This window comes from Sulfitobacter sp. F26204, from assembly GCF_026410305.1.
Taxonomy (GTDB): Bacteria; Pseudomonadota; Alphaproteobacteria; order Rhodobacterales; family Rhodobacteraceae; genus Sulfitobacter.
The window spans coordinates 57672-170854 of sequence record NZ_JAPMLQ010000007.1 but is presented as its reverse complement, the minus strand read 5'-3'; the positions used below and the strand labels follow the sequence as shown (position 1 = coordinate 170854).

The 113183-nt window shown below is 56.0% G+C and carries 112 protein-coding genes and 1 tRNA gene (2 of these 113 cut by a window edge); 53 read left to right on the top strand and 60 right to left on the bottom strand.

Going from position 1 to position 113183, the window contains the following annotated elements; genetic code table 11:
• On the bottom strand, positions 1-1176 hold the 5' portion of the coding sequence (locus tag OS190_RS16100) for a DUF6538 domain-containing protein (protein ID WP_267159744.1). 96 nt of this gene lie to the left of the window's left edge; only the first 1176 of its 1272 coding nucleotides appear in the window; its start codon is at positions 1174-1176; its stop codon lies beyond the left edge, outside the window.
• Positions 1177-1322: 146 nt separating this feature from the next.
• Positions 1323-1412: transfer RNA gene (locus OS190_RS16095), tRNA-Ser, on the bottom strand.
• A 290-nt stretch (positions 1413-1702) separates the two neighbouring features.
• Here OS190_RS16095 and OS190_RS16090 point away from each other — a divergent pair.
• Positions 1703-2107, top strand: a complete 405-nt coding sequence (locus OS190_RS16090) for a hypothetical protein (protein ID WP_267159743.1) — start codon at positions 1703-1705, stop codon at positions 2105-2107.
• On the opposite strand, the gene ychF is transcribed toward OS190_RS16090, so the two are convergent.
• Positions 2104-3201: a redox-regulated ATPase YchF gene (gene ychF / locus OS190_RS16085; RefSeq protein WP_267159742.1), complete on the bottom strand. Its 1098-nt coding sequence runs from the start codon at positions 3199-3201 to the stop codon at positions 2104-2106. The two genes, OS190_RS16090 and ychF, sit on opposite strands and share 4 nt — an antisense overlap.
• Positions 3202-3418: 217 nt before the next feature.
• Between ychF and trpA the strand changes: the two genes are divergently transcribed.
• Positions 3419-4210 (top strand): tryptophan synthase subunit alpha, encoded by a 792-nt coding sequence (trpA, locus tag OS190_RS16080; protein ID WP_267159741.1) that lies wholly within the window; start codon positions 3419-3421, stop codon positions 4208-4210.
• Positions 4211-4221: 11 nt separating this feature from the next.
• Here the strand turns inward: trpA and OS190_RS16075 are convergent, their stop codons facing one another.
• Positions 4222-4668 (bottom strand): MarR family winged helix-turn-helix transcriptional regulator, encoded by a 447-nt coding sequence (locus OS190_RS16075; protein WP_267159740.1) that lies wholly within the window; start codon positions 4666-4668, stop codon positions 4222-4224.
• Positions 4661-5767 (bottom strand): Acg family FMN-binding oxidoreductase, encoded by a 1107-nt coding sequence (locus OS190_RS16070; RefSeq protein ID WP_267159739.1) that lies wholly within the window; start codon positions 5765-5767, stop codon positions 4661-4663. Before OS190_RS16070 ends, OS190_RS16075 begins: the two co-directional genes overlap by 8 nt.
• Positions 5768-5895: 128 nt before the next feature.
• Here OS190_RS16070 and OS190_RS16065 point away from each other — a divergent pair, with 128 nt between their 5' ends.
• Both OS190_RS16065 and OS190_RS16060 read left to right on the top strand, forming a co-directional pair.
• Positions 5896-7065: an alpha-hydroxy acid oxidase gene (locus OS190_RS16065; protein ID WP_267159738.1), complete on the top strand. Its 1170-nt coding sequence runs from the start codon at positions 5896-5898 to the stop codon at positions 7063-7065.
• Between the two features lie 19 nt (positions 7066-7084).
• Positions 7085-7705, top strand: coding sequence for a hypothetical protein (locus OS190_RS16060; RefSeq protein ID WP_267159737.1), 621 nt, complete (start codon positions 7085-7087; stop codon positions 7703-7705).
• On the opposite strand, the gene OS190_RS16055 is transcribed toward OS190_RS16060, so the two are convergent.
• Positions 7702-8844 carry an MFS transporter gene (locus OS190_RS16055; RefSeq protein WP_267159736.1) on the bottom strand — a complete coding sequence of 381 codons (1143 nt, stop codon included), beginning with the start codon at positions 8842-8844 and terminating at the stop codon, positions 7702-7704. The two genes, OS190_RS16060 and OS190_RS16055, sit on opposite strands and share 4 nt — an antisense overlap.
• A gap of 149 nt (positions 8845-8993) precedes the next feature.
• On the opposite strand from OS190_RS16055, the gene OS190_RS16050 reads away from it, so the two are divergent.
• The 5 genes from OS190_RS16050 to OS190_RS16030 all read left to right on the top strand — a co-directional run bounded on the left by OS190_RS16050 (position 8994) and on the right by OS190_RS16030 (position 13132).
• Complete coding sequence (locus tag OS190_RS16050; protein WP_267159735.1) at positions 8994-9650, top strand: 50S ribosomal protein L25/general stress protein Ctc; 657 nt, start codon at positions 8994-8996, stop codon at positions 9648-9650.
• A 145-nt stretch (positions 9651-9795) separates the two neighbouring features.
• Positions 9796-10491, top strand: a complete 696-nt coding sequence (pth, locus tag OS190_RS16045) for an aminoacyl-tRNA hydrolase (RefSeq protein ID WP_267159734.1) — start codon at positions 9796-9798, stop codon at positions 10489-10491.
• Positions 10488-11528, top strand: coding sequence for a DUF2332 domain-containing protein (locus tag OS190_RS16040; RefSeq protein ID WP_267159733.1), 1041 nt, complete (start codon positions 10488-10490; stop codon positions 11526-11528). The genes pth and OS190_RS16040 overlap by 4 nt, the downstream gene beginning before the upstream one ends.
• Before the next feature lie 50 nt (positions 11529-11578).
• Positions 11579-12742, top strand: a complete 1164-nt coding sequence (locus OS190_RS16035; protein WP_267159732.1) for a serine hydrolase domain-containing protein — start codon at positions 11579-11581, stop codon at positions 12740-12742.
• Positions 12743-12748: 6 nt separating this feature from the next.
• Positions 12749-13132 (top strand): DUF2237 family protein, encoded by a 384-nt coding sequence (locus OS190_RS16030; RefSeq protein WP_267159731.1) that lies wholly within the window; start codon positions 12749-12751, stop codon positions 13130-13132.
• 100 nt (positions 13133-13232) lie between these two features.
• Here the strand turns inward: OS190_RS16030 and trpB are convergent, their stop codons facing one another.
• Positions 13233-14465 (bottom strand): tryptophan synthase subunit beta, encoded by a 1233-nt coding sequence (gene trpB, locus OS190_RS16025; protein ID WP_267159730.1) that lies wholly within the window; start codon positions 14463-14465, stop codon positions 13233-13235.
• 93 nt (positions 14466-14558) lie between these two features.
• Positions 14559-16490, bottom strand: coding sequence for an AsmA family protein (locus OS190_RS16020; RefSeq protein ID WP_267159729.1), 1932 nt, complete (start codon positions 16488-16490; stop codon positions 14559-14561).
• Positions 16491-16548: 58 nt separating this feature from the next.
• Between OS190_RS16020 and rimO the strand changes: the two genes are divergently transcribed.
• From rimO to trhA, 4 genes are all read left to right on the top strand, one after another.
• Positions 16549-17919: a 30S ribosomal protein S12 methylthiotransferase RimO gene (rimO, locus tag OS190_RS16015; RefSeq protein WP_267159728.1), complete on the top strand. Its 1371-nt coding sequence runs from the start codon at positions 16549-16551 to the stop codon at positions 17917-17919.
• 12 nt (positions 17920-17931) lie between these two features.
• On the top strand, positions 17932-18993 hold the full coding sequence (locus tag OS190_RS16010; RefSeq protein WP_267159727.1) for a Shedu immune nuclease family protein: 1062 nt from the start codon (positions 17932-17934) through the stop codon (positions 18991-18993).
• Between the two features lie 352 nt (positions 18994-19345).
• Positions 19346-19714, top strand: coding sequence for a hypothetical protein (locus OS190_RS16005; protein ID WP_267159726.1), 369 nt, complete (start codon positions 19346-19348; stop codon positions 19712-19714).
• A 74-nt stretch (positions 19715-19788) separates the two neighbouring features.
• Positions 19789-20412, top strand: coding sequence for a PAQR family membrane homeostasis protein TrhA (trhA, locus tag OS190_RS16000; protein WP_267159725.1), 624 nt, complete (start codon positions 19789-19791; stop codon positions 20410-20412).
• On the opposite strand, the gene OS190_RS15995 is transcribed toward trhA, so the two are convergent.
• Positions 20374-20766: a YigZ family protein gene (locus OS190_RS15995; protein ID WP_267159724.1), complete on the bottom strand. Its 393-nt coding sequence runs from the start codon at positions 20764-20766 to the stop codon at positions 20374-20376. The genes trhA and OS190_RS15995 overlap by 39 nt on opposite strands.
• Positions 20767-20851: 85 nt before the next feature.
• A complete protein-coding gene (locus tag OS190_RS15990; RefSeq protein ID WP_267159723.1) occupies positions 20852-21571 on the bottom strand; it encodes a M48 family metallopeptidase in 720 nt (239 codons plus the stop codon).
• Between the two features lie 138 nt (positions 21572-21709).
• Between OS190_RS15990 and OS190_RS15985 the strand changes: the two genes are divergently transcribed.
• The 12 genes from OS190_RS15985 to OS190_RS15930 all read left to right on the top strand — a co-directional run bounded on the left by OS190_RS15985 (position 21710) and on the right by OS190_RS15930 (position 31796).
• Entirely contained in the window at positions 21710-21943 is a 234-nt protein-coding gene (locus tag OS190_RS15985; protein ID WP_267159859.1) for a DUF8831 family protein, read from the top strand.
• Between the two features lie 9 nt (positions 21944-21952).
• The gene (locus OS190_RS15980) at positions 21953-22828 is read left to right on the top strand and encodes a branched-chain amino acid aminotransferase (RefSeq protein WP_267159722.1); all 876 of its coding nucleotides are present in this window, start codon (positions 21953-21955) and stop codon (positions 22826-22828) included.
• A 105-nt stretch (positions 22829-22933) separates the two neighbouring features.
• Entirely contained in the window at positions 22934-23392 is a 459-nt protein-coding gene (locus OS190_RS15975) for a universal stress protein (RefSeq protein ID WP_267159721.1), read from the top strand.
• 111 nt (positions 23393-23503) lie between these two features.
• Positions 23504-24064 carry a NifU family protein gene (locus tag OS190_RS15970; protein ID WP_267159720.1) on the top strand — a complete coding sequence of 187 codons (561 nt, stop codon included), beginning with the start codon at positions 23504-23506 and terminating at the stop codon, positions 24062-24064.
• An 11-nt stretch (positions 24065-24075) separates the two neighbouring features.
• On the top strand, positions 24076-24759 hold the full coding sequence (gene tsaB, locus OS190_RS15965; RefSeq protein WP_267159719.1) for a tRNA (adenosine(37)-N6)-threonylcarbamoyltransferase complex dimerization subunit type 1 TsaB: 684 nt from the start codon (positions 24076-24078) through the stop codon (positions 24757-24759).
• Complete coding sequence (locus tag OS190_RS15960) at positions 24756-25166, top strand: GNAT family N-acetyltransferase (RefSeq protein WP_267159718.1); 411 nt, start codon at positions 24756-24758, stop codon at positions 25164-25166. Before tsaB ends, OS190_RS15960 begins: the two co-directional genes overlap by 4 nt.
• 147 nt (positions 25167-25313) lie before the next feature.
• Positions 25314-26312, top strand: a complete 999-nt coding sequence (locus tag OS190_RS15955; RefSeq protein WP_267159717.1) for a BMP family lipoprotein — start codon at positions 25314-25316, stop codon at positions 26310-26312.
• Entirely contained in the window at positions 26313-27947 is a 1635-nt protein-coding gene (locus OS190_RS15950; protein WP_267159716.1) for an ABC transporter ATP-binding protein, read from the top strand.
• A 1-nt stretch (position 27948) separates the two neighbouring features.
• Positions 27949-29055 carry an ABC transporter permease gene (locus OS190_RS15945; protein WP_267159715.1) on the top strand — a complete coding sequence of 369 codons (1107 nt, stop codon included), beginning with the start codon at positions 27949-27951 and terminating at the stop codon, positions 29053-29055.
• A complete protein-coding gene (locus OS190_RS15940) occupies positions 29055-30023 on the top strand; it encodes an ABC transporter permease (protein ID WP_267159714.1) in 969 nt (322 codons plus the stop codon). The genes OS190_RS15945 and OS190_RS15940 overlap by 1 nt, the downstream gene beginning before the upstream one ends.
• A gap of 100 nt (positions 30024-30123) precedes the next feature.
• Positions 30124-31038, top strand: coding sequence for a sulfite exporter TauE/SafE family protein (locus OS190_RS15935; protein WP_267159713.1), 915 nt, complete (start codon positions 30124-30126; stop codon positions 31036-31038).
• Positions 31038-31796, top strand: a complete 759-nt coding sequence (locus OS190_RS15930) for a TIGR02186 family protein (RefSeq protein ID WP_267159712.1) — start codon at positions 31038-31040, stop codon at positions 31794-31796. The genes OS190_RS15935 and OS190_RS15930 overlap by 1 nt, the downstream gene beginning before the upstream one ends.
• A 77-nt stretch (positions 31797-31873) precedes the next feature.
• On the opposite strand, the gene OS190_RS15925 is transcribed toward OS190_RS15930, so the two are convergent.
• From OS190_RS15925 to OS190_RS15895, 7 genes are all read right to left on the bottom strand, one after another.
• Complete coding sequence (locus OS190_RS15925; RefSeq protein ID WP_267159711.1) at positions 31874-32158, bottom strand: hypothetical protein; 285 nt, start codon at positions 32156-32158, stop codon at positions 31874-31876.
• A gap of 143 nt (positions 32159-32301) precedes the next feature.
• Positions 32302-32997, bottom strand: coding sequence for an SDR family oxidoreductase (locus OS190_RS15920; RefSeq protein ID WP_267159710.1), 696 nt, complete (start codon positions 32995-32997; stop codon positions 32302-32304).
• Positions 32994-34529 (bottom strand): ATP-dependent DNA helicase, encoded by a 1536-nt coding sequence (locus tag OS190_RS15915; protein ID WP_267159709.1) that lies wholly within the window; start codon positions 34527-34529, stop codon positions 32994-32996. The genes OS190_RS15920 and OS190_RS15915 overlap by 4 nt, the downstream gene beginning before the upstream one ends.
• 51 nt (positions 34530-34580) lie before the next feature.
• Positions 34581-35216 carry an acyl-homoserine-lactone synthase gene (locus tag OS190_RS15910; protein WP_267159708.1) on the bottom strand — a complete coding sequence of 212 codons (636 nt, stop codon included), beginning with the start codon at positions 35214-35216 and terminating at the stop codon, positions 34581-34583.
• 132 nt (positions 35217-35348) lie between these two features.
• Entirely contained in the window at positions 35349-36068 is a 720-nt protein-coding gene (locus OS190_RS15905; RefSeq protein WP_267159707.1) for a helix-turn-helix transcriptional regulator, read from the bottom strand.
• A 370-nt stretch (positions 36069-36438) separates the two neighbouring features.
• Positions 36439-37719: a crotonyl-CoA carboxylase/reductase gene (gene ccrA / locus OS190_RS15900; protein WP_267159706.1), complete on the bottom strand. Its 1281-nt coding sequence runs from the start codon at positions 37717-37719 to the stop codon at positions 36439-36441.
• Positions 37720-37862: 143 nt separating this feature from the next.
• A complete protein-coding gene (locus tag OS190_RS15895) occupies positions 37863-39230 on the bottom strand; it encodes a 1-acyl-sn-glycerol-3-phosphate acyltransferase (RefSeq protein WP_267159705.1) in 1368 nt (455 codons plus the stop codon).
• Positions 39231-39296: 66 nt separating this feature from the next.
• On the opposite strand from OS190_RS15895, the gene OS190_RS15890 reads away from it, so the two are divergent.
• Entirely contained in the window at positions 39297-39893 is a 597-nt protein-coding gene (locus OS190_RS15890) for a GNAT family N-acetyltransferase (protein ID WP_267159704.1), read from the top strand.
• Here the strand turns inward: OS190_RS15890 and OS190_RS15885 are convergent.
• Positions 39871-40671, bottom strand: coding sequence for a bestrophin-like domain (locus tag OS190_RS15885; RefSeq protein WP_267159703.1), 801 nt, complete (start codon positions 40669-40671; stop codon positions 39871-39873). The two genes, OS190_RS15890 and OS190_RS15885, sit on opposite strands and share 23 nt — an antisense overlap.
• 165 nt (positions 40672-40836) lie before the next feature.
• Here OS190_RS15885 and OS190_RS15880 point away from each other — a divergent pair, with 165 nt between their 5' ends.
• From OS190_RS15880 to deoD, 3 genes are all read left to right on the top strand, one after another.
• Complete coding sequence (locus tag OS190_RS15880) at positions 40837-42804, top strand: methylmalonyl-CoA mutase family protein (protein WP_267159702.1); 1968 nt, start codon at positions 40837-40839, stop codon at positions 42802-42804.
• Between the two features lie 81 nt (positions 42805-42885).
• Positions 42886-43230, top strand: coding sequence for an H-NS histone family protein (locus OS190_RS15875; RefSeq protein ID WP_267159701.1), 345 nt, complete (start codon positions 42886-42888; stop codon positions 43228-43230).
• A 235-nt stretch (positions 43231-43465) separates the two neighbouring features.
• Positions 43466-44170, top strand: coding sequence for a purine-nucleoside phosphorylase (deoD, locus tag OS190_RS15870; RefSeq protein ID WP_267159700.1), 705 nt, complete (start codon positions 43466-43468; stop codon positions 44168-44170).
• A 7-nt stretch (positions 44171-44177) separates the two neighbouring features.
• On the opposite strand, the gene OS190_RS15865 is transcribed toward deoD, so the two are convergent.
• From OS190_RS15865 to mdh, 11 genes are all read right to left on the bottom strand, one after another.
• Complete coding sequence (locus OS190_RS15865) at positions 44178-45023, bottom strand: urea carboxylase-associated family protein (RefSeq protein ID WP_267159699.1); 846 nt, start codon at positions 45021-45023, stop codon at positions 44178-44180.
• A complete protein-coding gene (locus tag OS190_RS15860; protein ID WP_267159698.1) occupies positions 45020-46672 on the bottom strand; it encodes an FAD-binding dehydrogenase in 1653 nt (550 codons plus the stop codon). Before OS190_RS15860 ends, OS190_RS15865 begins: the two co-directional genes overlap by 4 nt.
• A gap of 306 nt (positions 46673-46978) precedes the next feature.
• A complete protein-coding gene (locus OS190_RS15855) occupies positions 46979-47758 on the bottom strand; it encodes a succinate dehydrogenase iron-sulfur subunit (protein ID WP_267159697.1) in 780 nt (259 codons plus the stop codon).
• 69 nt (positions 47759-47827) lie between these two features.
• Entirely contained in the window at positions 47828-48631 is an 804-nt protein-coding gene (locus OS190_RS15850) for an FkbM family methyltransferase (RefSeq protein ID WP_267159696.1), read from the bottom strand.
• Between the two features lie 12 nt (positions 48632-48643).
• Positions 48644-48970: a hypothetical protein gene (locus OS190_RS15845; protein WP_267159695.1), complete on the bottom strand. Its 327-nt coding sequence runs from the start codon at positions 48968-48970 to the stop codon at positions 48644-48646.
• Between the two features lie 18 nt (positions 48971-48988).
• Positions 48989-49300 carry a hypothetical protein gene (locus tag OS190_RS15840; RefSeq protein ID WP_267159694.1) on the bottom strand — a complete coding sequence of 104 codons (312 nt, stop codon included), beginning with the start codon at positions 49298-49300 and terminating at the stop codon, positions 48989-48991.
• A complete protein-coding gene (gene sdhA / locus OS190_RS15835) occupies positions 49300-51105 on the bottom strand; it encodes a succinate dehydrogenase flavoprotein subunit (RefSeq protein ID WP_267159693.1) in 1806 nt (601 codons plus the stop codon). Before sdhA ends, OS190_RS15840 begins: the two co-directional genes overlap by 1 nt.
• 28 nt (positions 51106-51133) lie before the next feature.
• Positions 51134-51505: a succinate dehydrogenase, hydrophobic membrane anchor protein gene (gene sdhD / locus OS190_RS15830; protein WP_267159692.1), complete on the bottom strand. Its 372-nt coding sequence runs from the start codon at positions 51503-51505 to the stop codon at positions 51134-51136.
• 11 nt (positions 51506-51516) lie between these two features.
• Complete coding sequence (sdhC, locus tag OS190_RS15825; RefSeq protein ID WP_267159691.1) at positions 51517-51900, bottom strand: succinate dehydrogenase, cytochrome b556 subunit; 384 nt, start codon at positions 51898-51900, stop codon at positions 51517-51519.
• 190 nt (positions 51901-52090) lie between these two features.
• Entirely contained in the window at positions 52091-52699 is a 609-nt protein-coding gene (locus tag OS190_RS15820; RefSeq protein WP_323370728.1) for a DUF1194 domain-containing protein, read from the bottom strand.
• A gap of 187 nt (positions 52700-52886) precedes the next feature.
• The gene (gene mdh / locus OS190_RS15815; protein ID WP_267159689.1) at positions 52887-53849 is read right to left on the bottom strand and encodes a malate dehydrogenase; all 963 of its coding nucleotides are present in this window, start codon (positions 53847-53849) and stop codon (positions 52887-52889) included.
• A 240-nt stretch (positions 53850-54089) separates the two neighbouring features.
• On the opposite strand from mdh, the gene OS190_RS15810 reads away from it, so the two are divergent.
• The gene (locus OS190_RS15810; protein ID WP_267159688.1) at positions 54090-54845 is read left to right on the top strand and encodes a sulfite exporter TauE/SafE family protein; all 756 of its coding nucleotides are present in this window, start codon (positions 54090-54092) and stop codon (positions 54843-54845) included.
• A gap of 79 nt (positions 54846-54924) precedes the next feature.
• Here the strand turns inward: OS190_RS15810 and OS190_RS15805 are convergent, their stop codons facing one another.
• Complete coding sequence (locus OS190_RS15805; RefSeq protein ID WP_416237416.1) at positions 54925-55257, bottom strand: hypothetical protein; 333 nt, start codon at positions 55255-55257, stop codon at positions 54925-54927.
• Positions 55258-55570: 313 nt separating this feature from the next.
• Between OS190_RS15805 and OS190_RS15800 the strand changes: the two genes are divergently transcribed.
• The 13 genes from OS190_RS15800 (at position 55571) to lpdA (ending at position 68433) form a co-directional block, all read left to right on the top strand.
• Positions 55571-56428: an HpcH/HpaI aldolase/citrate lyase family protein gene (locus tag OS190_RS15800; RefSeq protein ID WP_267159687.1), complete on the top strand. Its 858-nt coding sequence runs from the start codon at positions 55571-55573 to the stop codon at positions 56426-56428.
• Between the two features lie 4 nt (positions 56429-56432).
• On the top strand, positions 56433-56990 hold the full coding sequence (locus OS190_RS15795) for an NnrU family protein (protein WP_267159686.1): 558 nt from the start codon (positions 56433-56435) through the stop codon (positions 56988-56990).
• Positions 56991-57000: 10 nt separating this feature from the next.
• Positions 57001-57204 carry a DUF1737 domain-containing protein gene (locus tag OS190_RS15790; protein ID WP_267159685.1) on the top strand — a complete coding sequence of 68 codons (204 nt, stop codon included), beginning with the start codon at positions 57001-57003 and terminating at the stop codon, positions 57202-57204.
• Complete coding sequence (locus OS190_RS15785; RefSeq protein ID WP_267159684.1) at positions 57204-58235, top strand: MaoC family dehydratase; 1032 nt, start codon at positions 57204-57206, stop codon at positions 58233-58235. Before OS190_RS15790 ends, OS190_RS15785 begins: the two co-directional genes overlap by 1 nt.
• Positions 58236-58512: 277 nt before the next feature.
• Positions 58513-59706: an ADP-forming succinate--CoA ligase subunit beta gene (gene sucC / locus OS190_RS15780; protein WP_267159683.1), complete on the top strand. Its 1194-nt coding sequence runs from the start codon at positions 58513-58515 to the stop codon at positions 59704-59706.
• A gap of 22 nt (positions 59707-59728) precedes the next feature.
• Positions 59729-60241, top strand: coding sequence for a hypothetical protein (locus OS190_RS15775; RefSeq protein WP_267159682.1), 513 nt, complete (start codon positions 59729-59731; stop codon positions 60239-60241).
• A 20-nt stretch (positions 60242-60261) separates the two neighbouring features.
• The gene (locus OS190_RS15770) at positions 60262-60540 is read left to right on the top strand and encodes a hypothetical protein (RefSeq protein ID WP_267159681.1); all 279 of its coding nucleotides are present in this window, start codon (positions 60262-60264) and stop codon (positions 60538-60540) included.
• A 63-nt stretch (positions 60541-60603) separates the two neighbouring features.
• Complete coding sequence (sucD, locus tag OS190_RS15765; protein WP_267159680.1) at positions 60604-61491, top strand: succinate--CoA ligase subunit alpha; 888 nt, start codon at positions 60604-60606, stop codon at positions 61489-61491.
• Positions 61492-61549: 58 nt separating this feature from the next.
• Positions 61550-62014 carry a DUF805 domain-containing protein gene (locus OS190_RS15760; RefSeq protein ID WP_267159679.1) on the top strand — a complete coding sequence of 155 codons (465 nt, stop codon included), beginning with the start codon at positions 61550-61552 and terminating at the stop codon, positions 62012-62014.
• Between the two features lie 47 nt (positions 62015-62061).
• Complete coding sequence (locus OS190_RS15755; RefSeq protein ID WP_267159678.1) at positions 62062-65028, top strand: 2-oxoglutarate dehydrogenase E1 component; 2967 nt, start codon at positions 62062-62064, stop codon at positions 65026-65028.
• A complete protein-coding gene (gene odhB, locus OS190_RS15750; protein WP_267159677.1) occupies positions 65025-66545 on the top strand; it encodes a 2-oxoglutarate dehydrogenase complex dihydrolipoyllysine-residue succinyltransferase in 1521 nt (506 codons plus the stop codon). Before OS190_RS15755 ends, odhB begins: the two co-directional genes overlap by 4 nt.
• A gap of 85 nt (positions 66546-66630) precedes the next feature.
• Positions 66631-67026, top strand: a complete 396-nt coding sequence (locus OS190_RS15745) for an MAPEG family protein (RefSeq protein WP_267159676.1) — start codon at positions 66631-66633, stop codon at positions 67024-67026.
• Between the two features lie 18 nt (positions 67027-67044).
• Positions 67045-68433, top strand: coding sequence for a dihydrolipoyl dehydrogenase (lpdA, locus tag OS190_RS15740; protein WP_267159675.1), 1389 nt, complete (start codon positions 67045-67047; stop codon positions 68431-68433).
• Between the two features lie 36 nt (positions 68434-68469).
• Here lpdA and OS190_RS15735 read toward each other — a convergent pair whose 3' ends face one another.
• The 4 genes from OS190_RS15735 to OS190_RS15720 are packed head-to-tail and all read right to left on the bottom strand — an operon-like array spanning position 68470 to position 71372.
• The gene (locus tag OS190_RS15735; RefSeq protein WP_267159674.1) at positions 68470-69075 is read right to left on the bottom strand and encodes a pyridoxamine 5'-phosphate oxidase family protein; all 606 of its coding nucleotides are present in this window, start codon (positions 69073-69075) and stop codon (positions 68470-68472) included.
• Entirely contained in the window at positions 69068-69793 is a 726-nt protein-coding gene (locus OS190_RS15730) for a lysophospholipid acyltransferase family protein (RefSeq protein ID WP_267159673.1), read from the bottom strand. The genes OS190_RS15735 and OS190_RS15730 overlap by 8 nt, the downstream gene beginning before the upstream one ends.
• On the bottom strand, positions 69793-70698 hold the full coding sequence (locus OS190_RS15725; RefSeq protein ID WP_267159672.1) for a cell division protein FtsX: 906 nt from the start codon (positions 70696-70698) through the stop codon (positions 69793-69795). The genes OS190_RS15730 and OS190_RS15725 overlap by 1 nt, the downstream gene beginning before the upstream one ends.
• A complete protein-coding gene (locus OS190_RS15720; RefSeq protein ID WP_267159671.1) occupies positions 70695-71372 on the bottom strand; it encodes a cell division ATP-binding protein FtsE in 678 nt (225 codons plus the stop codon). The genes OS190_RS15725 and OS190_RS15720 overlap by 4 nt, the downstream gene beginning before the upstream one ends.
• A gap of 164 nt (positions 71373-71536) precedes the next feature.
• Between OS190_RS15720 and OS190_RS15715 the strand changes: the two genes are divergently transcribed.
• Complete coding sequence (locus OS190_RS15715; protein ID WP_267159670.1) at positions 71537-72379, top strand: zinc-ribbon domain-containing protein; 843 nt, start codon at positions 71537-71539, stop codon at positions 72377-72379.
• 37 nt (positions 72380-72416) lie between these two features.
• Here OS190_RS15715 and OS190_RS15710 read toward each other — a convergent pair whose 3' ends face one another.
• The 5 genes from OS190_RS15710 to argH form a co-directional block, all read right to left on the bottom strand.
• A complete protein-coding gene (locus OS190_RS15710; RefSeq protein ID WP_267159669.1) occupies positions 72417-75017 on the bottom strand; it encodes a TIGR02302 family protein in 2601 nt (866 codons plus the stop codon).
• Positions 75018-75053: 36 nt separating this feature from the next.
• Positions 75054-76319, bottom strand: a complete 1266-nt coding sequence (gene lysA, locus OS190_RS15705) for a diaminopimelate decarboxylase (RefSeq protein ID WP_267159668.1) — start codon at positions 76317-76319, stop codon at positions 75054-75056.
• 31 nt (positions 76320-76350) lie between these two features.
• The gene (locus OS190_RS15700; protein WP_267159857.1) at positions 76351-76668 is read right to left on the bottom strand and encodes a DUF2834 domain-containing protein; all 318 of its coding nucleotides are present in this window, start codon (positions 76666-76668) and stop codon (positions 76351-76353) included.
• Between the two features lie 159 nt (positions 76669-76827).
• Positions 76828-77007: a hypothetical protein gene (locus OS190_RS15695; protein ID WP_267159667.1), complete on the bottom strand. Its 180-nt coding sequence runs from the start codon at positions 77005-77007 to the stop codon at positions 76828-76830.
• A complete protein-coding gene (gene argH, locus OS190_RS15690) occupies positions 77004-78395 on the bottom strand; it encodes an argininosuccinate lyase (RefSeq protein WP_267159666.1) in 1392 nt (463 codons plus the stop codon). The genes OS190_RS15695 and argH overlap by 4 nt, the downstream gene beginning before the upstream one ends.
• A gap of 23 nt (positions 78396-78418) precedes the next feature.
• Here argH and OS190_RS15685 point away from each other — a divergent pair, with 23 nt between their 5' ends.
• Positions 78419-78988 carry a TlpA family protein disulfide reductase gene (locus OS190_RS15685; protein ID WP_267159665.1) on the top strand — a complete coding sequence of 190 codons (570 nt, stop codon included), beginning with the start codon at positions 78419-78421 and terminating at the stop codon, positions 78986-78988.
• 40 nt (positions 78989-79028) lie between these two features.
• On the opposite strand, the gene OS190_RS15680 is transcribed toward OS190_RS15685, so the two are convergent.
• Positions 79029-80105 carry a Hint domain-containing protein gene (locus OS190_RS15680; RefSeq protein WP_267159664.1) on the bottom strand — a complete coding sequence of 359 codons (1077 nt, stop codon included), beginning with the start codon at positions 80103-80105 and terminating at the stop codon, positions 79029-79031.
• Between the two features lie 371 nt (positions 80106-80476).
• Here OS190_RS15680 and OS190_RS15675 point away from each other — a divergent pair, with 371 nt between their 5' ends.
• Genes OS190_RS15675 through nagA form a run of 3 tightly spaced genes read left to right on the top strand, consistent with a single transcriptional unit; the run spans position 80477 to position 83073 of the window.
• Positions 80477-81004: a winged helix DNA-binding protein gene (locus tag OS190_RS15675; protein ID WP_267159663.1), complete on the top strand. Its 528-nt coding sequence runs from the start codon at positions 80477-80479 to the stop codon at positions 81002-81004.
• A 54-nt stretch (positions 81005-81058) separates the two neighbouring features.
• Positions 81059-81940, top strand: coding sequence for a glucosamine kinase nucleotide-binding domain-containing protein (locus OS190_RS15670; protein ID WP_267159662.1), 882 nt, complete (start codon positions 81059-81061; stop codon positions 81938-81940).
• Positions 81937-83073, top strand: a complete 1137-nt coding sequence (nagA, locus tag OS190_RS15665; protein WP_267159661.1) for an N-acetylglucosamine-6-phosphate deacetylase — start codon at positions 81937-81939, stop codon at positions 83071-83073. The genes OS190_RS15670 and nagA overlap by 4 nt, the downstream gene beginning before the upstream one ends.
• Here nagA and OS190_RS15660 read toward each other — a convergent pair.
• The 13 genes from OS190_RS15660 to OS190_RS15600 form a co-directional block, all read right to left on the bottom strand.
• Positions 83065-84345, bottom strand: a complete 1281-nt coding sequence (locus OS190_RS15660) for an amidohydrolase family protein (RefSeq protein ID WP_267159660.1) — start codon at positions 84343-84345, stop codon at positions 83065-83067. The genes nagA and OS190_RS15660 overlap by 9 nt on opposite strands.
• Entirely contained in the window at positions 84345-85289 is a 945-nt protein-coding gene (locus OS190_RS15655) for an ABC transporter permease (protein ID WP_267159659.1), read from the bottom strand. The genes OS190_RS15660 and OS190_RS15655 overlap by 1 nt, the downstream gene beginning before the upstream one ends.
• Complete coding sequence (locus OS190_RS15650) at positions 85289-86338, bottom strand: ABC transporter permease (protein ID WP_267159658.1); 1050 nt, start codon at positions 86336-86338, stop codon at positions 85289-85291. The genes OS190_RS15655 and OS190_RS15650 overlap by 1 nt, the downstream gene beginning before the upstream one ends.
• Positions 86328-87872 carry an ABC transporter ATP-binding protein gene (locus tag OS190_RS15645; RefSeq protein ID WP_267159657.1) on the bottom strand — a complete coding sequence of 515 codons (1545 nt, stop codon included), beginning with the start codon at positions 87870-87872 and terminating at the stop codon, positions 86328-86330. The genes OS190_RS15650 and OS190_RS15645 overlap by 11 nt, the downstream gene beginning before the upstream one ends.
• Positions 87873-88880 (bottom strand): BMP family protein, encoded by a 1008-nt coding sequence (locus OS190_RS15640; protein ID WP_267159656.1) that lies wholly within the window; start codon positions 88878-88880, stop codon positions 87873-87875.
• Positions 88881-89142: 262 nt separating this feature from the next.
• Positions 89143-90348, bottom strand: a complete 1206-nt coding sequence (locus tag OS190_RS15635; protein WP_267159655.1) for a pyridoxal-phosphate-dependent aminotransferase family protein — start codon at positions 90346-90348, stop codon at positions 89143-89145.
• A 175-nt stretch (positions 90349-90523) separates the two neighbouring features.
• A complete protein-coding gene (locus OS190_RS15630; protein WP_267159654.1) occupies positions 90524-91903 on the bottom strand; it encodes an aspartate aminotransferase family protein in 1380 nt (459 codons plus the stop codon).
• A 163-nt stretch (positions 91904-92066) separates the two neighbouring features.
• Positions 92067-92408, bottom strand: coding sequence for a cupin domain-containing protein (locus OS190_RS15625; protein ID WP_267159653.1), 342 nt, complete (start codon positions 92406-92408; stop codon positions 92067-92069).
• Positions 92409-92491: 83 nt separating this feature from the next.
• On the bottom strand, positions 92492-93373 hold the full coding sequence (locus OS190_RS15620) for a beta-keto acid cleavage family enzyme (protein ID WP_267159652.1): 882 nt from the start codon (positions 93371-93373) through the stop codon (positions 92492-92494).
• Positions 93373-94119 carry an SDR family NAD(P)-dependent oxidoreductase gene (locus OS190_RS15615; protein ID WP_267159651.1) on the bottom strand — a complete coding sequence of 249 codons (747 nt, stop codon included), beginning with the start codon at positions 94117-94119 and terminating at the stop codon, positions 93373-93375. The genes OS190_RS15620 and OS190_RS15615 overlap by 1 nt, the downstream gene beginning before the upstream one ends.
• A complete protein-coding gene (locus OS190_RS15610; RefSeq protein WP_267159650.1) occupies positions 94112-95068 on the bottom strand; it encodes a dioxygenase family protein in 957 nt (318 codons plus the stop codon). Before OS190_RS15610 ends, OS190_RS15615 begins: the two co-directional genes overlap by 8 nt.
• Before the next feature lie 181 nt (positions 95069-95249).
• Positions 95250-96617, bottom strand: a complete 1368-nt coding sequence (locus tag OS190_RS15605; protein ID WP_267159649.1) for an amidohydrolase family protein — start codon at positions 96615-96617, stop codon at positions 95250-95252.
• Positions 96614-98014 carry an amidohydrolase family protein gene (locus OS190_RS15600; protein WP_267159648.1) on the bottom strand — a complete coding sequence of 467 codons (1401 nt, stop codon included), beginning with the start codon at positions 98012-98014 and terminating at the stop codon, positions 96614-96616. Before OS190_RS15600 ends, OS190_RS15605 begins: the two co-directional genes overlap by 4 nt.
• Before the next feature lie 702 nt (positions 98015-98716).
• Here OS190_RS15600 and OS190_RS15595 point away from each other — a divergent pair.
• The 5 genes from OS190_RS15595 (at position 98717) to OS190_RS15575 (ending at position 105209) form a co-directional block, all read left to right on the top strand.
• Complete coding sequence (locus OS190_RS15595) at positions 98717-99748, top strand: quinone oxidoreductase family protein (RefSeq protein ID WP_267159647.1); 1032 nt, start codon at positions 98717-98719, stop codon at positions 99746-99748.
• Between the two features lie 248 nt (positions 99749-99996).
• Positions 99997-101499 carry an ABC transporter substrate-binding protein gene (locus OS190_RS15590; RefSeq protein WP_267159646.1) on the top strand — a complete coding sequence of 501 codons (1503 nt, stop codon included), beginning with the start codon at positions 99997-99999 and terminating at the stop codon, positions 101497-101499.
• A 130-nt stretch (positions 101500-101629) separates the two neighbouring features.
• A complete protein-coding gene (locus tag OS190_RS15585) occupies positions 101630-102574 on the top strand; it encodes an ABC transporter permease (protein ID WP_267159645.1) in 945 nt (314 codons plus the stop codon).
• Entirely contained in the window at positions 102571-104382 is a 1812-nt protein-coding gene (locus OS190_RS15580) for a dipeptide/oligopeptide/nickel ABC transporter permease/ATP-binding protein (protein WP_267159644.1), read from the top strand. The genes OS190_RS15585 and OS190_RS15580 overlap by 4 nt, the downstream gene beginning before the upstream one ends.
• The gene (locus tag OS190_RS15575; protein ID WP_267159643.1) at positions 104379-105209 is read left to right on the top strand and encodes an ABC transporter ATP-binding protein; all 831 of its coding nucleotides are present in this window, start codon (positions 104379-104381) and stop codon (positions 105207-105209) included. Before OS190_RS15580 ends, OS190_RS15575 begins: the two co-directional genes overlap by 4 nt.
• 25 nt (positions 105210-105234) lie before the next feature.
• Here OS190_RS15575 and OS190_RS15570 read toward each other — a convergent pair whose 3' ends face one another.
• The 7 genes from OS190_RS15570 to OS190_RS15540 all read right to left on the bottom strand — a co-directional run.
• Complete coding sequence (locus OS190_RS15570; protein WP_267159642.1) at positions 105235-106239, bottom strand: LacI family DNA-binding transcriptional regulator; 1005 nt, start codon at positions 106237-106239, stop codon at positions 105235-105237.
• Positions 106240-106393: 154 nt separating this feature from the next.
• Entirely contained in the window at positions 106394-107941 is a 1548-nt protein-coding gene (locus OS190_RS15565; RefSeq protein ID WP_267159641.1) for an acetolactate synthase large subunit, read from the bottom strand.
• A gap of 331 nt (positions 107942-108272) precedes the next feature.
• Entirely contained in the window at positions 108273-109700 is a 1428-nt protein-coding gene (gene hydA / locus OS190_RS15560) for a dihydropyrimidinase (protein ID WP_267159640.1), read from the bottom strand.
• Positions 109697-110953: an aminotransferase class V-fold PLP-dependent enzyme gene (locus OS190_RS15555; protein WP_267159639.1), complete on the bottom strand. Its 1257-nt coding sequence runs from the start codon at positions 110951-110953 to the stop codon at positions 109697-109699. Before OS190_RS15555 ends, hydA begins: the two co-directional genes overlap by 4 nt.
• Positions 110954-110970: 17 nt before the next feature.
• Complete coding sequence (locus tag OS190_RS15550) at positions 110971-111708, bottom strand: amino acid ABC transporter ATP-binding protein (RefSeq protein WP_267159638.1); 738 nt, start codon at positions 111706-111708, stop codon at positions 110971-110973.
• Positions 111708-112379, bottom strand: coding sequence for an amino acid ABC transporter permease (locus OS190_RS15545; RefSeq protein WP_267159637.1), 672 nt, complete (start codon positions 112377-112379; stop codon positions 111708-111710). The genes OS190_RS15550 and OS190_RS15545 overlap by 1 nt, the downstream gene beginning before the upstream one ends.
• A gap of 61 nt (positions 112380-112440) precedes the next feature.
• Positions 112441-113183, bottom strand: partial view of a transporter substrate-binding domain-containing protein gene (locus OS190_RS15540; RefSeq protein ID WP_267159636.1) — the 3' portion only. Its footprint extends 40 nt past the window's final position; the window shows 743 of its 783 coding nt (coding positions 41-783); its start codon lies beyond the right edge, outside the window; it ends in the stop codon at positions 112441-112443.

Sequence of the window (113183 nt, the reverse complement as noted above, 5' to 3'; positions counted from 1 at the left end):
CCTTATCCGTTCATCTATGCCAACCGACAAGAGTCTGTCTTCAAAGCTATGCCGCAGCCCGTACAAAGAATGATTTGGCGTTTCCATGAGGCCATTGGCCCTCAGGAACTTGTTGACCGTGGCCGACAAACTGGCGGAGCTGGTGGCATATTTAGGGAAGCCGTTGGGGCACTCTTTGAAGGCGCCCAGCGACACCCCTACAAGCGGAATGACACGCCGCGCATTGCGGCTCTTCAACTGTCTTTCCACAGGCTCAATCGAGATATGCGGCACGTCCGCGTCCAGTCGAATTTGCGCACTGGTGAGGGACGCCGCTTCACTTGGCCGATAGCCCGTGTTGATCATGCCCAAGAGGATGCACCGCGCATCCTTGTTCAAGCCGTCCAGCGCCCCGGGCCTCAGCAACTTGTCGCGTATCCATGCCTCAGAGAATGGGGGCCGCTGTCGCGCCTCACCTTCTTTGAAACTGAGATCAGACAAGGGCAGCACCAGCCCCAGCCGTTTCATCTTGTTGACCGTCTTCAGAACGTCACCAAGGTGTATCAGGTCTTTGTTGGCGCTATTTGGCGTCAGGCCGCCCGACTCGAGCTTTTCCAACCACCAACCGCGAAAATCCAGCATGTCGTCACCAGTTATGTCTGGCAGGGCCTTGTCCCCTACGACCTCTATGAAGTTGCGAACGGCTTTCTTTCTGGGGTTTTGCCAGCGGCGCAACTGGTCTTCGCTTTTGCCGATGGTCTTATCCGCCGCCAGCCCCCAGTAAAGATCAAGCGCCTTGGTGACTGTCATCTGAGGCTCAGCGACCGCACCAAGTACCGCCGCCGCCTCACGCATATCCGGTTCACCGTCGCGGCCCCGTGCCGCCTCTACACGGGCGAGCAAGTCTTCCCGGGGCAGCTCAGCGACTTTGGCCGTGGGCAGGTATCGAAAGCCCCGCACCGCCGCCAATTCCTTGGCCGCTTCAAACCGCCGATCAGCGTCCGCCGTGTCGCCAGCCATGCGGGCTTCCCAAGCCTCGACAAGATGCTGCCACGCAATGGGGGCTTTGGCCTTGGCGATAGATTCGGAATCGGTGTGAAGGCTGACCCATACGTTCTTGCGCTCTTCTACACTCTGGTATCGGCGCGGGACACGCTTGCGCAGATGGAAGGTGTTGCCTCGCTTCATTATGGTCATGGTCAGAATCCTGTTTCGGGCCTGTGTTGCGAATTGTGTGGCAAAATGTGTAGCAAAACAAGCCCTATTCGCGGCCCTAAAAACGACAGCGCAAGCCTAAGTGATTGTTATCACTCAGAAACTCGCGCATATGTTGGTGGGTTTTCTGGCGGAGACGAAGGGATTCGAACCCTCGAGACCCTTCCGGGCCTACTCCCTTAGCAGGGGAGCGCCTTCGACCACTCGGCCACGTCTCCGTTGACCCGTTTAGCGGGGGGGTCTGGGGAGGGCAAGGGTGTTTTTGACCTGATTTTCAGGGGGGTGCCATGCGTAGACCGCCTGTGCACCCTTCCTACACCGGGAGTATGACATTTGCGGGCATGCAAAAGGGCAGAAATGCGGGTGTCCCTGCGCTGTTGCCTGGGTCAGAACGCGACCGGAGCACTGCCGCTGGTGGCCGGCCAATGCGAGGTGCAGCAGGATGGTCAGGGCGACCACCAGACGGACGGGGGCGCCGCAGAGGGCGAGCGCGCAGAGGGCTGCGAAGGTGGCCTTTGAGGCGTTTGTGGCGATTGATCTGGCCCGCTTCACACAGGCGCAGGCCCAAACCCAACATGAACGCGGAGCACCGTTGAACAACCTTGGCATTGCGCTGCTAACCCTCGGGCAGCGCGAAACAGGCACTACGCGACTCGACGAGGCCGTCACCGCCTTTCGCAACGCTTTGCTGGAATGGACCCGCGAGGCGGTGCCGTTTAATTGGGCTATGGTGCCACATTGTTTGTCAGGGCTGGAACTGGCGTTATTTGAGAAAACGACGGAAGTGCCACATCTGGACAAGGCGATGGAATACGCATTCGCGGCGCGAGAGGTCTATGATGCGGGTCAAGCATCGCATTATGTGGAGTGGATTGATGGCTACATCGCCGAAATCAAATCCCGCCGCCCTTAAGTATTAAACAAAAAGTGCAGCACGTCCCCGTCCTTCACCACATATCCCTTGCCCTCGGCGCGCATTTTGCCTGCCTCTTTCGCTGGCCCCTCGCCGCCCAGTGACACAAAATCATCAAAGGCAATTGTCTCGGCGCGGATGAAGCCCTTCTCGAAATCGCCATGGATCACGCCTGCGGCTTTCGGGGCGGAGGTGCCGGATTTGATGGTCCAGGCGCGGGCCTCTTTGGGGCCGACGGTGAAGTAGGTTTCCAGATGCAGGAGCTCGTAGCCTGCGCGGATCAGGCGGGAGAGGCCGGCTTCGGAAAGGCCCATTTCTTCGAGGAACATCTCGGCTTCTTCGTCTTCAAGCTGGCTGATTTCTTCTTCGATCTGGGCGGAGATGATGACGTGGGAATTGCCCTGTGCTGCGGCCATGTCGGCGACGGCGGCAGAGAAGGCGTTGCCTTCGGCGGCTTCCGCTTCGCCCACGTTGCAGACGTAGAGGACAGGCTTGGTGGTGAGCAGTTGCAACATGCGCCATGCTTTGGCGTCTTCCGCGTCGACCTCGACCACGCGGGCGGGTTTGCCGTCTTCGATGGCGGCCTGGGCCAAGGCCAGCAGGCGGTCCTGTTGCACGGCTTCCTTGTCGTTGCCCTTGATCTTGCGCACAAGGCCTGCGCGGCGTTTTTCGATGGATTCAAGGTCGGCCAGCATCAGTTCGGTGTCGATGGTTTCGGCGTCCGCCACGGGGTCCACGCGGCCTTCGACGTGGGTGACATCGCCGTCTTCAAAGCAGCGCAACACGTGGGCGATGGCGTCGACCTCGCGGATGTTGGCGAGGAACTGGTTGCCCAAGCCTTCGCCCTTGGAGGCGCCTTTGACGAGGCCTGCGATGTCCACAAATGTCATGCGCGTGGGGATGATGGATTTGGACGAGGCGATGGCGGCGAGTTGGTCAAGGCGGGCATCGGGCACCGCGACCTCGCCCACGTTGGGTTCGATGGTGCAGAAGGGAAAGTTCGCGGCCTGCGCGACGGCGGTGCGGGTGAGCGCGTTGAACAGGGTCGATTTGCCGACATTCGGCAGACCCACGATACCCATTTTGAAACCCATGATAGCGATCCTTCCAGCATCCGATTTTGCGTTGTCCTATGACCTGACAGGGGGCGGTGCAAGGGTTTGAGACCGCCCCGGTGGCCCTGTGCGTGGAAAATTCCCATTTTCCGTAGAGGAATTTTGCAAAATTCCGTCCCTGACAGCGCAGGTCGTACATTGATTTCCGGCGCAAGGTTCGCCATTGAACGGGAATACAAAAGCAAAGGCCCGCCTCATGACCCGTATCGATGCCAAATTCACCGACCTCAAAGCCCAAGGCAAAAAGGCTTTTGTATCCTATATCATGGCTGGCGATCCCGATATGGAAACCTCGCTTGAGATCATGCGCGGGCTGCCCGGTGCCGGTGTCGATGTGATCGAACTCGGCCTGCCCTTTACCGATCCGATGGCCGATGGCCCTACGATCCAACTTGCGGGGCAACGTGCGCTTGAAGGCGGCATGACACTGCGCAAAACGCTGGAAATGGCTGCGCGTTTCCGCAAAGAAGACGATACAACGCCGATTGTGTTGATGGGGTATTACAACCCGATCTATTCGATGGGTGTCGAAAAATTCCTCACCGCCGCCCAAGGGGCGGGCATCGACGGGCTGATCATCGTGGACCTGCCGCCAGAGGAAGACAGCGAATTGTGCCTGCCCGCCCAGGCTGCGGGGCTGAACTTTATCCGCCTCGCGACCCCCACGACTGATGATAACCGCCTGCCCCGCGTTGTGCAAAACACATCGGGTTTCGTTTATTATGTGTCGATCACCGGCATCACCGGATCGGCAGAAGCAGATGCAGGTGATGTTGCACCCGAGGTTGCGCGCATCCGCGAGGCCAGCGGATTGCCGGTGATTGTCGGTTTCGGTGTGAATACCCCTGCCAAATCTCAGGCCATCGCTGAAGTGGCTGACGGCGTGGTTGTGGGCTCTGCTATCGTTGCACGCATCGCTGCGGGTGACAGTGTGCAAGACGTTCTGGCCTTTGTAAAATCCTTGTCGGATGGTGCGCACGCAGCCTGACAAACCGGGTGTCAGTCACGGGCCGCATCCATGACCCTGCGCAAAGCGACCAGTGTCGGCAGGATTTCCGCCACCTTTTCCAGATCCATCCCGGCCATCAGGGCGCTGATCTGCGGGCCCAGTCGAGTAATCGTTTCCTCGATCAGGGCGCGGCCTTTTGGCGTCAGCCAGACTGTTTTTGATCTGCCGTCCTTGGGGTTATCGCGCAGTTCTACATAGCCTTTTGCCGCCAATCCCTTGAGCGTATGGGTCATCGAGGTCTTGGGCACTTGAAACGCACGTGCCATATCAATCGGAACGGCCCCGTCTCCGCGATTCACCAAATGGTTCAACACAGCAAAATGCGGTGCGATAAGGCCATCGGGTAGCCGCGCCTCAAGTTGAGCGCGGCTGAGTTGTTCTATGATCCCGATCTCCTTGAATACCTCAAAGAGCAGGCGGGGCGTCGCTTTAGCCATGTGTCAGTTTCGCTTCGATCGGCCAGCGCGGGGTCGGCGCTATTTTCGGACCATACCCCACTCGCCCAAGCATTTGAACCGTATGTCCCCTGGGGGCCAAAAGCGCATGGGTGGCCTGATAATGCGGTGTCATTTCAGGGTATTCCTGCAAAGCCTGGCTCACAGGGTGAAGCGAGAGTCCCAATGCCGTTGTCGTCAGATTCAGACGCAGCCATTCACGACCTGCCTTAATCTGATCCAGACGTGTATTCGTGGCCGTGGTCAGCGCAACATAGGCCGGCGTCGCATTGAGCATTCTGCGGTACATCCTGATCGCTTCTTGAAACCCGGTACTTTTTTGATCCGCCAGAGATTTACGGTTCAGAACACCAACAGCCATCAAGCTTTCCAAAAATGGGCCACCCAATGCGATACCATCCGGTGAGGCGTTGATCTCGGACTTGCCCAATCGCATCAAATCGATGCTTTCCTGCATCCTGTGTGGGGTCATTGTCTCTGTCATCCAGGCGTCGAAGGTCAGTTCTTTGAGGGCCGAGACGGTTTCTGGATCGGTGTAAACCGCCGCAATCCGGGCAAGTTGCGCGACCAGACCTGCGGGAATACTGCGATCCTCAAAAGGTTCCTTGCAAGAACGCCGGTCAAGGATCTGGGCGCTTAACGGGTCGGGGGTGCCACCCTGGCCAAAGACTGCCTGTGCAATGGCTCCTCCCTCCCCTTCGGGATAGAGGGTCAAATCTACAGTGTGGCCTGCGGCACCCGCCGCCAGCACCATCTGTTCCAGAAAACAGCCCAGCCCGATGGTGATCTGGCGATCATACGGATCCGTTTCTGGCAGGTGACGCGACGGGTCGCGATGCAAGCTCAGAGCGTCCGCACCTTCCAGACGTACCTGCCAAGGCTGCAGATTATGCGGGTTCGGCGCCAGCAAAGCAAAGCTGAGCGCATTCAGTCTCGGGTCATCATAACTGCCCGCAAGCCCCCATGGTGCGACAGCGTTATGTGGTCTGCGAGTTGCAGCAAAGCCGCCAAAGGCTGCCACAGCGGTCAGAACAGTGCCGCCGCCAATGAGGGCAAGTGTCTTGCGTCGGGAAAGGGGCATTGAAATCTCCATTTGGTACGATATTGCACTACTAAGTATAGTACGATACCGTACTATACAAGAGAGCATCTTGGAATTCGTCGTGACGCGTGTGAATGTGGCCAAAGTTACGAAAATGGAGACTGCCCATGCCTGTCATCACCAATATCGGCGATCTGAAACGCCTCTATGAACGCCGGGTGCCGCGCATGTTTTATGATTATTGCGAATCTGGCAGTTGGACAGAGCAGACGTTTCGCGAGAACACCTCCGATTTCGACAAACTGCGCCTGCGCCAGCGGGTCGCTGTGGATATGTCAGGACGTTCCACTGCAGCGCAGATGATCGGGCAGGATGTGGCAATGCCCGTCGCTCTGGCCCCCGTGGGACTGACGGGCATGCAGCATGCGGATGGAGAGATCAAAGCGGCGAAAGCGGCCAATGCTTTTGGCGTGCCTTTTACCCTGTCGACCATGTCGATCAATTCGATCGAGGATGTGGCCGAGGCGACAAATGCGCCCTTCTGGTTCCAGCTTTATACGATGCGCGACACAGACTATACGGCTCGCTTGATCCAGCGTGCAAAGGATGCAAATTGCTCTGCGCTTGTGATCACTCTGGATCTGCAAATTTTGGGGCAGAGGCACAAGGACTTGAAGAACGGTTTGTCGGCCCCGCCCAAACTGACCCCCAAAACCATTGCCAATCTCGCCACAAAATGGTCCTGGGGCATTGAAATGTTGCAAGCCAAGCGTCGCGAGTTCGGTAATATCGTCGGACATGTCGAGGGCATTTCCGATGCTTCCAGCCTCGGCGCGTGGACTGCCGAGCAGTTTGATTTGACGCTGGATTGGCAAAAGGTGTCCAAACTCAAGGAGCAATGGGGCGGCAAAGTGATTCTGAAGGGTATTCTCGATGCCGAAGATGCCAAAATGGCGCTGAAAGTCGGTGCAGATGCGATTGTTGTCTCCAACCACGGTGGGCGGCAACTGGACGGCGCGGTGAGTTCGATCACCGCCTTGCCTGCGATCCTTGACGCGGTCGGAGATCACGTTGAAGTGTTTCTGGACAGCGGGATTCGATCTGGTCAGGACGTGCTCAAAGCGCTGGCAATGGGGGCAAAAGGCACCATGATCGGCCGTGCCTTTATTTATGGTCTGGGTGCAATGGGACAGCAAGGCGTGACGAAGGCGCTTGAGGTGATTCACAAGGAACTGGACACGACGATGGCACTTTGTGGTGAAACCAATGTTGCCAACCTGGGTCGTCACAACCTGCTGATCCCCGAAGATTTCGCTGGGCGATGGCAGAAGACATGAAACTGGGATAGCCTCACCGATGCTGGTATTCCTGCGCCATAAGCTGACCTTTCTTGCCACCCCAAAAACCGGCACAACAGCCATTGAAATGGCGTTGAAACCGCGTGCCGAGATTGTGTTCTCGAAAAACCGCAAACACATCACGGCCCTGCGCTATGCAAACAAGGTCGCGCCTTTTCTGGAGGATACCTTTGGTGTCCGCCCCGCCTCTGTTGCGGTGATGCGCGAACCTGTGGATCAGTTGAGAAGTTGGTACAGATACCGCAGCCAGAAACGCCTGGACGGCACCAAATTCAGCACCAAGATGATCAGCTTTGATCAGTTTGTGCAGGAAGTCGTATCGGATAGCCCCCCGGATCGCGCCCAGATTGGCCGGCAATTCAATTTTCTCACTGATGGCAAGACACGGGTAATGGCCGATCACGTCTTTGCTTATGAAACTCCCAAAGCATTTCTGAAGTTCCTGTCAGAGCATTTGCAACATCAGGTTGAGGTTGCGCCCAGGAATGTCTCGCCAAACGTTGCTGCGCCGCTTAGCGAAGCAACCCTGGCAATGCTGAAAGAGGTGCGGGCGGAAGACTTTATCCTATACGACGAGGTCATGGCCAAAGGCGGGCACCTGATCTCGGATCTGATCTAGCTTGCGCGTCTGGCAACTGCCGGGATCAGTATTGTCGCCGTCAGGGCCAGAAGTGCGGCAATTGCTACAAAGGCCATCCGCAAGCCAAAATTCTCAGCGACCAGCCCCATCAACGGTGGACCAAAGAAGAATGCGCCATAGCCGATGACGGACACCCGGCTTATCGCAGCCATACGCTGCGATTGGGGCACTACCCGCCCGATCAGGGCCATCGCCAGAGGTACCACCACTGAAATACCAAGCCCGGCAAGGGCAAAACCCAACAAGGCAACCGCCACAGTCGATGCCATTCCCGCCAATGCAACGCCAGAAGCCGCAAAGAGGGTAGCCATCATCATCAAGGTCGTGTCCCTGATCCTGCGCGCAAGCGCATGACCGCCCAAGCGACCAATCCCCATCATCAGGCCCAGGGCAGCAGGCCCCAATGCGCCATGTCCCGGCTCGCCAAGCAATGTACGCTCGATGTGCAGGGCGGACCAGCCTTCGGTCGAGGCCTCGGTGAGAAAGGCGATCAACACGATGCCCCCAGTCAAGATCACCAAGAGGACGGGGAATGCCGCGATATTTTCGCCCTGCTGCGTATCAACAGGCGGAATCCTGTCCCGAGCGGAAATACCCGCCACAAGCAGTAGAATGAACAGGATTGCAAATATCGGGACCGGAGTTACCCCCGCCTGCCGCAAGGCACCGGTCGCCAGGGCACCTGCCGCATAGGCAAAGGCATAAAGTGCGTGATTGAGATTCATCAGATCGCGACCGCTGGTCTCTTCGATCTCTGAAACGCGGGCGTTTACCAAAACGTCAACAACCCCGGACCCTGCAGACGCCAGCATCATCGCCAATGTCAATGTCACCAGGCTGGTTGCGAAACCCGCGCCCAACATGCCAATGGCAATCACGACAATCCCCAAAGGCATTGCGTAATCACCGGCCAGCCGTCGACAGGCCGGTGCCAGCCACATGGCGGCGAAGGCACCAAATGCCGCCACCAGCAGCGCAACGCCGTAGGCCCCGTCCGACGCCCCGACTTGCGCCTTGATCACTGGCATTTGTGCAAAGTAGACGGACCAGGCAGCGCCAATGGCCAGAAACCCGGCAAGCGGCCTGCGCGAAAGATAAAGGTCGGTTTTCAGGTTCATCGACGAGAGGTGGCACGGGTCAGCGAGAATGCCAATAGCGACTGAGCGAATTTGCTCTTTCCCCGCATGCAAAACCGTTCTATACGCGCGGCTTCACGCGGGGATACAGCCTTGGAGGATTCCCGCCCTAAATATATTGGAGAACAAAAATGGCCGGAGAGATTCCAGATCTTATCGCCCAGGAACGGACGGGGACAGGCAAGGGCGCCGCTCGTCAGGCTCGTCGTGATGGCTTGGTACCAGGAATTGTTTTTGGTGGCGACGCAGACCCGCTGCCGATCACGCTTGAGTTCAACAAACTGCTGACAATGCTGCGCAAAGGTCGGTTCAAGTCCACCTTGTTCAACCTCAAGGTCGATGGTCACGACGATGTGCGCGTGATTTGCCGCGATGTTCAGCGTCATGTTGTCAAGGACCTGCCAACGCATGTCGACTTCATGCGTCTCAAGCGGACCACCAAGATCAACCTGTTCATCAACGTTGAAGTTACCGGCACAGAAGAATGTGTTGGCCTCAAGAAAGGCGGCACACTGAACGTGTTGCGCCCGGAAATCGAACTGGTTGTGACTGCTGCCGACATTCCTGAAAGCATCGTGATTGACATTTCCGCGCTCGAAATTGGCGACAATCTCACAATTTCCGATGTGAAATTGCCTGAAGGTGCCAAACCGACCATCGACCGTGACTTCGTGATCGCGCAGGTCTCTGCACCATCTGGTCTGGCTTCTGCCGACGATGATGATGGCGACGAGGTGGCCGCAGACGAGGTGCCAACAACCGAAGGCGCCGATGGCGACGACAAATAAGCCACGCACTTAAGGTACAATGAAAACGGGGTCGTATCATACGGCCCCGTTTTGCGTTGACGGGCCGTCATCCGCGCCGGATGCATCCGCCATTTTCTTCCGCCCGCCTGCCCGTTAGAATGACAAAAGCGTTTGGAGTATTTTCATGAAACTGATCGTCGGCCTCGGCAACCCTGGTGGCAAATATGCCCGTAACCGACACAACATCGGCTTTATGGCTCTGGATCGCATCGCCAGTGACCATGGCTTTGGTCCATGGAAAGGCAAATATCTGGGTGCCATCAGCGAAGGGCGGTTCGGGTCCGCACGTGCCGTTCTGCTCAAACCCGAAACCTTCATGAACAATTCCGGGCAATCGGTACAAGCCGCAATGCGTTTTTATAAACTGGAACCCGCTGATGTGATCGTTCTGCACGATGAGATCGATCTCGCGCCAGGCAAGGTAAAATGCAAAACGGGTGGTGGCCATGCGGGCCACAACGGGTTGCGTTCTATTCATGCGCATATCGGACCCGACTATGCCCGCGTGCGGTTGGGCGTCGGTCATCCCGGTCACAAAGATGCCGTACCGGGATATGTTCTGCGTGACTTCCCCAAGGCAGATGAGGCGTGGCTTGATGATGTGCTGCGTGGAATCGGCGACGGCGCTGCCGATCTCGCTGCAGGGGATACCGCCAAATTTCTCAACACTGTGGCGATGCGTGTCAATCCGCCCCGCTCGAACAGGGGTGCCAATGGCCCCAAAGCGGTCCCGCCCCCTGAAACAGCACCTCTTCAACAAGACAGTAGCGAGGAAACCAGCCACTCTGCACTGCAGAAACTTCTGAACCGCTTCAAATGACCCTTTCAGATGCTTTCATTTCCCAAGCTGAAAGCTGCAGACGCATGGGGTCTCCTTTTATGGGGCAATTGCTCAGCCTCCTGGCGGTAGCCTGGCCGTCAGATTCCGCGTTGGGGCGCAAAGTTTCGACCTTCCGGGGTGACATTGGCCCGGCGGGACATTCCATCCCCCTGCGTATCGCTGGCGGTTTGCATGCCCTCGTCCTGAGCAACAGGGCAGCTGATCTGGCGGCCGTTTATCCACCAAAGAAAGCCTCGGACAGGATCCTGCGTAAAACCGTTCTGGCAGCAATCGAAGCCCATCAGGACTTCTTGCTGGATTGGATAGACAGCCCGCCCCAAACCAACGAAGTACGTCGTTCTGCAGCCTTGATTGCAGGTGTTCATGTAGCGGTGCAGCATTTCGACATGCCAATTTACCTGTCTGAATTGGGTGCCAGTGGCGGGCTGAACATGCTATGGGACCACTACGCATTGGAGATTGAGGGGCAGCGCTTCGGTGCCAAGACGCCCGCGGTCCTTTTCACCCCCCAATGGCAAGGCCCCTGCCCGCCCCATGCCACACCGGTCATTGCAGAACGTGCCGGTGTCGACCTGAACCCGCTGGATCCGTCTCACCCTGATCATTTATTGCGCATGATGGCCTATCTCTGGGCAGATCAGCCGGAACGAATACAGATGACCCGCGCCGCCGCGGCAGTTCCGGCAACACGTCCGGTGCAGGGTGACGCCATTGACTGGCTCGCCCCGCGACTTGCGCAGGCTCCGCAAGGCCACATGCACCTGATCCAGCATTCGGTGGCATGGCAATACTTCCCTGCTGCCGTGCAGGACCGGGGGCGCGCGCTGATCGAAGCTGCCGGTGCACGGGCCACCCTGCAGCGCCCCTTGGCCTGGCTGTCGATGGAAACCGAGGGCGATGCCACCGCAAAAATCGGTGCCGCGTTAACCTTGCAACTCTGGCCCGGTGATCTCACCATTGAACTTGGACGCGCCGATTTCCACGGACGCTGGGTCAACTGGACCTATACTGGCTAAACCGTTCGGCTTGTGATTGACTGGCGTGAGGCTGCAAATAGGGGGCACCGATGCGTAAATTCGGGAAATGGTTGGGCCGGGCGCTGTTGGTTCTGGCGCTGGTGGCTCTGGCCGTAGGCCTGTGGAAGCGTGAAGAGATCTCCCGTCTGATGGCAGTCAATTCACTGTTTTCCGAAGACAGGATTGTTCATAATTTCAGCAACATGAATGCTGCCTTTCTCAATACCCCGGTGGATCGCGGGCATGGTGCGACAAGCCCCTTGGACTATGGACCCGAATACACCCTCCCCCCCGCTGTCGAAACCTGGATCGCGGAGCGCAAGGTTACCGCCCTGGTCGTGCTCAAGGATGGCCAGATTACCTATGAAAACTATTTTCAGGGCACACAGCCCGAGGATTTGCGGATCAGTTGGTCCGTCGCCAAAAGCTTTCTCTCCGCTCTGGTCGGGATCCTTGTTGAAGACGGCACCATCACCTCCATCGACGATCCAGTCACCAAATACGCCCCCCGCTTGAAAGGCACGGCCTATGACGGTGCCAGCCTGCGCAATGTGTTGAACATGGCCAGTGGCGTAACCTTTGACGAAGACTACCTGGACAGAAACTCCGACATCAACCGGATGGGTCGCATCCTGGCTTTGGGCGGCAAGATGGATGATTTCACGACCCAGCTCAGTGCGACCTTTGCCGCCCCCGGGGAAGTCTGGAAATATGTTTCAATCGACACCCATGTGGTCGGGATGGTGGTACGCGGCGCGACCGGACGTTCCATTGCTGATCTGCTCAGTGAAAAGGTGGTGATGCCATTGGGACTGGAATATACCCCCTATTACCTCACCGACGGTGTCGGCACCGCCTTTGTTCTGGGAGGGCTGAACCTGACAACCCGTGATTATGCGCGGTTTGGGCAGATGTTCCTTCAAAATGGAATGTGGCAAGGTAAACAGATTGTGCCGGCGACATGGGTCCGCGCCTCGACCAGGCCCAGCGCCCCGACGGCACCAGGCGAAATCGGATACGGCTATCAATGGTGGATCCCTGTCGGGGCCACCGAGGGGCAATATATGGCGCGGGGAATCTACGGCCAGTACATCTATATCGACACCGCCCGCAACGTGGTGATTGCCACCAATGCCGCGGATCGCAATTTTCGCGAAACCGGTGTATCATCCCAAAACGTCGCTATTTTCCGTCAGATCGCTGAAACCTTGTGAGGCCTCATGGAACCTGAAGACAGCATAAACGTTCTGGACGGTCCCTTGCTGGTTTGCGGCACCGATCCGCTCACCGGGTTTTTCCGTGATGGCCTGTGCAACACCTGCGACGCCGACCAGGGCAGTCATACCGTCTGCGCAGTGATGACGGCGGAATTCCTCGCCTATTCGAAATACGTGGGCAACGACCTCAGCACCGCGCGTCCTGAATTCGGTTTTGCAGGTCTCACCCCAGGTGATTCCTGGTGTCTCTGCGCAGGTCGTTTCCTGCAGGCCGCAGATGAGGGCTGTGGCCCCAAGGTGCATCTTCAAGCCACCCATAAACGCGCCTTGCAGGTGGTCCCGCTTCGGGTTTTGCAAGACCACGCAATCGCGTCAAAATCCGGTTAAGCCCATCAAATGGCGGCAGAATTGGTGCCGCCCCCCTCCTCTTTTTGGCCTTATATACCGTCCGCACCTTCGGCAGGTGCCGTGGGTGCGTTCATCGCCATCAGGCAAATTCACCCATTTCAAAGCCAAGCGCCCGCGCCACGGTAAAGATGTCTTTGTCGCCGCGTCCACACATGTTCATACAGATGATGTGATCTTTCGGCAGATCCGGCGCGATCTTCATCACATGGGCCAGCGCATGAGAGGGTTCCAGGGCGGGGATAATCCCCTCCAGTTCACAAGACACCTGAAATGCAGCCAGCGCTTCGACATCGGTAATCGAAACATATTTTGCCCGGCCAATTTCATGCAACCAGGCATGCTCCGGCCCGATGCCCGGATAATCCAGCCCGGCAGAGATCGAAAAACCTTCCAATATCTGTCCGTCGTCATCCTGTAGCAGATAGGTTCGGTTGCCATGCAATACGCCGGGGCGCCCGCCTGTCAGAGATGCGCAATGCTCCATCTTGGCATTCACGCCCTTGCCACCGGCCTCGACACCGATGATATTCACGTCCTTGTCATCCAGAAACGGAAAGAAAAGCCCCATCGCGTTCGAACCACCACCGATGGCGGCGATTACCGTGTCGGGCAAACGCCCTTCTGCAGCGGTCATTTGTTCACGCACTTCCTTGCCTATGATGCTTTGAAAGTCGCGGACCATAGCCGGATAGGGGTGCGGTCCTGCTACCGTACCAATACAATAGAATGTGTCGCGCACATTGGTCACCCAGTCGCGCAATGCATCATTCATCGCGTCCTTCAGGGTGCCTCTGCCCGAGGTCACAGGAATGACTTCTGCCCCCAGCAGGCGCATGCGAAAGACATTGGGGGCCTGGCGTTCCACATCATGCGCACCCATGTAAACCACACATTTCAAACCGAACTTTGCACAGACGGTTGCCGTTGCCACACCATGTTGGCCTGCGCCGGTTTCCGCGATAATCCGCTTTTTGCCCATGCGCCGCGCTAGAATGATCTGGCCGAGCACATTGTTGATCTTGTGCGCGCCGGTGTGATTCAACTCGTCACGCTTCATATAAATCTTTGCACCGCCCAGTTTTTGCGTCAGCCGCTCGGCAAAATAAAGTGGACTGGGGCGGCCGACATAATGGGTCCACAAATCGTGCATTTCGGCCCAAAAACTCTCGTCCGTTTTGGCGGTCTCATATTGCTCTTCGAGTTCCAGGATCAGCGGCATCAAGGTCTCAGAGACAAAACGCCCGCCAAAATCGCCAAAGCGGCCGTTTTCATCGGGACCGGTCATAAAGCTGTTAAATAGATCATTGGCCATTGGGCGTCTCCTGCGGCGGGTTCAGCGATTGGTTTAACGCAGCATTCCCCCGTGCGAAACCCCAAGACGCAGCATTGCCCGCAGGGAAACCTGTCAGTCAAATATCCTGAACAGTTCCTTTTTCAGCTTGTCTTCGACCCTGTCCTTCACTGCATCTTCCATCGATTGTCCCTGCTGACGCTGGATACCCAGTTCTTCTTGCAATTTTTGTTCCAGCTTTTGTTTGACCTTTTCTTCTGCACGTTCCTTTTCCTCGCGGAAATTCAGGTCCAGCACCGCCTTGAGATCTGGTTTGATAGCTGGATTCGCCCAAGGGCCGAAGATCCGTACCGGCACCGCCAAACCCCGCTCCCTGTTCACCCGCAGTGCCTTGGGCGTGACGGTGTAGTCCAATGTTTGCGCGCCCAGGTTCACCTGCCCGGTGCCGGTTGCCTCGAAATTTGGCAACAACATCATCAGGTCTTCATTGCGCATCACACCTTTTTCCAGCGCAAAGGTCGCTGAAAGCGCATCAAAAACAGTTGTGCCGCCCTGCACATCAAAGGACCCCAGAAGGTGATCCAGATCGATCCCTTCGATCGAGCCGCGCCCTATATTCACTGCGCCCTTGCCTGACAGTGATTTCATGATTGCATCAATGCTTTGGCCGACTCCAAGAAATGACACCTCGGCATCACCTCGCCCTGTGAACCGCGTCAGATCCGCCAGATCGCTCAACAGGGGTTTCATTTCCACCCCGCCAGCCCGCAATTTGCCGCCGACCGACAGGCCGCTCCGGTTGTTCATCACAAATTCACCGGTAAATTTTCCGCCATAACCGTTCACTTCGCGCAGTTCAAACACCATGCGCGAGCGGTCGTTGCTCAGCAAACTGCGGGTTGCGCCCAACTTGAGTGCGCCCAGATCAATGCTGTCTGCCCGCAGGGAAATTGCCCCGTTGAAGGCTGCCAATCCCGATGCGTCAATCGGTGTCGTGGGCCAGCCGCCACCGGCAGAATTGCCCGAACCACTGTCTTCCCCACCCCCCAACATCGATAAATCCAATGCGCCAGTCACAAGCTGTGCATTGATTTGCGGTGTGCCGTTCAACATGAGGTCGGCCGCACCGTTCAAGCGATTGCCCCCAAGATCCGCCTGCAGATCACGCAAAGCAAGTCGGCGGTCCGGTGTCAGGGTGAGCGTGCTGCTCACATCCAGTCTGCGCCCCAACCCTGTGGGCACATCCAAGGGCCCAACACCCAGTGCAGTCAAGAAGGCGCTGGTATCATTGGTCTTCAGGCGCATTTCCCCGGCCACGGCCCCCTGTAACGAGGCCCGTCCATCCAGGCTCAGGCTTCCACCATCGGTGTTGATTTCCAGGTCAACAGGTTGCACGTCCCCCTTCAGAAATCCGGCAAAACGGTCAATCGTTGCCTTGACCTTGACAGCTTGCCGAGCAGGATGCAGCGTGGCACGAATTGTCGCTGCACCTGCCGGATCCGGCCAATCCAAAGACAGATCAACCCCTTGATAAGACACCCGGTCCGCGCCTTCGGCATCATAGATCAATGATGCATCCCGGATCACCAGGCGTTCAATGGTCAGCGGTCTGGCGGTTGTGTTCGGGTTTGTTTCTGTCTCAATCTGCGCCGCGCCCGCGCCATCGGAAAACTTCCAATTGGCGCGGCCATCCTGACGGCTTTGCAGGCGAACCGTGGGACTGACCGCTTCGACGTTGGTGATCCGGATGTCTCCCCGCAGCAAGGCGCTGGCATCCACCCCGATCGCGGCCTGGGCGGCACTCAGCATCGCGCCCTCACCCGCCCAATCCGCATTGCCGACTTCCAGCTTGCCTGCATTCACTCCCAGTACCGGCCAGAAAGTCATCTTCACATCGCCGCTGATCGTGACACTGCGCCCGGTAACGCGGCTGAGCTGGTCCGAGGCGATCCTCGCAATTCTGTCAGCGGGCAACATCAGAACAGCGACCAGAACCAGAACCGTGACCAATATCACAATTCCGGCAATTCGAATGATCCATTTCATATCACACACCTTACTGCTCAGGCTTTCCCAGCCGCTTTGCTTGGACTATAGCCTCTTCATGAGCACAAACCCACCAGAACTACGCCCCGATCTCGCACCAGTTGCCAAGATCAGTGAACGCAAACGCGACGGCCAGCCCACCATTGGCATGGTCTCTCTCGGCTGTCCCAAGGCGTTGGTTGATTCCGAACGCATTCTGACGCGGCTGAGGGCCGAAGGATATGGCGTATCGCCCGATTATGCCGGTGCGGATGCAGTGATCGTGAACACCTGCGGATTTCTGGATTCCGCCAAGGCTGAATCCCTGGACGCCATCGGCGAAGCACTGAATGAAAACGGACGTGTGATCGTCACCGGCTGCCTGGGTGCCGAGCCCGATTACATCCGCGAGCATCATCCCAAGATCCTTGCCGTCACGGGACCGCACCAGTACGAACAGGTGCTGGACGCCGTGCACGCCGCCGTGCCGCCCTCACCTGATCCCTTCATCGACCTGTTGCCGGCGCAGCAAGTGTCGCTGACTCCGCGCCACTACAGCTATTTGAAAATTTCCGAGGGCTGTAACCACAAATGCAAGTTCTGCATCATTCCGGACATGCGCGGCCGATTGCAATCGCGCCCTGCCCATGCCGTGCTGCGCGAAGCAGAACGGTTGGTGGATAGCGGCGTCAAGGAACTGTTGGTGATTTCGCAGGATACCTCGGCTTATGGTGTCGACATCAAACATGCCGAGGATCGCGGGCATCGCGCACATATCACCGATTTGGCGCGTGATCTCGGCTCGCTCGGGGCGTGGGTGCGGCTGCACTATGTCTATCCCTATCCGCATGTGCGCCAGCTGATCCCGCTGATGGCGGAAGGTTTGGTGCTGCCCTATATGGATATTCCGTTCCAGCACGCGCACGCGGATGTGCTGAAACGCATGGCGCGGCCTGCGGCTGCGGCGAAGACTTTGGACGAGATTGCGGCCTGGCGGTCGATCTGCCCTGATCTGACGCTGCGCTCGACGTTTATCGTCGGTTATCCAGGCGAGACCGAAGCGGAGTTCCAGACGCTGCTGGATTGGCTCGATGAGGCCCAGTTAGATCGCGTGGGCTGTTTTCAATATGAAAACGTCGATGGGGCGCGGTCGAACGCTTTGCCGGATCATGTGGAGGCGGAGGTGAAGCAGGACCGCTGGGACCGGTTCATGGCACGCGCGCAGGCGATTTCCGAGGCCAAGCTGGAGGCGAAGGTTGGGCGACGGCTGGAGGTGATCGTGGACGAGATTGACGCAGAGGCCGCGACCTGCCGAACCAAGGCGGATGCGCCAGAGATCGACGGGAACCTGTTTATTGATGAGGGGTTTGAGGGGGTTTCGGTTGGGGATATTCTGACGGTCGAGGTAGAGGAAGCGGGGGAATATGATTTGTGGGGGCGGGTTGTTTGAGTGAGACACACCATGGAAGATTGGGAATATTCGGCAAACTATGTTTCAGATCGCCTATATGTGAACCCCGCAGCCAATAATGGTGCCTACGCCTCGATAGCCCGTGAAGGTGAGATCGTAGTTGACGAGTTTGACGTCGGAGCACGTTTCAAAATCGCCATTTCGGCATTTTACTCCAATTCGAAAAATGACTTTACAACTCTCAAAATTCACAAGCTTCAATTTCGCAAAGTTGGTGGGTGGTTCTTAGTTGAGTCATTCTCCATTAACGCATTTCAACTTGCCGATATGAAGAGGTTGTTGTCGGTTCTCACCTCACTTAACATGAGCGACGCAAATAAAACTCGAATTGATCTTGGCGATATTTCCATAACTGGTCTGGTTGATCTACTGACAACTACCAAGGCTCCTGAGCTTCTCAAAGAGCTTTCGAACTCTCCTGAACTTCATGCTGATATCTTTGCTTTGAATGAAAAGCGAATAGCGCTGGAACAATTCCGCGAAATGCTTAACAACGAAACAAACGAAACTGCGTGGCAGAAGTTCTTTGAGGCTAATACTTGGATTTTTGGCTTTGGTCTCAACTATGTTTTTCTAGACGCAGCAGGAAGCAAGTTTGAACAGGTAACTTCCGGCGCAGACTTTAATAACTTCGGCAAACGGGCTGATGGGCTTGCTATGGTTCGGGCTTATGTTCGTCAGTTTGTCCTTATCGAAATAAAAGCATCCAAAACCGCACTACTACAACCGAGTCAATATAGGTCTGGCGTTTGGGGTGTATCTTCTGAGGTATCAAACGCTGTCTCACAGGCTCAAAAGACTTCCCATGAGTTTTCGCGGCGTTACCTTCGCGCCCAGTTAAAAGACAGCGAAGGAAACGATCTACCAGAGATCGCATATGCGGTGGAGCCTCGTTCCTATTTGATTGTCGGCAATAGCGCCGAGCTGTCCAGTAATGATGACAAGATAGTCAGTTTTGAACTGTATCGAAAGAACGTCCAATCTCCTGAAATCCTGACCTTCGATGAATTGTTTTTTCGGACGGAAAACCTTTTGGCGGGTTTGACCCGTTAGGTTTCGGATGCAGTTTTAGGTCTACTTCTGTAGTTTTTCCCACCCCAGCACGGAATCAAGGCAGAGCCGCCGTGCAGCGCCAGATCGTCCCGTTGCACCAGAGGTGCGCCGTCTATTGATGGCACGCCTTTGGCGTGACGGTCTAGCGCTTTGGAAAGTGCAGGCGCGAGTCAACTAAAGCAATACCACGCCTGCCCCATGAACTGCCAGACTGACAGACCAGATGCGCCACCCTGCGGTCTGGCGCCGCACGGTGCGAGGGGTGGGTGTTGTGGGCAGTATTTCACCAAAACCTTGACTTTGTTCCCCGTATGTTCTATATCTTAACCTATCGTTAAGAGAGGAGCATCCAATGTCCTTCCAACCGACCTTTCCCGGCCTGTTCTCTTCTTCACAAGGGGCCAAGCCCGTGCAATCGGCGCAGTCCGGTACCCCGAACCTGCCCGCGACAGAGAAACAGATCGCCTATGCGACAACCCTTGCTGCCCGGGCCGGGCAAAAGCTGCCCGAGGGCATTACCTCTGACCGCGCCGCCCTGTCCAAATGGATCGACGCGCACAAGGCACCTGCGCCGCAGGGCAGATTCTCCAACTACCCCTCCTCCAAGCAGGTTGCCTTTGCCGAACGCATTGCCACGCTGAAACGCAACCCCGTACCGCCAGAGTGTTTTCGCGACAAGGGCATGATGTCGCGCTGGATTGACAGCAACAAACCGCGTTAAAGCCGAAATTTGTTGACGCAAGGTTAACACAAGCCGGACATTTTTTTCCAATGTTGTGATGCTACTCTTGTGTCATGGCCTACCCTTATTCCAAAGCCGAGACCCTTGCTGATGCCGCTGTCCATGCGGCCGGGTTGTTCTTTGCCATTCCTGCCAGTGCGATGCTGGCAAATCAGGCTGCGGCACATTCCGACACTGCATTTGTTGCGACATTGATCTATGCCGCCTGCCTGATTGTGGCTTTCGCGGCTTCGGCAGTTTATCATTTGTGTCCGGTCGATCAAATCCGCCCATTGCTGCACCGCATTGATCACGCGACAATTTATTTCAAGATCGCGGGCACTTACACGCCAATCGTAGTCGTGATCGGATCTGGCTTTGCCTATGGTGTATTGGGTGTTGTCTGGGCGTTGGCGGTGATCGGGGCTATCGCCAAGCTGACCTTCTGGCGTACCGATGCCAAGACATCGCTGGCATTGTACCTGGGCATGGGGTGGCTGTCGGCCCTGCTGATCTGGCCCATGTGGCAACATACAAGCGGCGCGGTTGTGGCCTTTGTTGTCTGTGGCGGACTGATCTATTCGGCAGGTACAAGAATCTATGCGCATCCGGGCATGCGTTATCAAAACGCAATCTGGCACAGTTTCGTCTTGCTCGCCTCAATCTGCCTGTTTGCTGCGATCACTCTGAGCATCTAACCCGGTCAGATAGTCACTGACACAGGTTTGGACATGGCGAAACCTGTCACCGCCCAGATGTTTCCCCCCATACCATCGAGTTACGATCACGAGATGGCCGGTAACCTCAGCGCGTTCCAGCATGCGCAGGATCACCATGCCGGCACCGGATTCGCCATCGTCGCTTTTCAAGGGCGTGCCATCGGGCAGCAGAACACCCCATGTATTATGTGTGGCTTTAGCATAGGATTTTTCGCGTTTGAGCTGCTTCAGCATGGCATCCACCTCGGCGCGGGCAGCCACCTGCGCCCCGCTGACCGCGTATTTCGACCCTCGATCCGTCAGGATAATTCCGTGTTTACGCAGTTCGGACATCTTCAGGCAGGCCCCACTTCGATGAATTTGGCAGGATTTCCTGCTCTGTCAGCCGGGGCCAGGCCTGCGGCATGACCTGCACCCTTTACAATCCTGCCATGGTTTTGCGCACCACATCGATGCGCGAAGCATTCGGCGGATGGGTTCCCAGGAACTTGTCCCCCGGATCCGGGATACGGGTAAAGAATTCTGCACCACGCAATGGGTCATAACCTGCGCGTTTGGTGATGATCGTGCCCAACGCATCTGCCTCAAGCTCAAATGCCTTGGAATAACTGCGCGCACCGACCTGCGCACCCAGTTGCTGCGCCGTTCGCACGGCTTCGGCACCGCCGCCCGACAGGGTCGCCAGACCTGCAAAAATCACCGCACCGGCAACGGCATTTTGTTGCTGGCGGCCAATATGACCGCTGATATGATGCGCGGTTTCATGCCCGAGCACAAAGGCAAGTTCATCAGCATTGCGCGCATCCGCAATCAGCGCGAGCGTAAAGGCCACGACGGGCCGCCCCTGTTTATCCAGCGTCTGGAAGGCATTGGCAGGTTGTCCAGGCCGGTCGTCGACCACAATATTGAAATCACAGTTCACCCCCGTTGTCCGCGCCCGGCATTCGCGTTCCGCGACGGGTTCCAGTGTCTGTACCACCTGTACAAAACTGCGCGCCGCCTGATTGGCTGACATTGCCGGCGCGCCGGGGTTGGTGGTTGTCGGTGCTGCCGATCCCGGAGATTGTATCACTGGTGCCACTTCACAAGCGGCCAAGGCCCCTACAGCAGCAAGGGGCAAAAGGGTCTTTTTGAGCATCAGGTCGTCCTTTTTCAGTCCTGAGACGCGAATGAATATTTACCGCATGTTATCATGCCTATGACGGGGGGCCAGTCTCTTCACAATACTTTGCGGACCGGCCTTGCAATGATCCGCCCAAAACGCCACCTTCGCGGTATGTTTACAATAGAACACGATTTTGATGCCTCTGTTATTGTACTTGTCGATGAGGGTGCTGCGCCTCTGCGCGAGGATGTGACTGTGCAGGCATTTGCAAGCGAGATCACCTTTGAACAATGGGATCCACGTACGGACCGCGTGTCCAAGATCACGCTCTCACCCGAACAATTGCGTGACCTGACGGCAGCATTGAACCTGCCCGAAGGCATCTACCGCAGCTCCCCCGAGTAAGGAAACCCCATGGCCACCGGTACAAATATCAAAACCTTTTACGACGGCACATGGCATGACGGCGACCGCCCGGTGATCAATGCCGCCGACCACGGCGCATGGTTGGGCACAACTGTCTTTGACGGGGCGCGGTTGTTTGACGGCATGTCGCCGGATCTGGAAAAACACTGTGCAAGGGTGAACCGATCCGCCGCCGCCCTGATGATCACGCCGAGCGTCGACACCGATGACATGGTGGCAATCATCCGCGAAGGCCTGGCAAGTTATGCCAAGACTCAACCGGTTTACATCCGGCCCATGTATTGGGCGCTCGAAGGCGATGAACTGGGCATTGTGCCGCGTGCCGGTGCCACCGGATTTGCGATCTCGCTTGAGGAGATTCCGATGGCACCGCCAGAGGCCGCGACAACTTTGACCCGCACCCGGTTTCGCCGTCCGGTGCTGGAGGACAATGTCGTCAATGCAAAGGCAGGGTGCCTTTATCCCAACAATGCGCGCATGATGGCAGAGGCGCGCAGCAAAGGGTTTGGCAATGCGCTGGTGGCCGATGCGGTTGGCAATGTTGCTGAATCGGCTTCCGCAAATGTTTTCATGGTCAAGGACGGCGAAGTTTTTACGCCTGTACCAAATGGCACCTTTCTGGCAGGGATCACCCGCGAGCGGCATATGATCAACATGCGGGCAGATGGTATGAAAGTGCACGAAACCGTCCTGTCTTTTGACGATTTCCACGATGCGGACGAAGTGTTCCTGTCGGGCAATATGATGAAAGTTACGCCGGTAGCTGCCTTTGACGATACCATCTACGAGACAGGGGCCAATGCCAACCCGGTCACGCGCCGAGTACGCGAAATGTATTGGGACTGGGCGGCCTCCGAAGGTTAGTACCGAGAACCCGCTACTCGACGCAAGTCTTGGATTGCAACAGATATTTTAAAGATTGCGTGATGCTCCTACTCGCGCCATGATCCGCGCCAAGGGAGACCTGATATGCGTAAATTCCTCGTTGTGCTTGATGACAGCACCGAATGTCTGAATGCGATGCGCTTTGCCGCGCTGAGAGCCAACCATTCGGGTGGCGGTGTCGCGGTATTGTCGGTCATCCCGCCAGACGAATTCAATCACTGGATCGGAGTTGGCGACATCATGCGCGAGGAAGCCCGTGAACGGATCGAGGTGCATTTTGAGGTATTTGCCAAATGGATGCGCGACAAGCAGGGTGTCGATCCCGAATTGGTGATCCGTGAAGGGGAACCCGTGGATCAAATCATTGCCCAGATTGCCGATGATCCCGAAATTGGCGTTCTTGTCCTGGGCGCATCGGCCGACAAGAAAAAAGGACCTGGCCCCCTGGTGACACATCTGGCCCGCTCAGCGGGCAGCCTGCCTGTACCAATCACCATCGTCCCCGGCGACCTGAGCAAAGAGCGGCTCGAAGCGATCACCTGAGCTTTGAATGTTTGCTGGACCTGGCTGCCTCAGCAGTTTAGAATGATTCCAAGACTTGAAAGCATGGCTACTGCCTCGCATATGTGATGTAGCCAGACAAAGGATGCACACATGTTTATTCAAACTGAATCCACTCCAAACCCTGCGACACTCAAATTCCTGCCCGGCCAGTCCGTCCTGGACGTCGGAACCGCCGATTTCCCGACGGCGGATACAGCGGGTGGGTCACCACTGGCCAAACGCTTGTTCGCGGTCGAAGGCGTGACCGGCGTGTTCTTCGGCATTGATTTCGTGACAATTACCAAAGCAGACAATGTCGAATGGGACCACATCAAGCCGTCGCTTCTGGGCGCCATTATGGAGCATTACCAATCCGGGCAGCCCGTCATGGGCGAAGATCACAAACCTTCGTCCGGTCATGCGGAACATACTGGCGATGACGGCGAAATCGTCGCCCAGATCACTGAACTTCTCGACAGTCGCGTACGCCCTGCCGTTGCGCAGGATGGGGGCGACATCACGTTCCACGGGTTCGAGCGCGGCGTTGTCTATCTGCACATGCAGGGTGCCTGTGCGGGCTGTCCGTCCTCCACACTGACACTGAAGATGGGGATCGAGAACCTGTTGCGCCACTATATTCCCGAAGTGACAGAAGTGCGCCCTGTCGCCTGAGCGCCCTGAGGATGCCATTTCCCACAATCCTTGCCCTTGATACGTCAGCCGCGCATTGCGCGGCTGCTGTCTTGGCGCAGGATGCCATGCAACAGTCGGCGACCGAGGCAATGGCGAAAGGCCAAGCTGAACGCATTCTTGTGCTCTGTGAAGAAATACTTGCAAGGTCGGGTCTTGGCTATGATGACCTCACGGCTATAGGCGTCGGCATTGGCCCGGGCAACTTTACCGGCATCCGGATTTCCGTATCTGCCGCACGTGGTTTGGCCCTTGGGCTGGGCATCCCTGCAATCCCGGTTTCCTCATTCGAAATGTTGCGCGATCCCTTTGCCGTCGAAGCAAACGCCGCGGAACTGGTGATCGTCGAAGCCCCGCGTGGCGCGGCCTATGCCCAGCCCTTCCGATACGGGCACCCCACCGACAAGCCAGAAATCATTGACCCGATGTCACCGCCCGAACATCTTTGCCGCGCCGATCTGAAGGTCACCGGGCATCTGGCCGAAAAGGTCGCCTGTGCGCTTGGTGCCATCGCCAATCCAACAACATCAGCAGAGGATCCCGCGGCGCGCATTGCCCGCATTGCCGCATGGAAACTCGCTCAGGGGCACGACATCACACAGCGGCCTGCCCCGCTTTATGTCCGTGCGCCAGATGCCGCACCGGCGCGGGACAAACCGCCTGTGATCCTCGCGTGACACCGCAACATCTGGCCGACATCCATCACGCAGCATTCCCGCAGGAGCGTGCATGGTCTGCGGACGAATTCGAAAGCCTTCTCGACAGCACCTCTGTTGCGCTTTTCCACCGCCCACACGGTTTCGCCCTGACCCGAACCATCGCGGGTGAATCAGAGTTATTGACCCTCGCGGTTGCCCCGGCGTTCCATCGACAGGGTCTCGGGCGGGCGCTCATGCTTGAATGGCTGGCCACGCTTGAAGGGGCCAGCTCCACCGCCTTTCTGGAAGTTGCAGCGGACAATACCGCGGCGGGCCGCCTGTATCGAAATCTCGGATTTGCAGAAGTTGGGCGCCGGACTGCCTATTATGCCCGCAAAAACATGACCTCGGTCGATGCTATTGTTATGGCCTATAAGGTTACCTGAGGTTCGACGCCTGATTTCACGCGATAAATTTCAGGAATCGGTTGACCCTGCCCCCTTGCTGCGCCCTAAATTGACCTTGATCGTCTGATCGCGGGCAAGGGGCCACTGCTGGTTCCGCCCCAACATTAAAAACCTGGGAGACATACCATGACCCTTATGACAAAATTTTTGGGTGCAGCCGCCGCAGTGGCGTTGAGCGCCGGAGCCGCATTGGCCGAGCCTGCATTGATCTTCGATCTTGGCGGCAAGTTCGACAAATCCTTCAACGAAGCTGCCTTTGCCGGCGCGCAGCGTTGGGCCGAAGAAACCGGCGGCACCTTCCGCGACATCGAACTGCAATCCGAAGCCCAGCGTGAGCAGGCCCTGCGCCGCTTTGCCGAAGCCGGTGCAAACCCGATCGTGATGACCGGCTTTGCGTTTGCAGATGCCCTGAGCCAGGTGGCCAGCGATTATCCCGACACGAAATTTGCTGTTGTTGATGTCAACTGGCTTGACCTGCCAAATGTGCGCGGCATCGGTTTTGCCGAACACGAAGGGTCATACCTTGTTGGCATGATGGCGGCACAAGCCTCAAAATCTGGCACCGTCAGCTTCATTGGTGGCATGGACATTCCACTGATCCGCAAATTTGCCTGCGGCTATGCGCAGGGTGCCGTTGCGGCCGACCCTGATGTCAAGGTCATCGCGAATATGACAGGCACAACGCCTGCCGCGTGGAATGACCCGGTCAAAGGCTCCGAGTTGACCAAGGCGCAGATTTCACAGGGTTCAGACGTGGTATTTGCTGCGGCTGGTGGGACAGGCGTTGGTGTTCTGCAAACCGCAGCGGACGAAGGGATCCTGTCCATTGGCGTCGATAGCAACCAGAACCACCTGCATCCGGGCAAGGTCCTGACATCCATGCTCAAGCGTGTGGACAACGCTGTCTATGATGCCATGAAGCAGGGCACAGATCTTGAGACAGGGAACTTCACCATGACACTTGCAAATGGTGGTGTCGGCTATGCGATGGACGAAAACAACAAGGATCTCGTCAGTGCAGAGATGCAATCAACGGTGGATGCAGCCGCTGCAAAGATTGCCGATGGATCTCTGACAGTGCACGACTATAGCTCAGATGATTCCTGCCCAGCGCTGAGCTTCTAAGTGACGCCTGAAACGACAACGGAGCGGCAGGCAACTGCCGCTTCCACTGCGCCCGCGATCGAGCTGAAAGGCATTTCCAAGGCTTTTGGCCCGGTTCAGGCCAACAAGGACATCTCGATCCGTGTGATGCCCGGCACGATCCACGGCATCATCGGGGAAAACGGCGCGGGAAAATCGACGCTGATGTCGATCCTCTATGGGTTTTACAAGGCCGATAAAGGCGAGATCTGGATCAACGGTTCCAGAACCGAAATCCCCGACAGCCAGGCGGCAATCGCAGCGGGCATCGGGATGGTGTTCCAGCATTTCAAACTGGTTGAGAATTTCACGGTACTTGAAAATATCATTCTAGGTGCCGAAGACGGGCGGTTATTGAAACCGTCGTTGGCCAAGGCACGGCGCACGCTGGTTGAACTGGCCAATGATTATGGGTTGAACGTCGATCCAGATGCATTGATCCAGGACATTGGTGTGGGGATGCAGCAGCGGGTCGAGATCCTCAAGGCACTATATCGTCAAGCCGACATCCTGATTCTGGATGAACCGACGGGTGTTTTGACCCCTGCCGAAGCGGACCAGCTGTTCCGCATCCTCGGACGCCTGAAATCCGAGGGCAAAACCATCATCTTGATCACCCACAAACTGCGCGAGATCATGGAGACAACTGATACGGTGTCCGTGATGCGCCGCGGGGAGATGACAGCAACTGTAAAGACAAGCGAGACATCCCCAGCCGAACTGGCCGAACTTATGGTCGGGCGCAAAGTGCTGTTGCGGGTAGACAAGACACCTGCACAAACCGGCGAAGTAGTTCTGGACATCAAGGGTCTGACAGTCATAGACGACAAGGGCGTCGAACGTTTGCGCGGTGTGGATCTTCAAGTCTGTGCCGGTGAAATTCTGGGCATCGCAGGTGTCGCAGGCAACGGACAGTCAGAGCTGCTTGAAGTGCTGGGCGGCTATCAGGGCGGCACTGGTGAAGTTCGACTGAACGGCGAATTGTTGGACCTGACCGGCCATTTGTCAGACGGGCAATCCCGACGCAATCACGGAATTGCCCATGTGCCTGAGGATCGCCAGCGCGAAGGCCTGATCATGGAGTATCAGGCATGGGAAAATACCGCTTTTGGATATCATCATGATCCTGCCTATCGTGCGGGTCTGTTGATGAATAACACAGCCATTCGGGACGACACGACGGGAAAGATGGAGCGTTTCGATGTCAGGCCACCGAACCCTAAACTCGCGGCCAAGAATTTCTCTGGGGGTAACCAGCAAAAGATCGTTCTCGCCCGCGAGATCGAGCGCAATCCCGATCTGCTGCTGATCGGCCAACCGACCCGCGGCGTCGACATCGGTGCCATTGAATTCATCCATCAACAGATCGTTGCCCTGCGTGATCAAGGCAAGGCGATCCTTCTGGTCTCGGTGGAACTGGAGGAAATCCTTGCACTGAGCGACAGGATTGCTGTGATGTTTGATGGCCGGGTGATGGGCGAGCGATTGCCACAGGATACCGACGAGAAAGAACTGGGCCTGTTGATGGCAGGCATCACCGATACTGACGCACCACATTCCGTGGCCGAGGTGGAAGCCAATCTGGCGAAAGCGGCCTCGGCGGAAAAGAGGACATAGCATGGACGTGATGCCAAAATGGGCCGAAGTGGTGCTTGTGCCATTGATATCGCTATTGCTTGCCGCAATCATCTCGGCGCTGGTTATTCTTGCCATCGGTGAAGACCCCGTGGCGGCGGTTAAACTGATGGTTACCGGGGCGCTGGGGTCGACCTATGGCTGGGGCTATACCCTGTATTACGCGACAAACTTCATGTTCACGGGGCTGGCGGTCTCCATCGCGTTTCATGCCCGCCTGTTCAATATCGGCGGCGAAGGTCAAGCGATGCTTGGCGGTCTTGGCGTGGCGCTTGCCTGTCTCTACATTCCCTGGCCCCATTGGTCGCTGGCACTGATCGGCGCTGCCTTTATGGCCGGATTATTCGGTGCGGTCTGGGCTGCGATTCCCGCATGGTTACAGGCAAAACGTGGCAGTCACATCGTGATCACAACAATCATGTTCAATTTTATCGCAGCCGCCTTGCTGAATTATGTGTTGGTGAACATGCTGCGCCCCAAAGGGTCGATGGACCCGGCAACGGCGCGTTTCCCTGATGCCACCAACCTGCCGACACTCCACGATTTGCTGGCACCTTTGGGCATCGCCTTTTCCAAAGCCGCGCCCGCCAATGTTTCGTTGCTGGTCGCGGTAGCCGCCTGTTTCGCGCTTTGGGTGCTGATCTGGCGTACCCGCCTGGGGTATGAAATCCGCGCTTACGGCCATTCGGAATCCGCCGCCAGATATGCAGGGATTTCACCGGTCAAAATCACCATGATTGCGATGATCATCTCTGGCGCATTGGCCGGGATGATGGCGACCAACAACGTGATGGGAGAAGCAGAGCGGCTGGTACTTAACTCAACCGAAGGTGCAGGTTTCATTGGTATCGCCGTGGCATTGATGGGCCGTTCTCATCCTTTGGGTGTGTTCATCGCGGCAATCCTGTTCGGGTTTCTTTACCAGGGGGGCGCGGAACTCGCCCTGTGGACGTCGATTCCACGTGAGTTGATCGTGGTCATCCAAGCCCTTGTTATCCTCTTTACCGGCGCGCTGGACAACATGGTCCGCATTCCGCTTGAAAAGGTTTTTCTCGCACTGCGCCGACGTAAAACGAGAGGAGCAGGCTGATGGACTATCTGACTTTCATCCAGTTGCTCGACTCGACCGTGCGGCTTGCCACCCCGCTTTTGCTTGCCTGTCTGGCCGGACTCTTCAGCGAAAGAGCAGGCATTTTCGACATCGGCCTTGAGGGCAAAATGCTCGCGGCAGCATTCTTTTCCGCTGCGATCGCATCGCTCACTGGCAACGTCTGGATAGGTTTGATGGCTGGGATCGGCGCATCGCTGCTGCTCTCGGGGTTGCACGGGCTTGCTTCCATTACCTTTCGTGGGAACCAACTTATCTCGGGGGTTGCGATTAACTTTCTTGCGGCGGGAATGACTGTCCTCATCGCGCAAGACTGGTTTCAACAGGGCGGGCGTACACCATCCCTCGTCGGGGGCGCGCGTTTCGAAGGGATCACTCTGCCCGGTGCAGATGCCATGGCCGACACCCCCATCATCGGCCCCCTGTATAGCGAGTTGATCTCGGGCCATTCGATCCTTGTTTATTTGGCCTTTGCAGCCGTACCTTTGACCTGGTGGTTGCTTTATCGCACGCGTTTCGGTCTGCGTTTGCGCGCTGTGGGTGAAAATCCTGCTTCGGTGGATACAGCCGGGATTTCAGTGGTCGGCTTACGCTATGCCGCCGTTGGCATCTGCGGTATTCTATGCGGCGTTGCCGGTGCCTACCTGAGCACCGCCCTGCAGGCCGGTTTTGTCAAAGACATGTCAGCGGGTCGCGGATTTATCGCGCTTGCCGCCCTGATATTTGCCAAATGGCGCCCCTGGTACGCGCTTTGGGCGACGCTGTTGTTTGGACTATTCGGCGCATTGGAAACGCGGCCTGACGTGATCGAAGCGCTGATCGGCATGAAGGTCCAGGGTCAACTGCTGGGTGCCCTCCCCTATATCATGACAGTTGTCATATTGGCCGGCTTTGTCGGCAAGGCAATTCCCCCGCGTGCAGGCGGCGAACCCTATGTGAAAGAACGATGACTTAGCTGGAATAAGACCAGTTTTAATTACCTTTCAGTCCTTATTGCAGCATTGCTGCGTGAACCGTTGATTTGAAATACCCATCGCGCTAAGGGATGCCATGCAAATCTATCTTCCCATCGCCGAAGTATCGGTCAACGCCTTTCTTTTGTTGGGGCTTGGCGGTTTGGTTGGTATACTTTCCGGCATGTTTGGCGTTGGCGGTGGCTTTCTGATGACACCGCTCCTGTTTTTTATTGGCATCCCACCCGCCGTGGCAGTGGCCACAGAGGCGAACCAGATTGTCGCTTCTTCTTTCTCAGGCGTCCTCGCCCATTTCAAACGCAAGACGGTGGACCTCAGGATGGGCACCGTTCTGTTGATCGGTGGTCTGATCGGCGCAGCCTTGGGTGTCTGGATGTTCAACTATCTAAAGGCACTGGGCCAGGTCGATCTGCTGGTCAAACTGTGTTATGTTGTATTTCTTGGCGTTATTGGCGGGTTGATGTTCATTGAATCGCTGAATGCGATCCGTAACACCAAAAAAGGCAAACCGCCCGCCCGTAAGAAACACAACTGGATCCACGGACTGCCGTTCAAGATGCGGTTTCGCGTTTCAGGTCTGTATATTTCCGTTATCCCGCCAGTGATTGTCGGCATTGCCGTCGGTGTTCTGGCTGCAATCATGGGTGTCGGCGGTGGTTTTATCATGGTGCCGGCAATGATTTATCTTCTGGGCATGCCAACCAAAGTGGTTGTTGGCACCTCCCTGTTCCAGATCATATTTGTGACTGCATTCACAACCATGTTGCATGCCACGACGAATTTTACTGTCGACATCGTGCTGGCGGTCCTGTTGCTGGTCGGTGGCGTCATTGGCGCACAGATCGGGACTCGTATCGGGGTCAAGATGAAAGCCGAGCAGCTGCGCATCCTCTTGGCGATCATGGTTTTGGCCGTCTGTGGCAAGTTGGCTTTTGATTTGCTGGTACAACCCAGTGAGCTTTATTCGCTTGGCGCGGCGGGCGGTCACTGATGCGTGCTCTTTTCATTTCTCTTATCTTGCTTGTGACGCAGCCGGTCTTTGCCGAAGAGGTCGTTCTTGGGCTCAGTAAAGATCAGGTATCCATCAATACCAACTTTGATGGATCAGAGATCCTCATCTTTGGAGCCGTAAAACGGGAAGAGCCGATCCCCACGGATCCACCTTTGCAGGTGATCGTGACGGTCGCGGGTCCCTTCGAACCTGTCGTCGTGCGGCGCAAGGAAAAACGACTGGGCATCTGGATCAACACTGATGCCGTAGAAGTCGACAGCGCCCCCGGTTTTTATGCTGTGTCCAGCAGTACGCTGTTGGGAATGTCAGTGACCGAAACAGAAGACCAGCGCCACGAAATCTCGATTCCCCGTGCGATCCGTTCTGTCGGTGCGCCGATGAATATAACCAACAGCGAAAGCTTTACAGAAGCGTTGATCCGCATCAAGACCGCCTCGAACCAGTACCAACTCAACGAGGGTACCGTCAGCGTTGATGAAGAAACGCTGTTTCGCACCGCGATCAAACTGCCTGCTGCCTTGACGGAGGGAGATTATCAAACCCGTATCTTCCTGACCCGTGGCGGCGAAGTTGTATCAAAATACGAGACCAGCATATATGTGCGCAAAGTTGGTATGGAACGGTGGTTGTACACCCTGTCACGCGAAAACGCGTTTCTTTATGGCTTGATGTCCTTGGCAATTGCCATTGCAGCCGGCTGGGGTGCGTCGGCAATATTCTCGGCATTCAGACGGTGACACCCCTGTCCGAGGCGGCAAGGTGAAGGCGGTTGGAGCCGAAAAACCCTTGGGCGATCGGATCACCGATACGGATTCTAGCGTTTTTCGATCTTTTTCTTAAGTTCCGCTATTTCTTTATCGAAAGTAGCTTGTTGGTTGGATTCGTACTTCGCCATATCCTTGGCATACCGCTCAATCGCCTTGTTCACATCGGCGATACTCTTGTTGACATAGTCCTGATGAGCCGTTCCATTCTTTGTCATGTCTCGGGCAAACTGTTCCATCACCTTTTTCATACCAGCGATTTCTTTCTCCAGGACGCCCACTTTCTTTGTCGCTTCTTGCGCCAGTTTCAATGCTTCTTGTGCTTTGTCGGCCATCGCGCGATCCCCCATTGCGTGACACTCTGGATACTTTGCAAATACAGTATCTCAGCACATGGTGCGGGTCGTTGGAGATCAAATCAAGCCTCTTGCTGCACTGGCGGCAACCGCGGCACAGTGATTTCGGGCGGATTACCTGGTCAACCTCGACCAATGTAGGGCATCTTGGTCGCCATCACCGTCATGAATTGTACATTTGCCTCAGGCGGCAGCAATGCCATGTGAAGGACGGCATTGGCAGCATGCGAGACATCCATAGTCAGTAAATCCGGGTCACGCTTTTTCAGGTTTGCGACCATTTCGGTTTCGGCATTACCAATGTCGATCTGGCCACAGGCGATGTCGAACGGGCGTCCATCCAAGGACAGGGATTTTGTTAATCCCGTGATTGCGTGTTTCGTTGTCGTATAACAGACCGAGCCTGCACGGGGCGTATGAGCTGAAATCGACCCGTTATTGATGATCCGTCCGCCGCCACTACGCCGCATCGCGCCAAACGCAAGTCGCGCGGCCAGAAACATGCCGTGTAAATTGACCATCAACACCTGTTCCCAATCTTCGATCGCGATCTCATCGATGGGGGCGCTGGGACCAAAAATACCAGCATTGTTAAACAGCACATCCGGCGCACCGAAGCTGTCAAACGCTGCTTCAAGTGCCTGCGCATCCGTCACATCGGCAGGCAGGACAACCGCGTTGTCATGGTGCGTCGCGATCTGGTGCAACGCATCTGCGCGGCGCGCGATCAAGCCGACAGACCATCCTTCTTTCAGGAATAATTCAGCAACTGCACGGCCAACACCCGAGCTGGCTCCGGTAACGATCAATCGTTTCACAACAAGTTCTCCTCAGGGGCATCCAGCGTCAAAGGCACCACAGGAACCGAGCGCAGATCATCCACAGCCAACGGGCCGGACGGTTTTGACAAGCGGTTGCGCACAACCCAGATCAGGCGCTCCTGGGCGCGGGTAATGGCCACATATGCCAGCCGTTTCCACAAGGGTTGCCCTGCTTCGATCCGGCCCATTTTCGCCGCGACATAGAGGTCTGGCGCGAACACCTGCACTGTCTCCCACTGCGAACCCTGCGCTTTGTGGATCGTGACTGCAGCCCCATGCAGGAACGTCGCGCCCATCCGCGCGGCGAAGGGGATAAACGGTTCTTCTTCATCGGGTTTTTCAATCTTTACGATCGACGCTGCGCTTAGCTGCGGGTCTTCGGCCCCCATCACATGCAGGCGGCTGAAACCCGGTTTGCGCCCCTCGCCAAGGTAAATAACCTGTGCGCCCTTGATCAAGCCCCTTGCTTCCAGGTCCAACCGCTTTTTGCGGTGTTTGAGCGGCAGCTCAATGCCGTCACAGATCAATGGTTCGCCAGCCAACAGCGCATCCTCCGGGGCGCCGTGCACCGAACGGAAGGCATTGATCAGACGAATGCGCGTTGCATTGCGCCATACCAGCACGGGGGAACGGGCCATCAGATCAACCTCGACCCGTTGACCCCATACCACACGATCATCCTTTTTCGCCGCCTCTTCGACCATTTGTTCAAACTGGTGGAAACTCAGTTCAGGATCAGCCAGCGCATGGGCCAGATCAAGAATCGGATTGCCAGCGTCCTGACGGAAAATCCGGTTAAGGTTCATTACCCGTTCTTGCGGCAGCTTTTCAAATACCATGGTGCCGGATTGATTCACCGGTGCCAATTGCGCGGGATCACCAAACAACAGAAGTGTTGGAAAAATCTCTTTGAGGTCTTCGAATTGCTTATCATCCAACATCGAGGATTCATCAACAAACCCAATGTCGAGCGGTTCTTCCCGCCGTTTCCAGCCGGTAATGAAATCCGACCCACGCAGACCGGCCGCCGCCAAGGCGCCTGGGATGGATTTGTTATTTGCATAAAAAGCTGCGGCACGGTCGAGTGAGATTTCTGTCAGCCCTTCAATCTCTGGTCGTTCGCCATTTCCGGCAAGCCATTCGGCGATCCGCTCATATTCCGGGTCATAAACGGGCGTATACAAAATACGATGTATCGTCGTGGCCGGCACCCCGCGTAGCCGCAAAACGCTGGCCGCCTTGTTTGTGGGTGCGAGAATCGCAAGCGAGCGTTTGTCCGCTTTCTTGCGGCTTTCATAATCGCCGGAAACGATATTTACCCCTGCGGCTTCCATTGCCTTGTAGAGTTCCGCCAAGAGCAATGTTTTCCCTGATCCGGCCTTGCCCGTTACCGCCATTGCCTGATCCGCGTTCCCCGACGGGGGCATAAGCAGGTTTTCCTCCAGATCAATGCCAGCACTGCGCAGCATCTCGGCCACGGCGTCAAAGGCAACCGCCTGATCGTCAGAATAAGTTAGCGCAATTTCCATGCACCATGTTTACGCAAGGCAGTCAGGGGGGGCCAGCGCCATTGCGCCGGCTCACGCTGATTTTGACCAGCGGTGGTATCTCAATCCGCCCATCGCTGCGTTAAACCAGAATCGGGACTGTTCTGGCGTGATGCCCGCGCGGGCGCTGACCTGTGCTTGGGCTTCTGAAGAGAAATGCCATAATCCGACAGAAATTTGCGCTCTCCCTTCCCCTTCACTACCCAAAACTTCGGGAGAAGAACCAATCATCCGGTAAATCCGCACCATGCGTGCATCAAAAACACCGACAAAATGCTTAACACCAAAACCCTGCATGATTTCTCCACCTCCCAGCATCAGCGCTGCGGCGACATGGGGACCCACCCCACGTTTGAGACAAAAACGCGTGCATTCCCAGATCAGGGGGCTGACGATTGGACCCTGGATCAGTTGGCCAAAATGGTCGTTCACCATCACCGGACCAGTCGTTGGCAATAACCGCATCGAACCTCCGTGGCTGCCGTCGGCTTCCTGCCAGATCACATAAAGCGGGTTCAGGGCGTCATAGCAATCGCGTTCTTCGCCCTGGTCATCGACCTGGACCGCCCAATTCAGGCGTGTCTTGAATTGATCGGCGCGGTCACGAAACATGGTCTTTGCAAGGTGGGGGTGGCCCTGCAATTGATCGGCATAGAGGTAACGCAGCATGAAGTTCTCCGGTCTGAAAACACAAGACCGATGAGTTACTGCACCGAAGGTTAATGGAACCTGAATTAGACGTTCGGCGCGTGATCAATAAACGCAACGCAGCGCATCATAATGGTCCAGCTTTCTTGGCGATCAGATGACGATCAAGCCTCGGCTGAGCGCGCGTGCGACTGCGTGGGTCGTATTCAATGCGCCCAGCTTGAATCGTGCGCTTTCGATGTAGACGCGCAGGGTATGTTCCGAAATCGACAGTGAATTTGCGACCTGCGCCCGGCTGTATCCGATGGCAAGCAACGTCATTGCATCCACTTCACGAGGACTGAGAGCCTGGGCAACTTCCGGCGTGCGATCCGGTTCAAGTTCAAGCGCCTTCTGATTCAGAAAATATGCGATCAGGATCAGTTCGCGATGATATTTCTGGGTAAAGTCCGACCATTCTTCGTCGCCACAGGAATCGTTCACCGTAAACAAGGCAAATTGTCCGTTAGGACCGCGCACCGGAATTGAGTACCCCTGATTTCCAACTCCGTATTTTATCGACTCGGTCTGAAAGGCACGGGCGGCTTTAGACGACCAATCCAGCTGTTTCCAGTCGACGGGATGAAACCGTTGGAAACAACCCAAAACAACCGGATCAATACGAAGGTAATTCAGTGCAATGTAGCGTTGTTGCCATTCTGCGGAATAGGTCCCGCAGCCATATTGATCGCCGGCTGAATCGACCCAGTGATAAACGATATGAGCGATCCCCAGATGACGCCGCAACGCTTCTGTTGCCTCCTGCAGCCCTGCAAGTGTTTCAGCTTGCTCCAAATTCTCCAGAATGACTTCCAGTTGCTTTGTCTCGGCCATGCCTATGCGCTTGCGTCCTCTCTTCAAGGGAGGCGATCTCGGCCAGGGCAACAATTGCTGTGTCATCCAATTGTTCTGCTAAAGCGTGCAAATCGGACGACAGAGCAAAGGTTTTCAAATCGGCAAGAACGTCCAATATCCAGTCACTTCGCATAGGTAGCCTCGCTTCCAAATGATTAACAGAACGTTAATACAACCATAGCATGTGCGAATTGGGTTAAGAAATTCGCTGGTTTTCACTCCCCACAAATGGTGAGGGCCGTTTTGCCAAGCCTTTGATCCCGTTGAAAGTTGAATTTCCCCACGAAAAACCCGCGACTCACCAAAGCGATTCGCGGGTTACCGTTTCCAAGGCGGAAACAATCAGATCTTATTTGCCTGCATCCAATGCGTCTTCGAGCGTGCGCAACCCAGTGGTGGGAGCCTGTACCAGCACGGACATATTGCCGGGCTTATGTTCGTTTCGCAGCATTTTCATGTGCGCTTCGGGTAAATCGTTCCAAGCAAAAACTTCGGACATGCAAGGATCCAAGCGCCGTTCAAGCATCAGCTTGTTGGCAGAAGCCGCCTGCTTGAGGTGGGCAAAGTGGCTCCCCTGAAGACGTTTCTGATGCATCCACATGTAACGCACGTCAAATGTCAGATTAAAGCCTGAGGTCCCAGCGCAGATCACTACCATGCCGCCCTTTTTCACAACAAAGGTGGAAACCGGGAATGTCGCTTCACCGGGATGCTCGAACACCATGTCGACGTTTACCCCTTTACCGGTAATGTCCCAGATGGCCTTGCCGAATTTACGGGTTTCCTGAAACCAGGCCGCATATTCCTCACTGCCAACCTTGGGTAATTGGCCCCAGCAATTGAAGTCCTTGCGGTTGAGCACCCCCTTGGCCCCAAGATCCATGACGAAGTCGCGTTTGGTTTCGTCCGAGATAACACCGATGGCATTGGCCCCGGCCGTATTGATCAATTGAATCGCATATGACCCCAAACCACCTGATGCCCCCCAGACCAACACGTTCTGGCCCGGCTTCAAATCATGCGGTTCGTGGCCAAACAACATCCGGTAAGCGGTGGCAAGTGTCAGCGTGTAGCAGGCCGCTTCTTCCCATGTCAGGTGCTTGGGGCGCGGCATCAACTGTTGCGACTGGACACGTGTGAATTGGCTGAAGGATCCGTCCGGTGTCTCATAGCCCCAAATACGCTGCGTGGGGGAATACATCGGGTCGCCACCGTTACATTCCTCGTCATCGCCGTCATCCTGATTGCAGTGGATCACTACCTCGTCACCGACTTTCCAGCGCTTGACCTTGTCACCCACAGCCCAGACAATGCCCGCTGCATCGGAACCGGCGATATGATAAGGTTGCTTGTGGCCGTCAAACGGGCTGATCGGTTCACCCAGAGACGCCCAAACGCCATTGTAGTTCACACCTGCCGCCATCACGAGAACCAGTACGTCCTGGCTGTCCAGTTCTGGCACATCGACAACCTCTTCCAGCATCGCCGTATCCGGCTTGCCGTGACGTTCACGCCGGATCGCCCAGGCATACATCTGCTTTGGCACATGACCCATCGGCGGTATTTCACCGACCTCGTAGAGATCCTTTTCCGGTGCATCATATTGCGCGATGGAAGTATCGAGTGCCATGCGGGCCTCCTGTGGATAGAGTGTCTGAATTGCCGCGACGCAGAATCGCGCCTATGCCTCAGTGGAATATGGGGCGATACGCAATAATGCAACCCTGCAACGATGTTTTTTGCAACTTTATGACCCCGCACGTGCAGAAACTTCTATGCGCTTGCAGCATCCTTTTCAAAATGATGGGCGATGGAATTCGCATAGAAAACCAGCACCGACTGGTATTTGGGTATGACATGCCACGCCGTACCGCGTTTTTCGACAAGCCCCCGTTTGGTCAGACTTTCCAATGCTTTGGCGATCTCCAGTGCCCGTTGCGCGGGCTTTACGATGGCTGCACCCTTTGGCGCGGCATCAAACAGCGCCCCTGCCCGTACAGCGATGTCTTCGTCTGGAACAGGCCCGTCATGCAACAGCGCGTGACACACTGCGGGTACGGCGAGGACCGGCATCACATCCTCAACCCGTGACATCAATTCGCAAGACAAGGCTTCGACCTGTGGGTCTGGTCCGGCCTCGCGCAAGGATAATGGTGCACCAAAAGCAACTGCCGCAGTGCCAAAACGGCTTTCTTGCCGCGTCAGCCGCTGCCAGAGATTGCGCAGAATGAACCCCACCACGACCGAGATGCGCGCACCGAAGCGCCTGTCGCCACGTTTGTCCGCAGCGATCAGCACGGTATCTTCGAGCACGCGGTCATAATTTATTGCCACAGGTACAAACACCACGTCGCGCGAACCCTGGGGGTCAAACCCTTCCACAAGATAGGACATCAATCCCATTTTGGGTTTCTGGATGCGCCCTGTCAGGCTAAGGCCACCTTCGGGATAGAACGCTTGGTTTACACCACCTTCCGTCGCCATTTGTACATACCGGGCCAGCACCTTGCGATACAGGGCACCACGGGACCGACGGCGGATAAAATATGCCCCCAGTGATTTGATCAGCCAACTCAACGGCCAGACCCGCGCCCATTCGCCCACCGCATAGGACAGAGCAGAATCCCGCGCAGCGAGATAGGTCACCAGCATATAGTCCATGTTGCTGCGGTGGTTCATGACAAAAATGACGGTCGCCTCTTTGGGAATTTCACCAAAGATCCTGTCATTCGTTTGGGCGGTTTCGACCCGATAAATCGCTTTTGCCAACATCCGGGCAAGCCGGATACCAAAACTGAAATAAGCCACTGCAGAAAAGCTGGGAACGATTTCTCGTGCATATTCGCGTGCTTTCTCAAAAGCCACATTTTCGGGCACCCCGTTACTGCGGGCATAGTTGACGATTTCACGCGAGACTTCGGGATCATAAATCAGCCGCTGTATCATGTCATAGCGACGGGCCAGCTTGAAAGGTTCGATTGGGCGCTTCAGGCGGGTGTTCAGGCGTTTGACAGCTTTCTCCAGGCGCCTGCGAAAGAACCAACGCACCGATGGCAACAGAAAGTGGCTCAGGGCTGTGACAGCTGCGAACAGCATGATCAGGACAAAAAGCCAAAGCGGGAGTTCTACGGTCTGCGTCATGTCGACACCCTTGCAGTGAAGGGTGGCAAGAACAATATGTCATCTGTCAGCTTCGGGATCGGGTGCATGGATTCTGTAATAACCAAAGGGTTTATGCCACAGGAACGGCAAAGGGTTGCTGCGCTCTATTGGCAAGCCTTCGCAGCGAAGCTTATCCATGTCCTTGGCCCGCCTCCAAAGGCGCTTGAATTTATCGCCGCACAACTGAACCCCGATTTCGCTCTCGTTGCGCGCGGACCTGTCGGAGACATTCTCGGGGTGGCGGGTTTCAAGACCGCCAAAGGAGGGTTGATTGGCGGTGAAATGGCGGATTTGGCCGAGGTCTATGGCTGGTTTTCCGCGCTTTGGCGCGGACCACTTCTGGCCCTGATTGAACGCGACCTCGCCAGGGACATCTTGCTGATGGATGGCATCTGCGTGGCGTCCGCGGCCCGCGGCACGGGAATCGGTACCGCGCTGTTGCGCGCCATCAAGGACGAAGCCGTGGCGCAAGGCCTTGGATCGGTGCGCCTTGATGTGATTGACAGCAACCCCCGCGCCCGGGCGCTTTACGAGCGCGAGGGCTTTGTCGCGACAGGGCAGGAAACACTCGGCCTGTTGCGCCCTGTTTTTGGCTTTTCAAGCAGCACCAGGATGCTGTTCACCCGCCCGACGGGGCCTTGAATGAGGCCAGCAGATCCATCATCGGTGTGCGATCCACTTCGATAATTCCGCGTCTGGGCCGGTCCAGATCAACAATCAGGAAGACCAGCAACACGATGAGTGTCAGCATCAGATAGACCGGCGTTGCCGGTTTCGAACCGTTAACCCCTGAAGAAAAGCCAAGCATCCCACCTGACAGGATGAAAGTCACAAACAACATGATCAGCACAACCTCCGGCACATGCCGGTCAAGTGTCGCATTCCGCGAGGCGAGCGCGTCGATCATATCATTCAACGCATTGGTCAACGACACCGAAGCCGCACCACCCGGTGAACGTGCATTTTCCGCAGCAATGGACCAAACAGTGGCAAAAGCTTCTTCGGCACTCGCGGTATATGCGTCACGTTGCCTGTATTGATCGGCTGGCACTTCACCTGCTTCAACCCGTAACCGGGTATATTTCAACAAATTCACCTTGGCCTGTGTCTTGGCCGGCCCGTCCAGGAAATCCAGACGCAACCATGCTGTGCCGATGGCATTTGCTTCTGCGACCACAGAACTTGATCTGGCATCATGACGCGAAAGTGCAAGCGAAAAGGTGAAGCCCAACAGCAATGCCAGCAAGCCAAGCATTGATCCTTGCACTGCGGTGGTCTGGGTTTTGGTTTGCTCGGTCTCGCGTTGTTGGCGAACAATGCCCGTCCGGTAGCCGATCCAGGTGCCAGACAACATCAGGACCAGCAAAGCCAGCGAAATCAAAGGTGTCGGTATATCATACATTATTTCATTCTGCCCCATGTCAGCACCTGCAGTTTCAAGATCCCGGATGCCCTACGCATCTGCTTGCTTTAGGTCAAATCACATTGCATCATGCCGCAACGCAGCGAATTGACATTGGTATAATATGTCAACTAGACATCCCTGAGCGTAATAAAATTTCCCCGCCGACTAAAGGAGCCTCCCATGCCCGAGCCATCCAAAGACCGCCCGTGGTTGATCCGTACCTATGCCGGGCATTCCACAGCCAAGGCATCCAACGCGCTCTACCGTTCGAATCTGGCCAAGGGACAGACCGGCCTGTCGGTCGCCTTCGATTTGCCGACGCAAACGGGCTATGACAGTGATCACATCCTGTCGCGAGGTGAAGTGGGCAAGGTTGGTGTGCCGGTCAGCCATCTGGGAGATATGCGCGCCTTGTTCAAGGACATTCCGCTTGACCAGATGAACACCTCAATGACCATCAACGCGACGGCCCCCTGGCTTCTCGCCCTTTATATTGCGGTGGCCGAAGAACAGGGTGCGGATATTTCCGAGCTAAACGGCACCGTGCAAAATGACCTGATCAAGGAATATCTGTCGCGCGGTACATATATCTGTCCGCCTGCCCCCTCGCTCAAGATGATCGCGGATGTGGCCGAATATTGCTATACGCATGTTCCGAAATGGAACCCGATGAACGTCTGTTCCTATCACCTGCAGGAAGCGGGTGCCACGCCTGAGCAAGAATTGGCATTTGCATTGGCGACCGCTACGGCCGTGCTTGATCAATTGCGCCCACGTGTCGACCCGGCGGATTTCCCTGCGCTTGTGGGCCGCATTTCGTTTTTTGTGAATGCGGGCATCCGTTTTGTAACCGAAATGTGCAAGATGCGCGCCTTTGTTGACCTTTGGGATGAAATTTGCCTTGAACGTTACGGTGTGCAAGAGGCCAAATACCGGAGATTCCGCTATGGCGTTCAGGTCAATTCCCTGGGCCTGACCGAGCAACAGCCAGAAAACAATGTGTATCGTATCCTGATCGAAATGCTGGCGGTGACCCTCTCCAAGAAAGCCCGTGCCCGCGCTGTGCAATTGCCCGCATGGAACGAGGCATTGGGCCTGCCGCGCCCCTGGGATCAACAATGGTCCATGCGGATGCAACAAATTTTAGCCTATGAGACTGATTTGCTTGAATTTGATGATCTGTTTGACGGCAATCCGGCCGTGGATAAAAAGGTCGAGGAATTAAAAGAGGGCGCACGTGCTGAATTGGCCCTGCTCGACGGAATGGGCGGAGCGATTGATGCAATCGATTATATGAAAGGACGCCTGGTCGAAAGCAATTCCGACCGTCTTGGCCGGATTGAAGCAGGTGAAACCATTGTTGTCGGTGTGAACAAATGGACGCAGGGCGAAACCTCGCCGCTGATGACAGGTGACGGTGGCATCATGGTTGTCGATCCTGCAGTTGAGGCAGAGCAAATTGAGCGACTAAATTCATGGCGCGCCGAAAGGAACGAAGCCGAGGTCAATGCCGCCCTTGCAGAGCTGCGCGCGGCCGCCACAGAAGGGCGCAACGTGATGCCCGCATCCGTGTCCGCCGCAAAAGCAGGCGTGACGACCGGAGAATGGGCAGCGCAAATGCGGTCTGTTTACGGCGAATACCGCGGGCCCACTGGGGTCGCAAAAGGCCAGTCCAACAAGACCGAAGGATTGGATGAATTACGCAGTGCAGTGGACGCCGTAAGCGACCGTTTAGGCCGCCGGCTAAAATTCCTGGTTGGCAAGCCCGGCCTTGATGGCCATTCCAATGGCGCGGAGCAGATCGCGGTACGTGCGCGCGATTGCGGTATGGATATTGCCTATGAAGGGATCCGGCTGACGCCTTCTGAAATTGTCGAAGCCGCCCGCAATGATGATGCCCATGTTGTGGGTCTTTCGATCCTGTCGGGTTCACATATTCCATTGGTTAAAGACCTGGTTATCCAAATGCGGGATGCAGGACTGGGACATATTCCGATCATTGTCGGCGGTATCATCCCCGAAGAGGACGCGATGCGTCTAACAAAGATGGGAGTCGCACGGGTCTACACGCCAAAAGACTTTGAACTGAACATCATAATGCAAGACATTGTTACTCTGGTTGATCCAAATCCCGTCGCGGCAGAATAGGCAGAATAGGAACAAAAGCGTTTTCTGGTTAGGATTCAGCTAATTCATTTGGTATAATTACCAAAGAAATGGAGTGAATTCATGCAAATCGACCTCAAATCCATGAGCAGAAAAGAGTTGGAAAAACATCTTAAAGATGTGCAGAAAGCTCTAAAAAGCGCACGCACGCGGGATCAAAGGGAAGCAAGGAAAGCAGCCGAAAGGGCTGCTGCGGAATTCGGGTTTTCCTTGGATGAATTATCCGACGAAACGAAAAAGCCACGCAAAACACGGAAAACAAAAGCAAAAAAATCAAAATCCGTATCCAAACCGATGTATGCAAATCCCGACGACAAGGGCCAAACATGGACCGGAAAAGGGCGTCATCCTAATTGGTTCCGTGAAGCAGTGAGCAAAGGGGCGACGCCGGAATCCCTTAAAATTTAGAAATTATCTCGTTATGAGTGTAATTGCGCCGTCCAGTTTTGTGGCGGGCGCAATTACAAAAACTGATTCCGGTTACCCTAATTTCGCAGTCTAATTTTCTGAATTGAATTAGAAAAATCTACCATAAGTCGAAAACGAATACCCACCACACGCATTGGGTTAATTCCGCACTTCGCTCTTGCCTCTGCCACTGGCAAATGCACTCTGTTCTCATCTGGAAAACTGGAGTTTCAAAATGACTGTTCATATTGGTGCCGCCCCCGGTGAGATCGCGGAAACCGTCCTGATGCCAGGCGATCCATATCGTGCCAAATGGGCCGCTGAAACCTTTTTGCAGAATGCCAAACTGGTAAATGAAGTGCGTGGCATGTTGGGTTATACCGGCACCTGGAACGGTCATCCCGTGACAATTCAAGGCTCTGGCATGGGGATGCCTTCCTTGTCGATCTACGCAAATGAATTGATCAGCAGTTATGATGTTCAAACCCTTATTCGCATCGGCTCTTGTGGTGGGATGCAACCACATGTCGGTATTCGGGATGTGATCATTGCCATGTCCGCCAGCACCATTACCTCGCCCTCCTCGGGGATTTTCCGCGAAATTAATTTTGCCCCTTCGGCGGATTGGTCATTGTTGCGTGCCGCCGTGGCTGCGGCAGAAAGTGCCGGCGTCAATACCCATGTGGGCGGGATCTATTCATCAGACGTTTTCTATGCTGAACGGCCTGATCTGGATGAACAACTGGTACGACATGGTATTCTGGGCGTAGAGATGGAAGCTGCTGAATTATATACATTGGCAGCGCGACATAACCGGCGTGCCCTTGCGGTGCTGACGGTTTCCGATCACCTGCAAACCGGCGAAGCACTGCCATCAGAAGACCGCGAGAAAACCTTCGGCGATATGGTCGAGATCGCGCTCAAGGCGGCTTTCGAATAACGCGAAATCACGTCCCGTGACTGCGATCATAACCGTTGGCAGGACTCTCCTTGCGAAGTCCTTTTGCATCCATCGTCGATGCAAAGATCTCTACCAAAAGCGGGTGACATTGAGCGACATCAGATGAATGTTCCGAGGAACAATCGCCCCCCGGACAGGCGCTTAGCGCGCCAAGCAGATCGATTTCAGCGATGAATTCCAGATAATCACCGGGGCGCACCGGACTGGCTTTCATGAAATACTGGCCGGTATCGCGGGTAAATCCGGTGCACATGAAAACGTTCAGCACATCATGCACATGCGGTTCTGCATCGACCAAGGGTATATCCAAACAAGATGCCAGGGCGCGGGTCAGGTTTGAATGGCAGCAATGATGATACTGCCCACCCTGCAACAGGTGATGCGTATAGGGGTCGCAGCGGGTACCGATGACATCATGTACCGCGCCGCCAAAAGCGTCGATGCCGTACCATTCCAATGTGTCGTGGGTGATCGTCGCCATTGGGCGCAAATGCGGAAAGCTGGACCACATCTGTTGGCCCGTGGTGAGATGCGTGCCATGCAGCGCACGGGTTTTACCTGAATAGAACCGCTCGTTAAGGTCGTTCGCGTTCCACAAATTCAGGTCGCCAACCTGAGGGCCCTCGACACTTGTGATGCGAAAGAAATGTCCTGCTGGCACTTTGAATGTTCGCGCTTCGCGAGGTGGGACCAAGATTTCTTCGGTTTTGCGCAAACCTTGTCTCGCCTTTGCATTGGCCGCCATGTCGGGCTGGGGCAAAGTTTCGACCGGATAACATACTACCGGCTTGATAGCGCGGCGTGCTTCGGCGTCTGCTGGTGGATTTTTCATGCGTTTTGCCCCGCGAGGCGGCCAGAAAACAGGCATCCGCCCAAGAATGTCCCCTCAAGCGCATTGTAGCCGTGGTATCCGCCACCGCCAAACCCGCAAACTTCTCCGGCTGCATAAAGCCCAGACAACACTTCGCCCGCCGGTGTCAAAACCCGGCCATGAATATCTGTGTGGAGGCCGCCAAGCGACTTGCGAGTCAGGATGTTCAGCCGTACTGCAATCAACGGCCCGTTCTTCTTGTCCAAAATCGCATGTGGTTTGGCCGTCCGCACCAATCTGTCACCACGATAGGTACGGGTACCGCGAATAGCAGTGATCTGCGCATCCTTGCTAAAGGGGTTGGCAAGTTGCGCATCGCGTGACGCAATCTGGTTGCGGATTTTTTCGAGGTCTAGCGGCTGATCTGGCGTGATCTTGTTCATTCCGTCAACAAGGGTTTCCAGATCATCGGCGACGACAAAATCCGCACCCTTGTTTTTGAAGGCCTCGACCGCAGGGGTGGCACCTTTGCCCAGACGCGCCTTTAGAACATCCAACCAGCGGCCATTCGTCAAATCGGCGTTCTGTTCCGACCCGGACAGGGCAAATTCCTTTTCGATGATTTTTTGTGTCAGAATGAACCAACTGTGTTCACCGGCTTGCAGGATGCGTTTGAGCGTTCCCAAAGTATCAAATCCCGGTAGAAAAGGGGCCTCCATGCGTTCCCCCTTTGCGTCAAACCAGATCGACGATGGTCCGGGGAGTATTCGGATGCCATGGTTTGGCCAGATCGGATTCCAGTTCTGGACGCCTTCGCAATAGTGCCACATACGGTCTTCGTTGATCAGACCTGCACCGGCCTTTCTGGCAATGGCATGCATTTTTCCATCTACATAGTCCGGCACGCCCGCAACCATCCTTTTGGGCGGTTTGCCCAGACGGTCGGTCGGCCAATGCTTGCGCACGACTGCATGATTGCCCCCGATCCCGCCCGTGGCCAAAACGACGGCCTCCGCCGCAAAAGCAAAGTTTCCAACGACAACGCGTGACGTGCTTTGACCACGCGCGTCGACCGAGTTTTCCAACAGATCCCCCCGAAGACCAGTCACCGATCCATTTGTCGTAACCAGGTCTGTCACACGATGTCGAAACCCCATTTTCAGCATGCCTGTCGCTGCGTGTTCGGTCATCAGCTTGGCAAAGGGGGCCACAACGCCCGTGCCCGTGCCCCATGTAATGTGAAAACGCGGCACCGAATTCCCATGGCCATGCGCCAGGCCGCCACCGCGTTCTGCCCAACCTACAACAGGAAACCATCGCATCCCGTGGTCAAAACACCATTGGCGCATCGACCCTGCCGCCCAGTCGATGAAGCGCTCCGCATAAAGACGGGGGTTTGCATCCTCACGTCGGTCAAATTGTGCCGACCCCATCCAATCCTGCAGCGCCAGATCATGACTGTCCCTGATACCCATGCGCCGCTGTTCAGGGGTATCCACCATAAACAGCCCCCCCAAGGACCAAAATGCCTGTCCTCCCAAGGATTGTGGCGTTTCCTGATCCAGCAAAAGCACACGGCGACCGCGCAGGACCGCTTCATGAGCGGCGACCATCCCTGCAAGGCCAGCACCTACAATTATGACATCCGCCTTGAAATTCTTATCGGTCATTTGCCCCCCATTCTCAGGTGACGATAGATCTTGACGACATCATTTGTCGAGCACGGCCCGCGTCAAAGGCCCGATTGAGTTTGGACCGCCATACAGCTATCAGGCCTGCCCTGACTGCTGAAGATTTCAACCCCGCAGGTGATACAATTGTATTTGGTCATTGTGCCACGACTGCCACAGGTGCTTTGGCGCCATCGGCATTGTCTGCGGCCCTTGTTTTTCCAGGCAACGACCGCAGCTATGACAAAAGCGCATAGAAAGGCAAAAAGAAAGGCAAAAAGAAAGGGCATCAGTGGGTTGCCCTATTCAGACGGTGCGCTCCACCATCAATTTCTTGATCTTGGAAATTGCCGCTGCTGGGTTCAACCCCTTTGGGCAGGTCTTGGCACAGTTCATGATCGTGTGGCAACGATACAGTTTGAATGGGTCTTCCAGATCGTCCAGGCGTTCGCCCGTCGCCTCATCCCGTGAATCGATGATCCAACGATAGGCGTGCAAGAGCGCGGCTGGCCCAAGGTAGCGGTCGCCATTCCACCAATAGCTGGGACAGGAAGTCGAACAACAGGCGCACATGATACATTCATATAGGCCGTCGAGTTTCGAGCGATCTTCGATCGATTGTTTCCATTCTTTCACAGGTGCCGGCGTTTCGGTTTCCAACCAAGGTTGAATGCTCGCGTGCTGCGCGTAAAAATGTGTCAGATCGGGGATCAGGTCTTTGACAACCGGCATGTGGGGCAATGGATAGATTTTGACCACCCCCGCAACTTCGGCCAGACCATAGGTGCAAGCCAGGGTATTGATGCCATCGATATTCATGGCGCAGGATCCGCAAATGCCTTCGCGGCAGGAGCGACGGAAGGTCAGAGTTGGATCGATTTCATTCTTGATTTTGATCAGCGCGTCCAAAATCATCGGCCCGCAGCTGTCCATGTCAACAAAGTAGGTGTCAATCGCGGGGTTTTTGCCATCGTCCGGGTTCCAGCGATAGATGTGAAATTCCTTGAGGTTGCTTGCGCCCTCGGGCTTGGGCCATGTCTTGCCGCTCGTCATGCGCGAGTTCTTTGGGAGTGTGAGCTGAACCATGTCGCGTCTCCATCTTTCTGGGCTGACTTGCCCGTTTCATAGGTTTGGCCACCCAGGGGGCGGCAATTTCTAGACCGCGTTTTTACGGACAAACAGCGAATTTTGTTCGGCTTGCAGCCTGATCTCATAGCCCAGTTCCAGAATACGGCCGACGAGATCTGAATCCCACTCATCCGCATGGGCCACCTCGACCAGCATCGCATCAGGCATCCAGCCGCCAGCATCCAGCATCGGCCCAAGCACTGCTACTTCCATTCCTTCGACGTCGATTTTGATCACCGTCAGATCATAATTGTCAGCGTCCGCAACAAATTCAAGCAGGGGGCGGACAGGCACCAGCATTGCACCATCCTGAGCACCAGGTTCGACAGGTTTCAAAGAGGCCTGACCAAAGTTGCCTTTGCGGAAATTCAACATTGCCTCCCCGGTGGCATCACCCAATGCGCAGCCTTCGATCCGCACGACATCGCCAAGCTGATTAAGGCACAGGTTGTGCCCTAGTCGCCCGATCATCGCTGGATTTGGCTCAAAGGCTATCACGCGCCCGCCTGCCCCCACCGCAACGCCCAAAGGAATGGCAAAGGAGCCAGAATTTGCGCCAATATCCAAAACCAGTGCCTTGCGCCCCTCAACCAGTTCAACCAGTGCCATCAATGACTGTATTTCAGGCGGCTGCCCATCCCGCCAGATCATGCGATCGGTATAATTGTCACGTGGGTCCACATACATGCGCACACCGGTAAATTCGATCACCTCGGGCGGCAGGATCGGCACCAGCAATTGCCGGGCCGCCTTGTCCGCAGCGCGAAAGACCGGCCGCAACGACGCTGACAAGATCGGCGCATCAACAGGATTGAAAGCTGGGTTTGTCATTGCGCACATTGTCTAAATGATCCCACTGCTCAGCGCGCGCGATTGCAGGCACTGAACTGTCTCAGGACGGGACAGAACCGCACGTATTGTAGCAACGGTTTGATCATCCACGCCCAAGACCGCCGCCTTGGCGAAATCGCGAATTTCCAGTGCCGAGGAATTGTCGATGATGCAATCCGTAAAGGGGGTGATCAACTGCTTGGGCACTTGTGGGAAACGGGTTGCCAGGGTTTCAGTCACGACGCTCTTGGCCCCCTGGCGCGCGGTATTGTCCACAGCCTCTTGCATCGGGGCGCAAGCCGCCACAAACAATACCAATGCCGCTGCAAATCCCTTCATGTCAGCGCTTCACCCACATCAGTCGAGCGGTCTGCCATCGACGCAATAAAGAGTGCCCCGATACATGCCGGAAAAATTTTCAGGGCATCCCGGAACGGTCAGACGTTCACCATAAAACACCCGTTTAGGTTGATTGCCATTGGTCCGATTTTGAGCATAATGGCTGCGGTCCGAAGGCTGAGCCACTTCGCCCACATAACCCTTTTCTCCGACATACCCTTTGGTGCCAAAAAATTCCTGACTTTGACCGTCTGCATGTCCTGCCATCGGCAGCGCAGCGCAGGTCAGTGCAATCGCATAGATTTTTCCCAGGTTGAACAATATCCGCATTAATAAACCCTCGCTTTTGGTGCGATCTTTTTCAGATCGATACCACCTTCGTTATGGCTGGAAAGCGGCTTGAGATGCACGCCCCGGAAACCGAGTGTCGCCTCATTACCCTCGAACCAGATCAAGGAATGCTTGCGCCAGTTCTCGTCATCGCGGTCAGGATAGTCCTCATGCGCATGGGCACCGCGGCTTTCCTTGCGGGCCGCCGCAGCAGTGATCGTGGCCACCGCATTAGGCATCAGATTGGTCAGTTCCAATGTTTCCATCAGATCCGAATTCCAGACCAGCGACTTGTCCGTCACATGTAGATCGACAAGCTTGCCTGCCACGCCCTTCATCTTCTCCTCGCCCTCGGCGAGGGTCGTGTCGGTGCGGAATACGGCGGCATCCGCCTGCATCGTCTTTTGCATCTCGAGGCGCAGCTCCGCCGTGGGCACATGCCCCTTGGCATAGCGCAACCCGTCAAACCGGCTGAATGCCGCTTCGACCGACCGTTTGTTGGGCGTCGGCACTGCGGCTTCGGCATCCACGACTTCCTTGGCGCGGATGGCCGCGGCGCGACCAAAGACCACGAGGTCGATCAGGCTGTTCGATCCCAGTCGATTGGCGCCGTGCACAGATGCACAGCCTGCCTCGCCCACGGCCATCAGACCTGGGGACACATTGTCTGGATTATCCTTCGTCGGCGCAAGCACCTCGCCCCAATAGTTTGTTGGAATGCCACCCATGTTGTAGTGCACCGTAGGCAGCACCGGGATCGGCTCTTTGGTCAGATCCACACCTGCAAAGATGCGCGCGGATTCCGAAATGCCCGGCAGGCGCAGATCCAGCGTTTCCGGCGGCAGATGGTTGAGGTGCAGGTGAATGTGATCCTTGTTCTCGCCTACGCCGCGACCCTCGCGGATTTCCATGGTCATGCAGCGCGAAACCACGTCGCGCGACGCCAGATCCTTGTAGGTCGGCGCATAGCGTTCCATGAACCGCTCGCCTTCGGAGTTGGTAAGGTATCCGCCTTCGCCCCGCGCCCCTTCGGTGATAAGACAGCCGGCACCGTAGATGCCGGTAGGATGGAACTGCACGAACTCCATATCCTGCAAAGGCAGACCCGCACGTGCCGTCATCCCACCGCCGTCACCAGTGCAGGTATGCGCCGATGTTGCGCTGAAATAGGCGCGACCATAGCCGCCGGTCGCCAGCACCACCATCTTGGCAGCGAACAGATGCATCGTGCCGTCGTCCAGCTTCCAGCACAGCACGCCCTGACACACCCCATCGTCCGACATGATCAGGTCAATGGCGAAATATTCGATATAGAAATTGGCCTTCTGTTTGAGAGATTGGCCATAAAGCGTGTGGAGAATAGCGTGGCCGGTACGGTCCGCAGCGGCACAGGTGCGCTGAACGGGAGGGCCTTCGCCAAATTCAGTGGTGTGGCCGCCAAAGGGACGCTGATAAATCTTGCCTTCCTCTGTACGCGAGAATGGCACGCCATAGTGCTCAAGCTCATAAACGGCCTTTGGCGCCTCGCGTGCCAGATACTCCATCGCATCCGTATCACCGAGCCAGTCCGAGCCTTTGACCGTGTCGTACATATGCCACTGCCAGTTGTCAGGGCCCATGTTAGAAAGCGAGGCGGCGATTCCGCCTTGTGCAGCAACAGTATGCGATCGCGTTGGAAATACCTTGGAGATACAGGCAGTACGCAATCCCTGCTCTGCCATGCCAAGGGTTGCACGCAAACCCGCACCACCAGCGCCCACAACCACCACGTCATACTCGTGGGTTTCATACTCATATGCGGCCATTAATCGTCTCCCCGTGGGAATAAATAGTTCAAAGCGCCAGTTTCACGATGGCAAAAACGCCAACGGCTGCAGCACCATAGCTCAGGCAGGTCATCAGAATAATTGCCACCTTCTGACTTATGCCGTGTACATAATCTTCGATCAGGGTCTGAACGCCATCATTGAAATGCTTGAACCCTACGGCAATCGTCAAAGCTGCGATGATCGCAGGGCCCGGACGACTGTAATAGGCCAGGATTTCCTCGTAGGTGCCGCCAAGAGCGGAACCGAAGGTGAATACAAACAACGGGATCAGGATCAGCAAGGCAACCGAGCTGACCTTCATCGACCAGTAATGCGCCGTACCTGTCTTTGCAGAGCCAAGCCCCATCGCGCGTTTGCGATCTGTAAGATATGCCATTTCTATCCCCCTTATACGGCCAGTACGGTAAAGATCGTCAACAAGACCGATCCACCAATACAGGCCCAACCCAGCTTCTCGGCCGTCGGGATGTCCATCCCGTGACCCGCATCCCAGATCAAATGCCGAACCCCTGCCAAGGTGTGATACCATAACCCCAGAACAGAAAAGAACATGATCAGGTCGCCAAACCAGCTGGTTACAAAACCATTGGCAATTGCAAAATAGTCGGGCGAACTGGCCGCGGCCAGAAACCACCAGACAATCATCAATGCCGCGACCAACATGGCATTCCCCGTGATCCGAGTCAGGATCGAGGTCATCGAGGTCAATTGCGGACGGTAAATCGTCAAATGGGGGGACAGGGGACGATTGCCCCGGTTTACATCGGCCATGGCACGGGTCCTTTACGGTGGCTGCGTATTGTCGACTTGGCTACCTTCGACTCATAACGCTTTTTGAAGTGGTGTCACGGGGGTTCGCGAAATTGACGCACGCCCCGACAGACAAATAACATTAAAATCGGCTGATTGCCTGATAACAACAATGATTTGTGATCACGTGGTATTTAACTGTGATCACAGACTATTGGGAATTGTCGAGACGACTCAGCCGCTTTGTTGTTTCGCGCTGCAATTTACGACGTATTTTTTCGGGATAATCGGCAAACCCATTGGCGGTGATCACAAATGCCCCCTCTCCTACGATCAAATTCTCGTAAAAGTAGGCTGTCAAATCCGTATCATCGGTCTCGATCGCCAGAGCGTTCACAGTGATACCCGACAGTCGCATGGATTGTCGCATTTCGCGTGGCAACTGGCCCTCGTTCGAAACTCCGTCACCAGAAACATCGATAACGTGGCGTTTACACCAGACGACCTGGGTAAAACTTTCGGCAGACAGGTCAAGTGCTTCGCCGATCGCAGTAGAATAATTGCGCCATTTGCGGGGATCGGAGACAATTGCATCTGCCAGCGCTCTGACGTCATCAAACGAGGTGATCGGCGTCCAGGGAATTGTTTGGGCCTGACGCGACGAACCGGACCATTGGACCAAGCTGACATGTGCCTCCTGATCAATCAGGGCATCAACGACAATCCCATCCAGCAATGCGGCAGCCAACCCGTCCATTTGCATGCGATATTCAGTTTGATCAACCGACCCAGACACATCCACGGCCAAAACGAGTGCCAATCCGCAAGCAGTTGCGCAGGAAGGGAAAACGGCACAGCAGAGGAACAGGAGCAGGCGCATGCCTCAGCTTAGGCCAACCGCCCTGCTGACGCACCTCTCTTTTGCGCGAGGGGTCATTCGACCGCCTGAGTACGCAAAACGCGCCCCGAAACGGGACGCGTTCAAGCTGTCGAAACAGAATATTGCGTCAGGTCAGGCTATCATCGATGGATTTGCAGGCATCAACCAAACCTTTGACGGCGTTTACAGAATTATCAAACATCGTCTGTTCATCCTTGTTCATCTGGATCTCGACCACACGTTCGATGCCGCCGGCGCCAATCACTGTGGGCACGCCAACATAAAAACCGTCAAGACCATAGGCACCATCGACATAGGCCGCGCATGGCAACACGCGTTTTTGGTCTTTCAAATAGCTTTCAGCCATTTCGATCGCAGATGTGGCCGGTGCATAAAACGCAGAACCGGTCTTCAGCAGGCCAACGATTTCCGCACCACCGTCTCGGGTCCGCTGTACGATGGCATCCAGTTTTTCCTGTGAAGTCCAGCCCATTTTTACAAGATCCGGCAGGGGAATGCCGCTAACGGTAGAGTAGCGCACCAGTGGCACCATCGTGTCACCGTGCCCCCCCAGAACAAAGGCCGTAACGTCGCGCATCGACACCTTGAATTCATCGGCAAGGAAATGGCGGAAACGGGCGGAATCAAGTACACCAGCCATACCGCAGACCTTTTCATGCGGCAGACCAGAGAATTCGCGCAACGCCCAAACCATTGCATCCAACGGGTTGGTGATACAGATCACAAAAGCGTTTGGTGCATGCGCCGCGATCCCCTCGCCGACGGATTTCATTACTTTCAGGTTGATGCCGAGAAGATCGTCACGGCTCATCCCCGGCTTGCGGGCGACCCCGGCAGTAACGATGCAGACATCGGCATCGGCGATATCCGCATAATCCTGTGTGCCGGACACTTCCGCATCAAACTTGGCGGACGGACCTGATTCTGCGATGTCGAGCGCCTTTCCCTGTGGCACGCCCTCAGCGATGTCAAACATGACGACGTCGCCCAATTCCTTGATGGCTGCGAGATGCGCAAGCGTGCCGCCGATTTGTCCGGCGCCGATCAGCGCGATTTTGGCTCTGGCCATGATGTCTCTCCATGAGGTTAATTTGCCGACGAGATAGCGAAATGCGCAGCAGCCTGCAAGCAGCGTGGTTTCGTAACCCTGGACCGTTTCCAGTCGGCAGGCACGCCACAAAGTGTTCCTGTCACCCTTGAACCGTTTAATATCAAGCAACTGCAACAGGTTTCAGGTTTGGTAACCTGGTTTTGCCCGCAATTCATATTGTCGATGTTCCTGATCAGAAAAACTGCTTACATCTGATTTATGGTAGATCTTGATCTGTATTTCTTTTGTATTGCCGGACCAGCTGTCATTTTTGCAGGTGTTTCCAAGGCGGGATTTGGGTCAGGGGCTGCATTTGCTTCAGCAACGGTCCTGGCGCTTGTTGTCGAACCCGGCATGGCCCTTGGGATCATGCTGCCGTTGTTGATGTTAATTGATGTCAGTTCCCTCAAACCCTATTGGCGCAGGTGGAGCACCCCGGACGTGAGATTGCTGGTCATTGGCGGATTACCGGGCGTCGTCGCAGGCGCGCTGTTGTATCGCGTAGCCTCGCCCGATTTGCTTCGACTGTTGATTGGCAGCGTTTCTGTTGTCTTTGTGTTATGGCGAATTTCGCTGGCAACAGGTGCCGTGCGGATCACAAATGAACGTATGCCGGACAGTGCTGGCCTGCTCTTTGGAACGATCGCTGGGTTCACGACTTTTATCAGCCACGCGGGCGGTCCACCCGCTTCGATATTCTTGTTGAGCCGAGGATTGACCAAGACCCAGTTTCAGGCCACCACCGTGATCCTTTTCTGGATGCTCAACATCGCGAAGTTTCTTCCCTATGCGGCTCTTGGAATGTTCACATCCCAGAGCTTTCTGGCAAATATCGTCCTGGCCCCCTTTGCGCTGCTGGGAACTTGGATCGGTGTGCGTGCCCATCACATTGTGCCAGAGCGACTGTTTTTTGGCACCACATATGTTCTGTTGATGGTGACAGGCACCAAACTCATCTGGGATGGATTAGTTTGATTTCAGCATCGTAAAAGCGCGCAAGGCGAACCTCGGGCCCGCCTTGTTTCATCATCAAATTTTACGGCTCAATGCCAGGTTAAGCGTCCTTGCCCTTTGCTGGCTTGGCTTCGGCCAGGACTTCGAACGCCTGACCGGATGCGACCAAACAGGTCAGCCCACCAGCTACCGTCACTGTAATGGTCCAACTGCCAGTCTGCTCGGAAGCAAAAACCTCGACGATTGCATTGTTTGCCCCAAGCCCCATCATTTGCCGCGTTTCACCATAACCTTCCGCCAATCGTGCCACTACAGTATCGTGCGCGGCGCAATTTCTACCGATTTGTGCCGTGGCGGTCGTGACGGAAGCCACATTCAACACCATTCCAGCCAGTAGACTGCCCAGCTTGAACGTCATCCCAAGTCTTCCCATCTTGCGCGCCTTTCTAAACATAACAGGCCCCACGGAGAGCGGAGCAATTCCGGATTTTCCTTTGGAACCAGGAGGACCGGTTCCTGAAACTCATGCGCCGACCCGAGCCGGATTCCCGAAAGCTTTGGAGGAGCAGACCTTTCCAGCGGCGCGATGCGTATAGACTGCGGATCAGCCCTGAAATAATGGTTAACGCGGCGGTCGCAGGTATTACGCGACAGGACTTTGCTGCATCGCGGCGAAAATGCGCTTGTACTTTTCGCAAAATGCTGGCCCTTTATGCGCAACATTATATCACAGACGGAAACTCCCCATGCCCAAGATCACTCGCCCGCTGCGTTCTGTCCTTTATATTCCCGGCTCTAAGGACCGTGCGCTGGACAAGGCACGGAACCTGCCCTGCGATGCAATCATCTTTGATCTCGAAGACGCAGTGACTCCTGATGAAAAATCCGCGGCGCGGACAACCCTGGCTGCGGCGTTGCAAGCGGGCGGCTATGGCAAACGCTACAAGGTGATCCGTATCAACGGGCTGGATACAGAATGGGGGGCCGATGATGCAGCGGCAGCAGCGACCATGGGCGCGGATGCCATCTTGTTGCCAAAGGTCGGAAACCCTGCGGATCTCGAAGCGCTGGCCGCGATTGTCGGTGACATTCCCCTTTGGGCGATGATGGAAACGCCAGGTGCGATGCTGAACGCGCCTGCGATTGCGGCGCATCGCCAATTGCAGGCGATGGTCATGGGAACCAATGATCTGGCCAAAGATCTGCAAACCCGATTTCGCCCCGACCGCCTGCCGTTGATGGCGGGGCTTGGTCTGTGTGTGCTGGCCGCCAAGGCACATGGCTGTGCGATCATCGATGGCGTCTATAATGCCTTCAAGGATGATAAGGGGCTGAAGGTCGAAAGCGATCAGGGCCGTGATATGGGTTTCGACGGCAAGACCTTGATCCATCCGGCGCAATTGGACGTTGCCAATACGGCATTCTCACCCTCTGATGAAGAGGTCGACCTGGCCAGACGCCAGATCGCTGCATTGGAAGAAGTCGAAGCCACCGGGCAGGGTGTCGCGGTGGTGGATGGCAAGATCGTTGAAAACCTACATGTTGCCACGGCACGCGAAACATTGGCAAAGCTGGATGCAATCGCAGCCCTGAACGCGGAGTGACCTAATGACCCTTCTTATCCTCGGCCTGATCCTTTGGATCGGTGCACATTATTTCAAACGCCTTGCGCCTGACGCACGAAGTGCACTTGGCATGCCGGGCAAAGGCATTATTGCTGTTGTCATTGTTCTTTCTCTTGTATTGATGATCATTGGCTATCGAAGTGCGGATTTCATTGCCGTGTGGACGCCCCCTTCGTTTCTGACGGGCATCAACAATCTCGCCATGCTGCTGGCATTCTGGGTCTTTGGGTCATCCGCTGCCAAAGGCGCAAAAGCATGGCCAGCATACAAAACCCGCCATCCGCAACTACTTGCTGTTAAGATCTGGGCTGCTGCGCATCTCTTGGTAAACGGCGATCTGGCCTCGATCATCTTGTTCGGTGGGATGCTGGCCTGGGCCGTGGGGTCGGTGATCCTGATCAACCGCGCCGCACCTGAATGGGTGCCCCCCGCCCCTGCCGGCCGCCCGACCTACATCCGCCTTGCCGTAATTTCGCTAGTCCTGTTCACCCTCACGGTCGCAATTCACATGTGGCTGGGCGTTTCGCCCTTTTCTGGCTAAGGAAACTGTCATGAAACTCTATCGCTTTCTGTCCGAAGAAGACACATCGGCATTTTGCCACAAGGTCACGGATGCCTTGAACAAAGGATGGGAACTTTACGGGTCCCCGACACAGACATGGGACCATAAGGCAGGCGTCATGCGTTGTGGCCAATCGGTCGTGAAGGACGTCGAGGGCACCTATACCCCAGACACCAAACTAGGGGCGCATTGATGAGCAAGACAAATTCAGGCCGGTTTTTTGAAGACTACCACGTTGGTGAAACATTGCATCATGCTGTGCCACGTACGGTCACGATGGGGGAACGCGCCCTCTATCACATGCTTTATCCGGCGCGCCACGCACTGTATTCGTCGGACGAATTTGCAAAATCCTGCGGCCTGCCGTTCAGCCCGCTGGATGATCTGATTGCCTTTCATATCGTCTTTGGCAAGACCGTGCCGGATGTATCGCTGAACGCTGTCGCCAACCTCGGTTATGCTCAGGGGCGCTGGCTGGCCCCAGTCTGGCCTGGCGACACTCTGCGCAGCCAATCCGAGGTGATCGGTCTCAAGCAGAACTCCAATGGCAAGACCGGTGTGGTTTATGTGCGTACGACAGGCCTGAACCAGCACGATGAACCGGTCTTGGAATATGTGCGCTGGGTGATGGTGCGCAAGCGTGATCTGGACGCAGCCGCGCCTGAAACAATGGTGCCCGACCTGCCAGATGCGCTTGATGCGAATCAGCTGGTGATCCCGGAGGGCCTCGATTTCACCAACTATGAGTTTTCACTCGCCGGTGAGCCGCACCGCTGGGGCGACTATGAGATCGGTGAACAGATTGACCATGTCGATGGCGTCACGGTTGAAGAAGCCGAACACATGATGGCCACCCGCCTATGGCAGAACACCGCCAAGGTACATTTCGACACCTCTGCCCGACCCGACGGCACACGGCTGATCTATGGCGGTCATGTCATTTCGATGGCCCGCGCCCTATCGTTCAACGGACTGGCCAACGCTCAGATGATCGTCGGGCTGAATGGTGGCGCGCATGCGAACCCATGTATTGCTGGTGACACAATCCGTGCCTGGTCTGAAGTGATAGACAAGGCTGAAACCGATGCGCCAGGTGTCGGTGCCCTCCGGTTGCGTCTGGTGGCGACCAAAGGCGGCGCACTTTTCGATCTGCGCAACACAGAGGGTAGATACCAACCGGATGTCCTTTTGGATCTGGATTACTGGGCATTAATGCCCCTTTGAAACGGTCATCGCGGCCCAACACGGCGCATGAACCAGAAGAGAGCGGCACGGCAATATTGCCCAATCGGGTCATTATGATATTTCCGAGCGGGTCCAATTCGACCTGCAACAAGCGATTCCCGCTTATATGGTCGCTTTGTGATCACACGTTTTTCAACTGTGATCACAAATGTCGCTTTCTGCTGGCAATGTATTCAAAACTGCTCAAAGCTTGCTTTGAACCATAAGACTCACCAGCTGCCAATTGGTGACTTGAACAAATACGGGACCGCTTTTCATGAACATCCACGAATACCAGGCGAAAGCCCTTCTGCGTAGCTATGGCGCACCTGTCTCAGATGGCCGCGTTGTCCTCAAGGCCGAAGATGCCAAGACAGCAGCCGGCGAAATGGACGGCCCGCTTTGGGTTGTGAAAGCGCAGATCCACGCTGGTGGCCGCGGCAAGGGCACATTCAAAGAGGCCGATGCCGGTGATGCGGGCGGCGTTCGGCTGGCCAAATCAGTGGAAGACGCGGCAGAACAAGCCAAGAAGATGCTGGGCCGCACCCTGGTCACGCATCAGACCGGCCCCGCAGGCAAACAGGTCAATCGGATCTACATCGAAGACGGTTCCGGCATCGAAACCGAACTCTACCTCGCGTTGCTGGTGGATCGTCAGACATCTCGTGTGTCGTTTGTTTGTTCGACCGAAGGCGGCATGGACATCGAAGAAGTCGCAGCCAGCACTCCCGAGAAAATCCTCAGCTTCTCGGTTGATCCGGCTACTGGGTATCAAGCCTTTCACGGTCGCCGCATCGCATTTTCGCTTGGCCTGGAAGGCAAACAGGTCAAACAATGCGTCGGCCTGATGGGTTTGCTCTACAAGGCATTTCTTGAAAAAGACATGGAGATGCTTGAAATCAACCCCCTGGTGGTCACGGATACCGGAGATCTGAAAGTGCTTGACGCCAAGGTCAGTTTTGACGGCAACGCAATCTATCGCCATCCAGACATCAACGAATTGCGCGACGAGACCGAAGAAGATGCCAAGGAACTTGAGGCTTCGAAGTATGACCTGAACTACATCACGCTTGATGGTGAAATCGGCTGTATGGTCAACGGTGCGGGACTGGCCATGGCCACCATGGATATTATCAAGCTTTATGGTTCCGAACCCGCCAACTTCCTTGATGTCGGTGGCGGCGCCACCAAAGAGAAAGTGACCGAAGCCTTCAAAATCATCACCTCCGATCCAAAGGTCAAAGGCATCCTTGTGAACATCTTTGGCGGCATCATGCGCTGCGATGTGATCGCCGAAGGCGTTGTCGCCGCGGTCAAGGAAGTCGGTCTGAAAGTGCCGCTGGTTGTGCGTCTCGAAGGTACGAACGTGCAGCAGGGCAAAGACATCATCAACAACTCCGGTCTTGACGTGATTGCGGCGGAAGACCTGAAAGACGGCGCACAGAAAATCGTGAAAGCGGTTAAAGGCTAGGTCCGGAACAAGGAATGCAGGGATGCCTTCGGCTCTGACAGTCGCTTATGCGCTTGGCCTTACTGCCCTCATCGGGGCGGCGGGCGGTGCTATGGCGGATCAGACACCCGTAGCAATCACCGCCTTCAATGCCTGGTGTTTCAAAGCCGGGCAAACCGAAGCGGAGGCACGCAAGAACATGAGGGCAGACACCGCGTCTTTTGAGTTGTCATTCTGGGATGACAGCCTTGAACCGCGCCCCACAGATGCCCCTCGAGGTGTCGAACGGCGCTGCGAGGTGGTCTTTGAGGGGGCACATTCCCTCCAGGCCATCACCGCATTGCGCAGACAGATGCAAACACCGCCGGTGTTTGGCACCAAAATACCACTGCCTGACACCCACACGGCGTTAGAAGGCACCGCATTGATCGAAGGGCGTGCTCTATTGCAAGGTCGCGTCGCGGTCGTTCATGTGGGTACACGTGATCAAAACGGCAAGAAAACTACATTTATGGCTGTGGACCGTCTGTATGACGGCCTCGGTCATACGAATTGAATTTACGAAGGGACAACAGGATGACAACGATCCGTTTCATAGCAGGAACCGCACTGATTGCGACCTTGGCCGCATGTGGCGGAGGTGATTTCACAGTGCGCGACGGGCCGCAGGCTGTGCATCCCAGTTCTTCCGCTCTGGCGCGCGGCACCCAGCAAGGCGAGACATCAACAGGTGAAGCCGTCTTTTACATACCTGTTGCCGACCCTGTCGCAGCCCCTTGTGATCAAACCTATTCCTGCGGCCAGCCCGTATCCCACTACGGCGCGAACGACGGCTCAACCCCCATTATTGACTGATCCAAATCCGGCGGTTCACGCCTCATCGAAACCAGATCGAATACCCAACAAGGAGACGCCTCAATGGCAGTACTCGTAGACGAAAATACCAAAGTCATCTGTCAGGGCCTTACCGGCTCGCAGGGGACATTCCACACTGAGCAGGCCATTGCCTACGGCACCAAAATGGTCGGTGGTGTTACCCCGGGCAAAGGGGGGCAGTCCCATCTTGATCTGCCGGTTTTCAATTCGGTCCACGAGGCGATGCATGTCACTGAGGCGAATGCTTCGGTCATCTATGTACCCCCGCCATTTGCTGCGGATTCCATCCTTGAAGCCATCGACGCAGGAATGCCACTGATCGTCTGCATCACCGAGGGCATCCCGGTGCTGGACATGATGCGCGTGCAACGTGCGTTGGAAGGGTCCAAATCTCGTTTGATCGGCCCGAACTGTCCCGGAGTGATCACGCCGGATGCCTGCAAAATCGGCATCATGCCAGGCCACATTCACCAGCGCGGCTCTTGCGGCGTTGTCTCTCGCTCGGGCACCCTGACCTATGAAGCGGTCAAGCAGACCTCCGATCTGGGCTATGGCCAATCCTCTGCCGTGGGCATTGGTGGTGATCCGATCAAGGGCACAGAACATATCGATGTCCTTGAAATGTTCCTGGCGGATGACGAAACACAGTCAATCATCATGATTGGCGAGATTGGCGGTTCTGCGGAAGAAGAAGCCGCACAATTCCTCGCCGACGAGAAAAAGAAAGGCCGCTGGAAGCCCACCGCTGGTTTCATTGCAGGCCGCACCGCCCCTCCCGGCCGCCGCATGGGCCACGCCGGCGCGATCGTTGCCGGCGGCAAAGGCGGTGCCGAGGACAAGATCGAAGCGATGAAATCCGCCGGTATCGTTGTGGCGGACAGCCCAGCGACCCTGGGAGAAGCGGTGAAAGAAGCCATCGAAAAGGGTTAACTCAACGGTTGGGCGTTCCTGCCCGATCCAACCACCAAATAGGATAAGGGAGCATAACATGACCATGGATTTTCCCACTGCCGTACGTACTTGCCTGACGCAAAAATATGCTGATTTCAAAGGCCGCGCCTCGCGGTCAGAATATTGGTGGTTTTTCCTTGCTGTCTTTATAGGCGCGGTTGTGACTCAACTGATTTGGGGTTTGCTTTATCTGATCTTTGCGCTTGCTATCCTTTGTCCGGCGCTTGCGGCTGCCTTTCGCCGCTTGCAGGATACGGGCCGACCAGGGTGGTATGCCGTGATCCCTTTCGGTCTCAGCCTGCTTATCACAGTGATTGCACCGGACATCCCAACAGAAGACGCCATTGCAGCCGGCCAAATGCCCGACGCCGGCAATATGATCCTGTTTGGCCTGCTGTCTCTTGTTCAACTGGTCATCAGCCTGCTGTTTCTGTGGTGGCTCACACGGCCGTCACAACCTGAAACCAATGCATACGGGCCACCACCGACATCACTGACCTGACCCTTCCTTCCCCTGCAAGCCCCGACCTTATATCGCTAGGTAACGCCATGACCGAACAACCTGCTAACGCAAATTTCCACGCGTCTTCCTTTATGGAAGGCGAAAATGGGGAATATCTTGAAAAGCTTTATGCACGCTTTGCTTCTGATCCGTCTTCCGTAGACGAGGCATGGCATGTGCTTTTCAAGGCCATGGGTGACGAACGCAAGACGGTCGAAGCTGAGGCCGCCGGCCCATCCTGGGCACGGCGCGATTGGCCTCCTTCCCCGCAGGGCGAAGTCATTGGCGCATTAACAGGCATCTGGCCGGACCCTGTCGAAGCACAGGCCGCCGGGGACAAGATAAAAGCGAAGGCAACGGAACAGGGTGTCGCCGTCAGCGACGAACAGATCAGGACCGCGGTGCTGGATTCGATTCGTGCCTTGATGCTGATCCGGGCCTATCGCATTCGCGGCCACCTCGCGGCGGATCTTGACCCGCTGGGCATGCGCGACATGGGCGACCACCCTGAACTCGATCCCAAGGCATATGGTTTTACCGATGACGACATGAACCGTCCGATTTTCATCGACAATGTGCTGGGTCTGGAAGTCGCCACGCTGAAACAGATCGTGGACATCGTGAAATCCACCTATTGCGGCACCTTTGCGCTGCAATACATGCATATTTCAAACCCCGAAGAAGCAGGTTGGTTGAAAGAACGCATCGAAGGTTACGGCAAGGAGATCGCCTTTACCAAGAACGGGCGCAAAGCGATACTTGGTTCGCTTGTGGAGGCCGAAGGCTTTGAGAAATTCCTGCATGTCAAATACATGGGAACCAAACGGTTCGGCCTGGACGGCGGTGAAAGCCTTGTCCCCGCGATGGAACAGATTATCAAACGCGGCGGCCAGTTGGGTGTCAAAGAGATTGTCATCGGCATGCCGCACCGCGGGCGCTTGTCTGTACTGGCAAATGTCATGCAGAAACCCTATCGTGCCATCTTTAACGAATTTCAGGGTGGCAGTTTCAAACCCGAAGACGTCGATGGCTCTGGTGATGTGAAATATCACCTTGGGGCTTCTTCTGACCGCGAGTTTGATGATAACACGGTGCACCTGTCGCTGACTGCGAACCCCTCGCATCTTGAGGCAGTGAACCCTGTCGTGATCGGCAAGGTCCGCGCCAAACAGGACCAAAGGAAAGATACCGAGCGTATCTCCGTCATGCCTGTGCTTTTGCACGGTGACGCTGCTTTTGCGGGCCAAGGTGTTGTCGCCGAGTGTTTCGCTTTATCCGGGCTCAAGGGTCACAAGACCGGGGGCACGATGCACATCGTGGTCAACAATCAGATCGGTTTTACCACCGCTCCCCATTTTTCACGCTCTTCGCCATATCCGACAGACAATGCGTTGGTGGTGGAAGCCCCGATTTTCCATGTGAACGGCGATGATCCAGAGGCCGTCGTTCACGCTGCCCGCGTCGCCACAGAGTTCCGCCAGAAGTTCCACAAGGATGTCGTGCTCGACATCATTTGTTACCGCCGCTTTGGTCATAACGAAGGCGACGAGCCGATGTTTACCAACCCGGTGATGTATAAAAAGATCAAAGGCCACAAGACCACGCTCAGCCTTTATGCTGAACGGCTGGTCAAAGATGGCTTGGTGCCCGAGGGCGAAATCGAAGACATGAAGGCCGATTTCCAAAAACGGATGAATGACGAATTCGAAGCCGGCAAGGAATTCCGCCCGAACAAGGCTGACTGGCTGGACGGAAAATGGTCGCATCTGTATAAACTCGGTACAAAATACCAGCGCGGGAAAACAGCCGTAAAGCCCGAGACCATTGCGGAAATCGGCAAGTCCCTGTGCAAAGCACCTGATGGCTTTCCTCTGCATAAGACTGTCGGGCGTTTGTTGGATGCAAAAGCCGAAATGTTCAAGGCTGGCAAGGGCTTTGACTGGGCAACCGCCGAAGCACTGGCTTTCGGCTCTTTGCTGACCGAAGGTTACAAGGTCCGGCTCGCTGGACAAGACTCGTCGCGCGGGACGTTTAGCCAGCGACACTCTGCCCTGATCAATCAGGAAAATGAAGATCGCTATTACCCGCTTAACCACATACGCGAAGGCCAGGCTGAATACGAAGTCATCGATTCAATGCTGTCGGAATATGCGGTGCTGGGTTTTGAATATGGCTATTCTCTGGCCGAGCCCAACGCTTTGACCCTTTGGGAAGCACAATTCGGTGATTTCGCAAACGGCGCACAGATTATGTTCGACCAGTTCATCAGTTCCGGTGAATCCAAATGGTTGCGCATGTCCGGGCTCGTTTGCCTGATGCCACACGGCTATGAAGGACAAGGGCCGGAACATTCCTCTGCCCGTCTGGAACGGTTCCTGACAATGTGTGGCGGCGACAACTGGATTGTTGCCAATTGCACGACGCCTGCAAACTATTTCCATATTCTGCGCCGTCAGTTGCACCGCAGCTACCGTAAACCACTGATGTTGATGACGCCAAAGTCGCTGCTGCGTCATAAGATGGCTGTCAGCACGGTCGAAGAATTCACCACAGGTTCTTCTTTCCACCGTGTCCTGTGGGACGATGCCCAGCACGGCAATTCCGATACGTCCCTGGTCCCAGATGACAAGATCAAGCGCGTCGTGATGTGTTCGGGCAAGGTTTACTACGACCTGCTTGAGGAACGCGATGCACGCGGTATCGACAACATTTACCTGCTGCGCTTTGAACAGTTTTATCCTTTCCCCGCTCAATCCGCGGTCAAGGAATTGGAACGGTTCAAGAATGCCGATATGGTCTGGTGCCAGGAAGAGCCCAAGAACCAGGGCGCATGGTCATTCATTGAGCCCAATATCGAATGGGTTCTGACCCGTATCAAAGCCAAACAATCACGGCCGACCTACGTCGGTCGCGCCGCTGCTGCCTCGCCTGCCACGGGTTTGGCCAGCATGCACAAATCACAGCAAGCCGCCCTCATCGACGAGGCGCTGACACTTGAAGGATCAAAGAAATGACCGAAGTACGCGTACCCACGCTGGGCGAATCCGTGACAGAAGCCACCGTTGCGACATGGTTCAAGAAACCAGGTGACACCGTCGCGGTGGATGAAATGTTGTGTGAGCTGGAAACCGACAAGGTAACTGTGGAAGTGCCCAGCCCTGTCGCGGGCACCCTGTCAGAAATCGTCGCCGCAGAAGGCGAAACTGTCGGCGTTGATGCTTTGTTGGCCAATATTTCTGAAGGTGACGCTGGATCAGAAGCCGCACCAAAGGCAAAAGAAGCGGCCAAGGACGAAGCAGCCACCAGTCAAGCACCGCGTGATGAGGGCGGCGCATCTGTTGATGTGATGGTCCCGACCCTCGGCGAAAGCGTGACCGAAGCGACGGTCAGCACTTGGTTCAAGAAAGTTGGTGACAGCGTTGCACAGGACGAGATGCTCTGTGAACTGGAAACCGACAAGGTGAGCGTCGAAGTGCCAGCCCCTGCTGCTGGCATCTTGGCCGAAATTCTTGCCGAAGAAGGCAGCACGGTTGAGGCCTCTGCAAAACTGGCGGTGATCTCTTCCGGCGATGGGGCCGCCGCTACGGCCAAAGAAAGCGAAGCCGCACCTGTCGCAAGTGGTGATGCGGGCGGCAAAGACGTCGAAGACGCGCCCTCAGCGAAAAAAGCAATGGCCGAAGGTGGCATCAGCCGTGACGCGGTTACCGGCACAGGCCGCGATGGCCGTGTGATGAAAGAGGACGTTGCCAAGGCAATCGCCGCCGGTGGCACCACCTCTGCCGCGCCCGCCAAGCCAGCCGCGCCGCGCCCACCTTCTGCTGCGGAAGATGCCTCGCGCGAGGAGCGCGTGAAAATGACACGCCTCAAGCAAACAATGGCGCGTCGTTTGAAAGAGGCGCAGAACACTGCCGCCATCCTGACAACCTTCAACGAGGTTGACATGACCGAGGTGATGGCGATCCGGAATACCTATAAGGCCGACTTTGAAAAGAAACACGGTGTGCGCATGGGCTTTATGTCCTTCTTTACCAAGGCCTGCTGCCATGCGCTCAAGGAAATCCCCGAGGTCAACGCCGAGATCGACGGCACCGATGTGATTTATAAGAACTACGTGCACATGGGCGTCGCTGCGGGCACGCCCACGGGCCTTGTGGTGCCGGTAATTCGTGACGTCGATACGATGTCATTCGCCGAAATCGAAAAAGGCATCGGTGAAATGGGCAAGAAAGCCCGCGATGGCAAGCTGACCATGGCGGACATGACCGGCGGCACCTTCACCATTTCCAACGGTGGCGTCTATGGTTCGCTGATGACCGCGCCCATCCTGAACCCGCCACAGTCCGGCATCCTTGGCATGGCGAAGATTCAGGACCGTGCAATGGTTGTGGGCGGGGAAATCGTGATCCGTCCGATGATGTATATCTCTTTGTCCTATGACCACCGGATCATCGACGGTAAGGGCGCTGTGACGTTCCTTGTACGGGTCAAGGAGATGCTGGAAGACCCACGGCGGTTGTTGATGGATTTGTAACGTTTGCCGGGGCCTCCACCCCGCGTTAAGATTTTAAAGCTGGGGGGTGCGCGCCTCCCTGACTTAACCGTTATAGGACTTTGACATGACTGCCGAACTCACCGCACTCACCCTCGCCGCGCTCCTGCAAGTCGTGCAATTCGTGCTCTATGCCGTTGCCGCAACCAAGGAAATCGGCATGGGCTACACCATGTCAGCGCGTGACAAGGAGCCGAGCCGCCCGATGTCAAAGCGCACCGCACGCTTGGGTCGCGCTTTCGACAACCACTTTCAGGGGCTGATCCTTTTCGCCATCGCCGTTGGGGTGGTCCAGATGTCCAGCCAGAACTCCGGCTTTACCGCAATTTGCGCCTGGGCCTACCTGATCGCCCGCGTGCTTTATATCCCTGCGTACGCTTACGGCTGGACCCCGGGCCGGTCCCATATCTGGTTCGCAGGCTTTCTCGCTACATTCTTCATGCTGCTTGCAGCGCTTTTCTAATTCCCAAGGAGACCCTCCATGTCCAGCTATGACGTCATCATCATCGGCTCCGGCCCGGGCGGCTATGTTGCCGCCATCCGCTGCGCGCAACTGGGCCTGAAAACCGCCTGCGTCGAAGGCCGCGAGACGCTGGGCGGCACCTGCCTGAATGTTGGCTGTATTCCTTCCAAAGCGCTGCTCCACGCAAGCCATATGCTGCATGAGGCAGAGCATAACTTTGCCGAGATGGGGTTGAAGGGCAAAAGCCCCTCGGTAGATTGGAAACAGATGCTCACTTACAAACAAGGCACCATCGACACAAACACCAAGGGCATCGAGTTTCTGTTCAAGAAGAACAAGATCGACTGGCTCAAAGGCTGGGGGTCGGTTCCCGAAGCGGGCAAGGTCAAGGTTGGTGATGAGATCCATGAAGCAAAGAACATCATCATTGCCACGGGGTCCGAGCCTGCATCACTACCGGGGGTCGAGGTCGACGAAAAGGTTGTCGTGACGTCTACAGGTGCGCTGGAACTGGGCAAGGTGCCAAAAAAAATGGTTGTCATCGGTGCTGGTGTCATCGGGCTGGAACTGGGCAGTGTCTATGCCCGCCTCGGTACGGAGGTCACCGTTATCGAATTCCTTGATGCCGTCACACCGGGCATGGATCCCGAAGTGCAGAAGGTTTTTCAGCGGATGTTGAAAAAACAAGGCATGAAATTCGTTATGGGGGCAGCGGTGCAAAAAACCGAAGCCAACAAAACCAAAGCCAAAGTGCAGTACAAGTTGCGCAAAGACGATAGCGAACATGAGTTGGATGCGGATGTTGTGTTGGTCGCGACAGGTCGCAAACCTTTCCATGACGGATTGGGTTTGGAGGCGCTTGGCGTCGAAATGACAAAGCGCGGTCAAATCGCAGTGAATGAAACCTGGGAAACATCCGTCAAAGGCATCTATGCAATCGGAGACGTGATCGAAGGACCGATGCTGGCCCACAAAGCCGAAGATGAAGGCATGGCCGCTGCCGAAACCATCGCAGGGAAACATGGCCACGTGAATTACAACGTGATTCCGGGGGTCATTTACACGCATCCCGAAGTCGCCAATGTGGGCGAAACTGAAGCAACGCTGAAAGAGTCGGGCCGCGCCTATAAGGTTGGGAAATTTTCCTTCATGGGCAACGCCCGTGCCAAGGCGGTTTTTGCAGGTGACGGATTTGTTAAGATCCTGGCAGACAAGGAAACCGACCGTATCCTGGGCGCACATATCATAGGACCGGGTGCAGGTGATCTGATCCATGAGGTCTGCGTCGCCATGGAGTTTGGTGCGTCAGCCGAAGATCTGGCCATGACCTGTCATGCCCATCCAACCTATTCCGAAGCAGTCCGGGAAGCGGCTTTGGCCTGTGGTGATGGTGCGATCCACATGTAATCAATCAGGGTGGGCAAACGCCCACCCGAACTTGTTTCACCACATGGTATTCTGAGCACGCCCCGGCCAGGTGGCATCATATGACGCGCCCCCTTCTTCGCCATCGGTTAACGCGGCCAGAATATCACCGACACTTGGCAAATCACCGCTTTGATCATGTCCTGCCCAGGTGCCTGCGCGCATCAAGGCACGCGCGCATTGGCTATAGATCTCGGCAATCTCGATGACGATGACAGTTGCCGGCTGACGGCTGTGTTTTTCGAACTTTGCGCATAGTTCCCGGTCATCGGTCAAAAATGCCCGGCCGTTCACACGCACGACGTTGTTCGAACCAGGCACCAGAAACATCAGCGAGACGCGGCCATCAGAAACAATATTGCGCAGTGAATCCAAACGGTTATTTCCGCGCCAATCCGGCAATGCCAGAGTGTGTTCATCCAATTCCGCAACCACGGGTCCATCATCCCCCCTCGGGCTGCCGTCGGTGCCATCCGGTCCGACAGTGGAGAGGATGCAGAACCGTGAGGCCATGATCCATTTGCGATAGAGCGGCGTCATTTGCCGCGCAACCTTGCGTTTCGCGGCTGCACCTGGTTTGCCGTATAGCGCCTCAAGCGCTGCGATCTTCGTGATCTTACGCATCCGACTTCCAGCCCGCCTCTTGCAACAATGCATCAGAGGCGGTTTCGACCGTTGTTTCCAATTCCTTCATGAACACATCTTTCGGGAGGCCGGGTGCAATGGGGGCCAGAAACTCAACGACGGCCAAACCGGGGCGACGGTAGATCCCGCGACGTGGCCAGAAGTATCCTGCGTTGGTCGCAACAGGTATACAAGGTTGCTTCAGTTGATCGTAGAGCACGGCAGTCCCAATTTTATAGGGTACGCTGGCACCGGGTGCGACACGGGTACCCTGAGGGTAAATGACGATTTGGCCCGGCTCGATCCGACCGGCATTGACATCTTCCATCATTTTGGAAATTGCCTTGCCGCGTTTGCCGCGATCCACGGCAATCATCTGCATCCGTTTGGTGTATTGGCCAATAACTGGCGTCCATAATATCTCTCGTTTCATGATGAACTTGGCCCGAGGCAGGGCGTGGAAAATCATCATGATGTCCAGAAACGACTGATGCTTTGCTGCGATCACGACCTCACCGTCAGGTACCTGGCCGCGGACTTCACAACGCAGACCGATCAGCCAGCTTGCGCTCCACATGCACCACGCCGCATAGCTCTTGCAGGCAGAATAGGCGCCCGTTTTGGAAAACATCGCCCATGGCGCAAAAACCACGCCGACCACGGGCATTGCGATGGTAGCCTGTATGATGAACAGGATCGAGCGTATCCATTGTAACATTAGGTAAGCTCCTTCAATGTGCGCCGTGCTGCCGCCCCGGTGGCAACAAAGGCGACCACACCTGCCAGAATCGGGATGATCAAGGGCCATATCCAGTGCACCCCCTGAAAACCGAGCCCGGTCAGAAAACCATCAGCTTCGGATGCGGATGGCAAGAAGAACACAGCAATCATGGCCAGCACAGTGCCAACTGCTGCCCCCGACAAGGCCCGTAATGTGAAACGACGGACAAATGCCAAAGCGATATATTCGTCAGTGGCACCAACCAGCCGCAAAACCGCAATGACCTGTGCATTGGCAGCCAGGGCGGCATTTGCTGCCAGCGTGATCATCGCCGCAACGGTCGCGGCAATCAGGACAATAGACAACCATCCAAGCAACCTCAGACGCGACGCCGCTTTGACCAGTGGCGCACGCCAGCGGCTGTGATCGTCCAACACCGCACCGGGCACCTCGGCGGCAAGGCGCAGCCGCAGGCCCGCTGGATCCATGCCATCCTTGTCTTCGATGACCTCGATCAGGCGGGGAACAGGAAGGGCATCAAGCGCAAAGTTGGAACCGAACCACGGGGCCAGCAATGCCTGTTGTTCCGCATCACTCAGCGCGCGCGCCTGGGCAACTCCCTTGGTCGTGTCAAGGATACGCAGCGCAGCCTGTGTTTGCGCGGCACGCTGATCCATCGGGGCAACGATTCGAATGGTCGCCGAACGCGCCAGCTCTTCGCCCCAACGGTTTGCCAACCGGCCCGTGGCCAGTGACATCGCAAGCGCGAAAACTGCCAGGAAAGCCATGGCTGCCGCAGCAAAAAACGTCAGTTGAGCCGTGAAACCGGACGGCGGCACAACCCTGTCCGCATGATGGTCACCAACAAACAGCGCCCGAAGGGTGGAAACGCCGAACTTCACAAATCTGCCCCCGCCAACTGAATGCGCCGGTTCGCAATCCGCAAAACCCGTGCCTGCACATGAGCCTTGGTTGCGCGGATCAAACTCAGATCATGGGTCGCGATCAACACGGTCTTGCCCATTTTGTTCAATTCGATCAACAGACGCAGCAGTCGTTGCGACATTTCCCAATCGACATTGCCCGTGGGCTCGTCCGCCAGTACCACATCAGGTGACATGATCACGGCACGGGCAAGGGCGGCGCGTTGACGTTCGCCCCCTGACAGTTCGGGGGGCAAGGCCGCGGCACGGTTCGTCAACCCAACCCAAGACATCAGTTCATCCAGATCGCCGCCGGATGTTTCAGCGTGCCGGCCCGACACCGTCAGCGACAGTCCAATGTTGTCTGTCACACTCATATGATCGAGAAACTGCACATCCTGATGCACAACCCCAACACGACGGCGTATTCCCGCGATGTCATCGCGGCTCAACCCACGAACATCGGCCCCAAACAGGCGCACGTGACCGGCCGTCGGCAAGAGCGCTCCATAGCACAATTTCATCAGTGTGGTTTTACCCGCACCCGACGGTCCGGTCAGAAAATGGAATGATCCAGGCGCTAGTTTCAGCGAAATATCCGACAGCAATTCGCCACCGCCATAGCTGTAGGCCACATTTTCCAGCTCAATCACTTTAGCATCCTTGCCATCCGCGCCTGTTGTGCCTCAGCATCGCTGGGGATTCAATGCAGCACTTCTGGACTTTGGCAACAGTTAACGCTTTTACCTCTGGATTGTTGAACATATGCTACCCTCAAGCGTACAAATCTAGTCATGAGTGAGCAACGAGACACTATATGCGGCTGACCTGTCCCAATTGCGATGCCCAATACGAGGTACCTGACGAGGTTGTTCCAGCCTCCGGTCGGGATGTGCAATGCTCGAACTGTGGCAAGACATGGTTTCAGGAGCATCCTGACCATGCCTCCGCTGCCCAAGATGAACCTCCGCTGGGTTCGGGAGCACCGGACCCGGACGAAGAGGTCTCACCACCTCCGCCCCCTGCACCGCCCCCGCCCAAGGATCCGCCACGCAAACAGCTTGATCCCGCTGTCGCCGATATCTTGCGGCAAGAAGCCGAAGCCGAGTTCGAAGCGCGCAAACGCCGTCAGTCCGAAACCCTTGAGAGCCAACCGGATCTGGGCCTTGATACTGGTGAGCACCCGTCGTCGCTGGCCCGTGCATCAGGAGAAGACGATGATGCACGTGCCTTGGATGCAAGACGACGCATGGCGCGTTTGCGGGGCGAAACCGAACCTGTCGCCGAAGCTGCGGCGACAGCCGCGGCCATGTCTTCACGTCGGGAATTACTTCCCGATATTGAAGAAATCAATTCGACACTCCGTAATGATCAAACGCCCAGTGGCGTGGATGCCGATGCCCGCGCCGAATTGGGTGCCGGCGGCGCGCACAAGAAAGAACGTGGTTTCCGCCGGGGCTTTTTCATGGTTGTAATCCTTTTCCTGGTGCTCTTGTTGATTTACACCAATGCGCCCCGGATTGCCGCGACAGTCCCGGCGCTTGATGGAATACTGACCAGCTATGTCGCTTGGGTCGACCAATTGCGCGTAGCACTCGACGGACACATCAAAGCCCTTTTGGGCTGGCTGGACAGTGTTGCAACCCAATCCGCCAGTTAAGGCAGGTTCGAAACTTCTCAGACCAGGCAGACGCGGATCAGAACCGTTCCATCAATCGGTTCAGATAATCCCGCTCTGCCTCTGGTCGCTCTTTTTGCCCTGACCGACGGCGGATTTCATCCAGCAATTCACGGGCACGGGCACGTCCGTTTTCCTGTCCCAAGGCCAGCGGCCCGTCGGTGCTTGAGGATCCATTGCTTCCCTGCTCGCGCCCCAAGGGATCACGGTTGTCTGCGCGCCGGTCCGCCTCTGTCTCGCCTTGGCCGGGGCTCTGGTCTTGCTGATCCTGCGCCAGAGCATCACTCAGCGAACGCATGCCTTCGCGCAGAGCCTCCATGGCTTGGGCTTGATTATCAATGGCCTCCGCCAGATCACGTTTGCGCAATGCTTCCTCGGCATCCCGCATGGCCCGGTCTGCACGATCAAGTGCCTCTCGCGCGGCATCGCCATCAGGTGTTCCTTGTCCGGGCAAACGCCCTTGTTGGCGGTTCAATTCTTCACGTAGGGCACGCTGGCGTTCGGCCAGGCCTTGCTCTCCCTCGCCAAATTGCTGGTTCTGTTCACCATTCTGTCCATTTGGGTCTGATCGCTCGCCATTGCCTTCGCCTTGGCCGTCATGGCTTTGACCGCGTCCCTGACCGCCATTGCGCCCTTCATTGTCCTGGTTTTCACCTGCCCGGGCATCAGGATTGTACCCTTCTTGCAGATCGCGAAACGCCTGATCACTCAGCCCTTGCTGTTCGCCCAGCATATCAGCCATGCCTTCCATCGCTTCTTCACCCGGAGATTTCCCCCCCTGCCCCGGCTGTCCTTCGGTGACACGCATGTTCTCCATCATTTCTTGAAGCTGTTGCAGGGCTTCGGCTGCTTCGGCCATGCGGCCTTCTTCCATCAACTCTTGAATCCGATCCATCATGCGTTGCAGGTCATCCTGCGTCATTTGCATGTTTTCGCCCTGCTGTTGGTCACCATCGGAGTTTTGCTCTGCTTCCTGCGCCTGCTGTCGCTGAAGTTGGCGCATGTAGTCATCCGTCGCGCGGCGCAACTCATCCATCAATTCGGCGATTTCCTCGTCCGATGCTCCGTTCTTCATTGCCTCCTGTAACCGTTCCTGCGCACGACGCAGACGTTCCAGTGCATCCGCCAGCTCACCCTCTTCCAGTTCCAGTGCCAGTCCCCACAGGTCTTCGGCCAGTTCATCAACGACCTCTGCATCCAGCCCATACCGCGTGCGGATTTCCAGCTTCTCGATGATCCGTTTCAACCGCAATGCAGAAGTTGCACTACTGAACAGATCCTCCGCGTGCCAGGATACAGCGCGCAGGACCTGCGCCGTATGTGTCGCATTCTTTGTGGACCATAACAGATCGCGCCGCATCTCGATCAGGGCCGCAGCGGATGGATTGAAAAATCTCCGCCCTGGCAACAGCATATCCAAAGGGATAGTTTCGCCTTGCTGCTCTACTGCATCCAACACTGTAAGAGTCAGTTTTACCGGCAAATTTGCCCAGGGATGTTTGGAAAAATCTTCGATCAGATTTTCCTCGAAGGCAGCACGGTTGCCCGCGATCGGCGTCGGTAACGCAACGATGATCTGTTCGCGGGGGTCCGGGGCGGTCTCCAGTCCGTAGCGCCGATCGACCGCCGCCAGATCTAGAATGAATTGGGCTTCACCCGCCTCGACTCCATAGTCATCCGTGGCGCTAAAGGGCAACCGCATCTCACCCAATGCTGTGACCTTGGTCTCGCCCAGAATCTGTACTTCAGGCGGTGCATCCGGACGCATGGTCACGTTCCAGGCCCGCCCACTCGGCCCTTCGACTGCAATGCTGCCCTGTTGCACGATTGCAAAATCCTGCGCGGGGTCGGTTGCCGCAGGCATATCTGCTGTCCGGCCCGACACCGTTTCCGTCAGGGCAAGCGCACCGACCTCTCCGTAAAAGCGCAGGGTAATCAACGTGCCCTTAGGCAGGTCAAGCGGGCCGGCAGGCAAATCATTCAGGTACAAGGTCGGGCGCCCTGTGTAGCGCGGCGGCTCGGCCCATCCTTCCCAGACCGGTCCGCTTGCCATGGACTCTGCCCCCGGTGCCATCCCGACGACAGAGCCTACGCGCCAGAACGAACCGAACAACAGCGCCATCGAAAATGCCAGGACCGCCACATACCGCAGGGCATATGGGTCGCGGCTTGCAACTCTCAAATCGGCCGGAACGGCTTTGGCAGCAGTAGCCCGCTGGGCCATGCGCGATTTATGGGCGCGCCACACCGCCATGGCGGCATCATCGCCATCGCCGATTGCAGCGGTGTCCAGCATCGCTCGGATCGGACGTCCCGGCAGGCTGGCATCCAGACGTTCCATTGCTGCTGCTTTCGAAGGAATGCGAAACCGTCGCAAAGCATAGACAAGGCCAAATGCGAAAGCGAAGAAGGCAATGACAATGCCGGCCCAAACGATCTCGATCATCACGGAATCCTGCAGGCCCAACATCAAGGCCGCCAATACCGATAAGACGACGCTCATCAACGGCCACAGCGCCTGCACCAGACTTTCGGAAAACAACCCGAACCAGGTCAGCCGCATAGGCCAGCGCAATTTTGCCATGCTGCGTCGCAAATCGTTGGGGGTAAAACTGCTCATCGCATCGGCTCCCTCATGGCTTTGACCTGTTGTGCCCTATAGCCATTCAGGGATGGTATCGCGATTTATCATTTCGTCAAAGGTCGGACGCGCGCGGATAACCGCAAATTGATCTCCTCGCACCAGAACTTCGGGAATAAGGGGGCGTGAATTGTATTCACTGCTCATCACCGCACCATAGGCTCCGGCAGATCTGAACGCGACTTGGTCCCCCGCCGACAGGGGCGGCATCATGCGCTGTTTGGCAAAGGTATCACCGGACTCACAAACCGGGCCGACAATATCGAAGGGTTGTTTTTCAACCCCGATGGCAGGCTCCAAAACCGGAATAATATCGTGATAGGCGTCATACATGGCAGGGCGGATCAGGTCGTTCATTGCGCTGTCCAGGATCAGGAATTCGCGTCCCTCCCCCTTCTTGACATAGATCACTTCGCTGATCATCAGCCCCGCATTACCCGCGATCAACCGCCCCGGCTCAATTTCGATTTCGCACCCCAGATGCCCCAACCTGCGTCTGACCAAGGCCCCATAATCCGACGGAAGAGGGGGATCGGCATTGCTCCGCTCATAGGGAATGCCAAGGCCGCCTCCAAGATCGAGACGTTTGATGTTATGACCATCCGCACGCAGAACCTCGGTGAGCTCAGCAACCTTCTGGTAGGCCAGTTCATAAGGCTCAAGATCGGTCAACTGCGACCCGATATGCACATCGATCCCGATAATCTCCAGGCCCGGCATCGCCGCAGCCATCGCATAGACTTCGCGCGCCCGGGCGATCGGGATACCGAATTTGTTCTCGGACTTTCCCGTCGCGATCTTTGCATGGGTCTTGGCATCCACATCGGGGTTCACACGAATGGTGATCGGTGCAACAACCCCCAGATCCCGCGCAACGGCATCCAGCACCTGCATCTCCGGTTCGCTTTCGACATTGAATTGCCGGATCCCCCCTGTCAGGGCCAGATGGATCTCTTCGCGGGTCTTGCCGACACCGGAAAACACAATCCTGTCCCCCGGTACGCCGGCGGCACGCGCCCTGCGATATTCCCCACCCGACACCACATCCATACCGGCGCCGACAGCAGCCAATGTACGCAAGACGGCCTGATTGGAATTTGCCTTCATGGCATAGCAGACAAGATGCTCCAGTCCTTCCAACGCCTCGTCGAACAGCCGGAAATGACGCAGCAAAGTCGCCGTGGAATAGACATAAAAAGGCGTCCCCACGGCCGCTGCGATCTCTGTTATCGGCACATCCTCCGCATAAAGCGCGCCGTCACGATAGAGGAAATGATCCATGCTTCATCTTGCCCTTAAACTCAAATCCGCCCTACCGAACAGGCGCTGTTCTCAAAAATAGATAGAGCGGCAAGCCACAGCTTACGCCAATACAGAATGTTGCCGGAATGGCGATCAAGGCCAGCCAGTTGCGCCGCACGGCCACCTCGGCGATAATCCAGACAGTCAGTGTGACAGCAGCAATCGTCAGATCCCAGACCAAGCCGCTGGATGCTGCATTCGCATGCCATGCGTCGATCATTGCAATGACGTCATAGCCGTTTGTATTGAACCAGCTGATGAAATGGTACAGGGGATGAAGTGCTCCCCAAATCGCCAATCCCAGGAAAATCATGCGCAAAGCCGACATTTCAAAAAGTCCTCGCCACGCCGACATTCACATATCCTGAAAGATGCAATCCTGGCGTGGTCCTGCTGGTTTCCTGCCGCGGATGAACCGGGCCACCGCTGCTCCCGGAGGCATTGCAACCCGCCAGCGCAATGAACATCGCAAGTAGCAAACCGCCCTTCAAAATCCCAGTCCCAGCGTGACGGCAACCGGTCCCTGATGCAAAGCCACTTGACCAGAGGCAGCAAGCCCCCTGTCCGTAAGGGAAATGGTCGCACTGCGCGTCGGCTGCACGGGTTCGCCGTCGGCACCGCAGGCCGCAAGGCTTAGGCAAAGTCCGATTGCGATGGCCAATCTCATGCCAACAAACCTTTCCAACGCTTGATCTGCTCCCGCACCTGCGCTGGTGCGGTCCCCCCGTAAGACATACGCGAATTCACCGAATTTTCCACCGTAAGCACATCAAAAACGCCCTCGGAAATATCGGCATGCACCGATTGCATCTGCGCCAGTGTCAGGTCAGGCAGGTCGCAGCCCTGTTTTTCGGCCATCCCGACCAAGGCCCCCGTGACGTGATGGGCCTCGCGAAACGGCAGGCCCAGCACCCGCACCAGCCAGTCGGCGAGATCGGTTGCCGTGGAAAACCCAGACCCGGCAGCTGCGGCCAGATTGTCGCGTTGCCCCGTCATATCGCGCACCATGCCTTCCATCGCGGCCAAAGCCAGCATCAGGTTGTCGGCGGCGTCAAACACCTGTTCCTTGTCTTCCTGCATGTCCTTGGAATAGGTCAGCGGCAGCCCCTTCATCACCATCATGAGCGCGGTATTGGCCCCGAAAATCCGCCCTACCTTGGCGCGGATCAACTCCGCTGCGTCAGGGTTCTTTTTCTGTGGCATGATCGAGGATCCTGTTGAAAACCGGTCAGAAAGTGTCACAAACCGGAACTGTGCTGACGACCAAATCACCAATTCCTCTGCAAAGCGTGACAGATGCATGGCGCAGATGCTCGCCGCCGCCAGAAACTCCAATGCAAAGTCACGATCGGCAACGGCATCCAGCGAATTGGCCGCAGGCCGGTCAAAGCCAAGAGCCTGCGCCGTCATATCACGGTCAATCGGAAAGGATGTACCCGCAAGCGCCGCGGCCCCAAGGGGGCTTTCGTTCATCCGCGCTCTTGCATCACGTACACGGGACAGATCGCGCCCGAACATTTCGACATAGGCCATCATGTGATGGCCCCAGGTCACGGGTTGCGCGGTTTGTAGATGAGTGAACCCTGGCATGACCCAATCTGCCCCCGCCTCTGCCTGTCCCAGCAAGGCACGGATCAACGCCATCAGCCCGCCTTCAAATGCATCCAGCTGATCGCGTACCCAAAGTTTGAAATCCGTCGCAACCTGGTCATTGCGTGAACGCCCCGTATGCAAGCGCCCCGCAGGTTCGCCGATCACCTCTTTCAAACGCGCTTCGACATTCATGTGGATGTCTTCCAGTGCGGTCGAAAATTGAAAGGTCCCGTCTTCGATTTCTGACAAGATCGTGAGAAGCCCTTCCCCGATCGCTTCTGCATCTTTATCAGTGATGATGCCTGTTGCGGCCAACATCGCGGCATGAGCACGCGAGCCTGCGATATCCTGGGCCGCCATCCGCTTGTCAAAACCTATGGAAGCGTTAATAGCCTCCATGATGGCATCGGGACCGGCGGCGAAACGGCCACCCCACATTTTGTTGGAAGTCGTGTCAGTCATTACAAAACCCTTTGGAGGGACAGATGAGAAATTTAGTGTTCGGTCTCCTGTATACGGCCCTTTTGACAGGTGCAAATGCCGCGTTGTCTGCAGGACCTGACATTTTATCCCTGCGCACAGGCGATATGAAGAAATTGATCGTTCATGACAGCCCCCAGGCAGTGTCGGATTCAGCATTTGATTTGGCCGATGATGCGGGAACTGCCACGCTCGCAGAGTATCGCGACAAATATGTTCTGGTGAACTTCTGGGCCACCTGGTGTGCGCCCTGCCGCAAGGAAATGCCGCAGCTGAATGCTTTGCAAAAAGAATTCGGTGGCGAGGATTTCGAGGTCCTTACCATCGCCACCGGGCGTAATTCTCCCGCTGGAATTACCAAGTTTTTTTCCGAGGCCGGCATCGACAGTCTGCCGCGTCACCAAGACCCGAAACAACAACTGGCCTCACAAATGGGCATATTCGGGTTGCCGATTTCAGTATTGATCGACCCCGAAGGGCGAGAGATTGCCCGATTGCGTGGGGATGCCAAATGGGACAGCGACAGCGCCAAGGCCATTGTCAAGGCTTTGATCAAGAGCCGCGTTGAAAAATAACGCCATCAAGGACAAGGAAGCCGCGGACCGGGCTGCAGGGTCAGGCGGCGTACTTCAGAATGGCAGATTCCGACGAAGACAGGTTGCGCCGCGCGAAACTGCCGTAGGTATGTGGATCAAATTCCAACTCGGGATGCGTCGCCAGCAGGCGGGCGCGGTCCACATCGTCCAATGCGCTAAGTGCAGCCGAAGCGGGGTGAAAGCTTTCTGTCTCAACGCCATTGGCCCAGAGAACCTGATGCCTATCAAACAACAGATGCACATAGGTGACCTCGCGCAGTTTCAGGTCAACTGTAATGGTGTCCCCGTTGATCAGATCCTTGGCGGCAACCAGAACCTCTGAAGTGTTGAACAGGTCCTGGGCCTTGTCACCCTTGATCAGAATACGGTGCTCAGGTGACACGATCAAATCTTCGTCTGGTCTATCCTCGCCCAGAATGCCGGCACTGATCCGAACCGGGCGTAGTTTTGGCATCGCGAACAAGCGCGCGCCACTCATCCGTCTGCTGCCGATCCAGCGGATCGCCTGCACGCCGCTATCTTTTGTCTGCACCATATCCCCTTCGCGCAGATCTTCGATACGCACCAGACCTTCGGGCGTCGCTATCCGAGTTCCAAGGGTAAAACAAATGACCCCGCCGCTTCCGTGGCCATCAACATCATGAGGTGTTGACCCTAGCGTGTGATGAACGATCCAGAGTTCGCAATCACGAGGCGGGATTTCGTCAAGAAACATCAACAAAGGCTGACTGCCACCACCCACTTCGATCAGCGTCACGGTGTAGCTTTTGCCCCCGTCCGTCACAACAAAACTGTTGTCCATCAATGGTGTCGTTTCCAACGCATCCTGGTTTGCCCCGGATACGGACGGTACCTCTTTTTCAAGAGCTGCCCCGACCAAGCGATGGACCATTCGCGCCGCTCGTTTTCTTAATTTTTCTGCCCCGTCTGCCTGGTCCAGTCGCAAGACATCGTTCGGTCCATCAACGCTGATGGCATCACCCCGCCACGCCCATGCGGCACCTACAGAAAGGGATTGCACGGGTGCGGCATCAAGGCCGTCGATTTCTGTTTGCGACCAGCTTATGACGAACGTGCCTTTTAAGCCCGTTTTCATTGCTCGTACTGCCTGCCTCAGTTTTTATTAACGCAAGGCTAACAAAATGCGAATCATCGGGAAAGTTTGTTTTTTGTGACAGACAATCAGGTGTTGCAAATTCACGCAGGGACCGCTTTCCCGCCATGCGAGAGATCAACATATTGCGCCCGCCAGCGCCATCATCACAATATATCGAATATATCCCGACATATTGCTGACGTCACGTCACCTTGTTTCTTTTCTCGGAACGGCATTTCAGCAACCTTAACGTGTGTAAAATCCACTTCGCTCATCCTTTGGATTGTGATCTAGTGATCAATGCACCCGACAAACGCTGGTAACTCGCCGACATATTGCGAACGATTTGTCTTTGGATAACATGAGGCCCTATGACTGATACTCCTAAACCACTCTCTGAACGGCGTATTGTTTCCTCGCGCCATCTTGCCGAAGGCGAAGGATGGGAGTCATCCGAACTTGAGTATGGTTTGATCATTGCCTTTAACGCTTTTACGCGATGGATGACGCGCTGCATGGCGGCGGCGGGAAACACAGAGCTGACCCCGCTGGAAATCCTTGTACTGCACAACACCAATCATCGTGGACGCGAGAAACGTCTTACAGACATCTGTTTTTTGTTGAATATCGAGGATACCCATACGGTGAATTACGCGCTTCGCAAACTGCTTAAATCCGGTTTGTTGGAATCCGACAAACGCGGCAAGGAAGTATTTTATCGCACGTCTGAACAGGGCGAAGCCCTATGCGAGGCTTACCGCGCCATCCGCAAGGTTTGCTTCCTGGATGGGCTGTCGCGTTTGGATACAGACGGGGACGACCTGCGTCAGATCGCGGCCGGATTGCGGGCCATGTCGGGGCAATATGATCAGGCAAGCCGGGCTGCGGCTTCTTTGTAAGGCCTGCGATTATCCCCCTAGGCTTTGATAAGCGGGCTGCCCTATAATCCAGAAATGGATACCTCAATACCTCAGGTGATCGTGGCCGCGGATGGCGGTGGCAGTGGCTGCCGTGCCGCAGCGGGAACCGTTTCGCGCGGAATCATCGCGCAGGCCATAGGCGGTTCCGGCAATATCCACAGTGATTTTCGCAGCGCCCTTGCCAATTTGACGGATACCATTGACCGGGCCTTGCTGAACGCAGGTTTGCAAAACACCTCACCCGCCCAGATCACCGCACATCTTGGCGTCGCCGGTGCGCATTCAACAGTGGAAATTTCAGCGCTCCTTGCTGCCCTGCCCTATGGTCGGGTCACTGTATCCGGCGACCGCGATACCTCGGTCCGCGGTGCCCTTGGGGATGCGGACGGGTTTCTTGTTGCCCTTGGCACAGGCACGATTGTCGCCCGGCAGGAAAACTTGCAAATGCGCACCGTGGGCGGATGGGGTTTCCATCTTTCAGATCAGGCATCCGGCGCGTGGCTGGGCCGGCGGCTGTTGGAGGAAGTTGTTCTAGCCGAAGATGGATTGCGCGCCCATACTGAACTGAGCCGCAGAACCCTCAAAGCCAAAGGCGGGCTGGTTGGTATAGTTGAATTCAGCAGCCTGGCCTCACCCGCCGATTATGCGCAATACGCACGCTTGGTGATTGAGGCGGTCGAATTAGGCGACACTCTGGCGCTTGGCTTGATCGCGCAAGGTGCTGCTTATCTGGAAAAAGCACTGAATGCGCTCGGTTTCGAGACCGGAGATTGGCTTACGCTTGCCGGTGGTGTCGGACCGCATTATGCAAAGCATCTTCCGAATTACTTCAAATTCAACCTTCAACCGCCGCAGGGCTCGGCTCTGGATGGCGCGTTTGCCATGGCGCTGCAACTCGCCAAGGGTCAAAAATGACACAACCCCAAGCATTTGTCGGTGCAGATGTGTTCGACGGAAAGCGCCTGCTGACGGGTCAAGCAGTGGTGGTTGCAAACGGTCAACCCGAAATCCTGCCGCCTACCACACTCTCCGGTTCGATTTCATTGGTTACTCTTCAGGGCGGCACGTTCCTCCCCGGTTTTGTCGATCTGCAGGTCAACGGCGGCGGTGGTGTGATGTTCAACGATTCACCTGATATCACCTGTCTCACCACCATAGCCCGCGCCCATTCCCGTCTCGGGACGCGCGCCTTTCTCCCTACGTTGATCACCGATACGCCCGCCCAGACCACCGCAGCAATTGCAGCCGTAACAGCAGCCGTCGAACTGGGCGTCCCCGGAATCATTGGCCTGCATCTTGAGGGTCCTCACCTTTCCACGAGCCGTAAAGGCGCTCATGACGCTGCCTTGATCCGCCGCATGGACGATACCGATTGCGCTGAATTGAGCGCCGCTGCCCGCACCCTGCCCAATCTTCTGATCACAGTCGCGCCCGAAAGCGTCACAGCTGCGCAAATCAGCACCCTCAGGGACGCGGGTGCTATTGTTTTTCTTGGTCACAGCGACTGTGATTTTGAAACGGCTGCCGCAGCCTTTGATGCTGGTGCGCAGGGCACCACTCATTTGTTCAACGCAATGAGCCAACTGACCAGCCGCGCGCCCGGTCTTGTTGGTGCCACGCTGAACACAGGTGCTGCCTCCTGCGGCTTGATCGCTGATGGCATCCATGTGCACCCCGCGACCATCCGATCCGCCCTGGCGGCCAAGGCAGGTCCGGGGGCGGTATTCCTTGTCACGGATGCGATGGCCTGTGCAGGATCGGACATCAACCAGTTCATGCTAAACGGGCGCAAGATCCTGCGCAATGGAGGCAAATTAACCCTTGAGGATGGCACATTGGCGGGGGCAGACCTCGACATGGCGAGGGCGCTGCGCGTGATGATCAATGAGGTTGGCGAACCAACCGAACAGGCCTTTGCACGCGCAACGTCGATTCCGGCATCACTATTGCGCAGCCCCCAAGGTGCAGGAGAATGGCCCGACAATGAGAGCGGCCTGATTTATCTCACACCGGATTTTCGTGTGCTAACGGTGGCGGAGCTAACCTGAATGCGCCCCATGGCGACGACGCAGGAACTCGGGCCGTCCTGACAAGGAAAGCCGTGCGTCATTGCGCGACTTGCGAGAAATCACCTTACCGTTCGCCACAACACAAAGCCGGTCCGGACGAAGCCGCAATGCCTCAATCGGATTGCCCGCATCCAACACCACAAGCGATGCCTTGGCCCCGATACGCAAGCCGTATTCCTCCAGCCCCATGATCGCCGCATTGACGTTTGTTACCATGTCAAAACAACGCCGCATCTCATCAGGGCTGCTCATCTGGGCAACATGTAGTCCCATAAATGCCACATCAAGCATGTCGCCCGTGCCCAGCGAATACCATGGGTCCATCACGCAATCCTGCCCCCATCCAACGGTGATACCCATCGCTTGCATTTCCTTGACACGGGTCAGTCCGCGCCTTTTGGGAAAGCTGTCATGGCGACCCTGCAACATGATATTGATCAAGGGATTTGGGATCGCCGCGACTTGTGCTTCTGCAATCAAGGGCAAAAGTTTGGAGACATAGTAACTATCCATCGAGTGCATTGATGTAAGGTGCGAACCTGCGACACGCCCCTGCAAGCCAAGCCGCTGTGTCTCGAACGCCAGCGTTTCGATGTGGCGCGAATGTGGATCATCGGTTTCATCACAGTGCATGTCGACCCTCAAACCGCGCTTTGCCGCAATTTCACAAAGCGTCGTAACGGATCTTGCGCCATCCGCCATCGTGCGTTCGAAATGCGGAATGCCCCCGACGACATCCACACCCATGTCCAGCGCGCGGATCGTGTTGTCATAAGCTGTCGGGCTACGAAACAGCCCGTCTTGTGGAAAGGCAACCAGTTGCAGATCGATGTAATCCGCCACCTCACGACGCACCTCCAGCAATACCTCGACGCCCATCAGGCTATCGTGACAGGTATCCACATGTGAGCGGATCGCGAGCAACCCCAGTGAGGCGGCCCAGTCACAGTACTCCAGCGCCCGCGCCTTTACCTCATCGGGAGTCATCACTTGTTTCAATTCACCCCAAAGACCGATCCCCTCCAATAGCGTACCGGACGCATTAATGCGCGGCGTGCCATAGCTCAACGTCGCGTCCATATGAAAATGGGGGTCGACAAATGGCGGACTGACAAGGTCTCCGGTTGCGTCGATCACCTCTGCTGCGTCGGCATCGAGTGTTTCAATTGCAACGATCTTGTGGTCTTTGATACCAATATCCGTGACCCGCCCGTCGGGCAAGTTGCCACCTTTGATGATCAGATCAAACATCAGCGTTCTCCTTTGTTAAAGGGCACCATCAAGGCGGCGGGCACCTGTGCGCGGCGCGACATGACAACCAAGGCAAGAATGGAAAGGACATAGGGTGCCATGAGGAAGATCTGATAGGGGATGTCGGCACCCAGAGGCGTTTGCTGCACCCGGATTTGAAGCGCATCGAAAGCTGCAAAAAGGATTGCGCCAAGGAGTGTCTTGCCCGGTTTCCATGAGCCGAACACAACCAGCGCAATACAGATCCAGCCGCGTCCGTTTACCATCTCGAAAAAGAACGAATTAAAGGCAGACATGGTCAAAAACGCCCCGCCCACTGCCATCAGGCCGCTCCCCACCATAACCGCGCCAATGCGGATCTTGCTGACACTTAGTCCCTGCGCCTCTACAGCGGCGGGGTTTTCACCCGCAGCCCGCACCGCCAGCCCGAGCGGCGTGTGATAAAGGCCAAGGCTGACCACCAGCACCAGCACAAAGGCCAGATAGGTCATCGGTGTCTGCGAAAACAATGCAGGCCCGAGAATGGGCAACTCCGACAATACCGGAATTTCAAAGGGTTGAAAGGCTTCGATCTTGGGGGGCGAGGTGACTTCGGGCAAAGCAAGCCGATAGCAAAAATAGGTCAGAGAAGTTGCGAACAATGTTATTCCAAGGCCGACGACGTGTTGACTTAGCCCGAAAGGGACCGTCAGCACCCCATGCAGCAGGCCGAAAAACATGCCGGATGTCATCGCGATAATGACACCAAACCACAGACCGCCCCCCAGGTATACGGTCATCCAGCCCGCAAATGCTCCCACGACCATGATGCCCTCGATCCCGAGGTTGAGCACCCCCGCCCGTTCGCAGATCAGTTCCCCCAGAGCGGCAAAGATCAGCGGCGAAGCGATACGAATAGCGGCTGTCCAGAAGCTGGCTGAAAGCAGGATCTCGAAAATATCCATCACTCGCGCCTCACCCTAAATTTGGTCAGCATGATTGCCAAAACCATCAACAGCAATGCAAGAGCAAGCATGATGTCTGCAAGATAGGTCGGCACCCCCGCCGCACGGCTCATGCTGTCCGCACCGACGAAAATACCCGCAACGAACAATGCGGAAATCACGACACCAAGCGGGTTCAAAAGCGCCAGCATCGCAACGATAATGCCCGTATAGCCGAAACCAGGTGAAATATCCAAAGTAAGCGCCCCCTTGAGGCCCGCCACTTCAGAGAAACCCGCAAGAGCCGCGAGGCCACCGGACAACAACGCCGTCTTGATCAGAACGCCCGTTACCGGGATGCCCGCAAAACGCGCTGCTTCTTTGTTCAATCCCACTGCCCGCATCTCATACCCCAGGGTTGTGCGGATCTGGATTATCCAGACGACAAACGCGGACAGCAAAGCAAGCCCGAATCCCCAATGCAGACGCAACCCATCCACCATGCGTGGCAATCGCGCCTCGGCGATCAGGCGTGCGGATTTGGGCCATCCCAGCCCCATGGGATCTTTCAAAGAGCCCTCAAGCAGCATGGAGACCCACAAGATCACCACAAAATTCAAAAGCAATGTCGTCACGACCTCATCAACGCCGAACCGTGTTTTAAGAAAGGTTGGCACCAACAATGTAAGCGCCCCGGCAAACATCCCGGCCACGGCTATGGTAGGCAGCAGCGCAAAAGCCGGCCAGCCAAGCGCCCCGGTTCCCAACACCACAGTAACGACCGCACCAACATATAGCTGAGCTTCGGCCCCGATGTTCCACAATTGCGCTCGAAAGGCGACCGCAACGGCCAGACCGGTAAAGATCAGCGGCGTCGCGCGGTTGAGCGTTTCCAAGGCCGCGAATTTTGACCCAACGGCACCTTTGATGATCAACCCAAGCACCGAAAAAGGCTGTGCACCGGCAATCATCGCGAGAATGGATGCGACAACCACTGTCACGCCGAGCGCCAGCGCAGGCAGGCCCAGCCTGCGCAAAAGGCCCGGGTTGGCAATAGGTTCAAGCCGCATCCGAATGACCCTCAAATCCGTGTCCCGCCATCCAGATACCCAGCTCTACGGCACTTAATGCGCCGCGGGCAAAAGGTGGCGACAAACGCCCTTCGGAAATCACGTGGATCACGTCTGACAGCGCGGTAATCTCGTCCAGATCTTCCGAAATCAGCAACACCGCTGCACCACGATCGCGTGCTGCCAACAGTTGTTCATGCACATAGGTCAAGGCACCAATATCAAGGCCGCGAACAGGTTGATTGGCCAGAATGACTTGCGGTGCTGTCTCAAACGCACGCCCCAAGATCAGCTTTTGCATGTTTCCACCCGACAATAGCCGGATAGGGGTATCGAGACCGGGACAGCGCACATCATATCCGTCAAGAACCCTCTGCGCGAACGTTCTCGCAGCAGACCAGTCCATCCAGCCATTACGACTGAAGGGCGCGGTGGCATATAATTCCAACATCGCGTTTTCAATGAGGTTGAAATCGGCGATTGTCCCTGTCTTGTGTCGGTCTTCGGGGATCCGGGCGACCCCGGCATCCAAGGCAGCGCGGGGATGCCAATTCCGGGGTATTTCGTCTGACAGACGCATGTGGCCTGTGGCGGGTGTCGTCAACCCTCCCAAAAGGTCAGCCAAGGCCGTTTGACCATTGCCCGACACCCCAGCAAGGCCGACAATCTGGCCTGCATGTAAGTTCATATCAACCTGTTTCAGTCCCGGTGCCGCACCTTTGTCGGGTGTAGATACCCTTTCCAATTTGACCAGTACCTTGCCCGGATTGGCTTTGCGCACCTCTGGTGCTGCGACCTCAGTTCCCACCATCATCTGGGCCAGCTGGTGTTTATCCACATCCGCCGTATCGGCCTGCGCGATCAATTTGCCATGACGCAAGACCACGACACGGGACGAGATCGCCATCACTTCGTGCAATTTGTGGCTGATGAAAATCACAGACAGCCCCAGCGCCACAGCGCGGCGCATGGTCACGAACAAGTCATCGGTTTCCTGCGGGGTCAGTACCGCAGTCGGTTCGTCCAGGATCAATATCCGCGCATCGCGATACAACGCCTTGAGGATTTCAACCCGTTGGCGTTCGCCCACGCTTAATCTACCCACAATTGCATCGGGATCGACCTGTAACCCGTAGTCTTGCACCAACGACAGGATGCGCTGACGTGCGACTGCCTTGCCAAACCCCAGGTGCCACAAGCGCGCAGTACCCAAAACGATGTTTTCCAGCACAGTCATGTTGTCGGCCAACGTGAAATGTTGATGCACCATGCCAACCCCCGCCGCCAGTGCACTACGTGGATTACCCGGAGGCATGGTTTGACCAAAGACCTCAACACGCCCGGCGTCGGACGTATAGTGACCGAACAGGATGTTCATCAGCGTCGTCTTGCCTGCGCCGTTCTCTCCCAAAAGCGCAATAACCTCGCCTTGCCTCAGGTCAAAACTGATCGCGTCATTGGCTGTCAAAGCACCAAAACGCTTGGTAATTTTATCGAGGCGCAAGACAACCTGCGCCTCTTTGTTAACGTTCATCTAGCTGGACTTCGGCTCTTCATCGTTCACTTCAACGACGAAACTGCCGTCTTTGATCGCCGCAGTACGTTCTGCAACCAAAGCCAGCGCTTCCTCGGGGATCTTACCTTCAAAGGTGCCGAACGGTGCCAGCGAGCACCCTCCCGCGTTCATCAATGAATAGACACCGTAATCCTTGGCAGCAAACTCACCCGCCTGTACTGCAGCAATGGCCGCGTCGAGTGTGGGTTCGAAATGCCAGATCGCCGAAGCCACAACTGTTTCCGGGTAATCATTCTGTGTGTCAATCACGTTGCCTATAGCCAAGATACCCTTTTCCTTGGCCGCATCCGACACGCCAAAGCGTTCGGCATATAGCAAATCCGCACCATTTTCGATCATGGCAAAGGCGGTTTCCTTGGCCTTTGGCGGATCGAACCACGAGCCGATAAAGCTGACCTGAAACCGAATGTCCGGTTTTATTTCCGCTGCCCCGGCCATGAAGGCATGCATGAGTCGGTTCACTTCGGGAATCGGAAAGCCCCCGACCATGCCAATATTGCCACTTTGTGTCATTGATCCCGCGATGATGCCGGAAAGATAAGCCGCATCCTGGATGTAGTTGTCAAAGACCGCAAAGTTCGGCAAGCCGGGGTCTTCCTTGAAGGATGATCCCATCAGGAAGGCCACATTTGGATAGTCTGCCGCCACTTCGCGAGCTTCCTGCTCTGCGCCAAATATCTCGCCGATGATCAATGTATTGCCCGCCTCGGCATATTCTCGCATGACGCGGGCATAGTCGGTATTTGAAACGTTCTCGGTAAAGGTATATGCAATATCGCCCCGCGTTTGCGCAGTTTCAGCGGCCAGATGGATTCGGCTGACCCATTGCTGTTCGACGGGCACGGTATAGATCCCGGCGACCTTGATGGTCTCAGCGGCAAAAGCCGTCTTGGGCAAGGTCGCAGCCGCTGCCAGAATTGCGGCGCTGCCCAACAAGTGTCGGCGCGTGTATCTATGATCTGTCATGTGAACCCCCATGTTCATTTCTACATTGATCGTTTGGCAGCGGCACCGGTGAGTCAAGGTGTGTCACTGAAATTGCAACCTTTTCGATCACATTAAAGGGTCAGCGCCTGCAATGCGTGCCTATTCCCTTTCTGAGGTCACGAAAAAAGGTGTGTGGGGGCGACAGCTTGAGGATCTTTCGGGCCGGAGAGTCACAAACCGACCTGGCCTGAAGTTTGAGTTCGACCTTACATTCCCGGCGTAAAAAGTAGCTAACGGCCTTTCAGCCTGCCAATATGGCGGCTGCAGCTTCCAAGGCTCCCGTGCCGCGTGGCACATTAAGTGCGGCAAAACCCGCTTCCATACTGCCTAATACGCCCATCAGCATATGCCCATTGATATGGCCCATATGCCCGATGCGGAAAAAGCCTTGGCCCGCGGGGTCATCCGGGGTCGACATGCCAAGTCCAATGCCAAGGGTGACACCCGCCTCTTGCTCAGTCCAGCGGCGCAGGGCCACGCCATACTCCTTGCCGATATGAAGTGTCGTGACGGCGTGCGAACGATGCGCACGTTCTGCTACATTCATCGCCAGCGGTCCCTTTTGCCCCCAGACATCGCAAGCCGCCCAAATGGCGCTTGCGAGCTTGGCGTGTCGCGCATGGACCGCGTCCAAGCCCTCACCATGGATCATTTGTAAAGCGGCTTGAAGGCCATAGAGATGGTGAATGGGTGCCGTCCCTGCAAAACACTGATAGAACATTTGCGGGGCAGCACGGGGAATCCAATCCCAATAGAGGCTCACGCGTTTCATACGGGCGCGCACTTCTGCTGCCTTTTCATTGAAAAAGACAAATCCAAGCCCCGGTGAAACCATCAGACCTTTTTGCGAGGCACCAACCACGACATCGACGCCCCAGTCATCCATCCGGAATGTTTCAGTGCCAAGCGTCGCGATGCAGTCCACCATCAGTAAAGCGTCATGGCCGACGACATCCATGGTCTTTCGGATCAGCTCAATATCATTGCGTACCGAGGTGGAAGTATCGACATGCGTGCAGATCACAGCCTTGATCTTGCCCTCGGTGTCAGCCCGCAGCGCAGCCTCCAACGCCTCACTGGTGACGGGCGTGCTCGGACCGCAATTCAACGGCTGCACCTGCGCGCCCAGCCGGGTCGCGACCTCGCCCCAACCGACACCAAAAATACCGTTGAAAATACCCAGCACCTCGTCGCCCTCGGTCAGGACGTTCGCGAGCGCAGCTTCCCAGGCACCATGCCCGTTAGCGATGTAAATCGTGGCATTGTGTTTGGTCCCAACGATGGATTTGAGGCCCTCTCGCAGCTCCGGCATCATATCGGGCAGCTCGCCTTCGTAAATGTTGGGCGCGGCCCTGTGCATGGCACGCAGCACAGCATCGGGTATTACCGAAGGGCCGGGAATAGCCAGATACCCGCGCCCACCCGCTGCTGAATTGAAATTTGTCATTGCCTCACTCCTACTTCCGATTTCCAACAGCTTTGGCCAGAACGGCGTACGTAACTATCCGCACAACGCAATCCGGCAAAAAATCCGTGACCTTTTATGATTTCGGCCATCGAATGGTGCGCAGGGAACGCGCATCGGCGTTTTTTTTGGACGCCGCCGGCAGCAAAGCACAGCATCATGCGGTGCCTTTGCTGCCCAGTTCAGATGCGAGTTGATCGAGGCTTTTTGTGACAATCCCGAGCATCTCATCAACTTCTGCTTGTGTAATGATCAGCGGTGGACAAAAGGCAAGCGCGTCAACCATATTGCGTGAAATGACACCATTTTCGGACATAAGGGCGTTCAAACGCCCCCCGAGTTCTCCCGGAGCGAAGATAGTGTCGCTCTCCTTGGGCGGTACAATTTCAATTGCGGCAAGAAGGCCCCTGCCGCGCGCCTCTGCGACCAGGGGATGGGCCGTCATTTCATTCAGACGTCTCAGCAAATGCCCACCTACCTCTGCCGCCTGTTCAACCAGACCACGCTCTTCGATGATATTGAGGTTTTCGAGCGCGACAGCCGCGCCCACCGGATGACCACCGGCCGTAAACCCGTGCCCCAATACGCCGATCCTTTCGCTCTCGTCCGCAATGGGCTGATAGAAACGATCATTGACCATGATCGCGGCAAACGGGAAATAAGAAGAGGTGATTTGCTTGGACATGGTGATGACATCCGGGGTGATGCCCAAGGTTTCCGAGCCGAACATCTTGCCGGTACGGCCAAATCCGCAGATGACCTCATCTGCGACCAGAATGATGTCATACTTTGCCAGCACCGCCTGAATTTTGGTCCAATAGGTCGCCGGGGGCACGACCACCCCGCCCGCACCCATAATTGGCTCTGCGATAAAGGCCGCGATGGTATCGGGCCCTTCAGCCTTGATCATCGCATCGAGATCCTCTGCACAGCGCGTCGCAAAATCTTCTTCGCTTTCGCCATCACGCCCGTCCCGCCAATAATATGGGCAGGTCGTATGCAAAACGCCTTCGATCGGCAGGTCGAACGAACGGTGATTGTTGGGCAGACCCGTCATTGATGCTGCGGCAATAGTCACACCATGGTAGCCGCCAAGACGTGAAATAATTTTCTTCTTTTGCGGCTGACCCATCGCATTCGAGCGGTACCACAGCATCTTGAGGATAGTATCGTTCGCTTCGGAGCCGGAATTGGTGTAAAAGACCTTGCTCATCGGGACGGGCGCGATGCCGATCAAGCGTTCAGCCAGATCGATAGCAGGCCCATGACTCTTGTGCGAGAAATTGTGATAGAATGGCAGCTTGGCCATCTGTTGTGCGGCTGCATCCACGAGGCGTTGCTCATCAAACCCTACAGCAACGCTCCACAGGCCCGCCATCGCCTCGATATAGGATTTGCCAGTGTTGTCGAAAACGCGAATGCCCTTGCCCGTTTCTATCACCATGGGGCCTTTGGCCTCGTGGGTCCGGGCATTGGTGTAACCGTGGAAATGATACGCGACATCACGCGCCTCGAAAGAATTGGGAAGGATATTCATGACTCAGCTTTTCTCCAGTTTTGCCGCGCAATGTTGCAATAGGCTCTGCATCCGTAGTGAACCTACCGAACGAATCCGGTTCAGCCTTTCAACATGCAGGGTAGGCGCAATCGTTGATGGCTTTATCAGACACAGAAATTTTTGAATGTTCATTTTCAACTTTTCAATCTGGTATTTCTTGCATGACCAAAACGATCGTTGCGGGACGGTTCGTATCGTTTTTCAGGCAGCGTGCCTCATGCGGTGCGAAAAAGCATGAATCCATGGGGCCGAGAACCATCTCTTCAATACCGTTACTGACGGTCACATGCCCGTCGATAACGAGGTAGAGTTTCTCCTGCGCCGATTCCTTGAGCGAGGTGTGCCCCCCCGGCAGCAATTGAGACATCCCCATCCACATTGATTTTGCCGCGCTTGCCTCTTTGCCCTGCAGGCGCAAACATTTCATGTCGAAATGTTCGGGGGCGGAATAGGACTGCACATCGGATAACCTGTTTACGTGCATCCTAGACCTCTTGAGCAAAATGCAATGCTGGTGCGATATGCATGATGGTCCGGGTAAACATCAGGGATTTCTCCTTTGCCGAATTAGCATTCGGGTAGCCCCAATAGCGCCCGCGCTTCGTCTGGCGTTGCAATTTTCCCACCCAGGTTTTCAATCAGGTCGCGTGCACGTTCGGTAAGTTCACCATTGCCCTTTGTCAGCTGCCCGCGCGCAATAAAACTGGTGTCCTCCATTCCAATGCGCAAATGACCACCGAGCAACCATGATTGCACCAGCATGGGAAAAGCCATGCGCCCAATCCCGAAACCGGTCCATGTACTTCCGGCGGGCAGCATCCGCACAGCGGTCGCCAGCGCGTCCGGGGTCGATGGCAGCCCGTATTTCACGCCCGTTACGATGGAGCACAGCATCGGTCCTGCAAGAGATCCATCCCTGAGCATATCGTGCGCCAGACCGATGTCGCCCGTATCGAATAGTTCAATCTCCGGTTTGACGCCGGCATCCCGGATAATCTCCGCCATGATGCGGGCATTGCGTGGCGTGTTGATCACTACCTGTCCGCCAGAATTCATAGTGTTGAGATCAAGCGTGCAAATGTCCGGTTTAAGCGCGGAAATATGCTCCACCCTTTTTTCAGGAGGCAGCAGCGTCGTGCCTGGACCGGCAATGGCAGGATCACTTTCGGACGGCACATACCTCCCCCCCGGACCCGTTGTCAGGTTCAGGATGAGTGAGGTGTTCCTGGCGCGGATCAAGTCGACCACTTTGGCATATAAAGACAGATCCATCGACGGCGCTGCGGATTCGGGATCGCGCACATGAATATGCGCGATAGCTGCCCCCGCATCAGCGGCTTCGAGACAGGCAGCGGCAATTTCCTCAGGCGTTGCGGGCAAGTCCGGATGGTTCTCTCGGGTGGCGAGATTGCCAGTCACTGCACAGGTAATAATGGCTTTCGGCTGCATCACAATGCCCGCCCCGCATCCACCGGGATACGAATACCTGTGGACAAGGGCATATGTGCAATTGCCGCGTAGATCGTATCCGCAACATCTTCGGGTTGGGCGACCAGGCCAAGCGGCGTCGCGGTACCTGCCTTGTGTATCTCGGCTGCGCTGCGTCCGGGTACAAAGGCCGTGGCAACCATGCCGGGTGACACGGACAAAACCCGTATTTCCGGTGCCAATGCAAGACCCAGTGTATGCGACATGGAATCAAGCGCCGCCTTGGCACCGCAATAGGCCACTGATGAACCAAACCCTTTATAAGCGGCGATTGAGGATACGTTGATGATGACACCCTTTCCAGATTCCTTGAGCAACGGCGCAATTGCCCGGATCGTCGCAAAGACACCGCGCCAGTTTGAGGCAAACACTTCGTCAATGATCTCGTCGGTCAAACCGTCAAGATTGTGGTGAGGCACAGGCGTCGTTGTCCCCGCCGCATTCACAAGAATGTCGGCACGACCAAAATGCCTTGCAATCTCGGACTGGAATGCCGTGATGCTTGCGCTGTCGATCACGCTCACCTGCAGGGCAATATGTCCGGAACCCGGCAGGCGCCTTAGCAGCGCCTCGGCCTTCTCGCGGTTGGAGCGATAGCCGACGACGAGGGTCGCGCCTGCTGCGGCAAGTTTCTGGCAAGTTGCGGAGCCGATACCACCCGAACCACCAACCACAACTGCAATCTTGTCCTGCAATTTCTTAACCATTATGCGCCGCCTTTGTCTTGCCTGTTATCGGTGGAACCGGGAAGGTCGGAGTGCCAGGTTTCAAAACAAAATCATATTCGCAAGTATAGAATGGCACCTGGGCCTTCGGGTAATCTGCATGCGGCTTTGTATGTTCAACCAGTTCACCACAGATTTGCCGTTTCGCGCCAAAGACGACATCCATCGCCATCGACTGTTCGTCGTCCGTAAAAATTTGTGTGATCAGTGTCTTATGGCCCGGTGCCGACACAATGAAATGGACATGAGCCGGGCGCATTGGGATCCGGTTTTGTGCTTTCAACAATTCACCCGCCGGACCAAAGGTGGGCACCGGATACCCCTTGGGGCGAACCGAATGAAACTCATAGCAGCCATCAGCGCCGGTCAACTGGACACCCCGCAGATTGAAGTCGTCCTGATCCGGATCCTGATTTTCATAGAGCCCGTCAGGCGAAGCCTGCCATATATCCAATGTCGCCCCTTCGACCGGTTTGCCATCCAATCCGGTAACGCGTCCCTTGATAAAAAACTCGGCACCTCGAGTGACGGAACGGGCGATAGTCTCGCCAAGTTTGCAAACCGGGCTTTCTCCGCGATAGAACGGCCCCAGCAGCGCGGACATGGTTTCACCCTGCATCCCGTCATTGTTGATCAGATCAATCAATGTCGAAATTCCCAGAACATCGGCGGCCAGGACAGTTTCATTATGGCTCTCATTGGTCGATTGTCCCAAACGAGTGATCCATTGCAGACCTGTCTCGAATTCCTTCTCTGTTGGCCGGGTCTCACGGATAAATGCATGGATATGGCGCACAAGCGACGCCATGATCTCTCTTAACCGTGCATCGTCGGTCTGCGCCATCGCGTTTAACACTTTGGGCGTTACCTGATCTTCGCGAGAAATGATCAGATTAGTCAGCGCGGGATCCTGTAGCTCTTGTTTATCCATAGCGATCTCATTCAATTTTTATTGAGCGGCATTCTCGACCGCCCGCAAAGGCTTGCGCCATCCATCCAGCCTGACGGCACCGACCGGGTCGCTGCCTTGTTCAGCGATGCGATGAGCAAATGGCGAACACTTGTGCCGGGTTGGCCGATTGGTGACCGAAGTGCGAACCGACGAGAAGCGATCAGCTGGCAACCGTATAGCCGGCATCGCGCATGATCCGATCAGAAGATTCCACCAAACGGGTCCGCACCGAACGCAGCTTGTCATCTCCATAAGCCAGGACACCGCCGCGCTTTCGCACCTCACCGGCCACCAAAACGGTATCGACGTTTCCGGCGTGGGCAAATTCAACGGCTGAAAACAGCGGATTACGCACTGGAAACAGGTTGAGATCATTGGCCCGCAGCAAGACAATATCGGCCTGTTTTCCCGGGGTCAGCGTCCCGATACGATGGCCGAGGCCCAGGGCTTCTGCGCCACCGATCGTCGCCCATTTTAGCGCATCACGCGTGGTAACAGGCTTGTTCTCGATTGGCGTTTCCGGCTTCACAAGGTCTTCGCGGACGCGTTCGTTCAATACATAGGCGAGCGCAAGCTGCATCTCGCGGAACATATCCCCCGGTATTTTGGGTTCAACATCAACACCCAGTGACGGAAGACCGCCGAAGTTGATCACGCGATTAACAGCCGGCGGGCGCCCATAGCCACGGACCTCGCTTTGCACAGAGGAAGTGACGGTGATGCCCGCTTCCACGATCTCGCGTAGTTCCTCATCGGACAGATAGTTACCGTGTACAATATTATGATCCGGCCCAAGGATACCTTCCTTGATCAGGATTGAATAGCCATCCTTCATCAGCTCTTCATGCTTGCGTTTGGTCGCATGAGAGGTGGTGCGCAGGCCAAAATCACGGGCCAAAGCAATGTTTGCACGGATCGCCGGTTCCTTTGCCCAATGGGGGCCAGGAATTGCAAGAGCCATCGTCACCAACTTCTCGTCGCTCGAAAGCCGGTCTCGGATTTGCTTGACCCGCTCACGCGGATGGGTGCGCTGATCTAACGGCGTGTCTTTTTCCTCTTCTGGGCGCAGCACACCAGTTCCCAACACATAGACACTGCGAATGCCGGAATCCTCAAGACCATCGACCGAACGCTCTGCCTGATCCGTCGAACGGATGTTGTGGCAATAGTCCAGCAATGTCGTGACGCCGGCGTCGAGCCTGCTTAACGACCCGGCAAGCGTTGCGATGTAGTTGTCCTCGGGGGTGAAATAAACGCTCATACCGGCAAAGACGTCGCGCAGATATTCCCCTTTGCGCCAATCGCAACCGATCGCCTTCAGCCCGGTTTCCCAGGTGTGCAGATGGGCATCGACCATGCCGGGAATGGCGATCATCTCGCTGGCGTCGATCACCTCGTCAGCCTCGCCAAGATCAGTGCCAATGGCCAGAATCTTGTCATCACCAATCAGAATGTCGGCACCTGTTACATCCCCAATGGTATCATCCAGTGAAACGACCCAGCCACAGCGGATTATTGTCTTTTTCATGAGCGTTGCTCTCCCTCTTGGGCCAAGGCCGCACCGGGCGTAAAGTTGGCTTCTTCCATTGCGCGTTGCGCAGATGCATGCATCTCTTTCATTCGCTGGGCGAGAAGTTGGTCATCAAAGACCAACTTGCCATGCCGCTTGCGGACAACCCCGTCAACGATAACCGTATCCACGTTCTTGGCGCTGGCCTGTTCCACGATGGTGTAGACCGGATCATGCACCGGGAAGATGTTCAGGTCGTTGGCGCGCAGCATGGTGATGTCTGCCTTCATGCCCGGCGCAAGCGTGCCGACACGATCGTCGATTCCCATCGCTTTGGCGTTGCCGATTGTAGCCCATTCAAGAGCCTCACGTGTGAGGACCGGCATTTCGGTCAGCGCGGGCTTGCCTTCTTTGGCATTATTACAATGGGCGATCCATCGTGCACTCATCAGCGCGGCATGCATCTCCCGAAACATTTCGCCGGTGACAATGGGTTCAACATCCACACCGATGGAAGGCATGCCCCCCAGTTCGCGCACACGCATCACCATGGGCTCTGGCGCATGGCCATGCAATTCGACCAGCACCGTAGCAGTAATTGTCGCGCCGCAATCGACGATCGCCTTCAGTTCTTCGTCATCGATGTAGTTGCCGTGAACGATGTTGTGATCTGGGCCAAGCAACCCGGCCTTGGCCAGAGCCAGATAGCCCCGCGGCGTGATGCATTTGTCGTTGGGTTTCGTCGCATGTGAAGTTGTGAAAAGGCCAAATTCACGGCCAAGACGGATATCCGCCTCTGCAACCTCTTGGGTGCCGTAATGAGGTCCAAGCACCGCCATCGCCAAGGTGACCCGCTGATCATCCGAAGCCATGCGGCCATTGCGCAATGCCTCGATCCGATCACGCGGATGCGGGACATGGGTAAAGGGAACTTCCCCCGGTGCCGCGGGCGGCTTGGCCGTACCATGGGCAAACACCGCTCTGATGCCAGATTCCTCCAGACCATCAATGGCCGATTCCGCCATTTCCAGTGATTTCAGGTTGTGACAGAAATCGACAACCGTGGTGACACCACTGTCGATCTGCGCCAAGGATCCGATCAGGTTGCCCAGATAATTGTCCTGCGGACCATAGCGCGTTGCGATATTCGCATGGATGTTGGCATGGTAATCCGGCCCCATCCATTCAGACCCAATCCCGCGCAGGCCGCATTGCCAAACGTGGATGTGACCATTGATCAGACCCGGCATAACAATCATTTCGGATGCATCAATCACCTCATCATGAGCCGCATCCAGAGATTTGCCAGCAGCCAGAACCCGATCACCCTGGATCAGCAATTCCCCCCCGACCAAGTTACCGACAGCAGGATCCTGAGTGACGAGCCACCCACATTTGATTAGCGTTTTTTTCAAGGTTCTAGCTCCAAGCATTCTTCAGGCCGACCAGGATGCACAGGCACGGTGCGGCGATTTATCAGATCAACCCCTCAACCAATCATTAAACGCAACAGACGTTTCCAGTCGGGGTCAATCGCAAGCGTTGCACGATTCAGCAATCGATTGCACACTAGGCAAATAAATTTTCGACGTCAATGCCATTCCACACCCACCCTCCCCACCATAAATCCCGCGACAAAACAGGTGCTTCTTAAGGTCAAAATCCGCAACCGAATCAAAAAGACATCCGAATCAAGCAGGGCGAATTAAATGTTTGGAATCTCCCCGAGAGACTTGAATCTCCCGCTTCGCAAGCCACGAGATCAATCTTAAATTATTGATAATGATTGATTTTTTCTAAATTCACGCGATCGATCCCGTGAAAAACCAGCAGGGTCAGTTGATCAAACCCACCACAAACCTTGCTGCGTAGTATTCATACAGCAAACCGCCCTGTTAAGCCCGAGTTGGTTCAGTGACACCTCATTGCGACCTATGCGCAGACATTCCATATTGACATCGTGCAAACGATTGCGATAACTTTCTCCCTGTCGACGCAAGCCGATTGCCGCCACTGAACGCAACCAAAGCGACACGCTTGAGGTGCCGGGCAGCCAGGTTGACACAAACGACGCAGCGAAACCGCTCAATATTTCTAACTTCTTCAGGAGCTACGCCTTGAACCTCGAATCCTCATCCAGCACTCCTACCGAAATGTTGGCGACCCGTGCGCGCCTCGCGACGAAGGTAGCTGAGATCGCATCGCTTAGCCCCGAAATCGTGACAGAGGCAATCACGACAGACGATGAAAACGATGCGATTGTTCAGGTTCGTGCAGCTGCGGTGAATCCATCCGATGTAAAAGCTGCAACCGGCTTGATGCCCTACGCTGTATTTCCGCGTACGCCGGGGCGTGACTTCGCCGGAACGGTTATCGCTGGTCCGGCAGATCTGATCGGCAAGGATGTCTTCGGATCCTCGGGGGATCTCGGTATTCGTCGTGACGGGACGCACGGCACGCATGTCATCGTACCTAGAGGCGGGCTGGTTCCCAAACCCTCGGCCATGAGTTTTGCTGAAGCCGCTAGTATTGGTGTCCCTTTCGTCACGGCGACAGAAGGTTTTCGTCGTGCCGGCATGCCAACGGCCAAAGACGTTGTGGTTGTCATGGGGGTCAACGGAAAAGTGGGCCAGGCCGCCACCCAGATTGCGACCTGGCGCGGCGCGCGTGTGATTGGCGTTGTGCGCCGCGATGAAGGCTACGAAGGCCATGCCTCAGCGGAGGTCGAAATCATAAACGCAGCAGTTGAAGACGTTGGTGAGCGTGTTGGTGCCCTTACGAATGGGCGCGGTGCCGATATTGTATTTAACACGGTTGGTGACCCCTATTTCGCAGCTGCACACAAAAGCCTTGGCAAGCTCGGCAGGCAAATCCTGATTGCTGCGATCAATCACGTCGTAGATTTCAACATTTTTGAGTTCTATCGCGGCAGACATAGTTATTACGGCATTGATACCCTCGCACTGTCCAGCGCCGAAACCGGTGACGTGCTCAAGGAACTGCTTCCAGGTTTCGAGAGTGGTGCATTAAAGCCGTTCACTGTCGCAGACGGAGCCCAATACAGCCTTCAGAATATTTCAGAGGCCTATGCAGCCGTCATGACCTCAAGTCGCGAGCGGGTCTTCATCATTCCAGAGAGTGACAAATGACGGTCTCGAATTTCTCCGCAATGACAGGATGCCAAGCGCCCGATGACTTCGGTGGCCGGTTAACAGTGTCGGGCGCAATGTTTTGCGTGCCCGACGCCCCGTTCAGCGAGTTTGTCGGACCCTTCGGAGGGAATTGGCCCAAGAGGTTATGCCATCACGCCAAGAAATACGCCGGGCGAAACAACGCACCGCAAGAACGTCAACTAGACCAACATACTGAAATGCCAAGCTAAAGGGAGATGAAATCAATGATAAACAAAGTCGCGAAAAGCGTTAGATATTCAGTTGCAGCCGGGTGTCTGGCCATTGCGGGGGTCGGCGGCGCCGTCTGGGCTGAACCGTCGGGCACGCTCAGATGGGGCGCGGCCTTTGAACCTCAGGGGTGGAACCCGCAGGTACAGCCAAACACCACCTTTTCACAATTGATCTATGAAGGTCTGCTTGAAATGGGCCCCGATGGAGAGACTCTGCTACCGAGTTTGGCCCATGAATGGACAGTCACGCCGACAGACATCACCTTCAAACTGCGCGAAGGTGTCGTATTCCATGATGGGACACCCTTCAACGCCGATGCCGTGATCGCGAACATCAAGAATGTGCAGGCTGCTTCCAACCGCTGGCGCGAGACCGTCGCTGGCATCAAAGACGTCGTGAAGGTTGATGATTACACCGTTCGGCTGGACCTGAACACGCCAAGCCCCGCACTGCTCTTCACACTGGCCCAACGGGGCCTGCATTTCACCAGTCCCAAAGCGCTTGCTGATGGCACATGGGAGACCAAACCTATCGGCACCGGCCCCTATACCTTTAACGAAGCCGAAACGGTGAGCGGGTCGAACTATGTGTTTGATTATTTTGAGGGGTACCACAACCCGGAGGCAGTCGGACCGGAACGGGTAGAGATTTTTTATCTTCCTGACTCTGCGGCGCGGTACAATGTGCTTCTTGCCGGTCAGGTTGATGCGATTGATGGCGATCCGACACAGGTTGCCGCAGCCGAATCCATGGGGTTTGCGAACCATTACTGGTCCACACTACGCTACCACCTGATCATGCTTGACCGCAAAGACCTGTTGGGGGACGTCAATGTCCGCAAAGCTCTGTGCATGTCGATGCCGCTCGATAACATCAACGCCGCCCGTTACGAAGGGCTTCTGAAATTCCCAAGCCAACGTTTCGACGAAGGTAACGCGGCTTATGTTGCCGGCCTGGAACCATACAAATATGATATTGAAGGCGCGAAAGCGCTGCTTGCTGAGGCTGGGAATCCGGACATCAACCTCGAACTGCCAAGCCCCGATTTCATGCGGGTCATATCTTCTTTGGCAAAGGAAAGCTTTGACAACAGCGGGTTGAAAACTGAAATCGTGATGATGCCAATTCCGGAATATTTCCAGAATTTCTATTCCGGTCGCTACCCTTTCCTTATCAATACGATGACAGCTGAAAATGGTGGCATGTTCAACTATTACCCATTCCGTTTCGGCATGGGCGGCGCAGCGAATACCTATGATGTCGAACCCCCGGCGCGCCTGGAGGAGCTGTATCAGCAGGCGCTTGTTGCACCCGTCGAAGAACAGCCCCCCCTCTTGCAGGAAATGACGCAGATCATTCATGATGAAGCACTTGATTGCGGCTATTTCGACACGGTTGGCGTGGTGCATTACAACACCAATACCATTGCGAATATAGCAACTACCGTTTGGGAACCTTCGGCGCTGCGTTACAAAGATGTGCGCCTCGTGAAATAATGCAGAAGGGCAAACATATTGCACTTCTCGGCGGGGGGCTTCGCCTCCCGCCGGAACTACGTAACACAGGCCCAGACCACTCCGGGGCTGTGTTCCTTGCAGAATTTTCCGGCATTAAGAGGCAATACACATGTGGAAACTGACTTTCTCCCGGACAATTGCGGCAGTTCCGGTCGTTTTTCTTGTGGGGCTCTGCACCTTCATTTTGTTTCGCTTTGTCCCGGTTCAGGCACCCACGGCGATCCTCGGGGATTCGGCGACACCCGCAGCGATTGCGAGATTGACTGAGGAAATGGGGCTCAACCGGCCTGCACCGATCATCTTTTTTGAATGGATCAGCAATGCCCTGCGGGGCGACTTTGGAAACTCCTATGTGACCGGTCGCGATGTGGCCTCGGAAATTGCCCACCGCATCCCCGTCACGCTTACGCTTGCATTGGGGGGGATCAGCATCGCGATTTTGCTTGGTGTGCCCATTGGTGTTCTGTCTGCGCTCTATCGCAACTCACTTCTTGATCGCGCATTAACCAGCATCGTTTCAGTGCTTCTGGCGATGCCCGGTTTTTGGCTTGCCCTCCTGTTGGTGTTGTTTTTTGCGGTTAAATTGCGCTGGCTACCGGTTGCTGGCTACGCGCCCCCCTCGGCGGGGTTCTGGCCCTGGCTGAGCCGCTTTATCCTTCCGTGCTTCGCGCTGGGCCTCGGAGCCACTGCGAATATCGCGCGCCATACGCGGTCCTCGATGATTCAACAGATCAATTCTCAATATGCGCGTGCTCTGACCGCACGCGGTTGTCCGCGGGGCCGGCTGATCATGCGGTACTGCCTCAAGAATGCAATGATGCCGGTTTTGGCCATCATCGGCATGCTCACCGCTTTGATGTTGAGTGGCTCCTTTGTTGTAGAAAAGGTCTTTTCGCTACCGGGGGCCGGTAATTTGATCCTCGATTCCATCAACCGTGGTGACGTGCCGGTGCTTCAGGCGGTTATCGTGATGGTCGCCCTGTTCATCATTTTTGTAAATCTGTTGGTCGACATCGGATATGGCCTGCTTGATCCAAAGGTGCGTCCGGAATGACAATTACCAATGACACCGCCCTAGGGAAAGACCGTGACATGACCCAAGCGCCGTTTGAAACTGCCCTTGAGCAAACAGCGCCGAAACGACCGAATTTCCTCATGCGCCTGATCTCGCAGCCTGCAACAGTGCTTGCGCTATTGTGGGTCTTCCTTCTCATCATAGTTGCGATTTTCGCGGAGCACCTTGCTCCGGCTGATCCGAATGCGTCAAATGTCATGGACCGTCTGCGTGGCATGTCGCTTGAGCATCTGGCGGGTACAGACGATCTGGGGCGGGACCTGCTCTCGCGCGCGATGTGGGGGGCGCGAGTTGCGCTCCTTGCGGTTGTGATGGCGGTTGGGCCTGCGATCCTTGTCGGTGTCCCGCTTGGATTATTCGTTGCCTATCGTGGTGGTTGGTGGGACCGGATCATCATGCGTCTGCTCGAAGTTGAACAGGCCATCCCGATGCTTCTGCTGGCCTTCACCTTCATCGCGATTCTCGGGCGCGGCTTGACCAACGCCATGCTGGCCGTCAGCGTTGGTTTCGCCATGTCCTATCTGCGCCTCACACGCGCCATCGTACTTGCCGAAACACCCAAGGCCTACGTTCAAGCGGCTGAGGTTCAGGGGTATTCAACACCGCGCATCCTGTTCCGGCACATTCTACCGAATGCCATCGGTCCAATCGCCGTCCAAACCTCGATCCTTGCCGGTGTTGCCATCCTCCTGGAAGCCATGTTGAGCTTTCTTGGCCTTGGCGTAGGAACAGGCAGCCCCAGCTGGGGCGCGATGCTCGACGATGCGCGCCGGTTTCAGTTGCAACAGCCCTTGTTATCGCTGGTACCGGGCATTGCAATCACCTTGACGGTACTTGCCTTCAACCTGTTAGGTGACGGATTTCGCGATGCCTTTAACAGCGACATCATCATGACCAAGCGCAAAAAGGAACGTCTGTTGCCAGCGGCACCGATCGTCGCACCGGAACCTTTCGCACAGGAACCTGACAGTACCGAAAAGACCGTACTTTCATTGGACAAAGTCAGTGTCGAATTTCCCGGACACGATGGGGCCTATCAAAAAGTTGTCAACAAGGTCTCATTGTCGATAAAGCCCGGTCAAATTTACGGACTTGTTGGTGAATCCGGTTCTGGCAAATCCATGACAAGTTCTGCAATCCTTGGTCAGGTGCCCAAACCGGGCCGCATTTCAGAGGGCAGCATTCGTCTTGGTACACGCGAACTTGTCGGTCTGTCTGATCGTGAAATGCGCCAGATTAGAGGTCGCGACATCGGCGCAGTATTTCAGGATCCCATGATGGCGCTGTCACCAGTGCACAAAGTCGGCGACCAGATGATCGAAGGCCTCGTCCGACACGAGGGCATCTCACGCAAGAAAGCGCTGGTCCGGGCTGCAGAATTACTTGATCTGGTCGGCGTGGCAGACGCCCGCAACCGGTTAAACGAATATCCCCATCAGTTTTCAGGCGGGATGGCGCAACGTGCAATGATTGCCGCGGCTCTCATTTGCAAACCTCAATTGCTGATTGCCGATGAACCGACAACCGCACTGGATGCCACGGTGCAAAAACAGGTTTTGGAACTTTTGCGAGAACTTCGCGATACCCTAGGCATGTCGATCCTGTTCATCACCCATGACCTTGCCGTAGTCGGTCAGCTTTGCGACCGGGTCGGGTTTATGAAACTGGGGGAACTGGTCGAAGAAGGTACTGCCGAAGAATTGTTTTCAGCCCCCAAGCATCCCTACACCCGTCAACTCATGCAGGCGCGTGAGGTACTGGACGGCCCTATTGAGGAAACGCCATGACCGATACAGGTAACGAGGTCATCCTTCGCGTAGAGGATCTGCGGGTTCGTTATGAAAAGAGCCGCTCCATTTGGGGGACGCCGCGATATAGCGAGGTGGTAAAGGGGGTTTCCTTTGACATCCGACGCGGCGAAACCTTCGGGCTGGTCGGTGAGTCTGGCTCTGGCAAAAGCACCATTTCAAAAGCGATACTGAGGCAGATACCTGTCATCGGCGGGACGATCTCATTCGAAGGCGAGCGTATCACCGACTGGAAAGAAAAGAACATTCCCCTGTCCTACCGCCGTGCGGTTCAGGTGGTCTTCCAAAGCCCCCGATTGTCGCTCAATACCCGAATGTTGGCGCGCGATACAGTCGCAGAAGCGGTTTCATTCCACCTTGGGCTCAGGGGCGCTGAGTTGGGGCGGCAAGTGGATATGCTTTTTGACGATGTCGGACTCCCCCGCTATCTGGGTGATCGTTACCCGGATGAATTATCGGGTGGCCAACAACAGCGTGTCGCCATCGCGCGCGCTCTTGCATGTGATCCGCGCATGTTGATTTGCGACGAAGCTGTCAGCGCATTGGATGTCTCTACCCAGGCGCAGGTGATCGCCCTGTTGCGCCGTCTTCAGCAAGAACGTGGCCTAAGCTACCTTTTCATCTCCCATGATCTGGGTGTCGTGCGTAACCTTTGCCACAGCGTCGGTGTACTCCAGCATGGTAAATTTACTGACATCGGTAGCGTTTCAGACGTATTCGAACGCCCGGCAAATCAGTACACACGCGATCTGCTCGACGCGATTCCGCGCCTTCCGGGGAGAATGGCCCCCATTGGCGCCGTGTAAAGAGACGCAGGTACCTTTGTTGGCCTCAGATCTGCCGGGTTGAATTGCGCACAACCAGTTCTGGTGCCAAGACGATACTACGCCGCCCGCTGCCCTCTTGATTGATTTCGCTCATCAATAGACGGGCCGCCTCTCGGCCAAGTTCCCGGTGACTGATCCGGATCGTCGTCAGTGGCGGCGATACCATATCAACCAACGGCATGTCATTGTGCCCCACAACAGAAATATCATCCGGCACCTTCAATCCTGCGTCTTGCAAGGCACCATAAGCACCAAGCGCGACAAGATCGTTCGACGCAGCAACCGCCGTGATGTCTGCATTTTGTTCAAGCAATGACTTCATGGCGGCTGCACCTGCTTGGCGCGTGTAGGCGCTGCATTCCACAACAGGCGTATCAGCAGGATCAAAGTCCAATGAGGTCACGGCGTCGTGAAACCCTTTGTTGCGCAGATAGCCCGTCGACAGGTTTTGCGGACCTGCAAGATGGCCAATCCGGCGGTGGCCAAGGGCATGCAGGTGCTCGATGGCCAGCCGCATACCATAAGCATCATCAGAGGTGACGGAAGACACCCGCATTTTGCTTTCGGCGCGGTTGACCAGAACAACCGGCAATCCTTCACTGATGCACTGCTGAACAAGACTGTCGTTGCGGCTTACTGTGGCAAGGATCAATCCCTCGACACGACGCGCCACCAGTTCGAACATCATCTTGGACTGGTTTCGCCCATCATTGCCGACATCCGCAACAATGGTAGCAAACCCTGCCCCCGAGATCACCTCGGCAATACTGCTCAACACCGGAGAGAAGACAGGGTTGGTAATATCCGGCAGGAAAACACCAATCAGCTTGGAGCGTCCCGTGCGCAGGCTTGCGGCAGCTGCGTTTGGATAATACCCCAGTTTCTTGGCTGCCTGTTCTATTCTTTCGGTTGTGGCCTTGCCAATTAATCCTCGCGTCGCGGGGTTCAACGCGCGTGACACCGTCGAAGGGTGAACGCCAAGCTCATCCGCAATCTGCTTAATCGTCATTGAACCGACTCGTCGCAAGGCATTTCCTCCGTTAGCTCATCTTTTAGAATAGTCAGTTGTAAAAAGAAAAGTTGAACAATCTCGCGGCAAATCCGGTATCGACCGCACCGCCTTAAGATTTGAACTAGCTTTGCAGGCAAAATGCGCTGTCGGCTCAGATCATTGCCTCGATCAGGAATGGTCCCTTATTCGCGAGCGCCGAATCCAGAAGGCGTACGAATTCTTCTATTGTGGTCGCCCTACCCGCCTCGACCCCCATACCGCGGGCCATCAGGCACCAGTCAAGCTCTGGCCGATCAAGGTCAAGCATGGCACGGGCGTTCTTGCCAAATTGGTTTACGCCAACGTTGCGCATCTCGCCTTGAAGAATGGCATAAGACCGGTTGGAGTAAACGATGGTGACCACGTCAAGGTTTTCACGGGCCTGTGTCCACAATCCCTGAAGCGTATACATGCCGCTGCCATCTGCCTGAAGCAGGATCGTCTTGCGATCAGGGCAGGCAATTGCAGCCCCCACAGACAAGGGAACACCGATCCCGATGGCTCCGCCGGTCAATGAAAGGTGGTCATGTACATGTACGCCCGCCGCGAATTTGCCAAAGCCGCCGCCAGAGGTAATTGCCTCATCGCAAACGATTGCATTTTCGGGCAAACGTCGTGCCAGCGCCTGTCCGATCGTGTCAGGTGTCAGATCACCTTCGGGCTCGGCTATCTCGTTTTGAACAAAGGGGTTCGTGACCGGTGTTGCCGATCCGGCACCGACTTCCGAACACAGGAGTTTTAACGTTTCAAGAAGATCCGTTGACGCACTGCCAAGCTCGATCGCTTCGCAATCCGCAGGCAGCAGAGAACTTGGCATGTCCGGATAGGCAAAAAATGCGACAGGCGCAGGTTTCCCCAAACATATCGCAACCTCGAATTCAGCAAGGGCGGCGACGGCCATACCAACTGGATATGGGACCCCCTTGATGGCAACGCTGCCTGCACCGCGCTCATGTCGATCCGATTGCTGGGAGAACAAAGACGCCCCGGTGGCTGCCGCGATCTTGCCTGCAACCTCAAGCGCGTCGGAACGCAGCGCTTTTCCAGCGAGGATCATCGCCACGCGCTTGCCGCTTTTCAACGCCACCGCCGCCGCGTGCAACTGTCCGGCTACGGCCGGTTCTGCGACAGGCACTGCCGCTCTTGTCAAATCTTCCTGTTCGACTTCGCCCCAGGCAGCATCCGCAGGCAAGATCATGGTGGAAACGCCACGGCGGCTGACCGAGGCAACATAGGCCTCTTCCGTGACACGACGTACATCACCCGCTGTTTGCGCCCGGCCGACCCATTTTGACATCGGTTGCGCAAGACTTTCTATATCACTGGTTAACGGCGCATCATAAGCAAGATGATAGGTAGCATGATCGCCCACGACATTGAGCACCGGCGTGTCGGCACGGCGCGCATTGTGCAAGTTGGCAAGCCCATTGGCGAGACCCGGCCCGAGATGAAGCAGCGTCGCTGCGGGTTTGTCAGCCATGCGAGCGTATCCATCTGCCGCCCCGGTAACCACCCCTTCGAACAAACCTAGTACACAGCGCATTTCAGGCTTTCTGTCGAGCGCCGCGACAAAGTGCATTTCCGAAGTGCCCGGATTAGCAAAGCAGACGTCGACACCGTTGACCAAAAGCACGTCACATAGCTTATCCGCACCGTTCATCATTTCTCTCCAAACTTGTATTTATTGGTTAGCTTTGCGCCAAATGTCGAACAAAGCCACGATAATCAGGTACCGGCCAGATAGAAGACCGATAATGCCTTCTAAGTACTTCATTTTTAACACTGGATCAATCGAGGGCTTTCATCCGGCAAGCTTTGTTGCGCCTATCCAACGACCCTTAATTGATGCCGTCGCACCCGTTGATCCCGGGCTGTACTCGTCAGGTTTTCGGGAAGGTTGCTCAGGGCACGCGAGGCAAGCCATTTTTGCGCAAAATCTTAGCTGCGCTCCGCGTTTTCATAGGATTGCACCGCTGGAGCTTCCGTGCCGGTCAGGGATATGCCATTCCGCTGACACCGCGCTTGAGGTAGGCTCCACCGGGCTTCCGGCAAGAGATTTCGCCCTCTTGCATAACTGTTTGCCCCCGCAGAATTGTCCGAACGGGCCAACCTGTCACCTGCAAACCCTCGTATGGCGTGTAGTCCGCCCCGTGATGCAACAAACTCTGGCTGATCGTCACCTTCCGGTCGGCATCCCAAAGCGTGAAGTCGGCGTCCGACCCGATCGCTATGGTGCCTTTTTTTGGATATAGTCCATAAAGCCGTGCCGGATTGGATGCGGTCAGGGCCACAAACCTCTCTGCACTTATGCGCCCCTGTGACACTCCTTCGGAAAACAAAATGGAAAGCCGCGTTTCGACCCCCGGTATGCCATTGGGCACCCATTTGAACGACGTACGGGCGCGGGCGTTGTTTTTTCCGGTCTCAGCCGGCGCATCAAAAAAGAAAGGGCAATGGTCCGAAGCGAAAATATCGAAGGTGCCGTCACGTAAACCTTCCCAGATCGCCGCCTGGCTGTCCGTATCGCGAGGCGGCGGCGAACAGACATATTTGGCCCCCTCGAAATCCATATTCAACCCTTTCAGGTCCTCCTTGGTCAACGTGATGTATTGTGGGCAGGTTTCAGCAAAGACCTTCATGCCACGTTTTCGCGCCCATTGGATCTGTTCCATCGGATCACGACCGGAAACATGCACGATCACCACGGGAACGTCAGTTAGTTGCGCATGACTGATGGCGCGGTGTGTTGCTTCACGTTCTGCAATCTGGGCGTGGGCTTCGGCGTGAAAATAGGGTGCTGTCTTGCCTTCCTGCTCTAGCCGCGTCGTCATGTATTTGATTGCATCGTTACCCTCTGCGTGGACCATGACCAGCGCCTTTTCCCGTCTGGCCACGTCAAAAACCGCCAGCAATTCTGCGTCATTCAGTACCAGATCGTCATAGGTCATGAAAACCTTGAAGGAGGTATATCCATCGCGCACCAGTGCAGGGAGTTCCTGACCCAGCACTTGGGGACTAGGGTCCGACACCACCATGTGAAAGGATACGTCGGTATAGCATTTTCCTTCCGCCTTGCGGTGATATTCCTCAACGCAGGCGCGCAGGCTGCTGCCTTTTTCCTGCATCACAAAGGGCAGAACGGTGGTATTCCCCCCTGCCACGGCCGAACGCGTGCCGCTTTCAAAGTCATCCGCCATTTTGGTGCCATCCGACGTAGGCTGGTCGAGATGCACGTGGGCATCGATCCCGCCAGGCAGTACCATCAGTCCGCCTGCGTCGATTTCCTCTGCTCCCTTGGGCAAATCTGCGGCCAGCGCGGTGATTACGCCACCGGTGACACCGATGTCAGCGGTAAACCTGTCCGCTGCGGTTACGACCGTCCCACCCCGGATCACCAGATCGTGTGGTCCAACGCTCATGCCGGTACGCTATTGTTTGTCACATCGGTCAATGCGCGACACAGCCGCTCCACCTGCTCTGCGGAGTTGTAGTGGACCATCGAAACCCTGATGACGCCACTGTCACCGTCCTCACCAAGATATTCAACCAGACGTCGAGCATGAAAATCACCGAAACGGATGGCAATGTCATGGGCCTCGATTGCTTTGACCACCGCGCCGGAATCGCGACCATCCAGTTTGAATGAGATCGTCGGCATTCGTGTCGAACCGCTATTGCTGTCCGGTCCAATAATCCTGCAATCGTTGCGACCACGCAGATAGGTCAACAACCGATCAGTCAACATGTCTTCCTGCCGGGTGATTGCAGCATAGGCGGCGAGAATCTTGGCCCGCGCATCTCCTGTCGCGCCTGTGTGTTCCCCCAATGACATCAGATATTCGACGATGCCCGTAGCACTATAGGCCAGTTCGTAATTCGGATTACCCGGCTCCAGTTTGCCCGGCACTTTGTCCTTACCGTAGAAATAGTGGTATTGCCCGTCCAGTTCGGAAAGCAGATCATACTTGCCATACATCACCGCATTGTGCGCACCATAGCATTTGTACAGGCTGAAGACATAGTAATCGACGTCCCAGCCTGTCACGTCAATGGCGCGATGGGGCGCATAAGCCACGCCATCGACACAGATTTTCGCCCTGCGTTCATGAACGAAACGGGCATATTCCGCGACCGGGTTTGCCTGGCCCAGAATGTTGGAAACGTGATGCACACAAACCAGCCGCGTGCGCGGGGTCATCAGTGGCTCAAGATCCTCCAGGCGGGGCATCTGGGTTTCCTTGTCGATGGGCCAGAACTTGATCTCGACTCCAAACTCCCGCAACCGGTCCCAGGGGCCAATGTTGCTTTCGTGATCCCCGATCGAAATGATGATCTCATCGCCCGGCGAAAATTGGCTGCGCATGGCATTGGCAAGGATCTGCACCAATGCGGTAGTGGAATGACCAAAGACAATTTCTTCCGGCCGATCGGCATTTACCAAAGTCTGGATCGCGCGTCGGCCTGCCATCAACGCCTCTGCCGCGGCCAAGGACGTGTCGTAAGTGCCGCCGATCTGCACGTTACGATGCGTTAGAAACTCAGTAATCTTGTCAATCGCTCCGGCCAGGATCTGCGATCCGCCGGCGTTGTCGAAATAGGCCCATTTGCTTTGTAGTCCGGGGAAATGCGGCTGGACAAAATTCAGGTCGATCTGATCTGTTGTGGCAATCATGTGGTGTCTTTCTTGGATCAGTGGTTAAGAACGGCGCTCAGAAAGTTCTGTGTGCGCGCTTCTGTCGGGTTTGAGAAAATTGCCTCGGGAGTTCCCGTTTCAATGACCTCTCCGCCATCCATGAAGATCACGCGATCCGCGACCTGACGGGCAAAGCCCATCTCGTGGGTGACGACAATCATGGTGACGCCGGTGCCGGCAAGTTGCTTCATCACGTCAAGCACCTCGCCCACCATCTCAGGATCAAGGGCCGATGTAGGTTCGTCAAAAAGCATCACGCGTGGCTCCATTGCCAACGCCCGGGCAATCGCAACGCGTTGCTGCTGACCTCCTGACAAATGGGCCGGGTGTTTGTCGGCCTGTTCGATGATCCCGACGCGCCGCAATAAAACATCGGCACGTTCTGCCGCCTCTGCTGCTTGCATGCCACGCACCCGCATCGGGGCCAACATGACGTTGCGCCGGACGGTAAGATGCGGAAACAGGTTGAAGGATTGAAACACCATGCCCACTTCGGCACGCACCTTGGCCAGTGCACGGCCGGGCTTTACCGGAGTGCCATCGACGCGGATCTCGCTCTCCGCGGCAAAATCCTCAAGCTGGTTGATGCAGCGGATCAGCGTGGATTTGCCTGAACCGGAGGGGCCGACGACACAGACAACCTCGCCTTCGGCAATATCTAGGTCGATGCCCTTAAGCGCCTCGAAAGTGCCATAGAACTTGTGCAAGTTGCGGATGGATACGAAACCGGACATCAGCGATCTCCCGCGCCGAAACGGCGCTCCAATCGCGACACGGCAGCAACGGCCGGCCACAGAAACATGACATAGATGATCGCAGCACCGATCAACGGGCTTGGATTGGCGGCCAGCGCCTGCGCCTGTGTCGCCTGTTTCAGTAAGTCGGGCATGGCCACAACCGAGGCCAAGGCGGTATCTTTGATGACGTTTATCGAATTGTTGGTCAGTGGGGGGATCACGATTTTCACTGCCTGCGGCAGGATCACATCAACCATGGTGTGACGATAGCTGAGTCCAAGCGCAGCCGAGGCTTCAAATTGGCCATGAGGTATGGCCTGAATCCCTGCGCGGAATATTTCGGCAGTATAGGCACCGGAAACCAGTGTCAGTGCAGACATCGCAGACCAGAAAGGCGACAGCCGCAAACCGACAAAGGGCAACGCATAATAAACGATAATAAGCAGAACCAGAAGCGGCAGCGAACGGAAAACATCGATGTATATGCGGGCGATCAGTTGAGCCGGGCGCGGCGCATAAAGCCGCACCAATGCCAGAACAAGACCAAGGATCAGGCCTGCGACGATACTCACAAGGCCAAGCTTGAGGGTGATCCAAAGACCTTTCATCAGCATCGGAAAGGCGCGGTGCAGCACCTCCAGGTTGAAGAAGGTTTCAATAATTTCCATGGGGTACCTGTTGGGTCAAACCGCCCGGCCCCAAAAGAGCCGGACGGTGCAAAGATTCGGGTCAGGGCATTTCCATGACGGCGACAGTTGACGTGGTCTCTTCGGGGGCTGCACCGAACCACTTTTCATGCAGACCGGCGATAAAGCCTTCCTGCTTGAGTTCGGTCAGAACGCCATTGACCTGACTGGCCAGTTCGCTGTCCTTTTTGAACATCATTGAATAGCGCTCGCCGGTTTCCAATCGCGCGACAACCTTCAGATTAGGCTTGTCCTTGACGTAGTAAAGCAAGGCAGGGATGTCGGAAATATACCCTTCGATCCGTCCAGCGGCCAGGTCCAGCATGGCTGGGGCCAGACCTTCGTAGCGACGGATTTCCGTGACACCAATTTCGGCCTCGCGCTGGCTTGCCCACATGTCACCGGTCGATCCGGTGTCGACGCCAACGACTTTGCCCTTCATTTCGGCAAGGGAGGTCGGGCCGCCTTCGACTGTGGTCAGGGACTGATCACTGTCATAATAGGGCTGAGCGAAAGTAACAGATTTCAACCTTTCCTCGGTAATCGTGATCGATGAAATTGCAATGTCGATTCGTCCTGACTGCACCGCCGAAAACAAACCGTTGAACGGAATGTTGTTGATCTCGACGTCATGGCCGAGGCGTGATGCAACCTCGTTGACGAGATCGACTTCAAAACCGACGTTCGCCCCGGTTTCGTCCTGAAACTCCCATGGCACATTACCGATGTTTGCACCGACCTGCAGCGTGTCGGCCTGGGCGGCAGCCGCCAGCCCCCCTGCGAGTG

What these genes read in the sequence shown, in the direction of transcription:
- ychF (WP_267159742.1), bottom strand. Translation starts at nt 3,201, where the DNA reads ATGGGTTTCAAAATGGGTATCGTGGGTCTGCCGAATGTCGGCAAATCG.
- trpA (WP_267159741.1), top strand. Translation starts at nt 3,419, where the DNA reads ATGACCCGTATCGATGCCAAATTCACCGACCTCAAAGCCCAAGGCAAA.
- OS190_RS16075 (WP_267159740.1), bottom strand. Translation starts at nt 4,668, where the DNA reads ATGGCTAAAGCGACGCCCCGCCTGCTCTTTGAGGTATTCAAGGAGATC.
- OS190_RS16070 (WP_267159739.1), bottom strand. Translation starts at nt 5,767, where the DNA reads ATGCCCCTTTCCCGACGCAAGACACTTGCCCTCATTGGCGGCGGCACT.
- OS190_RS16065 (WP_267159738.1), top strand. Translation starts at nt 5,896, where the DNA reads ATGCCTGTCATCACCAATATCGGCGATCTGAAACGCCTCTATGAACGC.
- OS190_RS16060 (WP_267159737.1), top strand. Translation starts at nt 7,085, where the DNA reads ATGCTGGTATTCCTGCGCCATAAGCTGACCTTTCTTGCCACCCCAAAA.
- OS190_RS16055 (WP_267159736.1), bottom strand. Translation starts at nt 8,844, where the DNA reads ATGAACCTGAAAACCGACCTTTATCTTTCGCGCAGGCCGCTTGCCGGG.
- OS190_RS16050 (WP_267159735.1), top strand. Translation starts at nt 8,994, where the DNA reads ATGGCCGGAGAGATTCCAGATCTTATCGCCCAGGAACGGACGGGGACA.
- pth (WP_267159734.1), top strand. Translation starts at nt 9,796, where the DNA reads ATGAAACTGATCGTCGGCCTCGGCAACCCTGGTGGCAAATATGCCCGT.
- OS190_RS16040 (WP_267159733.1), top strand. Translation starts at nt 10,488, where the DNA reads ATGACCCTTTCAGATGCTTTCATTTCCCAAGCTGAAAGCTGCAGACGC.
- OS190_RS16035 (WP_267159732.1), top strand. Translation starts at nt 11,579, where the DNA reads ATGCGTAAATTCGGGAAATGGTTGGGCCGGGCGCTGTTGGTTCTGGCG.
- OS190_RS16030 (WP_267159731.1), top strand. Translation starts at nt 12,749, where the DNA reads ATGGAACCTGAAGACAGCATAAACGTTCTGGACGGTCCCTTGCTGGTT.
- trpB (WP_267159730.1), bottom strand. Translation starts at nt 14,465, where the DNA reads ATGGCCAATGATCTATTTAACAGCTTTATGACCGGTCCCGATGAAAAC.
- OS190_RS16020 (WP_267159729.1), bottom strand. Translation starts at nt 16,490, where the DNA reads ATGAAATGGATCATTCGAATTGCCGGAATTGTGATATTGGTCACGGTT.
- rimO (WP_267159728.1), top strand. Translation starts at nt 16,549, where the DNA reads ATGAGCACAAACCCACCAGAACTACGCCCCGATCTCGCACCAGTTGCC.
- OS190_RS16010 (WP_267159727.1), top strand. Translation starts at nt 17,932, where the DNA reads ATGGAAGATTGGGAATATTCGGCAAACTATGTTTCAGATCGCCTATAT.
- OS190_RS16005 (WP_267159726.1), top strand. Translation starts at nt 19,346, where the DNA reads ATGTCCTTCCAACCGACCTTTCCCGGCCTGTTCTCTTCTTCACAAGGG.
- trhA (WP_267159725.1), top strand. Translation starts at nt 19,789, where the DNA reads ATGGCCTACCCTTATTCCAAAGCCGAGACCCTTGCTGATGCCGCTGTC.
- OS190_RS15995 (WP_267159724.1), bottom strand. Translation starts at nt 20,766, where the DNA reads ATGTCCGAACTGCGTAAACACGGAATTATCCTGACGGATCGAGGGTCG.
- OS190_RS15990 (WP_267159723.1), bottom strand. Translation starts at nt 21,571, where the DNA reads ATGCTCAAAAAGACCCTTTTGCCCCTTGCTGCTGTAGGGGCCTTGGCC.
- OS190_RS15985 (WP_267159859.1), top strand. Translation starts at nt 21,710, where the DNA reads ATGTTTACAATAGAACACGATTTTGATGCCTCTGTTATTGTACTTGTC.
- OS190_RS15980 (WP_267159722.1), top strand. Translation starts at nt 21,953, where the DNA reads ATGGCCACCGGTACAAATATCAAAACCTTTTACGACGGCACATGGCAT.
- OS190_RS15975 (WP_267159721.1), top strand. Translation starts at nt 22,934, where the DNA reads ATGCGTAAATTCCTCGTTGTGCTTGATGACAGCACCGAATGTCTGAAT.
- OS190_RS15970 (WP_267159720.1), top strand. Translation starts at nt 23,504, where the DNA reads ATGTTTATTCAAACTGAATCCACTCCAAACCCTGCGACACTCAAATTC.
- tsaB (WP_267159719.1), top strand. Translation starts at nt 24,076, where the DNA reads ATGCCATTTCCCACAATCCTTGCCCTTGATACGTCAGCCGCGCATTGC.
- OS190_RS15955 (WP_267159717.1), top strand. Translation starts at nt 25,314, where the DNA reads ATGACCCTTATGACAAAATTTTTGGGTGCAGCCGCCGCAGTGGCGTTG.
- OS190_RS15945 (WP_267159715.1), top strand. Translation starts at nt 27,949, where the DNA reads ATGGACGTGATGCCAAAATGGGCCGAAGTGGTGCTTGTGCCATTGATA.
- OS190_RS15940 (WP_267159714.1), top strand. Translation starts at nt 29,055, where the DNA reads ATGGACTATCTGACTTTCATCCAGTTGCTCGACTCGACCGTGCGGCTT.
- OS190_RS15935 (WP_267159713.1), top strand. Translation starts at nt 30,124, where the DNA reads ATGCAAATCTATCTTCCCATCGCCGAAGTATCGGTCAACGCCTTTCTT.
- OS190_RS15930 (WP_267159712.1), top strand. Translation starts at nt 31,038, where the DNA reads ATGCGTGCTCTTTTCATTTCTCTTATCTTGCTTGTGACGCAGCCGGTC.
- OS190_RS15925 (WP_267159711.1), bottom strand. Translation starts at nt 32,158, where the DNA reads ATGGCCGACAAAGCACAAGAAGCATTGAAACTGGCGCAAGAAGCGACA.
- OS190_RS15915 (WP_267159709.1), bottom strand. Translation starts at nt 34,529, where the DNA reads ATGGAAATTGCGCTAACTTATTCTGACGATCAGGCGGTTGCCTTTGAC.
- OS190_RS15910 (WP_267159708.1), bottom strand. Translation starts at nt 35,216, where the DNA reads ATGCTGCGTTACCTCTATGCCGATCAATTGCAGGGCCACCCCCACCTT.
- OS190_RS15905 (WP_267159707.1), bottom strand. Translation starts at nt 36,068, where the DNA reads ATGGCCGAGACAAAGCAACTGGAAGTCATTCTGGAGAATTTGGAGCAA.
- ccrA (WP_267159706.1), bottom strand. Translation starts at nt 37,719, where the DNA reads ATGGCACTCGATACTTCCATCGCGCAATATGATGCACCGGAAAAGGAT.
- OS190_RS15895 (WP_267159705.1), bottom strand. Translation starts at nt 39,230, where the DNA reads ATGACGCAGACCGTAGAACTCCCGCTTTGGCTTTTTGTCCTGATCATG.
- OS190_RS15890 (WP_267159704.1), top strand. Translation starts at nt 39,297, where the DNA reads ATGGATTCTGTAATAACCAAAGGGTTTATGCCACAGGAACGGCAAAGG.
- OS190_RS15885 (WP_267159703.1), bottom strand. Translation starts at nt 40,671, where the DNA reads ATGGGGCAGAATGAAATAATGTATGATATACCGACACCTTTGATTTCG.
- OS190_RS15880 (WP_267159702.1), top strand. Translation starts at nt 40,837, where the DNA reads ATGCCCGAGCCATCCAAAGACCGCCCGTGGTTGATCCGTACCTATGCC.
- OS190_RS15875 (WP_267159701.1), top strand. Translation starts at nt 42,886, where the DNA reads ATGCAAATCGACCTCAAATCCATGAGCAGAAAAGAGTTGGAAAAACAT.
- deoD (WP_267159700.1), top strand. Translation starts at nt 43,466, where the DNA reads ATGACTGTTCATATTGGTGCCGCCCCCGGTGAGATCGCGGAAACCGTC.
- OS190_RS15865 (WP_267159699.1), bottom strand. Translation starts at nt 45,023, where the DNA reads ATGAAAAATCCACCAGCAGACGCCGAAGCACGCCGCGCTATCAAGCCG.
- OS190_RS15860 (WP_267159698.1), bottom strand. Translation starts at nt 46,672, where the DNA reads ATGACCGATAAGAATTTCAAGGCGGATGTCATAATTGTAGGTGCTGGC.
- OS190_RS15855 (WP_267159697.1), bottom strand. Translation starts at nt 47,758, where the DNA reads ATGGTTCAGCTCACACTCCCAAAGAACTCGCGCATGACGAGCGGCAAG.
- OS190_RS15850 (WP_267159696.1), bottom strand. Translation starts at nt 48,631, where the DNA reads ATGACAAACCCAGCTTTCAATCCTGTTGATGCGCCGATCTTGTCAGCG.
- OS190_RS15845 (WP_267159695.1), bottom strand. Translation starts at nt 48,970, where the DNA reads ATGAAGGGATTTGCAGCGGCATTGGTATTGTTTGTGGCGGCTTGCGCC.
- OS190_RS15840 (WP_267159694.1), bottom strand. Translation starts at nt 49,300, where the DNA reads ATGCGGATATTGTTCAACCTGGGAAAAATCTATGCGATTGCACTGACC.
- sdhA (WP_267159693.1), bottom strand. Translation starts at nt 51,105, where the DNA reads ATGGCCGCATATGAGTATGAAACCCACGAGTATGACGTGGTGGTTGTG.
- sdhD (WP_267159692.1), bottom strand. Translation starts at nt 51,505, where the DNA reads ATGGCATATCTTACAGATCGCAAACGCGCGATGGGGCTTGGCTCTGCA.
- sdhC (WP_267159691.1), bottom strand. Translation starts at nt 51,900, where the DNA reads ATGGCCGATGTAAACCGGGGCAATCGTCCCCTGTCCCCCCATTTGACG.
- mdh (WP_267159689.1), bottom strand. Translation starts at nt 53,849, where the DNA reads ATGGCCAGAGCCAAAATCGCGCTGATCGGCGCCGGACAAATCGGCGGC.
- OS190_RS15810 (WP_267159688.1), top strand. Translation starts at nt 54,090, where the DNA reads ATGGTAGATCTTGATCTGTATTTCTTTTGTATTGCCGGACCAGCTGTC.
- OS190_RS15805 (WP_416237416.1), bottom strand. Translation starts at nt 55,257, where the DNA reads ATGGGAAGACTTGGGATGACGTTCAAGCTGGGCAGTCTACTGGCTGGA.
- OS190_RS15800 (WP_267159687.1), top strand. Translation starts at nt 55,571, where the DNA reads ATGCCCAAGATCACTCGCCCGCTGCGTTCTGTCCTTTATATTCCCGGC.
- OS190_RS15795 (WP_267159686.1), top strand. Translation starts at nt 56,433, where the DNA reads ATGACCCTTCTTATCCTCGGCCTGATCCTTTGGATCGGTGCACATTAT.
- OS190_RS15790 (WP_267159685.1), top strand. Translation starts at nt 57,001, where the DNA reads ATGAAACTCTATCGCTTTCTGTCCGAAGAAGACACATCGGCATTTTGC.
- OS190_RS15785 (WP_267159684.1), top strand. Translation starts at nt 57,204, where the DNA reads ATGAGCAAGACAAATTCAGGCCGGTTTTTTGAAGACTACCACGTTGGT.
- sucC (WP_267159683.1), top strand. Translation starts at nt 58,513, where the DNA reads ATGAACATCCACGAATACCAGGCGAAAGCCCTTCTGCGTAGCTATGGC.
- OS190_RS15775 (WP_267159682.1), top strand. Translation starts at nt 59,729, where the DNA reads ATGCCTTCGGCTCTGACAGTCGCTTATGCGCTTGGCCTTACTGCCCTC.
- OS190_RS15770 (WP_267159681.1), top strand. Translation starts at nt 60,262, where the DNA reads ATGACAACGATCCGTTTCATAGCAGGAACCGCACTGATTGCGACCTTG.
- sucD (WP_267159680.1), top strand. Translation starts at nt 60,604, where the DNA reads ATGGCAGTACTCGTAGACGAAAATACCAAAGTCATCTGTCAGGGCCTT.
- OS190_RS15760 (WP_267159679.1), top strand. Translation starts at nt 61,550, where the DNA reads ATGACCATGGATTTTCCCACTGCCGTACGTACTTGCCTGACGCAAAAA.
- OS190_RS15755 (WP_267159678.1), top strand. Translation starts at nt 62,062, where the DNA reads ATGACCGAACAACCTGCTAACGCAAATTTCCACGCGTCTTCCTTTATG.
- odhB (WP_267159677.1), top strand. Translation starts at nt 65,025, where the DNA reads ATGACCGAAGTACGCGTACCCACGCTGGGCGAATCCGTGACAGAAGCC.
- OS190_RS15745 (WP_267159676.1), top strand. Translation starts at nt 66,631, where the DNA reads ATGACTGCCGAACTCACCGCACTCACCCTCGCCGCGCTCCTGCAAGTC.
- lpdA (WP_267159675.1), top strand. Translation starts at nt 67,045, where the DNA reads ATGTCCAGCTATGACGTCATCATCATCGGCTCCGGCCCGGGCGGCTAT.
- OS190_RS15735 (WP_267159674.1), bottom strand. Translation starts at nt 69,075, where the DNA reads ATGCGTAAGATCACGAAGATCGCAGCGCTTGAGGCGCTATACGGCAAA.
- OS190_RS15730 (WP_267159673.1), bottom strand. Translation starts at nt 69,793, where the DNA reads ATGTTACAATGGATACGCTCGATCCTGTTCATCATACAGGCTACCATC.
- OS190_RS15715 (WP_267159670.1), top strand. Translation starts at nt 71,537, where the DNA reads ATGCGGCTGACCTGTCCCAATTGCGATGCCCAATACGAGGTACCTGAC.
- OS190_RS15710 (WP_267159669.1), bottom strand. Translation starts at nt 75,017, where the DNA reads ATGAGCAGTTTTACCCCCAACGATTTGCGACGCAGCATGGCAAAATTG.
- lysA (WP_267159668.1), bottom strand. Translation starts at nt 76,319, where the DNA reads ATGGATCATTTCCTCTATCGTGACGGCGCGCTTTATGCGGAGGATGTG.
- OS190_RS15700 (WP_267159857.1), bottom strand. Translation starts at nt 76,668, where the DNA reads ATGTCGGCTTTGCGCATGATTTTCCTGGGATTGGCGATTTGGGGAGCA.
- OS190_RS15695 (WP_267159667.1), bottom strand. Translation starts at nt 77,007, where the DNA reads ATGAGATTGGCCATCGCAATCGGACTTTGCCTAAGCCTTGCGGCCTGC.
- argH (WP_267159666.1), bottom strand. Translation starts at nt 78,395, where the DNA reads ATGACTGACACGACTTCCAACAAAATGTGGGGTGGCCGTTTCGCCGCC.
- OS190_RS15685 (WP_267159665.1), top strand. Translation starts at nt 78,419, where the DNA reads ATGAGAAATTTAGTGTTCGGTCTCCTGTATACGGCCCTTTTGACAGGT.
- OS190_RS15680 (WP_267159664.1), bottom strand. Translation starts at nt 80,105, where the DNA reads ATGAAAACGGGCTTAAAAGGCACGTTCGTCATAAGCTGGTCGCAAACA.
- OS190_RS15675 (WP_267159663.1), top strand. Translation starts at nt 80,477, where the DNA reads ATGACTGATACTCCTAAACCACTCTCTGAACGGCGTATTGTTTCCTCG.
- OS190_RS15670 (WP_267159662.1), top strand. Translation starts at nt 81,059, where the DNA reads ATGGATACCTCAATACCTCAGGTGATCGTGGCCGCGGATGGCGGTGGC.
- nagA (WP_267159661.1), top strand. Translation starts at nt 81,937, where the DNA reads ATGACACAACCCCAAGCATTTGTCGGTGCAGATGTGTTCGACGGAAAG.
- OS190_RS15660 (WP_267159660.1), bottom strand. Translation starts at nt 84,345, where the DNA reads ATGTTTGATCTGATCATCAAAGGTGGCAACTTGCCCGACGGGCGGGTC.
- OS190_RS15655 (WP_267159659.1), bottom strand. Translation starts at nt 85,289, where the DNA reads ATGGATATTTTCGAGATCCTGCTTTCAGCCAGCTTCTGGACAGCCGCT.
- OS190_RS15650 (WP_267159658.1), bottom strand. Translation starts at nt 86,338, where the DNA reads ATGCGGCTTGAACCTATTGCCAACCCGGGCCTTTTGCGCAGGCTGGGC.
- OS190_RS15645 (WP_267159657.1), bottom strand. Translation starts at nt 87,872, where the DNA reads ATGAACGTTAACAAAGAGGCGCAGGTTGTCTTGCGCCTCGATAAAATT.
- OS190_RS15640 (WP_267159656.1), bottom strand. Translation starts at nt 88,880, where the DNA reads ATGACAGATCATAGATACACGCGCCGACACTTGTTGGGCAGCGCCGCA.
- OS190_RS15635 (WP_267159655.1), bottom strand. Translation starts at nt 90,348, where the DNA reads ATGACAAATTTCAATTCAGCAGCGGGTGGGCGCGGGTATCTGGCTATT.
- OS190_RS15630 (WP_267159654.1), bottom strand. Translation starts at nt 91,903, where the DNA reads ATGAATATCCTTCCCAATTCTTTCGAGGCGCGTGATGTCGCGTATCAT.
- OS190_RS15625 (WP_267159653.1), bottom strand. Translation starts at nt 92,408, where the DNA reads ATGCACGTAAACAGGTTATCCGATGTGCAGTCCTATTCCGCCCCCGAA.
- OS190_RS15620 (WP_267159652.1), bottom strand. Translation starts at nt 93,373, where the DNA reads ATGCAGCCGAAAGCCATTATTACCTGTGCAGTGACTGGCAATCTCGCC.
- OS190_RS15615 (WP_267159651.1), bottom strand. Translation starts at nt 94,119, where the DNA reads ATGGTTAAGAAATTGCAGGACAAGATTGCAGTTGTGGTTGGTGGTTCG.
- OS190_RS15610 (WP_267159650.1), bottom strand. Translation starts at nt 95,068, where the DNA reads ATGGATAAACAAGAGCTACAGGATCCCGCGCTGACTAATCTGATCATT.
- OS190_RS15605 (WP_267159649.1), bottom strand. Translation starts at nt 96,617, where the DNA reads ATGAAAAAGACAATAATCCGCTGTGGCTGGGTCGTTTCACTGGATGAT.
- OS190_RS15590 (WP_267159646.1), top strand. Translation starts at nt 99,997, where the DNA reads ATGATAAACAAAGTCGCGAAAAGCGTTAGATATTCAGTTGCAGCCGGG.
- OS190_RS15585 (WP_267159645.1), top strand. Translation starts at nt 101,630, where the DNA reads ATGTGGAAACTGACTTTCTCCCGGACAATTGCGGCAGTTCCGGTCGTT.
- OS190_RS15580 (WP_267159644.1), top strand. Translation starts at nt 102,571, where the DNA reads ATGACAATTACCAATGACACCGCCCTAGGGAAAGACCGTGACATGACC.
- OS190_RS15575 (WP_267159643.1), top strand. Translation starts at nt 104,379, where the DNA reads ATGACCGATACAGGTAACGAGGTCATCCTTCGCGTAGAGGATCTGCGG.
- OS190_RS15570 (WP_267159642.1), bottom strand. Translation starts at nt 106,239, where the DNA reads ATGACGATTAAGCAGATTGCGGATGAGCTTGGCGTTCACCCTTCGACG.
- OS190_RS15565 (WP_267159641.1), bottom strand. Translation starts at nt 107,941, where the DNA reads ATGAACGGTGCGGATAAGCTATGTGACGTGCTTTTGGTCAACGGTGTC.
- hydA (WP_267159640.1), bottom strand. Translation starts at nt 109,700, where the DNA reads ATGAGCGTTGGACCACACGATCTGGTGATCCGGGGTGGGACGGTCGTA.
- OS190_RS15555 (WP_267159639.1), bottom strand. Translation starts at nt 110,953, where the DNA reads ATGATTGCCACAACAGATCAGATCGACCTGAATTTTGTCCAGCCGCAT.
- OS190_RS15550 (WP_267159638.1), bottom strand. Translation starts at nt 111,708, where the DNA reads ATGTCCGGTTTCGTATCCATCCGCAACTTGCACAAGTTCTATGGCACT.
- OS190_RS15545 (WP_267159637.1), bottom strand. Translation starts at nt 112,379, where the DNA reads ATGGAAATTATTGAAACCTTCTTCAACCTGGAGGTGCTGCACCGCGCC.